Genomic DNA, 115,343 nt, shown 5'->3' with positions numbered 1-115,343 from the left:
ACGAGCCCTTCGACCTGGACGCCTGGTCGCGCGGGCTGGAGGAGGTCAAGGCCGTGCATCCCGCCTTCCGCCTGGCCATCGAGCCGGGCCGCTACCTGGTGGCCGAGGCCGGCGTGCTGCTGGCCCACGCCACCCAGGTGATCGAGAAGGACGGCGTGCTGCGCGTGGGCCTGGATGCGGGCATGAACACCCTGATCCGCCCGGCGCTGTACGACGCCTGGCACGACATCGCCAACCTCAGCCGCCTGGACGACGCGGACACGGCCAGCTTCGACGTGGTCGGCCCGATCTGCGAATCCTCCGACGTGTTCGGCCGCCGCCGCGCGCTGCCGGCGGCGAGCGCGCCGGGCGACGTCATGCTGATCGCCGACGCCGGCGCCTATGGCTACAGCATGGCCAGCACCTACAACCAGCGTGCGCTGCCCAAGGAGACGACCCTCGATGTCTGACTGGACGTTCCAGCGCGAGACGGTCAAGCAGTTCCGTTTCAGCGGCTGCGACTTCGACCCGGCCACCGGCGTGGCGCGCCTGCGCTATGCCTTCGACCAGGGCCCGGAACTGGTGGAGACGGTGAGCTTCCCCGGCGCGCCGTTCGCACTGGATGGCGCGCGCGAACACGCGCTGCGGCGCGCGCTGCGCCTGCTGCACCTGATCGCCGGCGTGAGCTACTACAAGGCCGCCGTGCCGCCCGAACTGGTGATCGAGGGCGAGCCCATCGATGCGGACACCGCCGCACTGATGGAGGACCTTTACACACACGGCCTGGGCGAGTTCGCCTATCGCAACGGCCTGGACCTGCACGGGCGCATCCGCTTCCCCGCCAGCGAAGCGGCCGATGCCGCGCCGGCGCCCACGCTGGGCCTGGCGCCGCACGCGCTGGTGGCCATCGGCGGCGGCAAGGATTCGCTGGTGTCCATCGAGGCGCTGCGCCAGGCCGGCGTGGCGCAGACGGTGAGCTGGATCGGCGGCTCGCAGCTGATCGCCGCCTGCGCGGCGCGCACCGGCCTGCCCACGCTCAACATCGGCCGCGCGCTGGCGCCGGCGCTGTTCGAACTCAACCGCCAGGGCGCCTACAACGGCCATATCCCGGTGACCGCGATCAACTCGGCCATCCTGGTGGTGGCCGCGCTGCTGCGCGGGGTGGACCAGGTGGTGTTCTCCAACGAGCGTTCGGCCAGCTACGGCAGCCTGATCCCCGGCACCGGCGAGGTGAACCACCAGTGGTCCAAGGGCTGGGCGTTCGAGTCGCTGTTCGGCGCGCACGTGCAGCGCTTCGTCGCCGCCGACCTGCACTACTACTCGCTGCTGCGGCCGCTGTCCGAGCTGGCCGTGGCGCGGCAGTTCGCCAAGACCGACCACTACGACGCGCACTTTTCCAGCTGCAACCGCAACTTCCACATCCTGGGCGAGCGTCCGGTCAACCGCTGGTGCGGGCAGTGTCCCAAGTGCCATTTCGTGTTCCTGGCGCTGAGCAACTTCATGCCCAAGCCGCGCCTGCTGAACATCTTCGGCCGCAATCTGCTGGACGATGCCGCGCAGACCGCCGGCTTCGATGCGCTGCTGGAGTACCAGGACCACAAGCCGTTCGAGTGCGTGGGCGAGGGGCGCGAGTCGCGCGCGGCGATGGCCGCGCTGGGCCAGCGCCCGGAGTGGCGCGAGGACGCGCTGGTGGCGCGCTTCAACCGCGAGATCGCCCCGCAGCTGGACGCGGCCGACCTGCGGATCGCCCCGCTGCTGCAGCCCGAGGGCGAGCACCGCATCCCGCCCGCCCTGTGGGAGCAGCTGCGTGCGAATTTCGCAGCTTGAGGGTCGGCGCGTCGCGCTGTGGGGCTGGGGGCGCGAGGGGCGCGCCGCCCACGCCCTGCTGCGCAGCCGGCTGCCCGGACAGGCGCTGACCCTGTTCTGCAGCCCGACCGAGGCGGCGCAGGCCGCGACGCTGGGCGATCCGCTGCTGTTTCCGCAGGTCGAGGTCACCGGCGCGGCGCTGGGCCGCTTCGAGGTGGTGATCAAGTCGCCGGGCATCAGCCCGTATTCGCCCGAGGCGCTGGAGGCGCAGGCCGCCGGCGCGCGTCTGCTGGGTGGCACGGCACTGTGGTTCGCCGAACACCCCGACGCGCGCACCGTGTGCGTGACCGGCACCAAGGGCAAGAGCACCACCACCGCGCTGTTGGCCCACCTGCTGCGCGCCGGCGGCCATCGCACCGCGCTGGCCGGCAATATCGGCCTGCCGCTGCTGGAGGTGATGGACCCGCAACCCGCGCCGGAGCTGTGGGCGATCGAGCTGTCCAGCTACCAGACCGGCGCGGTCGCCGACAGCGGCGTGCGCCCCGAGGTGGCGGTGGTGCTGAACCTGTTCCCCGAGCACCTGGACTGGCACGGCAGCGAGCAGCGCTATATCGAGGACAAGCTCGCGCTGGTCACGCGCGCCGCGCCGCGCACCGCCGTGCTCAATGCGCGCGATCCGGTGCTCTCGCAGCTGGCGCTGCCGGACAGCCGCATCGTCTGGTTCAACCGCGAGGACGGCTGGCACCTGCGCGGCGAGCTGCTGTATCGCGGCGATGCGCAGGTGTTCGACACGCGCGCGGTGCCGCTGCCTGGTCGCCACAACCGCGGCAACCTGTGCGCGGTGCTGGCGGCGATCGAGGCGCTGGGCCTGGACGCCGCGCCGCTGGCGCCGGCCGCGCTCGACTTCCGCCCGCTGCCCAACCGTCTGCAGACGCTCGGCACGCGCGGCGGCCTGACCTACGTCAACGATTCGATCGCCACCACCCCGCACGCCACGCTGGCGGCGCTGGACTGCTTCGCCGGGCAGCGCATCGCGCTGCTGGTAGGTGGGCATGACCGTGGCCTGGACTGGCACGACTTCGCCCAGGCCATGCGCCAGCACGCGCCGCTGGGCATCGTGACCCTGGGGGCCAACGGCCCGCGCATCCATGCGCTGCTGGAGGCGGTGGCGGGCGAGGGCGGTTTCCGGTTGGCCGCCGCGCCTGACCTGTCTTCCGCGGTGCACCAGGCCGAGGCGATGCTGGAGGGGCAGGGCCTCGTGCTGCTGTCGCCGGGCGCGCCGAGTTTCGGCATGTACCGCGACTATGTCGAGCGCGGCAAGGATTTCGCCCGGATCGCGGGGTTCGATCCCGAGGCGATCGTGGCGATACCGGGGTTGGGGGTGGCTTGAGGGCTTGCGCGTGTGGTGCTCGCGTGATTTGAGGCGAGCGCGCTGGGGCTTTCGTGCTGTAAGTCGAGCGCTTTCGTGCCGCTCCGCGCACAGATCTACTTTCTTGCTTGTACAAGAGACGCTTGCACAACCGAAGGCTTATCAGGGCTGGCTTTACGGTAGCGGCTCCTGCCTCTCCGCTTTGCTTTACAACGTGATTGAGAGCAACCGCAACCGCAAAGAGCAAAGTCCCTGGATTCCCGCTTTCGCGGGAATGACGATCTGAGAGAGCTGCTTCGGCCGTTGCCGTTGCTACTGCTGTTGCTGTTGCTGTTGCCGTGGTCGTTGTTGTTGCGGTTGCTTTACCTGTCTGAGCCGTAAAGCGAGCCGAGCATCGCAGGAAGACGGGGCCGAAGAGGGGCCCTGTTTGAGCGAAGCGAGTTTGGGCCCCGTGCCCCGTCTTCCGAGAAGCGCAGGGGACCGCCGCGCAGCGGCGGCTCGCGTCCCGGCGAGAAGCGGTTTTGGCTACTTTTGACAAGACAAAAGTAGCTCGCGCCCGCAGGCGCGAAAGCTTTGCTCCTGCTTCAAAGCCTTGGCTTCAAAGCCTTGGCTTCAAAGCCTTGGCTTCAAAGCCTTGGCTTCAAAGCCTTGGCTTCAAAGCCTTGGATTTAGAGCTCTTGCTTCAAAGCGCCTGCTTGAAGCCTTGAAGCGCCAAGGCCGCACACCCCATCAAGCAAACGCCGCCGCATACCCCGACTGCGCCACCACCTTCTGCACCGCATCGGCCACCCGCAGATTGCCGGCGATGACCTGGCGGCCTTCGGCCTTGGTGCCGTCGTCCATGCGCGCCAGCGCGGCGCCCTTGAAGTCGCTGGCCTTGCCGCCGGCCTCGCGCACCAGCAGCACGCCGGCGGCGATGTCCCAGGCCTTCACGCCGGCCTCGAAGTAGGCGTCGGCGCGGCCGCAGGCCACGTAGGCCAGGTCCAGCGCGGCCGAGCCGGTGCGCCGGATGTCCTCGGCGTGGTTGAGCAGCTCGCGCACGCATTCGAGCTGGGCGCCGACGCGGGCGCGCTCGCGCGGCGGGAAGCCGGTGTGCAGCATCGCGCCGGCCAGCTCCTTGCGGTCCGACACGCGGATCTTGCGCTCGTTGAGCTGCGCGCCGGCGCCGCGGCTGGCGGTGAACAGCTCGTTGCGCAGCGGGTCGAAGATCACCGCATCGCTCGGTTCGCCGTTGTCCACCAGCGCGATGGAGACGCAGAAATGCGGAAAGCCGTGCAGGTAGTTGCTGGTGCCGTCCAGCGGATCGATGACCCAGTGGTAGCGCGGGTTCTTGCCGGGCAGCACGCCGCCTTCCTCACCGATCACGCCGTACTCGGGGTAGGCGCGGCGCAGTTCCTTGATGATCGCCTTCTCGGCGTCGGCATCGACTTCGCTGGCGTAGTCCATGCGGTCCTTCTGGACCACGTTGAGGCTCTCGAGCTTGTTCATGCTCCGCAGCAGCACATTGCCCCCGACGCGCGCGGCCTTGGTCATGACGGTGACGACGGGATTGAGCATGCGAAGCGACCTCGGTCAGGCGGGGCGTGTGGTACGCGGCAGATGGAAAGAGCAGGCCGGCGCGGCGGCCGGACCGCGCATTCTAGCACCGCCCTCGGCCGCGGGCCCTGTCCTGGGGTGTGCGGGGAGGACGGATGAGGGCGCGAACACCTAAAATCGCGGCATGGACACCATCGATTCCAGCGCCGCCGCGCGCATCCGCTTCGTGCTGGTCGGCACCCAGCATCCCGGCAACATCGGCGCCGCCGCGCGCGCGCTCAAGACCATGGGCCTGGCCCAGCTGGTCCTGGTGCAACCGGAGAAGTACCCGCACGAGGAGGCCTTCCGCCGCGCCGCCGGCGCGGACGACCTGCTGGCCGATGCGCTGGTCACCGACGACCTGGCCGCCGCGCTCGCCGACTGTCAGCTGGTGCTGGGCTGCACCGCGCGCAGCCGCCGGGTGCAGCTGGAGGAGCACAGCCCGCGCCAGGCGGCCGCACAGCTGGCGCGGGTCGCGCGGCAGGCGCCGGTGGCGCTGCTGTTCGGCCGCGAGCGTACGGGGCTGACCAACGAGGAACTGCAGCTGTGTCACGCGGCCGTGCATATCGATGCCAATCCCGACTACAGCTCGCTCAACCTGGCCGCAGCGGTGCAGGTGCTGGCCTACGAGACGCGCCTGGCGCTGCGCGAAGCCCAGGACGCCAGCCCGCCGGCGGACGCGGACCAGGCCGATCCCGGCGCGGCCCCGGCCACGCATGCCCAGCTCGAAGGCTTCTTCGCCCAGCTGGCGGACACGCTGGACCAGGTCGACTTCCACAAGGGCCGCGCGCCCGAATCGGCCATGCGCAAGCTGCGCCGCCTGTACCTGCGCGCGGGCCTGGACGAAAAGGAAGTGCGCCTGCTGCGCGGCATCCTGGCCGACTGCCAGCGCATGGCGCGCCTGGCCGGCCAGGCAGGAGCCGCGTGATTGTCCGGTGATGTCAAAGTCAGCTAGGCTGGCGCGTCTCCATTGCGGAAGTCCCCGTTTGCGCTACTGGCTCCTTGGCGTGCTGCTGGTGTGTGCGGCGATGGCGATGCCCCTGCGGGCCGCCCCGGCACCGGGTGAGGACGATCCGCACGTGCTGGTGCTGGGACGCATCAGCGACAATCCCAAGGCCCATTACGCCCAGCTCAAACCGCTGCTGGACTACGTGGTGGCGCGCATGGGCGATGTCGGCATCACCGGCGGCCGCATCCTGATGGCGCGCGACGCACGGCAGATGAGCAGCTACCTGCGCCGCGGCCGGGTGGACTGGGTCACCGAGACCTCCGGCACCGGCGTGGAGCTGCAGCGCCGCACCGGCGCGCAGCCGCTGCTGCTGACCGAGCGCGGCGGCGCCAGCCTCTATCACACGCTGATCTTCGCCCGGGCCGACTCGGGCCTGACCTCGCTGGCCGATCTGCGCGGCAAGTCGATCGCGCTGCAGGGCGTGGGCTCGACCAGCTCCTACATCGTGCCGGCCTCGATGCTGCTCGATGCGCATCTGCCGCTGGAAATCCTGCTCTCCCCGCGCGACCGGCCCGACGCGCAGTCGGTCGGCTACGTGTTCGCGCGCTCGGAGTTCAACATCGCCGCCTGGGTCGACAAGGGCATGGTCGAGGCCGGGGCGCTGAACGATCTGGACTGGAAGGACGAGCGGCGCATGCCGCTGGCCTTCCGCCGCAACATGCGCGTGCTGGCGCAGTCGCCCGACTTCCCGCGCGCGCTGGAGATGGTCCGGCCGGGTCTAGCCCCGGCGGTGCGCGAGCGCCTGCGCGAGGTGCTGCTGCAGGCCGCGCAGGATCCGCAGGCGCGCGATGCGCTGAAGCGCTTCTTCGGCACCACGCGCTTCCTCGAACTGGATGCTCCGGCGCTCAAGGCGCTCGAGCATGTGCGCCAGGCCGGCGCCCGCGTGCGCGAGCAGGTCGAGTGAACCTGAGCCGGCGCACCCGCTTCGGCCTGCAGACCCAGCTTTCGCTGGCGATGGGCGTGACGCTGCTGATGATCGTGCTGCTGCTGGCGGTGCTGTTGCAGCGGCAGCACGCCATGCAGCAGGAGGTCGATGCGCTGGGCCGCCAGGCGGTGCAGTCGATGGCCGCCGAAGGCCTGACCCGCCGCGGCAGCGCGATGGCCGAGCAGCTGGCCGATTCGCTGGCCAACCCGATGTACTACTCGGACCTGGACGCCATCGGCGTGCTGGTGCGCGAGGCCACCCTGCAGCCGGACGTGGCCTATGTGCTGGTCTTCGACGAAGCCGGCAACGTGGTCAACGACGGCTCCTGGGACATGGCCTCCTACGGTCAGCCGATGCGCGACCCGCTGGCCGCGCGCGCCCTGGCCAGCCGCGCGCCGCTGACCCAGTGGACCGAGAAGGTGGTGGAGATCTCCCGGGTCGTCGAGCTGGGCGATTCGCGCCTGGGCGGCGTGCGCATCGGCTACTCGCTCGATTCGGTGCGCGCCAGCGAGGAGCGCGCCTCCAAGCTGCTGCGCGAGCGCCTGGAGGCGCTGGGCCGGCGCCATGCCGGCTGGATCGTGATGCTGCTCGGTGCGTTGCTGCTGGTCGGCGTAGGCATGGCCTGGTACGTGCAGCGCACGCTGGTCAGGCCGATCCGCGCGCTGGCGCAGTCGGCGCGCGCGATCGGCGTGGGCGACTACGACGTGCCGCGCCCGGTCAGCGCGCGCGAGGACGAGGTCGGCGAACTGGTGCGCGCGTTCTCGGAGATGAGCGACAGCATCTCCCGGCACGACAAGGACGTGCGGCGCATGGCCTATACCGATGCGCTGACCGGGCTGGCCAACCGGCTGGCGTTCCGCGAGAGCCTGGATCACCGCATGCTGCTGGTGCGCGGCGGTGGCCGCCAGCTGGCGCTGCTGTTCGCCGACATCGATGACTTCAAGCGGGTCAACGATTCGCTCGGCCACGAGGCGGGCGACGAGGTGCTGGTGCACTTCGCCACGCGCATCCGCGAGGTGGTCGAGCGCCTGGGCGGCGACGAGGCGATGGTGGCGCGCTTCGGCGGCGACGAGTTCGTGATCCTGATCCAGCACGGCGATGTGCGCGCGGTGGCCGCCGCGCTGGCCGAGGCGATGGTGCAGTCGCTGGGCGAGCCGCTGATGGTGCAGGGCCGGCAGGTGTTTCTGGGCACCTCGGTGGGCATCACCCTGTTCCCCGAGGACGCCGCCGGCGCCACGGCGCTGATGAAGAACGGCGATGTGGCCATGTACCAGGCCAAGATGGCCGGCAAGAACTGCTACCGCTTCTACAGCCGCGCCATGGACCAGGCGGTGGAGCGGCGCGTGCGCATGGAATCCGAGCTGCGCGGCGCCTGGGACCGCGACGAGCTGAGCCTGGTCTACCAGCCGATCTACCGCCTGGCCGACAACCGCATCGTCGGCGCCGAGGCGCTGCTGCGCTGGCACCACCCCGAGCTGGGCGCGGTCTCGCCGATGGTCTTCATCGACGTGGCCGAGCAGAGCGGGCTGATCGAACAGATCGGCCCGCGCGTGCTGCGCGCGGCATGCGCGGCGGCGGCGCGCTGGAACGGCATCGCCAGCGGCGAGGCGCCGTTCGTGTCGGTCAACGTCTCCCCGCGTCAGCTGCGCAGCGGCGATCTGCCCGAACTGGTGGCCGAGGTGCTGCGCGAGACCGGCCTGGCCGCCGGCCGCCTGCACCTGGAGTTGACCGAGACCGCGGTGATCGGCGACGAGGCCCATGCCAGCAAGATGCTGGCCAAGCTGCATCGCGCCGGGGTCAAGGTGTGGCTGGACGACTTCGGCACCGGATTCTCGGGCCTGAGCCACCTGCGCCGCGTGCCGGTGGACGGGGTCAAGATCGACCGCAGCTTCGTGGCCGACCTGCAGCGCAACCACGACGATCTGGCGCTGACCAGCGCGATCATCGCCATGGCCCATTCGCTGGGCATCGCGGTGGTGGCCGAGGGCGTGGAGAAGCAGGGCCAGTTCGACCTGCTGCGCGAGCGTGGCTGCGACCTGGCGCAGGGCTACTGGCTGGGCTACCCGCTCAACGAAAGCGAGTTCGTGCAGCTGCTGGCCTGAGCGTTCCGGGATCCCGCTCAACGGGGCTAGAACAGCCGCTGCACCTGATGGATCACCATGTGCGCCAGGTTGCCCGAGGCCACGCCGAACACCGCGATGGCCACCGCGCCCAGCACCCAGGCCGCCAGCAGCAGCATGCCGTCGCGCTCGAGCAGGGCGAAGACATAGAGCAGCAGGAGCAGGCCGAACAGGTAGTTGGTGAACGGGATCGGCAGCGCCAGCAGCACGCCCAGCAGCAACAGCAGCAGGCCGGTGAAGGCACTGGCCAGGCGGCTGTCGAGCATGCCCGGCCAGCGTGGGCGGACGACCTTCTCCAGCCAGCGCAGCGGCTTGGCCAGCGCGTCGCGGAAGCGCACCACCGAGTGCCGCATCGGGCCGCGGATGGCGATGAAGCGCGGCAGCCACGGCTTGCGCAGGCACAGCAGCAGCTGTGCGCCGACCAGCATCACCAGCGGACCGCTCAGGCCCCCGGCCACGCCGGGGATGGGAATGAAGGAGGGCAGCACGCCGATGAACAGCAGCATGCCGAACGCGCTCTGCTGAAGATCGGCCAGCAGGTCCACCAGGCGCAGGCGTTCGTTCGGATCGCCGCGGGCCATCTCGTCCAGCAGACTGCGCGTGGTGGCGGCCCCCGACTCAGCCGACGATGTCGTCATCGTCGGCGTCGTCCAGCTTCTGCAGCAGCAGCTTGTCCACGCGCGCGCCGTCCAGGTCCACCACCTCGATGCGCCAGCCGGCCCATTCGAAGTGCTCGCCCACGTGCGGGATGCGGCCGAAGTGCTCGATCACCATGCCCGCGGCGGTGTAGTAGTCCTCTTCCTGCTCGTCGGGCAGGGCCACGCCGCCGAGCAGCTCGCGCAGATCGTCGGTGGACAGCGAGCCGTCGATCAGCAGCGAGCCATCGTCGCGGGTGGTGACCAGGGCCTTGGGATCGGGGTTCTCGGCCATCTGGTGATGGCGGCCGACCACCGCGTTCATCAGGTCGCTCAGGGTCACCATGCCCTGGATCTCGCCGTACTCGTCCACCACCAGCGCCAGGGACTGCTGCTCCTCGCGCAGGATCTCCAGCAGCTTCATGGCGTGCGTGGACTCGGACACGAACAGCGCCTTGCGCAGGTCGGTGAACAGCTCCGGCGAGTGGTCGGCGATGCGGTCCAGCAGCGACTTGACCTCCAGCACGCCCACCACGTCCTGGTCGTTGTGGCGGTAGACCGGGAAGCGCGAGTACTGCGATTCCCGCATGGTCTGCAGGTTCTGCTCGTAGGGCGCGGCGATGTCCAGCCAGACGATGCGCTTGCGCGGCGTCATCAGGCTGTCGGCGGTGCGGTCGCCCAGGCGCAGCACGCGGTTGACCATGTTGCGTTCGTCGTCGTCGATCACGCCCTGCTCGTGGCTCTCGCTCACCAGCATGCGGATCTCCTCTTCGGTGACCGCCTGGCGCGCGTCGTCCTTGATGCCCAGCAGGCGCAGCACGGCGCGGTTGATCGCGCCGAGCAGGGCCACGATCGGCTTGGAGATGCGCAGCAGCCCGGTCAGCGGCAGGGCCACCACCGCGGCGATCTTCTCGGGATTGGTCAGCGCCAGGCGCTTGGGGATCAGCTCACCGAAGATCACATAGCCGGCGGTGATCAGGGTGACCGCGGTGGCCACGCCGATGCGGGCGTTGTACTGCGCCAGGCCCGGGAACCAGCCGTCCAGCCAGCCGGCGATGATCGCGCCGATGGCATCGCCGCCGAACACGCCGCCCAGGATGCCGATCAGGTTGATGCCGATCTGCACGGTGGACAGCAGGTTGTCGGGATGCTCGGCCAGGGCCAGCGCCGCGCGCGCGCCGCGGCTTTCGATGGCCTGCTGCTTGAGGCGCAGCTTGCGCGAGGTCATCAGCGCCATCTCCGACAGGGCGAAGAAGGCGTTGAGGGCGATCAGGAACAGGACGGTCAGCAGCTCGAGCACGGCTTGCCCTCCACATCAGGTGACAGGGCGGAACGTGTCCGGCGGATGGCCGCGCGGGCGGCGGGGGGATAAGGGTCGTCGTCCATAGGGTGCGCCCCGTACAGGGCGCCGGCGCAGTCTAGCAAACCCGACGTGAGTGCCAACAACGCCGGTAAGGCAATCGGATCAACGACTTGCGCCCAGCTGACAAGCTTGTTGCTGCCCGGCCGAAACGAAATTGTCATAATCGCGCCCTGATGGCCGTCCCTCCCGCGACGGTGGGTGCGAGCGACGCATGTTTTCCCTGCAGACGATTTTCGGTTCCGGCCAGCAGTTCTATACCCTGCTCGACGAGGCGGCCGACGCGGCCCACGAAAGCACCCAGGCGCTGCACGCGATGATGAAGAGCAGCGACCGCCAGCCGGCGCTCAACGCCTTCAAGCTCGCCCGCCAGCGCGAGCGCGCGGCCTCGGACAAGATCGGCCAGGCGCTGGTGGACAGCTTCATCACCCCGATCGAGCGCGAGGACATCGAGGCGCTCGGCTCGGCGCTGCACAAGATCCCCAAGCAGGTGGAGAAGTTCGCCGACCGCTATTCGCTGGCGATCAAGCACCTGGAGCAGATCGATTTCGCCCCGCGCGCGGCCATGCTCGAGCAGGCCGCCGGCGTGGTGAAGGACATGGTCGACGTGCTGCCCAAGATGAACCTGGATCGCACCACGGCGCTGTACGAGAAGCTACGCGCGCTGGAGAACGAGGCCGACCGGCTGATGCTGGAGCTGTACCGGGACATCTACTCCGGCCGCCTGGACTACCTGCAGATGTTCCTGCTCAAGGAGTTCTTCGAGATCCTGGAGAAGGCCATCGACCGCTGCCAGGAAGCCGGCGCGGTGGTCTACCAGATCGTGCTGAAGAACTCCTGATCCCATGCGCTCGAACGCCATGCCGCCCGGCTCCGGGACTTCGCACGCCGGCCTTGCCGGCTTGTGCCTGCATCGCCCAATCCATGCCCCGGCAGGGGAGCGCGCGCCATGCTGACCCTGGTGCTGGTGGTGATCCTGGCCGCGCTGATCTTCGAGTTCATCAACGGCTTCCACGACACGGCCAACTCCATCGCCACGGTGGTCTCCACCAAGGTGCTGGCCCCGGGCTGGGCCGTGGCCCTGGCGGCAGTGACCAACCTGATCGGCGCGCTGACCGGCACCGCGGTGGCGGCCACCATCGCCACCGGTCTGATCGACACCAATGTGGTCGCCGCGTCCTCGCAGGTGATCCTGTGCGCGCTGCTGGGCGGCATCGTCTGGAACCTGATCACCTGGTGGAAGGGCCTGCCGTCCTCGTCCTCGCACGCGCTGATCGGCGGGCTGTGCGGCGCGGCCCTGGCTGCCGCGCACAACAACTGGGACGCGCTGATCTGGTCGGAGAGCGCCGGCACCTGGGTCAAGAACAAGGGCCTGCTGTGGAAGGTGTTCGTGCCGATGGTGACCTCGCCGATCGCTGGCTTCGTGCTGGGCGTGCTGGTGATGCTGCTGCTGTGGGCGATCATCGCCGGCATGGCGCGCGCGGGCGGCACGCTGCGCCGCCTGGCGCGCCCGCGCTGGGTCAATGCGTTCTTCGGCAAGGCGCAGATCGCCTCGGCCGCCTACATGGGCTATGCGCACGGCCACAACGACGCGCAGAAGACCATGGGCATCATCGCCCTGACCCTGATGGGCGCCCAGCAGACCGGCGCGCTGGACGATCTGCCGCCGTGGCTGGCCTTCCTGCATCCGCAGGCGGGTGCCGGCAGCGCCGATGTGGCGCTGTGGATCGTGCTGACCTGTGCGGTGGTGATGGCCGCCGGCACGGCCTCGGGCGGCTGGAAGATCATCAAGACCCTGGGCCACAAGATGGTCAAGCTGCACCCGATCCACGGTTTCGCGGCCGAGACCAGCTCGGCCACGATCCTCACCGTGGCGGCGCATTTCGGCATGCCGGTGTCGACCACGCACAGCATCTCCACCGCGATCATGGGCGTGGGCTTCGCCAAGAATCCGAAGGCGCTGAAGATCGGGGTGATCGAGCGCATCGTGTGGGCCTGGATCCTGACCATCCCGGCCGCCGGGGCGATCGCCTATGGGTTGCTGTGGGGGTTGCAGCGGGTGGGGTGGGCGTAAGCCTGTTGGCTTTGTGCACCGGTGACGGGAAGCTTTCTAGCTTCCCGTTTTCGTTTTTTGGGAAGGCAATAGCAACGGCAAAGGCTTTCGTGCCGCTTCGCGGCCCGACCTACTTTCTTTGCTCGTGCAAAGAAAGGTAGGCAAAGAAACACGCCCCGGGGCGGCACGCCTGCGCTGCGCGCTGGTCCGCTCCGGGGCGAGGGATTTTCCAAGGGGACATCCTGTCCCCTCGGAAAACGCCGCACATCCATGTGCGGCGCCCTGCGGGTCTTGTCCTCGCCCCTCCGCCGTGCCTCACGGGGATCTGAAAGTCCAAAGCAGAAGCAACCGCAACAGCCGAAGCCGTCGTGCTTTGGCTTTTGCTTTGGTTCTTGCTTCTGCTGTTGCCTACCCCCCTTGAGGTCGGGCGGAGGACGACGGGTCAAACCCGAAGGGCGACGCGCAGGACGCGCGTCGTTTTTGGAAGGGACATGGATGTCCCTTCCAAAAATTCCCGGCGGCCGGAGCGGACATTTGGCGGAGCGAAAAGCCCACCGCCCGGGTGTGTTTGACCAGACATTCGTCTGTGGAAAAGCGCTTCTTTGGCCTACCTTTCTTGCACAAGCAAAGAAAGGTAGGTCGGGCGGCGAAGCCGCACGAAAGCTTTTGCTTTCAGGAAAGCGCACGCCGTAACACCTAAACCCAGCTGCGGGGCAGGGCTAAACTCCAGTCCATGCCCCCCGACCTCTCCACCCCCGAAGCGCGCGCCACCGCCATCCTGAAGGCCATCCGCGCCGTGCCGGCAGGCCAGGTGGCGGGCTACGGCGAGATCGCGCGGCGGGCGGGGCTGCCGGGCCGGGCGCGGCTGGTCGCGCAGGTGCTGCGCAAGCACGGCGCGCCGGACCTGCCCTGGCATCGCATCCTGCGCTCGGACGGCTCCATCGCCTTCGAGGAAGGCAGCCGCGGCTGGCGCGAGCAGAGCCAACGGCTGCGCGCCGAAGGCGTGCGCGTGGTCAAGGGCAAGGTGGTCGGCCAGCAGGCCGCGGCCAGCGTGGACGAGCAGATCTGGGGCATCGGCTGAGTCCAGGCGCCGCGCCTTCTTCCCGGCCACCCGGCAGTCCTGGCTGACCTCGTCTTACGCGGGGCTGGCCCTCGCGTGCAAAGGACGCACCGCGCGTCTCGAGCCGCCGTTGCGAAGGGCGCCACCGTCGGCGCGACGCATGCCCAACCGACGGTCCGGCCCGGCCCTGGCACCCCACAGGCTTGCGCGAGCGCTCAGCCGGCCGCACGTATCATGCGTCCCGCTTCCCACTCCCGCTTCGAGGCCTTCGATGTTTCCGCGACTGCAGCCTGCGACCCAGGCGCTTCTGATCGCCAATGTGGCGATGTTCCTGCTGCAGATGGTGATGCCCGATGCGCTCACCGCGCGGCTGCTGCTGTGGCCGATCGGGGCGGGCCAGTTCTACGACGGGGCCGGCTTCATGCCCTGGCAGCTGGTCACCGCCGGCTTCATGCATGCCGGGCTGCCGCATCTGTTCTTCAATATGCTGGCGCTGTGGATGTTCGGCTCGGCGCTGGAGATGGTGTGGGGGCAGAAGCGCTTCTACACCTACTACCTGGTCAGCCTGGTCGGCGCCAACGTGCTGCAGGTGATCGTCGGCACGCTGCTGCTGATGCAGGGCCAGCCGCCGGTGCCGGTGCTGGGCGCGTCGGGCGCGGTCTTCGCGCTGCTGCTGGGCTACGGGATGCTGTTCCCCAACCAGCGCATGATCGTGTTTCCCATCCCGATGGAGATCAAGGCGCGCACGCTGGTGATCATCTACGGCGCGGCGGAGCTGTTCTTCGCCTACACCGGGCGCCAGCCAGGCGTGGCGCATTTCGTGCACCTGGGCGGCATGCTGTTCGGCTGGCTGCTGATCCGCTACTGGCGCGGGCAGCCGCCGTTCAAGCGCGGCGGTGGGCGCGGCGGCAACTCGCGCTTCCGCGTGGTGCGATAGCGCCAGGCGTAGATGCAAAAGAAAAACGCGGCCCGAGGGCCGCGTTTTTCATTGCTCAGGAAGCGAAGCCGCTCAGCGCCAGATGCCGATCTGCTCGGCCGCCGGGCGCACCATCGGATTGCCCGCCTTGCACTCGAAGGTCGCACCGAACTCCGGCTGGTTCTGCAGCGTGGCATCGCTGCGCACGGGGCCGGGGGCATGGGTGTCGCTGGCCTGGCGCAGCGTAGCCTCCTGCGGGGCGACCTGCTGGGCCCACAGCTGCGACCAGCTGCGGAAGAAGGTCTGCTTGGCGCCCGGGTTGGCGGCCGGCTGGGCGGCGCTGAAGGCGTCCCAGGCCAGTTCCACGCCGGACAGGTCGGCCAGGTCCTCATCGCGGGTCAGCGTGCCGTTGACCTTGGTGGCGGTCAGGCCCGGGTAGGCATAGCCGTTGTACTGGCTGGTCACCCGCGCGCCCAGGGCAGTCCAGGCGGTCACATCGGCCGGGGTCCACCAGTCGCGCAGCTGGCCGCTGGCGTCGATCATGCGGCCCTTGGCGTCGAAGCCGCGGGTCATCTCGTGCCCGACCAGCGAACCGAAGGCGCCGTACAGCGCCGACACATCGCGCTTGGCGTCGAACACCGGCGGCTGCAGCACCGCGGCGGTGACGATCAGGCGGTTCTGGGCCAGGTCGTAGGCCAGCGCCGGCTGCTGCGGCAGCACGTTCCAGCGGCGCTCGGCGTTGCCGCGGCCGATGCGCTTCATCTCCTCGCGGTGGCGCCAGGTGCTGGCGATGAGCATGTTGCCGCCGAAGCTGCCGCGGCCCATCGGCTGCACGGTGTAGTCCAGATCGCGCTTGGGCGCGCCGATCTCGATATCCAGCTTGGCCAGCTTGGCCTTGGCCTCGGTCTTGGCCTGCGGGCTCATCCAGGCGTTGCGGTCCAGGGCGCGGTCGAGCGCGTCGCGAACGCCCTTGGCGATGGCATCGGCCTGCTCGCGGGTGGTCTGCGGCAGGTAGCGCGCGGTGTATTCGCGGCCCAGCATCGGGCCGGCGGCGGTGTTGATCGCCTCCAGGACCGACACCCAGCGCTCGTCGGGCTGGGTCTTTCCTTCCAGCACGCGGCCGCGGAAGTTGTAGGACGCATCGCGCCAGGACTTGGCCAGGTACGGCGCCATGGCATCGCCCACGCGCCAGCGCAGGTAGGCCTTCCACTGCTCCGGCGGCAGGCTCTTGACCAGCGTGTCCAGCTGCGCGAACAGGTTGGGGTCGGCCAGCGAGACGGTGTCGTCCTTCACGCCCTGGGCCTGCAGGAAGTCGGCCAGCTGCAGCGCCTTGTACTGCTTCTTCAGGTCGGCGACCGGGACCGGCGCGTAGTTGTTGAACGGGTTGGCCAGCTGCTCCAGCGGGCGCGAGGCGGTGGCCAGGCGGGTCTCCAGGTCGATGACCTGGGCGGACTGCGCGTCGAGCTGGTCGGCCGGGGTGCCGGTCAGGGCCAGGATCTGCTTGACGTAGGCGCGGTAGCGGCCCAGCAGCTCGCGCGTGGGCGCGTCGCCGCGGGTGTAGTAGGCCGGGTCGGGCAGGCCCAGGCCGCCCTGCATGAAGTAGCCGATGTGGCGGTCCAGCGCCTTCAGATCCACGTCCGGGCTGAAGTTGAACGCCACCGGGATGCCGACCTGGTGCAGGGCGGCGATGGCGGCCGGCACGTCCTTGTTCTTCTTGATGCCGTTGATGCGGTCCAGCAGCGGCGCGATGGGCTTGGCGCCGTCGGCCTCGACGGCCGCCTCGTCCAGGCCGCTGGCCCAGAAGTCGCCCAGCAGCTTCTGCACGTTGCCCTGCGGGGACTGCATGGCGCCGTCCAGCAGCGCCTTCTGCTGCTGCAGGCTGTAGTCGCGCATGTTGCCCAGCGCGGAGATGGCGCCCACGCCGGCCGGCAGCGGGTTGGCCTTGAGCCAGTCGGCGTTGGCGGCGGCATAGAAATCGGTGCACTCGGCGCTGACCGCCGGTGCCTTCTTGGCGGGCGCCTTCTTCGACTTCTTCTGGGCGAAGGCATCTCCGCTGCCCAGCGCGACGAGCAGGGCCAGGGCGAGCAGGGAGGGCGTACGGGCGTGGCGCAAAGGCGTCATCTTGAGACTTCTAGGTGGTCGAAGGCGCGGATTCTAGCAATGCGCCGGTGATCGCCGGTGCAAGAACTTCGCACGCGTTCAGCGGTTCAGCTGCGCAGCGCCTGCCATAGGCCGACGGCTGCGAGGATGACCACGATCCAGGTCAACAGACCGACCACGGCTGCCACGGTGTCCGACTGCTCGCGACCGGGCCGCAGGAGGCCCAGCACGCCGTAGCCGACGCCCTTGATCAGGAGTTCAAGCACCAGTTCGACCAGCATCCGCCCAATGAATCGGCAGATCCCGCCAAGTGCGTCTCCGGCCAGGTCATCGAGTGGCATGGGCATCCCTGCGTGTTGCGGTGTCCTGTTGCATGGTGCCCGAAAACCCGAAGGCCCGGACGAGCCGGGCCTTCGGTGCAGCGTTGAAGCGGTGACGCAGGCTTACCAGATCACTACGCGCTTGTCGTCCGGGCGGACCATCGCATCGCCGGCCTTGCACTGGAAGGCGCTGGCGAAGGCCGGCATGTTGGACGGGGCGGCGATGGCGCGCAGGGACATCGGCGCATGCGGATCGGCGTTGAGGTAGACGATGGCCTGCTTCTCGCGCACCGCGCCGCGCCACACGCGGGCCCAGTTGAGGAAGAAGCGCTGGTCCGGGGTGTAGCCGTCGATCTGCTTGCCGGCCTCTTCCGGGTGCTGCTTCAGCGCGGTCTGCAGCGCGTCGTAGGCCACGTTCACGCCGCCCAGGTCGGCGATGTTCTCGCCCAGGGTCAGCTGGCCGTTGACGTGCAGGTCCGGCTTGCCCTCGATCGGGGAGTAGGCGTTGAACTGGTCCACCAGCTTCTTGGTGCGCTCCTCGAACTTGGTGCGGTCTTCCTTGGTCCACCAGTTGACGTTGTTGCCGGCGCCGTCGAACTGGCTGCCTTCGTCGTCGAAGCCGTGGCTGGCCTCGTGGCCGATGACCGCGCCGATGCCGCCGTAGTTGAGCGCGTCGTCGGCCTTGGCGTCGAAGAACGGCGGCTGCAGGATCGCGGCCGGGAAGTTGATCGTGTTGTCGGTCGGGTTGTAGTACGCGTTGACCGTCTGCGGGGTCATGCCCCATTCCTTGCGGTCGGTCGGCTTGCCGATCTTGGCGATGTCGTACTGGTAGTTGAACTTCTGCGCGGCCTGCAGGTCGCCGTAGTAGTCACCGCCCTTGATCTGCAGCCCGGCCCAGTCGCGCCAGGTGTCCGGATAGCCGATCTTGGGCAGGAAGGTATCCCACTTGGCGATCGCCTTGGCCTTGGTCTCGGCGCTCATCCAGTCCAGGTTCTCGATGCGCGCCTTGAGCGCGTTGCGCACGTTGTCCACCAGCTCGGTGGCGCGGGCCTTGGCTTCCGGGGTGAACACCTTGGCCACGTACAGCTGGCCCAGGCCCTCGCCCATGGCGTGGTTGACCGAGCCCAGCACGCGCTTCCAGCGCGGCTTCTGCTGCGGCTGGCCGGACAGGGTCTTGCCCCAGAAGTCGAAGCTGGCGTCGGCGAACGGCTTGCTCAGCGCGTTGGCGGCGCCGTCGATGGCGTGGAAGCGCAGGTAGGCCTGCCACTGCGCGGTCGGCGCGCTGACCAGCAGCTTGTCGAACTGGGCGAAGAACTTGGGCTGGGACAGCGAGAAGCCCTGGTCGATGCTCACGCCCTGGGCGTTGAAGAAGTTCTCCCAGGAGAAGTGCGGGGTGACCTTGTCGGCCTGCGCCACGGTGACGAAGTGGTACTGGTTCTTCGGGTCGCGCGCATCCACCGGCGAGAGCGTGGCGGCGGCCAGCGACTTCTCCAGGTCGAACACCTGCTGGGCCTGCGCCTTGGCCGCATCGGCCGGCGTGCCGGTCAGCTCGAAGGACTTGGCGATATAGGCCTGGTAGGCCTCGCGGATGTCGGCGTACTTCGGATCGGTGTAGTAGTCCTTGGTCGGCAGGCCCAAGCCGCCCTCGTTGGCGTAGGCGATCTGCTTGTCGGCGTGCTGGAAGTCGGCGCCGGCGCCGAACTCGAACACCTGGCCGTCGCCCTGCGCGTAGCGGTCGACGATGTACTTGACCACGTCCTGGTTGGTCTTCAGCCCGGCGATGGCGTCCAGGGTCGGCTGGATCGGGGTGTAGCCCAGCTTGTCGATGGTGGCCTCGTCCATGCCCGCCGCGTACAGCGCGCCGATCTTGTGCTCGACGCTGTCGCTGGCCGCGCTGGTGTTCTTGGCCGCGGCCTCGACCAGCTCGTGCTGGGTGTTGAGGCTGGTCTCGGCCAGCGCGTTGAACGCGCCCCAGCTGGTGCGATCGTCGGGGATCGGGTTGGCCTTGACCCACTTGGCGTTGACGAAGCCGTTGAAGTCGTTGCAGGCGTCGATGTTCTTGTCCAGCTCGGACACGTCGAAGGACGGAGTGGCCGGCGCGGTGGCGGCCGTGGCCGGCGGCGGCGCGGAGGCGGCCGGCTCGGCGGGCTTGTCCTGCTTGCAGGCGGACAGGGCCGTGGCGACGGCCAGGGACAGGGCGATCAGTTTCGGTGCGTTCACGTCGTTGGACTCACAGCCCGCAAGGGGCATTGGAAGGTGCCGCTTGGGCACGAAGAGGGCGAAGAAGCGAGGCGCCTGTGCGCCTCGCCGTGAGGGAAGGGGCTACCAGATCACCACGCGGTGCGCGTCGTCGCGGACCATCGCATCGCCGGCCTTGCAGGCGAAGGCGGCGGCGTAGGCCGGCATGTTCGATGGCGCGCCGATGGCGCGGAACTGGGCCGGGGCGTGCGGGTCGGTCTTCAGGCGCACGGCCAGCTCCTCGGGCTTGAAGTTGCGACGCCACACCGTGGCCCAGTTGAGGAAGAAGCGCTGGTCCTGAGTCAGGCCATCGATCTTGGGATCCTCCTTGCCGGCGTTGGCCGCCTGCATCGCATCGAAGGCGGTGTTCAGGCCGCCCAGGTCGGCGATGTTCTCGCCGAGGGTCAGTTGGCCGCTGACCTTGCCCTGCGGCGTGGTGTAGCCGTCGAACTGGGCAATCAGCGCAGCGGCGCGCGCCTTGAAGGCCTGGAAATCCTGCTGCGTCCACCAGCCCGGATCGTCGATGAAGTTGCCCGACGGCCCGAAGCGGCTGCCCTGGTCGTCGTAGCCGTGGGTCATCTCGTGGCCGATCACCGCGCCGATGCCGCCGTAGTTGAGCGCCGCGTCGGCCTTGGGATCGAAGAACGGCGGCTGCAGGATCGCGGCCGGGAACACGATCTCGTTCTGCTGCGGGTTGTAGTAGGCGTTGATCGTCTGCGGCGTCATGCCCCACTCGGTGCGGTCCACCGGCTTGCCGATCTTGGACAGCTCGTAGCGGTAGTTGAACGCCTGCGCGGCCAGCACGTTGCCGATGTAGCTGTCGCGGCTGGTATGCAGGCCGGACCAGTCGCGCCACTTGTCCGGGTAGCCGATCTTGGGCGTGAAGGTGTTCCACTTCTCGATGGCCTTGGCCTTGGTGGCCTCGCTCATCCAGTCGAGCTTCTCGATGCGTGCCTTCAGCGCGGTGCGCAGGTTGCCCACCAGCGTTTCCATCTGCGCCTTGGCCTCGGCCGGGAAGGCGGCCTTGACGTACAGCTGGCCCAGGGTCTCGCCGGCCTGGCGGTTGAGCGTGGCCAGCACGCGCTTGGGCAGCGGACGGATCTGCTGCTGGCCGCGCAGGGTCTTGTTCCAGAAGGCGAAGTGCTCATCGACGAAGGGCTGGCTCAGGTACGGGCTCGCGTCGTCGATGGCGTGGAAGCGCAGGTAGGCCTGCCAGGTCGCCGGGGCGGTATCGCCCAGCATCGCCGAGACCTCCTGGTGGAAGGCCGGGATGGCCAGCGAGAACTGCTTCGGCGCGGCCACGCCCTGGGACTCGAAGAACGCGCTCCAGGACCAGTTGGGGGTGAGCTTGTCGGCCTGCTCCAGCGTGACCGGGTTGTAGGACAGCTTGGCGTCGCGCGAGAGTTCGGTGCTGGTCTTGGAGACCTTGGCCAGGCGCGTCTCGAAGGCGATGACCTCGCCGGCCTGCGTGGCCGCGGCCTGCGCCGGGACGCCGGCCAGCTCCAGCGTGCGGGCGATGTGCGCCTGGTAGGCCTGCAGCTTGGCCTTGTTGTCGGCCTTGGTGTAGTACTCCGGATCGGGCAGGCCCAGGCCGCCCTGGAAGGCGTAGGCGATGTTGACGCTGGAGTCCTTGAAGTCCGGGCTGGCGCCGAAGCCGAACAGCGGGTTGCGCCCGGCCGCCGCTTCGCTGCGCAGGTAGTCGGTGATGCGCGCGGTGTCGCTCAGCCCGTCGATGGCGGCCAGCGTGTCCTTGAGCGGGTCCAGACCCTGCGCATCGATCTTGGCGCGGTCCATGCCGGTGGCCCAGAAGTCGCCGACGATCTTGGTCACGCCCGTGGCGTCGGTGCCGGAGGCGGCCTGTTCGGCCAGCTGCTGCTGCACCGCTTCCGAGCGCTCGCTCAGCACCTCGAAGCTGCCCCAGCTGGTGCGGTCGGCCGGCACCGGGTTGGCGGCCAGCCACTTGGCGTTGGCGTAGGCGTTGAGGTCTTTGCACGCCGCATCGGCCGGGCCCAGGTCGGTGGGCTGGAAGGCGTTGAACGCCGGCAGCTTGGAGACATCCACGGCCAGGGCCGGCGGGGCGGCCGGCGCCGCTGCGGCGGCGGGCGCGGCGGCCTCCGTGGCAGGCGCGGCGGGCGGCGCCTTGTTGCAGCCGGCCAGGGCGGCGGCGATGGATAGGGACAGCAGGAGCGGGGTCTTCTGGGACAGGTTCACTGGGGCTTCCGTTCGGGACTGGCGATGCCGGTGGCCCCCACGGGGGCGGGCAAGGGGGCGACTGTAGCTCGCCGGTCGGGGAGGCGCGGGGTGTCGAAGGTCATGGCCCGCGCCGCCGCTTCAGCGTGCGAAGGGCTCGCGCACGGCCACCAGGTCGCGGGTGGCGCGCAGCAACAGGTCGGCGCCCTGCAGGTCCTCGGCCTGCAGGCTGGCCAGGCCCATGCGCAGGGGCTGGCCGGCGGTGGCCGGGCCGGCGCGGCCCGGGCGGCCCTCCAGGTCGGCCTGCAGCGCGGTGGCGACCAGCGCGGCCACATGCGCCTGCGCGCCGCCCAGCAGCGCGGCGAAGCGCCCGGCGTCCAGGCGCGCGGCCAGGTCGTGCGCTCCCTGCGCGCGCAGGCGCAGGGCGCCGGCCACGGCGGCGGCCAGTTCGCCGCTGTCCTGGGCCGAGGACGCGCCGGGACGGATCTCGACCAGCAACAGCGACAGCGGCGCACGCCGGCGGCGGGCGCGGCGCACCGCCTGCTCCAGGCGCAGGTCGAAGCCGGCGCGGTTGGCCAGGCCGGTCTGCGGATCGGTCAGGCCGCGCTGGCGCACGCGACGCCAGGCGCGCACGCCGCCCGCGGCCAGGCCGATGGCCAGCACCAGCAGCGCCGGCATCGGTGGAAACCACGCGCCCGCCATCAGCAGCGCCCAGCACAGCAGCGCGGTCACGCCCATGGCCACGACCATGGGCGCCCACAGCCGCCGCAGGCCGGGCAGGCCCAGCAGCAGCAAGGGCAGGGTGACCAGCATGATCGACAGCAGCGCCTGCGCGCCGACCGGCATCGGCCAGATGGCGTTGCCTTCCAGCAACCGCGCCAGCGCATTGGCCTGGACGTCGAGCGCGGGCAGGGTGCGCCCGCCGGGCGCGCGCAGGCGCTCGGTGGGCGCGTCAAGCCGGCCGACCAGCGCCACGCGTCCGGCCAGCGCGTCGGCGCCCACGCGGCCGTCCAGCACGCCGGCCGCCGAGACGTGGGCGATCCGCGTCTGCGCATCGGGGTAGGGCAGCAGCACGGTCTGGCTTCGCACCCAGTGCGCCTGTGCTGGCCAAGCGGCAGGCGGCACGGAGGTCGCTGGACTCGTTGCGGCCGGCGTGCGGGCATCGCGCCCGGCCAAGGCCGCGAGCGCGCTGGCGAAGGCGGGCCAGCGCGCGTTGCCCAGGCCGGCGCGCAGCGGCAGGCGCCGGGCGATGCCGTCGCGGTCGACCTCGACGTCCACATGGCCCAGCCCGGCGGCGGCCTGGATCAGTTCGCCGGCCGGCAGCAGCGCGGTCGCCGGCTGCGGCGCCGGCGGCAGGTCCGGCACCACCGGCAGCACGACCCCGCCGTTGCGGGCGATCGCCTCGGCCAGCAGCGCATCGCCCTGCGGATCGAACAGGCTCGGCTGGGCCAGCAGCAACTGCAGCCCGACCGCGCGGGTGCCGGCGGCCGAGAGCCGGTCCACCAGCGCGGACAGTTCGCGCCGCGGCCAGGGCCACGGGCCGAGCTGGCGCTCGCTGTCCGCATCGATGGCGATCACCACCACCCGCGCATCGGCCGGCCGCACGCGCCCGGCCGCCAGGGTGTCGAACAGTGCGGCATCCAGCGGTGCGGTGATCTGCGAGAGGGTCAGCAGGACCACCAGCGCGGCGGCGCCCAGCACCGTCAGCAGGCGCGCGCCGACGCCGGCGCGACCGGCCAGCCACCGCCGCGCGCCACGGTTTGGGACGGAGCGCGTGTTCACGCTACGCTGGATCTTCCGTTGGGGATCGGCATGTCCGGAGCCTCGCGCGGGGTGTCCCACGATCGGCACGAGTGTATGCAGGCCAGCCACAAACTGTACAAGCCGTCACGAAAATCGCGGCGCGTGAGCCCGCCGCCCTGCGACGTGCTGCTGGTCGGCGGCGGCCACAACGGCCTGACCTGTGCGGCCTATCTGGCCCGCGCAGGGCTGCGGGTCACCGTGCTGGAGCGCCGCGGCGTGGTCGGCGGCGCGGCGGTGACCGAGGAATTCCATCCGGGCTTCCGCAACTCGGTGGCGTCCTACACCGTTTCGCTGCTGCAGCCGCGCGTGATCGAGGACCTCGACCTGCGCGGTCACGGCCTGCGCATCGTCCCGCGCCGGCGCGGCAACTTCCTGCCGCTGCCCGATGGCCAGTACCTGCTCACCGGCGCCGGCCAGACCCAGGCGCAGGTGGCCAAGTTCTCCGCGCGCGACGCTCAGGCCCTGCCGGGCTACGAGGCACGGCTGGAGGCCATCGCCGACGTGCTGCGCGCGCTGGCGCTGCAGCCGCCGCCCAACGTCACCGACGCGGGCTGGTGGAAGGCGCTGCCCGAACTGCTGCGCGGCGCCCGGCTCGGGCGCCGGCTGATGACGCTGGACGCGACGCTGCGCCAGGAGCTGCTGGACCTGTTCACGCTCTCGGCGGCCGAGTACCTGGACCGCTGGTTCGAGAGCGCGCCGATCAAGGCGCTGTTCGGCTTCGACGGCGTGGTCGGCCATTACGCCAGCCCGTACACGCCGGGCACGGCCTATGTGCTGCTGCATCACGTGTTCGGCGAGGTCGAGGGCGTCAAGGGCGCCTGGGGCCATGCCATCGGCGGCATGGGCGCGATCACCCAGGCCATGGCCGCCGCCGCGCGTGCGGCCGGCGCCGCGATCCGTACCGAAGCCGGCGTCGAGGAGGTCCTGGTCGAAGGCGGCCGCGCGGTCGGCGTGCTGCTGCACACCGGTGAGGCGCTGCGCGCGCGCTGCGTGGTGGCCAACGTCAACCCGAAGCTGCTCTACCAGCGCCTGCTGCGCGCCGAGCACGTACCGCCGGCCACCGCCGAGCGCATGGCGCACTGGCGCTGCGGCTCGGGCACCTTCCGCATGAATGTCGCCCTGGCGCGGCTGCCTTCCTTCAGCGCGCTGCCCGGCGAGGGCGATCACCTCACCGCCGGCATCATCCTGGCGCCGTCGCTGGACTACATGGACCGCGCCTACCTCGACGCGCGGGCGCACGGCTGGGCGCGCGCGCCGATCGTCGAACTGCTGATCCCCTCGACCCTGGACGACACGCTGGCACCGCCCGGCTGTCATGTGGCCAGCCTGTTCTGCCAGCACGTCGCCCCGCAGCTGCCCGACGGCCGCAGCTGGGACGACCATCGCGAGGAAGTGGCCGACCTGATGATCGCCACGGTCGAGCGCTACGCGCCGGGCTTCGCCGCCTCGGTCCTGGGCCGGCAGATCAAGAGCCCGCTGGATCTGGAGCGCGACTTCGGCCTGATCGGCGGCGACATCTTCCATGGCGCGCTGACGCTCAACCAGCTGTTCGCCGCGCGCCCGGCGCTGGGGCAGGCGGACTATCGCGGCGCGATTCCCGGTCTCTATCTGTGCGGTGCCGGCACCCATCCCGGCGGCGGGGTCACCGGCGCGCCCGGCCACAATGCCGCCCAGGTGATCATCGGCGACCTGCGCTGACCTGCCGCGAGCGCCGCGACGCGTGCATTTGGTGACAACCGGCACTGCCTGGGGTGGCCGGCGGCGTCCAGTATCGGCCGACTCCGCCGGAAGCTGCCGCCATGTGGATGGACTTCGCGCTCGCCGCCCTGCATCACCTGCTGCTTTTCGGCCTGATCGCCATGCTCGTGGCCGAATCGGTGCTGCTGTCGCAGCCGCTGGACGCGGCCGGCGTCGGCCGGCTGCTGCGGCTGGATCGGGGCTATGGGCTGACGGCCGGGCTGCTGCTGGGGGCGGGCCTGTGGCGGGTGTTCGGCGGCATCAAGGGCGCCGACTTCTATCTGCACAACCCCTGGTTCCACGCCAAACTGGGCTGCTTCGTCCTGGCCGCGCTGGTGTCGCTGTGGCCGACGCTGCGCTTCCTGCGCTGGCGACGCGCGCTGACCAGCGATGCCGCCTTCCTGCCGTCGCCGGCCGAGACCGCCCGGGTGCGCGGGGCGATCCGTTTCCAGCTTGGGCTGATCGCGCTGATCTTCGTGCTGGCCGCCGGCATGGCGCGCTACGGCGGGCTGCGGGTCTGATCGCGCGCGCTGGCCTTGTCTGATGGTCCCGCGCGTTGTCGTGGGAGACCTTTGATGAGACGAGGCAGCGCATGCGAGTGACAGGCATCGGCGCCGCGCTGGCGGTCTGGCTGGCGGTGAGCATGCCGGCCCCGGCCGCCGCGCCAACCCCCATGGCGCATCCCATGCCGCCGCAGGGCTGCCGGCCCGTGGCCGAGCGCACCGGTGAGGTCGGGTGCTGGATCATCGGCGAGCAACCGGTCGACCCCCTGCCGCAGCCGCCGTACTGGCAGATCGACCGCTTCCCCGACCGCGCCAGCGCCGAGGTAGCGCGCTCGCCCAACGGTCTGGTGCTCGAATCGCTGGACGAGGTCTGGCTGATGACCATCGCCGGCAAGGACTGGACGCCGCCGGCCGGGGCGACGCATCGCGCCAGCATCGGGCCGCTGCCGGTCGATCCGCGCCACGCCTATGCGGCGCAGTACATGGAGGCGGTGTTCACGCCCGGCATGGTCTCGCGCACCCATGTGCACTCCGGGCCGGAAGCCTGGTTCACGCTCAGCGGCGAGACCTGCCTGGAGACGCCGCAGGGCATCGTCCTGGACCGGCCGGGCGACACCGGACGGATCATTCCGGGCGGCCCGCCGATGGCGCTGATGGCCACCGGCGATCGGCTGCGCCGCGGGCTGGTGCTGATCCTGCACGACGCCACGCAGCCGGCCACGACCGTGGTCCAGGACTGGACGCCCAAGGGGCTGTGCGAGGCGCGGCTCAAGCCCGCATCGCATTAGTGCCTGGCGTGGGCCTTGCGTTTCGACGCGAAGCCCGTCGCCCGCATCAGCGTTCCGGCGGATCGGCGTCGATCACCTGCAGATGCACGCCGGTGGTGCGCGGCAGCACGCTGGCATCGGTGGCCACCAGCACGGTGCCCGGCTGCACCAGCGGCAGCACCTGGGCCTTGAACGCCTCGGGGATCACCACCTGTCGGGCCAGGTCCTCGGGCAGCGGCGCGCCGGCGTCGTCCTCGCTGCCGGGCACGCCGATGCCGATCCATTCGGGCATCGGCGTCGTCGGCGTCACGCTGCCGGCGGCCGGCGGCACATAGCCGGCCTTGACCACATAGGCGTGCGTGCCGCTGCGCAGGTCCGGGCCGCCCAGCTTGATGCGCGTGCGTCCGATCTCCACCCCGTCGCGGTAGACGAACAGGATCCGGTCGGTGCGGCTGAGCACCACCGACAACGGGCCCTTGCTCGCGCGCGACGGGTCCCAGCGCCAGGGCTGGCCGTCCTCCAGCAGGGGCATGTCCACGTCCTTGCCGGTGGACGGGTCGATCGGGCTGAGTGCGCCGGGGTGGACCAGATCGGCGGCCGAATGTCCCGCTTCGGCCACGACCACGACCATGCCCATGGTCGAGGCATCGAACAGCTTCTGCGCGAAGCCGGTCGGCAGGTGCACGCAGCCGTGCGATTCGGGGTAGCCGGGCAGGCCACCGGCGTGCAGCGCCACCCCGTCCCAGGTCAGCCGCTGCTGGTAGGGCATCGGCGCGCTGTTGTACTTGTTGGAGCGGTGGTCCTTGTCCTTCTGCAGGATGGTGAACACACCGGTCGGCGTCTCGTAGCCGGCCTTGCCGGTGCTCACCGTGCTCCAGGCCATCAGGATGCCGTTGCGATACACATAGGCGCGCTGTTCGGTCAGGCTGACGATCACCGCCATCGGCCCGGCGCTCTTGTCATCGCCGGCCCACACCCATTGCCCAGGCTTGAGATCGGCCGCGGCCGTATCGATCGGCCGCGACTGTCTGTCTCCCCAGAACGGCACCGCCGCCAGCGCCAGCAGCGGCACCAGCGCGATCAGACCCAACACCTTGGCATAGCGCCGCATCGTGGCCTCCTGGCCGTCCGAAGTGGCGATCAGCCTAGCGCGCGGCGATCGCGGTGCCGTGATCGGCCTTGGGCGCGCGCTGCAGGCGCGCCATCGCGCACTGGGCCAGCGACGAGCGGGTCAGCCAGGCCTGCTGCGGGTAGTAGGAGAACACGAACTGGCCGTCCTTCATCACATCGATGATCGGCTTGGCCATCGCCGCGCGTACCGCCGGGCAGCCCCAGCTGCGGCCCAGGCGGCCCAGCTTCCTGCCGGCCTCGGCGCTGACGTAGGGCGCGCCGTGCATCACGATCGCGCGGCTCATGGCCGCGTCGTTGAAGCCCGCGTCCAGGCCCTGCATGCGCAGGGAATAACCGTTCTTGCCCTGGTAGGTGTCGCGCGTGACGAACAGCCCCAGGCTGGAGGCGTGCGTGCCGTCGGCGTTGGAGAAGGTGGTCGGCACATCGCCGCCCGAGCCCTGGCCGTGCGCCACCAGCTCCTTGTACAGCAGCTTGTGCCTGGCCAGATCGAATACCCACAGCCGCGGCGTCAGCGAGGAGCGGCTGTAGTCGATCACCGCCAGCCGCTGCGCATTCGCCCCGGTCCCGTGGGCCTGGGCGCACTGCATCGCCGACAGGCCCAGCGCCAGCACCTGCGGATCGGCATCCGGCGCCAGCGCAGCCAGCGAGGGCGGCGCGTCGGGGGCGGCAGGCAGGGCGGGTGCCGGCAGGGCCGATGAGGCCCCGCGGGGCGAGGCGATGGTGGGCGAATGCGCGGCACCGGGCAGCGCAGTGACCAGCGCCACCAGCGCCGGAATCAGGACAGGCTTCATGGCGGGCATTCTAGCGAGCCACGGCGGCGCCTTCCTGACTGGGGGGCGCGGGCTCCGGATCCAGCCGCACGATGCGCCTGTCGGTGGCATGGGGCTCGGGGCGTTTGGGTTATTCAACAGGCTCACCGTCAGGTGCCGCCGGCGCGCAGATAGCCACCTTGTGAACTAAAGAGCCAAAAAAAAAAGACCGGCCCCTTGCGGAGCCGGTCCGTTACGTGACGCTCTGTTGCCTGCCAGTGATCAGAAATCGTAGCGGGCGGTGAGGCGAACGGCGCGCGGGCTGGTGTAGTACAGCACGCGGCCGTACTGCGGGTGCGCGGTCGTGCGGCTGCTTGCCGAGCGCTCGTAGTACGCGGAGGCATCCTGCGTGTTGAACAGATTGAGCACATCAGCCTGCAGGGTCAGGCCTTCCAGCCAGCGCGGCGTGTAGGCCACGTTGACGTTAAAGCTCGACGTCCAGGGCGTCTCGCCAGCCGCGCCACGCGGCGAGAAGTAGTAGCTGTCGCTCATCGGTGCCGCATTGGCGGGATTGTTCGACGCGGAGGTGGCACCCGGGACGCCGCAATAAGCGTAGTAGGCACCGTTGTACAGACCGGTCTTCGCATAGGGCCAGTAGCTGGTGCAGCTCTTCGGGCGACCACTCTGGATCACGATGGAACCACCCGCGCTCCACTCGTCGTTGAAGCTGTACGAGCCGATCACCTTCAGCTGGTGGGTGCGGTTGTTCGGCAGGCTGCCGTTCTTGCCGACCATCAGCTCCGGCAGGTCCCAGTCCTGGGTCACCGACACGTCCGCCTGGCCACCGTTGCCGGTGTCGGTGGACGAGTTCAGCTGTCCTTCCGCGTTGCCCCAGTTGTGCGACAGGGTGTAGGTCAGGCGGGCGAAGTAGTTGTCACCCTGCCACTGGACGTAGGAATCCAGCGCGCCGTACTTGCGCTTGAGCTTCGGGAACGGCGTGCCGAACACCTCGACGAAGTCGGTCTTCTGCTTGACCAGATTGCCCGTGCCGTCGTCCACGTAGAACGTGGCCGAGTTGTCGCCGGCGTTGAAGATGTAGCAGGCATCCGGGCAGATGTCGTCGATAGCGCTCTTCAGCTCGCGGTAGGTGCCCTTCAGGCCCCAGGAGAAGGTCTCGTCTTCCTGGCGATCGAAGCCAAGGATGTACTCGTCCTGGTAGTGCGCCTTCAGGCCCACTGCCGCGATGGTCCGCGGATCCTTCTTCTCGCCGCATTCGACGTTGGAAGAGAAGCTGCCATCCGGGCAGTTGTACGGGCTGTTGGCGCGGGTATACGGGATGGCCCGCAGACCCGTCGGGGTGCCATCGGCCGCGATCCCGGTGTAGGTGTAGTACTGGGTCGAGCTCAGCGAGGGGTTGGAGCCGCGCACCGAGACGTTGTTCGGCACGGCCAGGTGGTAGCGGCCAGCGTTGCCGTAGATCTTGAACGTGGAGTCCCCGTTGACGTCCCAGCTGAAGCCGATGCGCGGAGCCCAGTTGTTCTCCTGCTTCAGGTAGGGCTCGCCATCGCCGTTGTAGTTGGTGAAGCCGTCGTTGCGCAGGCCCAGCGACAGCAGCAGGTTCTCGGTGACGTGCCAGCGGTCTTCCAGGTAGTAGGCCTTCTGCTTGACCGTCGTCTCGCCGCCGTGAGCGTAGTAGCTCTTGCCGACGTAGTAGCCGGTGGTGCCGAAACCGCCGCCGGAAGCAGGCGAGCCCACGTAGTGGCTGGCGTCGATGGCGGCAGCCGGGTTGTTGGACCGGCTGTAGGTCCAGTAGTAGCCGCTCGGGCCCACCACGTTGTCGCCACGGAAGGAGACGGCTTCGAAGTAATCGTAGCCCGCGCGCAGTTCGTGGTCGCCCAGCGTGTAGTTCACGTCGAAGCGATAGGCCTTGGTGTCGTCCGCACCGACATAGTCGTAGGTCGGACCGTACTTCTGCGGGTTGGAGATCGAGGCGTACTGCGCGGGCACAACCGAGGACGACAGATCGGCGTAGATCACGCTCGGATCGTAGCCGGCCATCGGATTGGGATAGATGTCGATGTGCTGCTCGCCATACATCGCCGACACGCTCAGGGCATCGGTCAGGTAGCCGGTGTACTTGCCGACATACAGCCGGGTCTTGGTCTCGGGCTTGCTGGTGGCGTACAGCACATCATCGTGCTGCAGCTTGTCGTAGTCATACCCGTAGTAGCTGGCGTCGGTCTTGCTGTTGTCCTGGACACCGGTCAACTCGAGGATGTGGTTGTCCGTGATGTTCCAGTCGATCTTGGTCACCCAGCGCGGGTAGGTGTACTCGTACTCTCCCCAGCCCTGGGCGCGATTGGACGCAGAGATGGCCGAGGCACCCGACGCGGTCTTGCCCTGCAGGTTGCCGGTGATGCGGGAAGACGCACTGTCGATCTCGGTGCGTTCGGCATCGGCATAGATGAACAGCCGATCCTTGATCAGCGGGCCGCCTGCCCAGATGCCGTAGGTGAAGTTGTTCGACGTGTTCTTGCTGTTGAGCTTGTAGAGCTTGCCGTCGGTCCAGTTCTGCGGCGTGGTGTTGTACGCCGGGTAGTGGTTCTCGGCGCTCCAGTAGCCCGTGTCCGGGTAGTAGATGTCCTTGGCCTTGGCGCGCAGGGACTGCGGCGTGTAGATGGCATAGACACCGCCATGCCATTCATTGGTGCCGCGCTTGGTGATGATGCTGATCACGCCGCCGGTGCTGCGACCATATTCCGCACCGTAGCCGCCGGTCAGCACCTGCTGCTGCGCGATGGCGTCAAACGGAAGCTGCGTCGAACCGATCGCGGTCAGCGGGTTGGTGACCGGAAAACCGTTGATGTAGTACGCGTTCTCCGAGGCCGCGGCGCCGCCGAAGCTGCCCACGTTGGACGACGTGCTGTTGTAGGAGGTCGAGTTGATGACGCCGGGGGCGAGCAGCGCGACGCTGTTGATGTCGCGGCCCACCGAGATGCGCTGCAGCTCCTGTGCCGTGAACACGGTGCGTGTGTCGGTCTGGGACACGTCGATTTCGTTGATCGGGGCGCGCCCGACCACGGTCACCTTGTCCAGGTTCTGCGCTGCGGTGAAATCCACCTGTGCGCCGGAGTTGACCTTGACAAGGACGTCGCGGGTCTGGCCGCCCGAGGTGACCTTGTAGGCGCCCGCGGGAAGGGAGGCGATGGAGAAGCTGCCGTTCGCTTCGGCAGTGACGGTCCGGGTCAGACCGGTGTCGCTGACGATGGTGATGGTCTGGCCGCTGTCGGCCTTGCCATAGATGCTGCCGCTGGTGCTCTGCGCCTGGACCCCGCCGGCGACGCACATGCCCAGTGCAATGCTCAACGCGCTGCGCTTGATCGTCCGCGAAAGCGGGCGAATTCCCCTTATGTTGCTCATCTGGCTCTCTCTCAAGATTGTCTGAAGGAATGGCCGGCGAGTGTTCCCCCACGCGCGGCCAAGCTGAACAGCTGCTTTCTGACGCAACTGTTAACTCAGATTAACCGAAATTTCATGAAAGTGTGCGGCGCCTGCAACAAATGTCAGGCGTCGCAATAATCGTTAGCTTTCAAACATTTACCGCTAAAGCGGGAGCCGAGCGAGCGGCTAGTTGCTCGCCGCTTCCAGCCGAAGGCGCTCTTCCAGGGCGTGGCCCAGGTAGGCCCGGATGGCGTGGCGCATCAGGTACAGCAGCGGGATCATCGCTACGGCGGCGAGCATCTTGTAGCCGTAGTTGACGGTGCTGATGGCCAGGAAGCGGGACATGGGCCAATGCTGGGGCCCAAGCACGAAGGCGATGTAGAGCACCACGAAGCTGTCGACCAGCTGCGAGACGGCGGTCGAGCCGGTGGCGCGCAGCCAGACGTATTTTTCGCCGGTGCGGCGGCGGATGTGGTGGAACACCGCCACGTCGATCACCTGGCCCAGCAGGAAGGCCACGATCGAGCCGCCGATCGACCACAGCCCCTGGCCGAAGATCGCGGCGAAGGCCGCCTGATAGTCCGGCACGCCCTGGCTCTGCGCGGCGCCCACCCACCAGCCGGCGGGCGCGACCTGGATGGCGGCATAGGCGAACAGGAAGCCGTACACGATCAGCGCCACCGCCACCCACGAGACGAAGCGCACGCCGCGGGTGCCGAAGAACTCGTTGATGGTATCGGTCAGCACGAACACGAACGGCCACAGCAGCGTGCCAACGGTGAAACTCAGCGAGCCGGTCTGCCCGAACAGATTCCACTGCAGCGGCGCGATGCCGAGCGTGTCCTCCAGCGCGAAGATCTTGACCCCGATGAACTCGGCCAGCACCGCGTTGACGCACAGGAAGGCCGCCAGCCCGATGAACAGCCGCACCGCGCGGTCATCCAGCGTGCGCGGCGGCGCACTCACGCCAGGCGATCGCCGCGCCGGGTGAACGGCATCGAGTCCGGTGCGATCGCGCCACCGGAGATGATGAAGCTCATGGCCTGGTCGACCGTCCAGTCGGTGGGAGTGAGCTGGTCCACCGGGACGATCTCCAGATAGCCGCCGGTGGGATTGGGCGTGGTCGGCACATAGACGGCCGCCAGCTCGCGGCCGGTGCCTTCCTCGCGCATGACCCGCGTCACCAGCCCAACAGTCTTCATGTCCCGGTGCGGGAAGTCGATCAGCACCACGCGCTGGGTGCTGCCCGGCTTGGTCTGCAGCATGTCCAGCAGCTGGCGCGCGCCGGTGTAGATGGTGCTGGCCAGCGGCACGCGCCGGATCAGCGCCTCGAACCACTGCAGCAGCTTCTGCCCGATCACGCGGCGGGTGAGCACGCCGACCAGCAGGATCAGCAGCACGGTGGCGACCAGGGCGATCACGGCTTGGACCCAGGCGCCGGTGAACCAGGGCGCGGCCACAGGGAAGTCGCGGGCGATCTGCTGGGCCAGGGGCTCGATCAGCGGCCGGCTGGCATCGGACAACAGCACGAAGACGAACTTGATCACCACCCACGTCAGCCAGATCGGCAGCAGGGTGAGCAGGCCGGTCAGGAACAGGCTCTGCAGGGAAGGGCGGGGGGCGGGGGTCGACATGCGCGCATTGTAACGGTGCAGCGCCGCTTACCCCCCGCCCGGCCGGGCGTTCGCGTCAGTCGGCAGCAGGGGCGGCGGGCGGGCGTGCGGCCGGCTTGAGCCGCACATAGAGCTGCTTGCGCACGCGCGCCACGACCTCGCCGTCCGCATCGGTCACATCGACCTCGAACCAGGGCAGCGACTTCTGCCCGCCCGCGGTGGCCGCGCGCACCTGGGCCAGCGCCTCATCGGTGATGCGGAACTGCGCCGTGACCTTGCCGCGCCCCGGTTTGACGAACTCGATCTCCCCGGCCTTGTCCCACACGTAATAGTCGCGCCCCAGCGTATGCATCATCAGCAGCATCCAGAACGGGTCGGTCATGGCGAACAGGCTGCCGCCGAAATGGGAGCCGACGTAGTTGCGGTTCCACGGCCGCATGCGCAGCTCGACCCGCGCCTGGCGCCAGTCCGGCGCGATCGCGGCCACGTGGATGCCGGTGAACAGGAACGGCGGCCACAGGTTCAGGCCATGGCGCAGCGTGGACGGTTTCATGACAGCCGGGCAGCGGGATCGGGGCGGGAGGCGAGGCTAACATACGGATGGGTATGGAGCGCGACCCGACACAAGGCGAAGTGAAAACCAAGGTGGGAGCAACTGTCTCCTCAAGTCTTAGCGCTCACCTGTAGAGCGGAGCTTGCTCCGCTGGGGCCTTCCCCACGATCCGAACGAAAAGCAGCGGAGCAAGCTCCGCTCTACAGGTGGGCCGCCATGGCGGCTCCCACCCCGATTCTTCTGAGCACGGCTCCGGCGATCCGCCCCAGGGCCGCTGCCGATCAGAACAACAGCGCCGACATCTTGCGGCGGTAGCGGCCGACCAGGTCCTCGTCCTCGATCACGCGGAAGGCGTCGATCAGCGACTTCTTCGCCAGCCCGTCCTCCCAGGCGCGGTCGCGGCGCAGCAGTTCGATGAACTGCTCCAGCGCGCCCTCGGCATCGCCGGCCACCAGCTTGTGCACGCCCAGCAGGTGGCGCGCGCGCAGGTCGCCCTCGTCCTGGGCCAGGGCCGCCTCGAGCGCCTGCGGGGCCGGCGCGTCCTTGAGCTGGGCGGCGAAGCCCAGCCGCGCCCGCGCCTTGACCGCGCGCTCATCGGTGGACAGGTTGGCCGGCAGCGCATCGAGCAGGGTCTCGGCCTCGGCCGCCTCGCCGGTGCTCAGCAGGGCCAGCGCCAGATCCAGCTTGAGCTCGTCCTTGTCGTGCTCGGCGGCGATCGCCTCACGCAGTGCGGCGACCTGTTCGGCCGGCGACAGCGGCGCGGCTTCGGCCTGCTCCGCCTCTTCGTTGGCGGCCGGCTGCACGCCGATCTGCTCGAGCACCTTGCGCAGCTCACCCTCGGGCAGCGCGCCGGGGATGGCGCCCAGCACCTGGCCTTCCTTGAACACGACCATGGTCGGCACCGAGCGCACCTGGAACATCGCGGCCAGCTGCTGCTCCTGGTCGACATCGACCTTGGCCACCTTGAAGGCGCCGTTGTACTCGGCGGCGAGCTTTTCCAGGATCGGCCCCAGCGTCTTGCACGGGCCGCACCAGGTCGCCCAGAAGTCGACGATGATCGGCACCTGCAGCGATTGCTGCAGGACGTCGGCCTCGAAGGTGTCGGTGGTGGCGTCGAAAACGTGCGGCTGGGCGGACATGGAGATTCCTTGCGACGGCAATGGGGGCACAGATGGAGCCGGGGCGGGGAGGATACAAGGCGCGGCCGGCCGCCATTGACAGGGGCGGCGCGGCCGCTAGCCTTGCCGGCGCATGTGTACACCTTCCTGCCTTCCTGCCGCCTTCGACGCGGCCAAGTGCGCCGCCGCGTGATCGGCCGGGTCCGGCGACGCTGGTGGCGCGGGTGCGTGCCGGCCGCGGCCGCGCTGTGGGTCGGCGCACTGCTGGGCTTCGGCGCGGCGCTGCCGGGCTATGTGCAGTCGGTCCATCCGGTGGCGCTACTGGGCGCGCAGGAGATTCCCGGCGCGGCGGCGTTCAACCTGTTCGGTTTCGTGTTGCCCGGCGCCTTGTGCGCGGTGGTCGCCGTGGCGCTGCGCCTGCGCCTGCCGCTGCACGCCGGCTGGAGGCAGCGCATCGGCGCGCAGCTGATGTTCCTGTCCACGCTGGGCTTCGTGGCGATGGGCGTGTTCCGGCTCGACCCGGTGCGGCTGGAGGGTACGCAAACCCTGCTGCATGCCACCGCCTGGGGCCTGTGGTGGTCCACGGCGCTGGCCTCGTCGCTGCTGCTGGCCGGCGGATTGCGCGGCGATCCGGCCTGGCGCGGGATGGTGCGGGGCGGCCCGCTGCTGGCCGGGCTTGCGGTGCTGTTCGCGCTGGTGCTGCCGGCGGTGCTGCCCGATGGCCTGTCCCAGCGCGTAGCGATCCTGGCCTGGCTGGGCTGGTGCGGCCTGGCGGCCGTCAGCGGCCCGGATCGGCCGCTGACCGCGACATTGCGCGGCTGAGCGCCGCGCCGCCGGCGTACCGCGCGGGTGCGCCCGGTGGTGCGCTGCGGTAGGCTTTGCGGCTTTGCAGCCGCTCGCCGCCACGTCCCCGACCATGTCCGCCGTTCCCGAAACCCACGCCTACGACCCCAAGCGGGTCGAAACCTCCGCGCAACAGTTCTGGAATGCGACCAGGGCGTTCGAGGTCAACGAGACGTCCGACAAGCCCAAGTATTACTGCCTGTCCATGCTGCCGTATCCGTCCGGCGCGCTGCACATGGGCCACGTGCGCAACTACACCATCTCCGACGTCATCAGCCGCTACAAGCGCATGACCGGGCACAACGTGCTGCAGCCGATGGGCTGGGACGCGTTCGGCCTGCCGGCCGAGAACGCCGCGATCAAGAACAAGACCGCGCCGGCCAAGTGGACCTACGCCAACATCGCGCACATGCGCGAGCAGCTCAAGTCGCTGGGCTATGCCATCGACTGGACGCGCGAATTCGCCACCTGCGCGCCGGAGTACTACGTGCACGAGCAGCGCATGTTCACCCGCCTGCTGCGCAAGGGCCTGGCCTATCGCAAGGCCTCGGTGGTGAACTGGGACCCGGTGGACCAGACCGTGCTGGCCAACGAGCAGGTCATCGACGGCCGCGGCTGGCGCTCCGGCGCGCTGGTGGAGAAGCGCGAGATCCCGCAGTGGTTCCTGCGCATCACCGACTACGCCCAGGAGCTGCTGGACGGCCTGGACACGCTGGAAGGCTGGCCCGAGTCGGTCAAGATCATGCAGCGCAACTGGATCGGGCGCTCGGAAGGCCTGGAGATCCAGTTCAACGTCGAGGGCGGGCATGAGCCGCTGACGGTGTTCACCACGCGTCCGGACACGCTGATGGGCGTGACCTTCGTGTCCATCGCCGGCGAGCATCCGCTGGCGCTCAAGGCCGCGGCGGACAACCCCGAGCTGGCCGCGTTCCTGGAGCAGCTCAAGCTGGGCGGCGTGTCCGAGGCCGAGCTGGAGACGCAGGAAAAGCGCGGCATGGACACCGGCCTGAAGGCGGTCCATCCGATCACCGGCCAGACCGTGCCGGTGTGGGTGGCCAACTTCGTGCTGATGGGCTACGGCACCGGCGCGGTGATGGCCGTGCCCGGCCACGACCAGCGCGACTTCGAGTTCGCCACCAAGTACGGCCTGCCGATCGTGCAGGTGATCGAGCTGAAGGAGCCGCGCAACGAGGCCGAGGCCAGCTACGACCCCACCGAATGGCGCGACTGGTACTCGGACAAGACCCGCGAGTTCCAGCTGATCAACTCGGCCGAGTTCGACGGCCTGGATTTCCGCGGCGCCTTCGAGGCGCTGGCCGAGCGCTTCGAGCGCAAGGGCCAGGGCCAGCGCCGGATCAACTACCGGCTGCGCGACTGGGGCGTGAGCCGCCAGCGCTACTGGGGCTGCCCGATCCCGGTGATCCACTGCCCGCGTTGCGGTGCGGTGCCGGTGCCCGACGACCAGCTGCCGGTGCTGCTGCCGGAGAACGTGACCCTGGACGGGGTGAAGTCGCCGCTGAAGGCCGACCCGGAATGGCGCAAGACCACCTGCCCGGACTGCGGCGGGGCGGCCGAGCGCGAGACCGACACCTTCGACACCTTCATGGAGTCCAGCTGGTACGTGGCCCGCTACACCAGCCCGGGCGCGGCCACGATGGTGGACAAGCGCGCCAACTACTGGATGCCGGCGGACATGTACGTCGGCGGCATCGAGCACGCGATCCTGCACCTGATGTATTTCCGCTTCTATCACAAGCTCATGCGCGACGCGCGCATGGTCGACAGCGATGAGCCGGCCACCAACCTGCTGACCCAGGGCATGGTGATCGCCGAGACCTACTACCGCGAGAACCCGGACGGCTCGAAGGACTGGATCAATCCGGCCCTGGTGGACGTGCAGCGCGACGAGCGCGGCCGCATCGTCGGCGCCACGCTCGCCGCCGACGGCCTGCCGGTGCAGATCGGCGGCGTGGAGAAGATGTCCAAGTCGAAGAACAACGGCGTGGACCCGCAGGCGATGGTGGACAAGTTCGGCGCCGACACCGTGCGCCTGTTCTCGATGTTCGCCGCGCCGCCCGAGCAGTCGCTGGAATGGAACGAGGCCGGCGTGGAAGGCATGTCGCGCTTCCTGCGCCGCCTGTGGACCCAGGTGCAGCGCCATGCCGACGCCGGCACGGCGCCGGCGCTGGACGTAGCCGCGCTGAACGCCGAGCAGAAGGCGCTGCGCCGCAAGACCCACGAGACCATCGCCAAGGTCGGCGACGACTACGGCAAGCGCCACGGCTTTAATACCGCCATCGCTGCGGTGATGGAGCTGTCCAATGCCCTGTCCAAGTTCGACGATGCCAGCGACCCGGGCCGCGCCGTGCGCCAGGAGGCGCTGGAGGCCGCGGTGCTGCTGCTCAACCCGATCACCCCGCATTCCAGCCACGCGCTGTGGCAGCTGCTGGGCCATGGCGAGACCCTGCTGGAGGACCTCGCCTTCCCGCAGGCCGACGCGGCGGCCATGGTGCGCGATTCGGTGACCCTGGCCGTGCAGGTCAACGGCAAGCTGCGCGGCACGATCGAGGTGGCGGCCGACGCGCCGCGCGACCAAATCGAGGCGCTGGCCAAGGCCGAGCCCAATACCGCCAAGTTCCTGGAGGGCACGACCCTGCGCAAGGTGATCGTGGTGCCGGGCAAGATCGTCAACCTGGTGGTGGGATGAGGTCTCAAGCGCTGTTCACGCGGGATCGTGCAGGCTCGCCCGTCCGGTTGCCGCTTGCGCGCGCCTCGTCCAGACTTCCGTCCATGAATGTGACCCCGATGCTGCGCCTGCTGGCCTTGTCCCTGCTCGTGTCCGTGCTGAGCGCCTGCGGTTTCCACCTGCGCAGCAAGATCGCGCTGCCGTCCGACCTGGGCCCGGTGAAGGTCTCGGCCACCGACCAGTACAGCCCGCTGGCGCGCGATCTCTCGGTCGGCCTGAAGGCCGCCGGGGCCATCCCGGCCGACGATCCCAAGGCCAAGGTCGCCACCCTGGACATCATGTCCGAGCGCTGGGGCGACCGCCCGATCGCGCTGGACGAGCAGGGCCGCGCCCAGGAATACAGCCTGCGCTACGCGGTGGTGTTCCGCTTCCTGCGCGCCGACGGCAGCGAGCTGGTGCCGCAGCAGGTGGTCGAGCTCTCGCGCGACTACGTCGCCGAGGCGACCAACCTGACCGGTGCCACCTCCGAGCGCGAGATCCTCGCCGACGAGCTGCGCCGCGACATGTCCGCCTCGATCCTGCGCCGCATCGACAGCGTGGTGCGCGGCGTCGGCCGCCCCGGTGGCGCAACGGTGCGCTCGCCGGTCCCGCCCGCACCCTGATGGAACTGGCGCCGGACCGGTTGGTCGCCCAGAGCGCCGAGGGCGAGCTGGCGCCGGCCTACCTGATCGCCGGCCCGGAAACCCTGCTGGTGCTGGAGGCCGCCGACGCGGTGCGCCAGCGCGCGCGCGCGCTGGGCATCGCCGAGCGCGAAGTCTTCGACGTCGAAGGCCGCGACATCGACTGGGCCGGCCTGCAGGCCAGCTTCGACGCTCCCAGCCTGTTCAGCGCCCGCCGCATCGTCGAGGTGCGCCTGCCGACCGGCAAGCCGGGCAAGGAGGGCGCCGAGGTCATCAGCGCCTTCTGCGCGCGGCCGCCAAGCGATGTGATCCTGCTGGTCACCGCCGGCGAGTGGAGCAAGGCCCATCGCGGCAAGTGGGCCGACGCGATCGAGCGCATCGGCGTGCTGTCGGTGGCCTGGGCGATCAAGCCGCACGAACTGTCCGGCTGGGTGCAGGCGCGGCTGCGCGCGCGCGGCCTGCGCGCCGAGCGCGACGCCATCGCCCTGCTGGTCGAGCGCGTGGAAGGCAATCTGCTGGCCGCCGCGCAGGAGATCGACAAGCTAGTCCTGCTGGCCGCCGGGCGCACGCTGGACCTGGCGACGATGGAATCGCTGGTGGCCGATGCGGCGCGCTTCGACGTGTTCCGCCTGATCGAGACCACCCTCTCGGGCCATGCCGCCCAGGCCTCGCGCATGCTCGCCGGCCTGCGCGCCGAGGGCGAGGCCGTGGCGGCGCTGATGCCGATGATCATCCGCAACCTGCTCAGCACCGCGCAGCTAGCCAAGGTGGCCGAGCGCGGCGGCAACCTAGCCGCCGAGATGAAGGGGCAGGGCATCTGGGAGAGCCGGCAGGCGCCGTTCAAGCGCGCCCTGCAGCGCCATGCCAGCGCCGCGCGCTGGGAGCGCTTCGTCGCGCAGGCCTCGCGCATCGACCGCATCGCCAAGGGCCGCGGCGATGGCGACGCCTGGGTCGCCCTGGAGCGCCTGCTGCTGGCGATCGCCGACGCGGCGGCGGTGCGGTTGGTGGCGTGAAGAGGGGCGGGATTCGGGATTCGGGATTCGGGAATCGGGAAGAGCGCGGGCCGATTGAATCTGCGGTGCCCGATGCTTTGCCGGGAATGCGTGATTCTGGGCTCGCCTCCGCGGGAGCGCGGCAGGGGCAGCCCGCGAACGGCGCAGATGCGCTTGCTTCTCCCGAATCCCGACTCCCGAATCCCCAATCCCGGCTTCACATCTACTACGGCGGCACCTTCGACCCCTTCCACAACGGCCATCTGGCCATCGCCCAGCTGGCCGCGGCCGCGCTGGCGGCGCCGGTGACGCTGGTGCCGGCGGCCGATCCGCCACATCGCCCGCCGCCCGGCGCCAACGCGCCGCAGCGCCTGGCGATGCTGCAGGCGGCGGTTGCCGGCCTGCCGGCGCTGCGCGTGGACCGGCGCGAGCTGGATCGGCCCGGGCATTCCTACACCGTCGACACCTTGCGCAGCCTGCGCGACGAGCTGGGCCCGCAGGCGCCTCTGGTCCTGCTGCTCGGCGCCGACAGCTTCTTGGGGCTGCCGGGCTGGCATCGCTGGCAGGAGCTGTTCGCCCTGGCCCACCTGGTGGTCGCCGAACGCGCCGGCAGCGGACTGGGCGAGCTGCCGGCCGCGCTTGCGGCGCAGGTGCAGGCGCGCTGGGTGCAGGACCCGGCGGCGCTGCACGCCGCGCCGGCCGGTCAGGTCCTGCGCCTGCGCCAGCCGCTGCAGCTGGAGTCGGCCAGCGAGGTCCGGCGGCGGATCGCCGCGGGCGGCGACTGGCAGGCGCTGGTGCCGCCGCCCGTCGCCGCGTTCATCCGTGCCCACGGCCTGTACGGGGTGGCGGGGCTATAATCGCCGCCTGTCCGGCCCCTCCAAGTGCTTCTTTTGTCCAGCCAAGCCCAAGTCATCAAGACCCGTCTGCCCAGCCCGCCCCCGGCCCTGCCGGTGCTGCTCGCCACCGTCCACGATGCCGTCAACGAGCTCAAGGCCAAGGATGTCGTCGAGATCGACGTGCGTGGCAAGTCCAGCGTCGCCGACTTCCTGATCATCGCCTCGGGCACCTCGACCCGGCACGTGAAGTCGATCGCCGACGAAGTGGTGAAGTTCGCCAAGAAGCTCGACGTGATGCCGCTGGGCGTGGAAGGCGAGCGCGAGGCCGAATGGGTGCTGGTGGACCTGGGCGATGTGATCGTCCACGTCATGCTGCCGCGCGTGCGCGAGTTCTACGCGCTGGAGCGCCTGTGGACCGTCGGCGATCAGCCGCCTGAAGAGCAGGAGTGAGTGCGGAAGGATGATCAGGAGCGAATGAAGCTGCTCGATCCTCCTTCCATCTTCGCTCACTTCCCACTCCTCTCCATTCACAGCTCGCCCGAACCATGAAGGCCCGCCTGATCGCCACCGGTGAGCGCGCGCCCGCCTGGGTGGCGCAGGGATTCGCCGAATACCAAAAGCGCCTGTCGCACTGGCTGCCGTTCGAACTGGTCGAGGTCGCGCCCGGGCTGCGCGGCAAGCATCGCGACGCCCAGCGCGCCATCGAGGACGAAGGCCAGCGCGTGCTGGCCGCCCTGCCCAAGGGCGCGCACATCGTCGCGCTGGAAGTGACGGGGAAACAGCATTCTTCCGAGCAGCTGGCCCAGCGCCTGGAGCACTGGCGCGGGCAGGGCCGCGACTTGGCCTTCCTGATCGGGGGCCCGGAAGGGCATTCGCCGGACGTGCTCGCCGCCGCGCACGAGACCTGGTCGCTCGGCCCGCTGACCCTGCCGCACATGCTGGCCAGGCTGCTCGTTGCCGAGCAGCTCTATCGCGCCGCGGCCATGCTGGCCAATCATCCCTACCACCGCGCCTGATCCGGTTAGCCGGTGGTGGGCCGACAGGCGCCGGCGAAGATCGCCGGCGCCGTGGCATTCGGCGGATGCCGCACGGACGATCAGCGCAGGCTGAAGTCCACAGGAACCCGGCCGTAGGCCTGTACCGCGTGGCCGTCCTGCATGGCCGGCTGGAACTTCCACGCCTTGAGCACCTGCATCCGCGCGGCCCGGTCCAGGTCGCGATTGCCGCTGCTGGTCTCGATGGTCGCCTCCAGCGGCGTGCCATCCACGTCGACCAGCACGCGCAGGATCACGGTGCCCTCCGCGTGGCTGGCGATCGCGCTGCGCGGATAGGCCGGCGCCGGCGCATGCACGTAGGACAGCGTGGCCGAGGCCAGCGGGCCGGAGGGCGCCTGGGTCGCGCCGGTGTCCACCGCGGTCGGCTCGGCTACCGTGGCCGGCGCAGGATCCGCCATGGCCTGCGTGGCCGCGACGGGCACATCGACCGGCCGTGACACCGTGATCGGCGTCGGGGCCGGCATCGTGCGCTGGGTCGGCGCGGGGCGCGTCGGGGTAGGCCTGGACGGCGGGGTGATCGGGGCTTCGATCGGCTTGGTGATCAGCACCACTTCCGGTCGCGTATCCCGTGCTGGCACCGCCAGCGGCGGCAGCGTCGCCGGGATCAGCAGCAGCATGAAGGCCAGCGCGTGCACCAGCATCGCCGCGGCGATGCCGCTGATGCGCGCCACATTGACTCGCCCTTCCGGGCCATAAGGGAGCGTACGAACCATGGACCACCTCCGTTGTCGGGACATGCTTCAGTGGAAACGTGCGGGCGCAGGCAGGGGGGTTAGGCATCCTTTGACGGCGCGCGCTCTTGGACTGTGCGCCGGGCGCATGATGCTTGCAATGGGGGCTGGGTTTCCGGGCTCAAAAACGAGACTGGCATCTTCGCAAACAAAACCCCGGCCTCTTCGCAGAGGCCGGGGTTAAGTTGCATTGGTGCTTGGACCAGTGTTTCAGCCGATCCGGGGGATCACTTCTTAGAAGTCATAAGAAGCGGAGAACTGCACATAGCGCGGCTGCTGGTAGTACAGCGGCATATCATAGGTGTTCGAAACCGTGTACGGCGAATCATTGCCGAAGGAGGCATCGGTCTGGATCGCACGCTGCTGGTTCAGGGCATTGAAGACCTGGAGGGTCAGGGCCAGCTTGCCGTCACTGAAGTTCGGACGGTACTGCAGTCCGAGATCCAGCAGTTCGGTCCACGGCGTACGACCGGCCTTGCCCGGAGGCGAGGGTTCGCCAGCGCAGGTGTGATACGAAGCGCCATAACCGATCGGGTCAGCGGTTCCAGGACCCGGGCCGCTGTTTTCGTCAATGCCGTTGACGCTGAACAGACCCAGGCAGGACTTCGGCGTGCCTGAATACACGCGGAGGGTGGCCGAAGCCATCCACTCCGGTGCGATCTGGTAGGCACCGAACGCCTTCAACTGGTGACGGCGATCGTTGGCCAGGTAGCCGCCTGAGTAGGCCATGATGGCAGCCGCGTCCCAGTCCTGTGTCTTGGAAACGTCGGTCTGGCCGATGTCAGACTTCAGCTGACCTTCGGTGTTGCCGAAGTTGCGCGACCAAGTGTAGTCGATGCGTCCCTGCCACTTGCCATCGAACGGATGCTCGAGGTACATGTTGACGGCGAAGTAGTTGCGCTTGGCCTTCTTGTTAAAGCCCCAATCTTCCTTGCTCATCGTCAGCGAGGTACGGCCCCCGTCGACGTTGGCGAGACTGAAGTCGTTGCTATAGCCCGGATTGAACATCACGCAACCCGGAATGATGACCGAGTCGGGATCGACACCGTTGGCTTCCAGCTTGGTCACCATGCGGTCCGGATCGCAGATGTCGTCGATCGCCGTTTGCAACTTGCGGTACATCACCTTTGCACCGGTCGCCCAGCTTTCACCCAGCGTCTTGTCGAAGCCGAGGATCAGCTCGTCTTGGTACATCGAGCGCAGATCGCCTGCAGCGAAGGCTTTAGCATCGGGTGCCTGACCGCATTCTCCGTTCGACGAAACAGCGTTGGCGGTACCCGCACACAGGTGGCCGTCGTCGATAAGGGGGATTGCCGTCCGTCCGGTCGGGATGCCGTTGCTGTCGATACCGGAGTAGGTGAAGTACTCGCGGGTGAATAGAGACGAGGAAGCGCCACGAATCGCGACACTGTTCGGCAGGGCAAGGTAATAGCGGCCGAGGTTGGCGTAGACCTTCAGCGATGAATCACCGAACACGTCCCAGCTGGCGCCGAGGCGCGGAGCCCACTGGTTGCCGCTGTCGACGTAGCTTTCACCAGCGCTGTTGGTGTTGGTGAACTTGTCGTTGCGAAGGCCGAGCGACAGCAGCCAGTTGTCAGTCACCTGCCAACGATCTTCCAAGAAGTAGGCCTTCTGGTCGACGCCCATGTCGGTCGCGGTGCTGAAGATGTAGCGATACACGAAGTAGCCGTTGCCGCCAGCAGGGCCGACGCCGAGGCCCGGGTTTACGTTGGCCGTACCGGAGCCTGCCTTGCCATAAATCCAGCGCTCGCCGTTGCCGTCCATCGACTGTCCTTCGTTCTTTGCCACGAAGTTCATGTTGTCGATACCAGCGGTCAACGTATGGTCGCCGATGCGCCACTCGAGATCCGCACGCAGGCCACGGGTTTTGTCCGCGCCGTCGGTCGCGGCGGACGACACATTCCCATTGCCAATCGGATTTCCGCCGTTGAGGGCCGGATTCTGCAGATTGGGGGAGCTGATCAGCGGCAGCAGCTTGCTGTTGCTGGCATTGTAGAGCTGGTTGGTGCGACGGCTCCGGCCCCACAAGGCGTTCAGCGTGAGATCGTCTGTCAGGTAGCCGGTGTACTTGAAGATGTCGTAGCGGTAGTCGACCTTGGTGGTATCAGCGAACGATCCATTGGGGCCACCAGCTTCGAGGGTGCTGTAGTCGTACGAGTAGTTAGTACCGCTCCTACGATCGTTATCCTTGATGAAGGTGTACTCAAGGGTGTTGTTGTCGTTGATATTCCAGTTGATCTTGCCGTAGACCTTGGGATTGCTGTAGTCGTAATGGGTCTGATAACCGTTGCCATCCGCGCCGACAGTAGTGATATTCCGCGTGGACTTGCCCTCGGTCTTTTCCTGCTCGCCGGCCAGGAAAATGAACAGACGATCCTGGATCAGCGGACCGCCCGCATACAGGCTGTAGGTGTTCACGCCGGTCTCGTCGTCGCGGCGCTCACGATAAATCGTGCCGGGGACGGAAGGATCTTCCCACTCGTACTGCGTACCGGTTCCGGCCTGCGTAGGCAGCGTCCTGTTGGGGTAGTAGGTACTCTTGGGTGCAGCGCCCAACGACTTGGGCTGGTAAATGACGGAACCACCGAAATGCCAATCGTTGGTACCGCTCCTACCGACCTGGCTGATGACGCCGCCGTTGGAACGGCCGTAGCGTGCGCTATAGCCGCCCAGGTACATTTCCTGCTGGTCGATGACGCCGTAGGGCAGGCCGACACCGCCGATATTGCTCAGCGGGTTACCGGTGCTGAAGCCGTTGATGTAGTAAGCATTCTCGGAGACGCCGGCGCCGCCGAAGGACACGGTATTGCCTTGACCAAAGTATCCGCTGCCTGCGACGGTTCCAGGGGACAGCAGCGCGATGGCTTCTGCGCTGCGCCCGATCGGCAGACGTTGCAGGTCCTGGGTCGTGAAGACCGTGCGCGAATCGACCGAGGTGACGTCGATCTTGGGCGCGCTGGTGCCAGTGACGACCACGGTACCCAGATCGGTGGCGCCGCCGGTGCCCGCTCCGCCGCCAAAGGAAACGTCGGTACCGCTGCTCACCTTGATGAGCACATTCTTGCGCTGGTCAACGACCTGATCGCCGCGACGCAGCGTGATGGTGTACGTGCCGACCGGCAGCGAGCCGATCGAGTAACGGCCGTTGGAATCGATGGTCGCGGTGCGCGTGATGCCAGAGTCGCTCTGGACCTGCACGGTCAATCCTGGTTCTCCAGCGACGGAGCCATAGACGCTGCCCGTGGTGCTCTGAGCAAGGGCGCCTGAGCTGAAAGCCATGGCAAGGGCAACGCTAAGCGCGCTGCGGTGGATCGCGCGCATGCGGTTCGAAGGTAAGGTCACTGTCTCTCTCCTGACTACCAATTAAGTACTGAGTCCCATGTGTCTCGTACGGCATCAATGCGCACACGGTTAACCGGAATTTAGCGTTGCTCGCCTTCGAAGTCACGAAAAATTAATTCTTTGCGGACACCGTCAACATTTGCCGTGTTTGTTCACGTTCGTTGTTTTTTCGCGAATTTCGCCTCTTTTGTTTCGAAATGTCGACAGGATGTGAAAGGGCCGCATTTCTGCGGCCCTTGTTCTCACCTGTTGATGAAGAAGGATCAGCGCCCCAGCTCGAACACCACCTCGATGCTCACGCTGAGCGTGGTTTCGCCGGGCGAGACGGGCGTGGCGTCGGCCTTGGCGGCGCGGGCCATCATCATCACCGGGCGGGGCGCGCCGCCGCTGCCGGATTCGGAGATGCTGACGATGCGGCGCACCTTCAGGCCCAGGCCCTTGGCATAGGTCTCGGCGCGGGCCTGGGCCTTCTTCAGCGCGTCCAGGCGGGCCTGGTCGTAGACCGGTTCGGGCTGGTCGATCTCGAAGGTCGGTCCGTTGATCTCGTTGGCGCCCTGGGCGGCCAGCGCGTCCAGCACCTGGCCCAGGTCGGCGATCTTGCGCACCTTCAGGCTGACCGTGTTGGTGGCCTGGTAGCCGGTGATCTTGGGCGCTTCGTTGTCGCGGTAGTTGTACTGGGGGTTGAGCATCACGCCGCTGGTCTGGATGTCGCGCTCGGCGATGCCCGCCTTGCGGATGGCGGCCATGACCTGGGTCATCTGGGTGGCGTTCTGGCGCATGGCGGTGTTGCCATCGGCGGCCTGGGTCACCACGCCGGCCGAGATCGTGGCGATGTCGGGCGCGCGGCTGGCTTCGGCCTGGGAGGAGATCGACAGCAGCGTGCCGTCGGCGGGCAGGGCGTAGCCGGCAGCGGCGGTCTGCGCGGAAGCGGTCATGGCGGGAGCTCCAAGGGCGAAGGCCAGTGCGATCAGCAGCGGGCGGAGGCGGTGGGTGCGCATCGTTGTGGTTCCTCGATGAAAGTGGGTGGAGTGTCGTTGCGGGAAGATGAACGGGCCGTCGGCCGCGATGGGGTTTGCGGGCGCCGGAGGGGTGCGGCCTCCCGTTCAGTTTCGAGGCGCGGGTTATCCTTGGGCGATGCTGTTCCTCGCCTCCCAATCCCCGCGGCGCGCCGAGCTGCTGGCCCGCCTCGGGCTGGCATTCGAGCCCCTGTCCCTGGACATCCCCGAACAGCGCCAGCCTGGCGAGGCCGCGATGGACTATGTACGTCGCGTGGCCCTGCAGAAGGCGCGGGCCGGCCTGGAACTGGTGCGTGAGCGCGAGGATGCGATCGTCCTGGGCGCCGATACCGAGGTGATCCTGGACGATGTGGTGTTCGGCAAGCCGGCCGATGCGGCCGATGCCGAGGCAATGCTGGCGCGGCTGTCCGGGCGCACCCATACGGTGGCCAGCGCGGTGGCGGTGATGACGGCGCGGCGTCAGGCGCAGGTGCTGGACCTGTCGCAGGTGCGCTTCGCCGCGCTGAGCGCGCAGGCCATCGCCGACTACGTGCGCAGCGGCGAGCCGATGGGCAAGGCCGGCGCCTACGCGATCCAGGGGCGCGGCGAGGCCTTCATCGCCCACCTTTCCGGCAGTCATTCGGGTGTAATGGGATTGCCGCTGCATGCGACGGCGAACCTGCTCACGCAATTCGGAGTGCTTTGATGTCGGAGGAGATCCTGGTCAACGTCACCCCGCGGGAAACGCGGGTGGCGGTGATCGAAAACGGGATGCTGCAGGAGCTGCACATCGAGCGTGGCTGGCGCCGCGGGATCGTCGGCAACATCTACAAGGGCCAGATCCAGCGGGTGATGCCGGGCATGCAGGCCGCCTTCGTCGAGATCGGCCACGACCGTGCGGCCTTCCTGCACGCCAGCGACATCGTGCGCGCGGCGCCGCCGGCCGCGGTGGCGGCGGGCGAAGAGGTGCCGCTGCCGCCCGCCGCGCCGGCGGCGATCCACGAGCTGGTGCGCGACGGCCAGGACGTGGTGGTGCAGGTGGTCAAGGACCCGATCGGCACCAAGGGCGCACGCCTGACCACGCAGATCTCGATCCCGTCGCGCTATCTGGTGCTGATGCCGCAGTCCAAGGTGATCGGGGTGTCGGCGCGGATCGAGGACGAGGCCGAGCGCGCCCGGCTCAAGGGCCTGGTGAGCGATCTGGCCGCCCAGCACGGCCACATGGGCTACATCGTGCGCACCAATGCCGAGGGCCAGCCGGCCGAGGCGCTGGCCGAGGACGTGGCCTATCTGTCGCGCGTGTGGAACGTGATCAACCGTCGGGTCGGCGAGATGGCCCCGCGCGCGCTGCTCTACGAAGACCTCAGCCTGCCGCTGCGCGCGGTCCGCGACCTGATCCGCAAGGACGTGGAGCGGGTCAAGGTGGACTCGCGCGAGACCTACGAGCGCCTGCAGGCGTTCGTGGCCAAGTACATGCCGCCGCTGGCGGAAAAGCTGGAGCTGTACTCGGGCGACCGGCCGATCTTCGACCTGTACGGGGTCGAGGACGAGATCGGCCGCGCCCTGGACAAGCAGGTGCCGCTGAAGTCCGGTGGCTATCTGGTCATCGACCAGACCGAGGCGATGACGACCATCGACGTCAACACCGGCTCGTTCCTGGGCCAGCGCAATCTGGAGGAGACCGTCTACCGCACCAACCTGGAGGCGGCGCAGGCGGTGGCCCGGCAGCTGCGGCTGCGCAACCTCGGCGGCATCATCATCATCGACTTCATCGACATGTCCGATGCCGAGCACAAGCGCCAGGTGCTGCGCACGCTGGAGAAGGGCCTGGCGCGCGACCACGCCAAGACCACGGTGTACGACTTCTCCCCGCTGGGCCTGGTGGAAATGACGCGCAAGCGCACCGTCGACAGCCTGGCGCGCCAGCTCTCCGAGCCCTGCGGCGCCTGCGGCGGCCGCGGCATGGTCAAGACGGCCGAGACGGTGACCTACGAGATCTTCCGCGAGATCACCCGCGCCACGCGCCAGTTTGAGGCCGCGCGCCTGCTGGTGATCGCCTCGCCCAAGGTGGTCGCGCGCATCACCGACGAGGAGTCCCAGGCGGTGGCCGAGCTGGAGGAATTCCTGGGCAAGTCGATCCGGCTCCAGGCCGATGCCGAGTATCTGCAGGAACAGTTTGATGTCGTGCTGCTCTGAGGCCGCGACCCGGGATCGGGTCGCCGGGACCAGGCAGAGCAGGTTGGGCCAGAGGGAGTTGCGGGTTCGGCCGGCGTCCGGCATGGGCTCGCGGGTTCGGGCGCGCACGCGCTCGATCCTTCCGTTCGTGGGTACCGCGTCCCGGCGTGTCTGTGGTTGCCTCCCGTCTTCCCTGATCCCGGCTTCCCCCTGATGCCGCTTGCCTTTCACCATCGCCTGCGCGTGCTGCGCCGGTTGGCGTGGTATGCGCTGGCCGGTGGGCTGGTGCTGGTCGCGCTGGTGCTGGGCGTGCTCAGTCAGCTGCTGCCGCTGGCGCAGCGGCATCCCGATCAGGTGGCGGCCTGGCTGAGCCAGCAGGCCGGCCGCTCGATCAGTTTCGAAGCGCTGCACACGGCCTGGACGCGGCGCGGCCCGCTGCTGCAGTTCGACGGCCTGCATGTGGGGCCCAAGGGGCCGGGCGAGGGCGTGGATATCGGTCAGGCCGAGCTGCTGGTCTCGCTGTATGCCGGCCTGCTGCCGGGCCGGGCCTTCACCGAGCTGCGTCTGCGCAATCTGGCGCTGGAGGCCGAGCGCGCCGACGACGGCAGCTGGTCGATCCGCGGCTTCCCGGGACAGCAGACCCGAGGCGATCCCTTCGATGCGCTCAATGGCCTGGGCGAGCTGCAGGTGGTCGATGGCCGTCTGCGCGTGATCGCGCCGTCGCTGGGCCTGGACCTGCAGTTGCCGCACGTGGACCTGCGCCTGCGCGTGCAGGGCCGCGACGTGCACGCCGGGGCGCGGCTGCGCGAGCGTGTGGGCGGCACCCCGATCGACCTGGCCCTGCTGTTCGACCGCGAGCGGGGCGACGGGCGCGCCTATCTGGAAGCCAGGGCCTTGCGCCTGGCCGACTGGCCGGCGCTGTCCAACCTGGCGGGCCTGCGCCTGCAGGGCGGCCAGGGCGAGGTGCGGGCCTGGGCGCGCCTGAAGGCCAAGCGCCTGCAGCAGGCGCAGTTCGACCTGGACCTGCGCCAGGTCCGGCTGGGCGCGAATGACCGTCGTGGCGAGGTGGCCTTCGACCAGGTGCGCGGGCTGGCGCGCGTGCAGGTGCAGCCGGACGGCTGGCGACTGGACGTGCCGCAGCTCACGCTGGGCAAGGTCGGCGCCGGGCAGGGCGTGCGCGGGCTGACCCTGGCCGGCGGTGCGCGCTCGGCGCTGCTGGTCGACGCGCTGCAGGCCGAGCCGCTGCTGCAGGTGCTGGCGCTGCACGATCGCATTGCGCCCGGCCTGCGCGATTGGCTGCGCCAGGCCCGTCCGCAGGTCGGCCTGTCCCAGGTCAACGCCGCCGGCGCCCTGCAGGGGCCGCTGCGCCTGCAGGCGCGGGTCGATGGCCTGGCGTTCGCGCCGGTCGGGCATGCGCCGGGGCTGTCGGGCCTGGGCGGGTCGCTCACCGGCGATGCGCAGGGCCTGGCGCTGGTGCTGGACCCGAAGCTGCCGTTCAAGTTCGACTGGCCGGCCGGCTTCGGCGTGGTCCATCCGGCCACGCTGCACGGCACGCTGGCGGCCTGGCGCGAGGGCGAGGGCTGGAAGGCCGGCACGCCGTCGCTGGTGGTGGACGGGCCGGACTTCGGCGTGACCGCGCGCGGTGAGGTGTGGTTCCAGAACGATGGCACGCGACCCTGGCTCAACGTCGCCGCCCAGGTGCACGACACGCCGGTGCCGGCCGCGCGCGGCTTCTGGGTGCGCCACCTGATGTCCAAGCCGGCGCTGGAATGGCTGGATCGGGCGATGCAGGGCGGCATGGTGCGCAACGGCACGGGCCTGGTCGGGGGCGATCTGGACGACTGGCCGTTCGTGCATCAGCAGGGCATCTTCGATGCGCAGGCCGACATCGAGCAGGGGCGCATCCGCTTCCAGCCCGACTGGCCGGACATGACCGAGCTGGACGCGCACGTGCGCTTCCTCGGCAATGGGTTCTCGCTGGAGGGCAAGGGCCGCCTGGGCGAGGTGCCGGTCTTGCGCCTGCAGGGTGGTATCGCCGACTGGCATGAGAGCGTGCTCAAGATCGAGGCCGAGGGTGGCGACGATGCCGCGCGCCTGCTTTCGCTGCTGCGCCACAGCCCGCTGCAACAGCGCTACGGCGAGGCGATGAAGGGCCTGAGCGTGTCCGGCCCGGCCAAGGTGCAGTTCGGCATGACCCTGCCGCTGCGTGGCGGCGCGCAGCCCGAGGTCAGCGGCCAGGTGCAGCTGGACCGCGCGCAGGTGGCCGACAGCACCTACGACCTGGCCTTCACCGAGGTGCGCGGGACGGCGACGTTCTCGCAGGGCGGCTTCGACGCGCCGCAGCTGGACGCGGTGCGCGCCGGCGCGCCGGCGCAGCTGGCGCTGCGTGCCGGCGATGCGGTGCAGGACGCGGCGCATGTGTTCGAGGCACGCCTGGCCGCACCGCTGACCGCGGCCGAGCTGCTCGCCCGCGTGCCCGAGCTGAACTGGTTGAACAGTTACATGCAGGGCCGCTCGCCGTGGACCATCGACGTCGGCGTGGGGGCGCCCGCGCAGGGCGGCGGCGATCCGCCGGTGACCGTCACCGCGCAGTCCGACCTGACCGGCACCGCGCTCAAGCTGCCAGCGCCGCTGGACAAGCCGGCCGCGCGCGCGCTGCCGGCCACCGTGGCGGTGCAGATGCCGCTGGAGCAGGGCCGGGTGGATGTCAGCTTCGGCAGGCTGATGGCGCTGCGCGCGCAGCCGCGCGCGGGCGCGACCGGCGTGCGCGTGGACCTGGGCCGCGCGAGCATTTCCCAGCCGGTCCCGGCCAGTGGCCTGAGCGTGGGCGGCACCGCGCCGGTGCTGGATGCGGCCGGCTGGATCGCGGTGGCGCGCGCCTCGGGCAGCGCGCCGGCCGACGATCCGCTGGTCAAGGCCGGCGCGGCCGCCGCGCCGCTGACCAGCCCGCAGGCCGGCGCGCCGCCGCCGCCGCCGGCGAACAGCCAGCCGCTGGCGCTGCGTGGCATCGACCTGACCGCGCAGAAGCTGCTGCTGATCGGCGCCGCCTTCCCCAACACCCGCGTGCAGCTCAGCCCGGCCCGCGCCGCGCTGGACGTCAGGCTCTCGGGCGATGCGCTGGCCGGCCATGTGCACGTGCCCGACGACGCCAATGCCACGATCGAAGGCCAGCTCGACCGGCTGTACTGGACCTCGGCCATGCCAGCGCCGGACCCGGCCACCGCGGCGACCCGGCCGGCGACCTCACCCGACGGCTCGACCCCGGTCGAGGACGATCTGGACCCCACCGCGCTGCCGCCGCTGTCGCTGCAGATCGGCGATCTGCGCTTCGGCGACGCCAAGCTGGGCCAGACCACGCTGCGCACGCGCAAGCTGCCGGCCGGCCTGCACATCGACACCCTGCAGATGCGCGCGCCGCAGCAGAAGATCGACATCACCGGCGACTGGACCGGGCGCGGGCGCAGCGCACGCACGCATCTGCAGGTGCAGGTCGACAGCGACGATGTCGGCACCCTGATGGACGGGCTGGGCTTCACCGGCCGGGTGCGCGGTGGCCACGGCAAGGTCGGCCTGGATCTGGCCTGGCCCTCGAGTCCTGCCGGCTTCACCCTGGCCGGGCTGGACGGCAGTGCGCGCTTCGACATCCACGACGGCGCGCTGCTGGAGGTCGAACCCGGCGCCGGCCGCGTGCTGTCCTTGTTCAGTCTGACCCAGCTGCCCAAGCGGCTGATGCTGGATTTCCGCGACTTCTTCTCCAAGGGGCTGGCCTTCAACCAGGTCAAGGGCGAAGTGGATCTGGGCGGCGGCCAGGCCAGGACCGACGACACGGTCATCAACGGCTCGGCGGCCGAGATCCGCATCACCGGCAGCACCGACCTGAAGGCGCAGACCTTCGACCAGACCATCCACGTGCTGCCGCGCTCGGGCAACCTGCTCACCGTGGTCGGCGCCGTCGCCGGCGGCCCGGTCGGCGCGGCGGTGGGCGCGGCGGCCAACGCCGTGCTGCGCAAGCCGCTGAGCGAGGTCGGCGCCAAGACCTACCACGTCACCGGCCCCTGGAAGGATCCGGACGTGCAGGTGACCGAACACAACGAAGCCGCGCCCGCACCGGCGCCCACGCCAACCGCGCCCACGCCCACGCCGTAAGCGCGCGGCTTGCAATCGCCCCCCACACCCCGATCATTGCTGCCATGACCTCATCTGCCATCGCCCTCGCCGAATCGCGCCTGCTGCTGCCCGCAGGCCTGGACCAGACAGGACTGGACCGTGCCTTCGGCACGCTGCTCGGACCGGGCATCGATTTCGGCGACCTGTATTTCCAGCACACCCGGCGCGAGAGCTGGACGGTGGAGGACGGTATCGTCAAGGACGGTGCGCATTCGATCGAGCAGGGCGTCGGCGTGCGCGCGATCTCCGGCGAGAAGACCGGCTTCGCCTATTCGGACGACATCAACGCGGCCGCGCTGCTGACCGCCGCCGGCTCGGCGCGGGCGATCGCGCGCGACGGCGCCAGCCACTCCCCGCGCGCCCTGGTGCGCGGCACCGGCCGGGCGCTGTACGCGCCGGAGGATCCGGTCGATGCGATGGACAACGACGCCAAGGTCGCCGCGCTGCGTGCGGTCGACCGGCTGCTGCGCGCGGCCGATCCGCGCGTGCAGCAGGTCAGCGTGAGCCTGTCCGGCGGCGTGGACACCGTGCTGGTGGCACGCAGCGACGGCGTGCTCGCCTCGGACGTGCGCCCGCTGGTGCGGCTGAACATCCAGGTGATCGTCGAGCAGAACGGCCGCCGCGAGTCCGGCTATGCCGGCTACGGCGGACGCTATTCCTATGCGCAGCTGCTGGCCGACGGCAAGCCGGAGGAGTTCGCGCGCGAGGCGCTGCGTCAGGCGCTGGTCAACCTGGAGGCGGTCGACGCACCGGCCGGGGTGATGCCGGTGGTGCTGGCCTCGGGCTGGCCGGGCGTGCTGCTGCACGAGGCTGTCGGCCACGGTCTGGAAGGCGACTTCAACCGCAAGGGCACCAGCGTCTACGCCGGACGCATCGGCCAGCAGGTCGCCTCGCGCGGCGTGACCATCGTCGACGATGGCACGCTGGAAGGCCGGCGCGGCTCGCTCAACATCGACGACGAGGGCCAGCCGACCCAGTGCACCACGCTGATCGAGGACGGCGTGCTGGTCGGCTACATGCAGGACAGCCTCAACGCGCGCCTGATGGGCATGGCGCCGACCGGCAACGGCCGCCGCGAATCCTTCGCCCACCTGCCGATGCCGCGCATGACCAACACCTACATGCTCGCCGGCCAGCACGAGCCGGAGGAGATGATCCGTTCGGTCAAGAAGGGCCTGTATGCGGTCAACTTCGGCGGCGGCCAGGTCGACATCACCAGCGGCAAGTACGTGTTCTCGGCGACCGAGGCCTACCTGATCGAGGACGGCAAGATCACCGCGCCGGTCAAGGGCGCCACGCTGATCGGCAACGGCCCGGAGACGATGCAGAAGGTGCGCATGGTCGGCAACGACCTGGCGCTGGACGCCGGCGTGGGCGTGTGCGGCAAGGATGGCCAGAGCGTGCCGGTGGGCGTGGGCCAGCCGTCCCTGCTGATCGACGGGTTGACCGTGGGCGGCACGCAGGCGTGAGGGACGGGGAGGCGGGGGCCAGAGGCTAGGGGCCAGGGGCCAGTGAAAAGCGGTCTAGCAAATCAGTGAAGGTCTCGCTACGACACGGCGTTGCCGGCGAGTCGCTGCAGCACGCGCGAAGGGAGCGGCGCTTACTCTGGGCCCTGGTCCCCGGCCTCTGGCCCCTGCTGCGCGTCGATCAGGCCGCGGATCTCGCGATACAGCTCGCGGTAGGACGCCGGCGGCTTGTTCTTCTTGCGCTCCTCGGCGACGTTGCGCACCAGCTGGCGCAGGCGCTGGCGGTCCGCGTCGGGGAAGGCATCGACCAGCTGGGTCAGCGCCTCGGGGTCGTCCAGCAGGCGCTCGCGCCAGCTTTCGGCCTGGTGCATCAGGCCGGTTTCACGGCGCGCGGCGTCGCCGCCGGCGTCCAGCGCATCGCGGATCGCCTCCAGGGTAGCGTCGTCCTCCTTGCGCATCTGCTTGGCCAGGTACTGCAGCTGGCGCTTGTGCGCGATGTGCGAGGTGACCTTCTGCGTGTCGCGCACGTGGTCGGCCAGCTCCTCGCTCATCGGCAGCTGGGCCAGGCGCGCGGCCGGCAGCGCCACCAGCTGTTCGGCCAGGGCGCGCACCTCCAGCGCGTCCTGCCGCTGCTGGGTGCGGCTGGGGCCGTAGAACTCACCGGTTTCCGGATCGCGTCCGCGCATCTCACACTTCTCCACGAGTCGGCGCGCGCAGCGCGCCGGATCAATCGAAATCCAATCAATAGGATAAGCCATTGAACGCCATCGCTTCCCCCGTGCATGACGACAGCAACGCGCGCCTGGACCATCTGGCGCGCCTGTCCGAGCGCCTGCTGGACATGGCCCGCGCGCGCGGCGCCAGCCAGGCAGAGGTCAGCTGCAGCGAGGATCGCGGCCTGAACGTCAACGTGCGCCTGGGCGAGGTGGAGACGGTCGAATCCACCCAGGACCGCGCCATCGGCGTGACCGTCTACTTTGGCCAGCGCAAGGGCAGCGCCAGCACCGCCGACCTGCGCGAGGACAGCCTGGCCGCCACGGTCGAGCAGGCCTGCGCCATCGCGCGCTACACCGAGGACGATGCGGCCGCCGGCCTGGCCGACGCCGCGCGCATGGCCACGGCCTTCCCGGACCTGGACACCTGGCATCCGTGGGAACTGGACGCCGATACGGCCATCGACCTGGCGCTGGCCTGCGAGGCGGCCGGGCGGCAGGCCGATGCGCGCATCAGCAATTCCGATGGCGCCTCGGTGGGCAGCGGCTACGGGCTGTCGGTGTACGCCAATTCGCACGGCTTCATCGGGCGCGAGCGCGGCACGCATCATTCGATCAGTTGCGCCCTGATCGCCGGCACCGGCGAAGGCATGCAGCGCGACGGCTGGTACACCACCGCGCTGGCGCGCGAGCGGCTGCAGGCGCCGGAGGCCGTCGGCCTGCGCGCCGCGCAGCGCACCGTGGCGCGCCTGGCGCCGCGCGACCTGGCCACCGGCCAGTATCCGGTGCTGTACAGCGCCGAGGTCGCGCGTTCGCTGATCGGGCATCTGCTCGGCGCGGTCAGCGGCGGCGCGCTGTATCGCAAGGCCAGCTTCCTGCTCGATCGCGCCGGCACGCAGGTCTTCCCGGACTGGTTCTCGATCGAGGAGCGGCCGCTGCTGCGCGGCGGCCTGCGGTCGGGCAGCTTCGATGCCGAAGGCGTGGCCACGGTCGATTCGCCGCTGGTCGCCCATGGGGTGCTGCAGCGTTACGTGCTGGGCAGCTATTCGGCGCGCAAGTTGGGCCTGAGCAGCACCGGCAACGCAGGCGGCGTGCACAACCTCATCGTATCCAGCAATGCCGGCGACCTGCCGTCCCTGCTGCGCGAGATGGGCACCGGCTTGCTGGTGACCGAGCTGATGGGGCAGGGCGTCAACGGCGTCACCGGCGATTACTCGCGCGGCGCCGGCGGGTTCTGGATCGAGAACGGTCAGATCGCCTACCCGGTCGACAACGTGACCGTGGCTGGCAACCTCAAGGACATCTTCGCGGCCATCGAGGCTGTGGGTAGTGACATCGACCCGCGCTCGCACATCGCGATGGGCTCGCTGCTGGTGGGCAAAATGACGGTCGCCGGGAGCCAGTAAGCGCCGCGTTCGCACGTGAACAGGGCGATCCTGGCCGGATCGCCAGAAATCACTTGCCCATCACATCGCTGACGTGCAATGTCGCCAACGCCGGATCGGCGTGACCGAGGCTTCGACCGCACCTGGTCGGCCCGGACAGGGGGACAACATGAAGCGACTTCTCTGCCTGCTGGCCTTCGGCTGGCTGCTAGGCCTTTCGACGACTGCGCTGGCGGCCGATGCGCACGTGGCGCTGGTCAAGCGCGTGGAAGGCAGTGTCAAAGTCGTGCGCGCCTCCGGTAGCGTCGAGGCGAGCGGCGGCACGCAGCTGCTGGTGTCCGACCGCCTGATCGCCGCGCCCGGTGCGACGGCCTCGATCGTCTTCCGCGACGGCACGCTGCTCACGCTGGGCTCGGGCGCCGACGTGCTGGTGCGCGACTACCTGTTCGAGCCCAAGGACGACGCGTTCTCCTTCTCGCTCTATCTGGGCAAGGGCTCGGCGATCTACGAGTCCGGCAAGATCGGCAAGCTCAAGCCGGAGGCGGTCAAGATCGACACGCCCACCGCCACGGTCGGCGTGCGCGGCACCCGCCTGCTGATCGAGGCGAACTGAACGCCATGACGTGTTCGATGCGCCACGCCTGGGTGCGGGTCGCCGTGCTGTGTGCCGCCCTCGGTCTGGGCGCCTGCGCGTCCACGCCGACCCGGGTGACGTTGCTGCCGGATCACGACGGAAAGGTCGGCGCACTGGTGGTGTCCACCGCACAGGGCCAGCAGCGCATCGAGCAGGCCTACGCCACGGTCAGCGTCGGCGATGCCAAGGCCCGGCCGGGCGCGCCGCGCGGCCAGGACCAGGCGGCGTTCGAGCAGGCCCATCGCGCGCTGCTGGACGCCCAGCCCACGCCGCCGCGCAGCTTCGTGCTGAACTTCAGGTTCGACAGCATGGAGCTGACGCCGGAATCGAAGAAGCAGCTGCCCGGCGTGCTGGAGGTGGTGCGCGGACGCCTGCCGACCGAGGTCACGGTGTTCGGCTATGCCGACTCGGCCGGCTCGGCCAAGTACAACATGGACCTGTCCGAGCAGCGCGCCCGCGCCGTGGCCAGGCTGCTCAAGCAGATCGATCCGGACCTGCCGGTGGAAGTGCGCTGGTTCGGCGACAAGGTGCCGCTGGTGCCGACCCGGCCGGGGGTGCCGGAACAGCGCAACCGGCGCGCCGAGATCTTCGTGCTCTAGACGCGCGCCGACCATGCAGCTCGCGCCCGCCCTGACCGAATCCTCGCCCCGTCGGCGGCTGGGGGCCCTGCTGCTGGCCATGCTGGTGGCGGTGCTCGTGGTCGCCAGCAGCCTGTGGAAGGACGCGCCGGCGGCGCGGCTGGACCGCGCGCTGCTGGACGGGCTGCTGGTCCATGCCGCCTCCGGTGTGCAGGCGCCGGACACGGTGGTGGTGGACATCGACGAGGTCAGCCTGGCGGCGGTGGGACAGTGGCCGTGGCCGCGCTATCGCCTGGCCACCCTGATCGAGCGCGTCGCGGCCGAGCACCCGTCGGCGATCGCGCTGGACATCCTGCTGCCCGAGCCCGATCGCACCTCGCTGACCGACATCCAGCAGACCTTCAAGCGCGACTTCGACCTGGACGTGTCCTTCGCCGGCGTCCCGGCCGGGCTGCTGGACAACGATGGCTACCTGGCCCAGGTGATGGCGCGGCACGCGGTGATCGGCGCGCGCTATTTCTACTTCGACCATGCCACCGAGGGCGCCGGGCCGGTGCGGCCCGGGGTGGGCTTCGAGGGGCGCCTGGACCGGCTGCAGCTGCCGCAGGCGCCTGGCGTGCTGGACAACGTGGCGCCGATCGCTGCGCGCACGCGCACGGCGGGCTTCGTCAACATCCGCGCCGACGACGATGGCCAGCTGCGGCGCGCGCCGCTGCTGATCGCCCATCGCGGCGTGGTGCACGCCAGCCTGGCGCTGGCCGCGACCATGCAGGCGCTGGGCGTGCGCAGCGGCCAGATCGAACAGGATCGCGACGGCCTGTCGCTGCGCCTGGGCACGCACCGCGTGCCGATCGATGCGGCCGGCCAGGCCAGGCTGCGCTTCAACGGCGGGCCGGCCCAATACACCAGCATTCCGGCGGTGGACGTGCTGGCCGGACATGCGCGCGGCCAGGACCTGCGCGGCCGGATCGTGTTCATCGGCTCCTCCGCCGTCGGGCTCAACGATCTGCATCGCACCGCGCTGGATCGCGACTTCTCCGGCGTCAAGCTGCAGGCGGTGCTGGCGCAGAATTTGATGGACGGCAACGCAGTGCGCGTGCCGAGTTGGGGCACGGGCGCGGCGCTGCTGAGCAGCGTGCTGGGCGCGCTGCTGCTGGCCTGGCTGTTTGCTGCTGGGCGCGGGCTGGCGCTGCTGGCGGCGCTGGCCGCGCTGCTGGCTGCGGGCTTGCTGGCGTTGGCGGCGGCGGTGTTCGCGCGCACCGGGGTGTACCTGCCGACCGGCGCGGCGCTGCTGACCCTGGGCCTGCTGCTGGCGCTGTGTTGCGGCGCGCGTCTGGTGACCCAGCATCGCCGCGCGCAGCGCTGGCGCCGGCAGCTGGAGAACGCCCGCCAGGTCACGATCGAGTCGATGGCCGCGGTGGCCGAGACGCGCGACCCGGAGACCGGCGCGCACATCAAGCGCACCCAGCACTACGTGCGCGCCGTGGCCCGGCACCTGCAGCGCAGCGGCCACTACACCGACATCCTGACGCGGGAGTACATCGACCTGCTGTTCCTGTCCGCGCCGCTGCACGACATCGGCAAGGTCGGTGTGCCCGACCACATCCTGCTCAAGCCCGGCGCGCTGACGCCGGAGGAGCTGGTGATCATGCGCCGCCACGCCGAATACGGCCGCCAGATCATCCTGAGCACGTCCGGGCGGATCGAGGGCGACAACTTCCTGCAGATCGCCGGCGACATCGCCGCCACCCACCACGAGAAATGGGACGGCAGCGGCTATCCGGCCGGGCTGAAGGGCCAGGAGATCCCGCTGTCGGGCCGGATCATGGCCGTGGCCGACATCTACGACGCGCTGATCAGCCGGCGCTGCTACAAGGATCCGTTCCCGCACGAGCGCGCCAAGGCCATGATGCTCGAGCTGCGCGGTACGACCTTCGACCCGGTGGTGCTGGACGCGTTCTTTGAGATCGAGACCGAGGTGCTGCAGATCGCCGCGCGCTATCGCGACGAGGACGATGCGTCGGACGGGGACTGGGACGACACGCTGGCCGGGCTGGATGGCCGCACCCGGCCTCAGGCCACGTAAGCTGCGCAGGTACCGGCGCACATCGCCGGCCGGCTTCCTTCCACCCTGGACCTGCGAGAAACGCGCATGAACGAATTCGAGAACGTCACCGCACCGCCGCCGCCCCCGCCGGGCACGCCCTCGGCCGAGGACCGGCAGTGGGCGCTGTTCGCCCATCTCTCGGCGCTGCTCGGCGGCCTGCTGACCTCCGGCTGGCTGGCCAGTCTGGGCTGCGTGATCGGCCCGCTGATCATCTGGCAGATCAAGAAGGACACGCTGCCCTTCGCCGCCGACCAGGCCAAGGAGGCGCTGAACTTCAACATCACCGTGGCCATCATCATGCTGGTGCTGACCCTCATCGGTCTGGTCACGCTGGGCATCGGCTTCATCGTCACCGGCCCGCTGATGCTGCTGGTGGGCATCGCCGCGCTGGTGTTCATCATCATCGCCGCGATCAAGTCCAACAACGGCGAGGCCTATCGGTATCCGTTCGCTTTCCGCTTCATCAAGTAGGCGTGCGCTTGCGGTGAACTAAAAAAGCCCGGCTCTGGCCGGGCTTTTTGCTTCTTGCTGAGTTGGGCGCGCGACGTGCGGGCACGTCTGAACTTCAAAGAGACAGCGGTCCGACGGGTAGTGGCACTTCGTCTGGGTCACGGCATCTGTCCTGCCTTAAACAGCCCCTCCAACGTCTTTCCCGCGAAAGCGGGAATCCAGGGACTTTCGCTCGGAGCACCAAGAGCAGGTTCTTCTCGCGCTTCCATGATCGCGTTGCAGTTGAGCGTTCTTGCCTCGGAGGGGCAGCGGTCCGGCGGGCGGCGTCCGCTCTTCCCTCAATCAGGGCATCCTGCCCTGATTCGGGCGCTCGGCTTCCTGCCTCGCTCGTCGCGGCCACCGCCCACCGGCCCGCTGCCTCGCGCTTCAGGTCACGAGGCTTCGGTCTGCGGGCGTTCAAACCCCTCCTCGCGCACAACGCGACCAGTGAAGGGAAATGATCGACTTGAGGCCCCCTCCCTTGCGCGCAGCGCAGGGGAGGGATGGGGAGGGGTCGGGGCTTTCCCGGGCAAGCCACCGAAGCAAGAGCAAAAGCAAAAGCACCCCACCCCGGCCCTCCCCTTCGCCTACGGCGAAAGGGAGGGGGCAGAGCGCTTGCTCAATGCCTTCGGGTCGGGGCTGGTCGGCGATGTCCGCACGCCTACTCACTCCGCAGTGATCGCATGGACCGCCTGGCTCCGCCTTACGCCGTGATAGCTGGAACGGACCGCTGGTCGGCGACCCAGCGGTCGCTGAATCGGCTGGCGCGACGGTCAACCGGGACCGAGCTGGGGCGTTGTCCTGCTTGACCTTCGCCACGAGCGCGCTGCCGATGACCCGCGAACACGCCGCCAGTGCGGCCAACCGTTTCGGCCTGGGCGCCCGCCCGGGCGAACTGGCCGGCCTCGATGATCCGCAGGGCTGGCTGCTGGCCCAACTGCGCCCGGCGCCCATGCCCGCGGCCCTGGCCGCGCTGCCGGGCAGCATCGATTACCTGCAGCAGGACATCGCCCTGCAGCAGGCCCGGCGTGTGGCCAAGCGCGAGGGCGGCGACGCGCCCAAGGCGCTGGCCAAGGCGCTGCGTCAGGGCCAGCTGCGCGAACTGACGGCGCGCTACCAGGTGGCGGTGGACAGCCAGGCCAGCTTCGTCGAGCGCATGGTGCGCTTCTGGTCCAACCACTTCGCCGTGTCGGTGGACAAGCGCGTGGCCGCGCCCTATGCCGCGCCGATGGAGCGCGAGGCCATCCGCCCGCACGTCACCGGCCAGTTCGGCCAGCTGCTGCTGGCGGTGGAGACGCACCCGGCGATGCTGCGCTTCCTGGACAACGGCAGGTCGGTCGGCGCGGACTCGATGCTGGCCCAGCGGGTGCGCCGGCGCGACCCGGACAAGACGCCCGGCCTCAACGAGAACCTCGCCCGCGAGATCCTCGAGCTGCACACCGTCGGTGCCAACGGCGGTTACACGCAGGCCGATGTGACCGAGTTCGCCAAGGCCATCACCGGCTGGGGCGTGCCGGGCCCGCAGGACTTCCGCCGCGGCGGCGTGGAGGGTGCGTTCGCATTCCGACCCGCGGCACACGCGCCGGGCGCGCGCACGGTGATGGGCAAGCGCTATGCGCAGCCGGGTATGGCCCAGGGCCGCGCGATCTTGGCCGATCTGGCCGTGCATCCGGCCACGGCGCGGCACGTGTCGGGCAAGATCGCCCGGCATCTGATCCGCGACACGCCGCCGCCGACGGTGATCGAGGCGATGTGCCAGGCCTGGGCCCGGACCGACGGCGATCTGGCGGCCGTGTACACCGCGCTGGTCCGCCACCCGGCGGCCTGGGATGCGCAGGCGCGCAAGTTCAAGACGCCCGACGACTACCTGGTCTCGGCGCTGCGCGCCGGCGGTGCGCTGGACGATCGCCGGCCGCAGGCGCTGGCCACGCTGCTCGGTCGCATGGGGCAGCCGCCCTTCACCCCGCGCTCGCCGGCCGGCTTCGAGGACGACGCGGCGCAGTGGAGCGGCCCGGATGCCCTGTGGAAGCGCGTGCAGAGCGCGCAGGCGCTGGCCGAGGCCGTCCCCGAGGAACGGCTCGATCCGCTGCGCACCGCGCAGACCGTGTTCGCCGACACGCTCGATGCCGACACCGTGACCACGCTCAGGCGCGCCGAGTCGCCACGCGACGGTCTGGCGCTGCTGTTCGCCAGCCCCGCTTTCCAGTGGCGGGCCTAGTCCTGATCTCGCCCTTCGGCGTGTATGTCTGAACTGTCTTCCGCGAAAGGTCCGATCGTCATTCCCGCGCAAGCGGGAATCCATGGACGTCGAGGTCGGACCTGTCATCAACCCCAAGCACCACGATCCTGCTGAGAGGCCACGCATGAAACTCACCCGACGCGCCTTCCTTGGCGCCGCTGGCGCGATGACCACGCTGACGCTGTGGCCGTCCATCGGCCTGGCCGCGCAGCGCGCCGATGACACGCGCCTGCTGGTGGTGCTGCTGCGCGGCGGGCTGGACGGCCTGCATGTCCTGGTGCCCAGCGACGACCCCAGCTATCGCAGCCTGCGCGGCGACATGGCGCCGGGCGATACGCTGAAGCTGGACGGCCAGTTCGGGCTGCATCCTTCGCTGGTCTTCGCGCACCAGCTCTACGGGCAGCGGCAGCTGCTGCCGGTAGTGGCGATCGCACCGCCTTACCAGCAGCGCTCGCACTTCGAGGCGCAGGACTGCCTGGAGAACGGCAGCGCCCGACCGAGCGGCGCCAACACCGGCTGGCTCAACCGCTGCGCCGGCGCGATGGCCGGCACCGAGGCGCTTTCGATCACCAGCGTGATGCCGCTGATCATGCGCGGCCCCGGCGATGCGTCCACTTGGTCGCCGCCGCTGCCCGAGGAGGTCAATCCCATCCTGCTGCAGCGGCTGCAGGATTTGTACGCGCGCGATCCCGCGCTGGCCGACAGTTTCCAGCGCGCGTGGGCGACCCAGGGCGCAGGCGAAGGCGGCGGTGAAGGCGCCGGCAAGGGACGCATGGCGGCGGCCACTGCCGCGGCGGCGCGCTTCATGTCCCAGCCCGCCGGGCCGCGCATCGGCTTCGTCGAGGATTCCGGCTGGGACACCCACGCCGCCGAGGCGGCGATCCTGAAGAACAAGCTGTCCGAACTGGACAACGGATTGCGCGCCTTCCACGACGGCGCCCCGGACATCTGGGCCAGGACCGTCGTGGTGGTGGTGACCGAATTCGGCCGCACCGCCAAGGTCAACGGTACAGGCGGCACCGACCATGGCACGGGCGGCCTGGCCCTGCTGGCCGGCGGCGCGGTGCGCGGCGGCCGCATCGCCGGCGACTGGCCCGGCCTGTCCCAGCGCGCCCTCAACGAAGGCCGCGACCTGCGCGTCACCACCGACATGCGCGCCCTGTTCAAGGCGGTGCTGGCCGGTCACCTGCGCGTGGACCAGGGCAAGCTGGAGACCGTGGTGTTTCCCGGCAGCGGCAGTGTGCGCGGGATGGAGGGATTGCTGGCCTGACGCCACCCGCCTGGCCCGCGTGGAGACGGACGGTAGCGTGTCCTCAAGGAGGCCGGCTTAAAGACTCAATGCCCGCGCCGCACCGTCAGCTCGCCCAGCGCGGCCAGTGCATCGGCGCGTTCGGCGAAGGGGGCGAGCAGGTCGCGCATCTGCGCGGCCAGGTCGTCCAGCCTGACCTTGGCGCCGTCCATGCCGAGCAGAGCGGGATAGGTGGACTTGTCCTGGGCGGCGTCCTTGCCTGCGGTCTTGCCGAGGGTCTCGGAGCTGGCTTCGACGTCGAGGATGTCGTCGCGCACCTGGAAGGCCAGGCCGAGCGCGTCGGCGAAGCGGTCCAGGCGCTGCAGCGTGGCCGCGTCCGCGCCGCCGGCCAGCGCGCCCAGCCGCACGCTGGCGCGGATCAGGGCGCCGGTCTTGAGCGCGTGCATGCGCTGCAGCGCGGCCAGCGATTGCTGCTGGCCGGTGGCGTCGATGTCCAGCGCCTGGCCGCCGCACATGCCGGCCACGCCGCTGGCCTGGGCCAGGGTCTGCAGCCAGGCCACGCGCAGCGAGGGTTCGGCGTGCGCGTCGGCGAGCACTTCGAAGGCGCGTGTCTGCAGCGCGTCGCCGGCCAGGATCGCGGTGGCTTCGTCGAAGGCGACGTGGACGGTCGGGCGGCCGCGGCGCATCGCGTCGTCGTCCATCGCCGGCAGGTCGTCGTGCACCAGGGAATAGGCGTGGATCAGTTCCACCGCTGCGGCGGGCGCATCGAGCGTGGCTTCATCGGCGCCGGTCAGCGTGCCGGCCGCGTACACCAGCAGCGGGCGCATGCGCTTGCCGCCGCCGAGCACGGCGTGACGCATCGCCGCGTGCAGGCGCTGCGGGGCGAGATCGGGCGCGGGCAGCGCGGCCTCCAGCGCCGCTTCGACGCGCTGTGCCCAGCGCGCGAACGCAGTCTCACTGCCCATCGGGCAGCGGCGCGAAGGGCTCGGCGGTCTCGGGGCGGTCCGGGTCGGTGAGCAGGCGCACGCGCAGCTCGGCCTGCTCCAGCGCGGTGCGGCAGCTGCGATACAGGCCGACGCCGCGTTCGTAGGCGGCCAGGGACTCTTCCAGGCTCAGGTCGCCCTGTTCCATGCGCGCGACCAGCTGCTCCAGCTCGTCCAGCGATTGCTCGAAATGCGCCACGGGCGAGGCGTCGGCGGTGGGTTTGTTAGCCATGGGCAAAGTGTGGGGGCCATGCTGCGAAGGGTCAATCAAACGCGGCCCGGCGGTGTCCAGTGCAATCGGGCGTTTTGGGCCTCAAGCCAGGCCTGGAATGGGCCGGACAGGAGGCGGTCGCCCATCGCCAGTACGCGGCCCTCGGCGTCACGCAGCAGCGGCAGCTGCGCGCGCTGCCACGGCGGAATGCCGGCCGCCTGCAGCGCGTGCTTGAGCGCGTGCGAATGCGTCCGCCCAGGCAACTGGATGCGTTCGCCGCCCTGGCGCGCGCCGACCTGCACCGGGGCCTCGAACGCCGCGCCTTGCAGCCGGAGTTCGCCGCCGCCGGGCAATGCCAGCGGCGCATCGCCGCGCCAGTGCGTGCGCCATGCGCGGGGCAGCGGCGGCGTTGCGCGCCCGGCGTGCAGCAGGTCGCGCCAGCGCTGCAGGCGCGCATCGCCCCAGTCGAAGCGCGCCTGCGCATCGTGCCCGGCATCGAGCAGGCTGCTCTCCAGCTGGACGATGCCCTGCGCAGGCAGCGGTGGCAGGCCCAGCGTGGCGATCCAGCGGCGCACGGCGCGCGCGCGCAGTTCGGGCGACAGCGCCCGCAGCGCGGGGACCGACAGCAGCTGCGCATCGTCGGCGCGCGCGCGGTCCAGCGCGTCCTGGTCCAGCTGCTGCAACAGCGCGTCGGCCTGCGCGCTCAGCGCGGCGCTGCGCGCCAGGGCGGCGTCGGCGTGCGGCCAGCGCTGGCGCAGCAGCGGCAGCACGTGGTGGCGCAGAAAGTTGCGATCCAGCGCGGCATCGGCATTGCTGGGGTCTTCGACCCAGCGCAGGTCGTGGGCCTGGGCGTAGGCCAGGATCGCGCTGTGCGGCAGGTCCAGCCAGGGCCGCCATAGCTGCCCTTCCGCGAACGGGCGCAGCGCCCGCATCGCCGCCAGGCCTTCGGGCCCCGAGGCGCGCAGCGCGCGCAGCAGAAAGGTCTCGGCCTGATCGTCGCGGTGGTGGGCGGCGACCAGCAGGTCGCCGGGTCGCAGGACGCGGGCGAAGGCCGCGTGGCGCGCGCGGCGTGCGGCGGCTTCCAGTCCCTCGCCGGCGCGTTCGACCCCGACGCGTTCGACCCGCAGCGGCACCTGCAGCCGCGCGCACAGCGCCACGCAGTGGGCTTCCCAGGCATCGGCGTCGGCATGCAGGCCGTGATGCACATGGACGGCGCGCACGCGGCCGGGCCAGGTAGCGGCCAGCGCGTGCAGCAGTGCGGTGGAATCCAGCCCGCCGCTCAGCGCCACCCACGGCGCGGCCTCGGGCGTGGGGGCGGGCAGGGCGGCCAGCAGGTCGGTCGGTGAGGCCATCCGGGGATGGTGCCACGCAGGGTGCGTCGCGGCGACGCGCGGACCACGTGCGGTTGCGGTGCAGCGGCTGGCGCATCGAGTGCGGCATGCGCCGGTCCGTCGATCGCGCGCCGTCCGCAGGCAAGCCGCGCGATGCGGGCTACAGCGCGATGCTGCCCGGTCCCGCTTCCTGGTCGGAAGGCAGCGGATCGCGCCGGCGCGGGCGCAGGGCCGGCGGCATCGGCGGGCGGCCGATGCCCTTGTCCAGAAGCCAGGCCTGGCAGGCGCGCTGCCAGTCGCGCATGGCCTCGGGCACGTCGCGGTAGAAGGCGTCCTCCACGATGGGCATGCGCCCGTCGTTGGACTGCGCGGTGCCCAGCAGGCGCGCGCCCTCCAGGTCGTGCATGCGCAGGGTCGGGTCGCCGCCGTGTTCCAGCAGCCAGTACAGCCGATCGAAGCGGCCGCTGCGCGCGTACCAGCTCAGCACGGTGTCGTAGTGGTCGGCGCCGTCCAGGACGGTGTCCTGGTTGGCGCCGGACAGGATCAGGTGCTGCACGTTGGCCCAGCGGCCGTGTTTGAAGGCCACGTAGAGCAGCGGCTGGCCCTCGGTGTTGCGCGTGTTGGGGTCACCGCCGCGCAACAGCAGTTCGGTCAGGTAGTCGGGATCGGACCGTTCGGCCGCCGGCACCAGCGCCGACTCGAACGCCGCGGCGGTGCCGGCCTGGCCGCGCACATTCGGCGAGGCGCCGGCGTCGAGCAGCAGCTTCAGCCCCTTCGGGTTGGCGGTGAGCACCGGCCAGGCCAGCAGCGGACGGCCGCTGCGATCGAAGACGGTGTTCGGGTCGAGGCCCTGTTCGCGGACTAGCCGGTCGATGCGATGCGCGTCCAGGTGGTCCACCGCCCGCGCCAGCGCCAGACCCGGGCCGGTGAAGTACGCATCCGGGTCCAGCACGTGATTGGCGTTCCGCGGCAGGCTCAGGGCGACGTACACGCAGCCGCAGACCGCCAGCAGCATCGGCGGCAGCAGGAGCAGCAGGGTGCGCAGCGGGCCACGGGGCAGGCGGAGACGGCTCACGGGTAGGCGGCTTGGAGAAGGCTTCACGGGCTAAGGTACGTGGAAAGCGCGCCGTGCCGGCCCGCGCCGGTCTCGTCGGCCGAGACGCCGCCCGGCTACAGTGGCGCCCGGTTTTTTCTCCAGGGAACGCTCCATGGCCAAGGCCGCCTCCAAGGCCCGCACCGCCTATGTCTGCGGCGAATGCGGCGCCGAATACAGCAAGTGGCAGGGCCAGTGCACCGAATGCCACGCCTGGAACAGCCTGGGCCAGGTCGTGCTGGAGCCGGCCGCCGGCGCCGCGCCGGCGGCCGCGCGCCGCACCGGCTGGGCCGGCAAGACCGAGGCGCCGAAGATCACCGCGCTCAAGGACGTGCGCAGCAGCGAGGACGTGCGCGTGTCCACCGGTATCGGCGAGTTCGACCGCGTGCTTGGCGGTGGCCTGGTCGAGGGCGCGGTGGTGCTGGTCGGCGGCGATCCGGGCATCGGCAAGTCGACCCTGCTGCTGCAGGCGCTGGCGCGGATGGCCGCCACCCTGCCGGTGCTGTACGTCACCGGCGAGGAATCGCTGGCCCAGGTCGCCGGCCGCGCCGTGCGCCTGGACCTGCCGCTGGACGGCCTGCATGCGCTGGCCGAGACCGGGATCGAATCCATCCTCCAGCACGCCTCGACCGCGCGCCCGAAGCTGATCGTGGCCGACTCGGTGCAGACGCTATGGACCGAATCGCTGACCGCCGCGCCCGGTTCGGTCAGCCAGGTGCGCGAGAGCGCCGCGCGCCTGGTGCGCTATGCCAAGGAGACCGGCACGGCGGTGTTCCTGGTCGGCCACGTCACCAAGGAAGGCGGCATCGCCGGTCCGCGCGTGCTCGAGCACATGGTCGATGCGGTGCTGTACTTCGAGGGCGAATCGGGCAGCCGTTTCCGCGTGCTGCGCGCGTTCAAGAACCGCTTCGGCGCGGTCAACGAGCTGGGCGTGTTCGCCATGGGCGACAAGGGCCTGAAGGAGGTGCCCAACCCGTCGGCGATCTTCCTGTCCGGCGGCAGCACCCGCCAGCCCGGTAGCTGCGTGATGGTCACCCGCGAGGGCACGCGCCCGCTGCTGGTGGAAGTGCAGGCGCTGGTCGATGCCTCGCCGCTGTCCAACCCACGCCGCGTCGCCGTGGGCCTGGAAGGCAACCGCCTGGCGATGCTGCTGGCGGTGCTGCATCGCCATGGCGGGATCGTGGTCGGCGACCAGGACGTCTTCATCAACGTGGTCGGCGGCATTCGCGTGCAGGAGACCGCGGCCGACCTGCCGGCGCTGCTGGCGGTGCTCTCGTCCCTGCGCGACACGCCGCTGGCCGAGAAGACGATCGCCTTCGGCGAGGTCGGCCTGTCCGGCGAGATCCGCCCGGTGCCCAACGGCGAGGACCGCCTGCGCGAGGCCGCCACCCACGGCTTCAAGCGCGCCATCGTGCCCAAGGGCAACGCGCCCAAGTCCAGCGCGATCAAGGGCATGGAAGTCGTCGCCGTCGAACGCCTCGCCGATGCGCTGGAGGCGGCGTTCGGCTGAAGATTCGCCTCGGCTGAGGTTCCCGGACAGGCGAGGCGGCCCGGTGGAAATCCCGCCTTGCGGAAACTTGCCTGGCTGGAGCAACTGTCTCTTCCGGTCCAGTCGCGGTCGCCTTGTAGAGCGGAGCTTGCTCCGCTGCTCCCCGTTCGGTTCGTGGGGAAGGCCCAGCGGAGCAAGCTCCGCTCTACAGGGGCCAAAAAAGCGAAAGGCCGCGGTATCCGCGGCCTTTCGGATGTTGCTTTGGAGCGTGTGGCGATCAGGCCAGGCCGGCCTGCTTCATCACTTCGGCGGCGTAGTCTTCCACCACCTTCTCGATGCCTTCGCCCACGGCCAGACGCTTGAAGCCGACCACTTCGGCGCCGGCGGCCTTGAGGGCCTGCTCGACGGTCTGGTTGGTGTCCAGCACGTAGGGCTGGCCGTACAGGGTCACTTCGCTGACGATCTTGTTGATCTTGCCGCTGATGATCTTTTCCAGGATCTCGGCCGGCTTGGACTTGTCCTTCTCGGACATCTTGGCCAGCTCGATTTCCTTTTCCTTGGCCACGAAGTCGGCCGGCACGTCGCTGGCCTTGTTGTACGGCGGGTTCATCGCGGCCACATGCATGGCCAGGCCACGGGCCAGGTCGGCGTCGCCGCCCTTGACCTCGACCAGCACGCCGATCTTGCCGCCGTGGACGTAGGCGGCCACGTTGTTGGCGCTGTCGACGGCGACCAGGCGACGGATCTGCATGTTCTCGCCCAGCTTGGCGATGGCGGCGGCGCGGGACTCCTCGACGGTCTCGCCGGAAGGCAGCTTGGCCGACTTCAGCGCGTCCACATCGGCGGCGCCGGAGGCCAGGGCGGCCTGGGCGACGGCGTCGGTGAAGGCGACGAAGTTGCTGTCCTTGGCGACGAAGTCGGTCTCGGAGTTGATCTCGACCAGCACGGCCTTGCCGCCGTCCTGCGCCGCGGCGATGCGGCCTTCGGCGGTGACGCGGTCGGCCTTCTTGTCGGCCTTGGCCAGGCCGGACTTGCGCAGCCACTCGGCGGCGGTGTCGATGTTGCCTTCGTTCTCAGTGAGCGCCTTCTTGCACTCCATCATGCCGGCGCCGGTGCGCTCGCGCAGTTCCTTGACCAGGGAAGCGGTGATTTCCACGGTGATGACCTCAGTTGGGAATGGGGTGGACGGCGCAAGCGCCGGTCCTTGAAGCGACAGCGGCGGAGCCTGCGCCCCGCCGCCCTGAGCCGGCGCACAGTGGCGCGCCGGCGTTGCACGGCCGTGACGCCTTAGGCGGCGGCTTCGTCGCTCTTGCGGCCACGACGGGCCGGCTTGGCCTCGGCGTTGCCTTCGCTGAACTCTTCCTCGCGCACGGTGGCCGAGTTCGGCGCGGCGGCCTTGCCTTCCAGCACAGCGTCGGCGGCGGCGCGGGCGTACAGCTGCACGGCGCGGATGGCGTCGTCGTTGCCCGGGATGGCGTAGTCGACCAGGGCCGGGTCGTAGTTCGAGTCGACCACGGCGACCACCGGGATGCCGAGCTTCTTGGCTTCCTTGATGGCGATGTCCTCATGGCCGATGTCGATGACGAACAGGGCGTCGGGCAGACGGTTCATCTCCTTGATGCCGCCCAGCGAGGCCTGCAGCTTGTCGCGCTCGCGGCGCAGGCCCAGCACTTCGTGCTTGACCAGCTTCTCGAAGGTGCCGTCGGTCTCGGCCGCTTCCAGCTCCTTCAGGCGGGCGACCGACTTCTTCACGGTGGCGAAGTTGGTCAGCGAGCCGCCCAGCCAGCGCTGGGTCATGTACGGCATGCCGCAACGCTCGGCTTCTTCCTTGATGGCTTCGCGGGCCGAACGCTTGGTGCCCACGAACAGGATGGTGCCGCGCTTCTGGGCGATGGCGCTGATGAAGTTCATCGCGTCAACGAACAGCGGCAGGGTCTTTTCCAGGTTGATGATGTGGATCTTGCCGCGGGCACCGAAAATGTACGGGGCCATCTTCGGGTTCCAGTAGCGGGTCTGGTGACCGAAGTGCACGCCGGCTTCCAGCATCTGGCGCATGGTGATCTGGGACATCGTGAAAAACTCCAAGGCAGTGGAACCGGCCGCGCGTTTGGGATGCGGCACTGATGGTTCCGGGGTTGGGCCTCCCTGCGGCGTCCGTGGCCGAACCCTCCTGGAAGGAAGGCACCCCGGCACGGGCTGTGGCAGCAGGTGTGTATTCGCCGGTGACGCCCGGCGTGGGCGGTCTCTACAAGGCCAGGCGGCCTTTCACAGCCGGCGGATTATAGCCGGCGGGTGCAGGTGGGCGCAAATCGCGCCCCAGCGCGGGTCAGGCCAGCAGCGGGGCGGCGGCGATCAGGATGACGAGCAGCAGCAGACGGCGGGAGGAGGACAGGCGCATGGGGGTTCCGGGGGAGGTGGACGGGGCGAGATGCCCGGTCTGCCCGGAGTCATGCAGGCGGCGTGCCAACTCCGGCATGGCGCATGAGGTCGCATCGCAGGGCGTTTTATGAGACCGCGCGCACAAGGAGCGCGCCCTGGCGTCACCTGCGCGGGTCGGTTCTGACCTTGCGCGTCAGTAGGTGATGGTCACGGTGATGGTGTCGCTGTAACTGCCGGCGGCCGCGCTCTGCCCGGACGGCACGCGGCCGTAGACGGTGGTGGTCTGGGGAGTGCCGGCCCCGGTGCCCTGCAGGGTGTCGGTGTTCAGGGTGTTGCCCCAGCGTTGGCTGCGCGCGGGGTCGAGGTAGAGGTCGTAGTTGACGTACTGGCTGGTCGCGCCCTGGCGCATGCGCCGCTGGCCCAGCAGGGCGTTGCTGCCATTGTCCAGGCCCAGCTGCCAGGCCGTGCGTCGCGTGCAGGTCAGGCCGATGGCGGAGGTCTGGTCGACATTGGCGGCGATGAAGCCCGCGACGCTGCCGAAGTCCAGGTCGCTGGCGCTGTAGGCGTAGCACTGTCCCGGCACGTTGGCGGACACGACGAAGGGGAAGGCGTCGTTGGTCGTCGTCGCGCCGGCGACATTGCAGGCGGCCGGGAAGCTCGCCGCGGCGCCCAGCAGCGGCGTGTTGGCCGCATAGGTCAGCACGGTGCTGGCGCCGGCGAAGGTGCTGCCGTAGCTGCCGGCCGCCAGCGCCTGGTTGGCCGGAATCCGGCCATAGATCGTCACGGTCTGCGCCTGCGAGCCGCCGATGATCAACGGAACCGCGTAGTCGAAGTCCAGCACCAGCACGGCGTTGACCGCATTGCCCAGCGCGCCCCAGATCTGGCTGCGGGCCGGGTCCAGATAGAGCTGGTAGTTGAGCGTGTCGCCCGCGGCGCTGCGCATCCGGCGCGGCGAGAGCGAGGTATCGATGCTGCCCGGGCCCAGGCCCACGCACAGCCGCACCTTGGTATTGCTCAGCACGGCCAGCGCGGCGGTGCTGCAGGTCACGGCGAACGAGGTGACGGTATCGGTGGTCTGTGTGGCCGAGACATTGCCGAAGGCCAGCACCGTCGGCGTGGTGGCGGTGCACACCGTCGCCGCGCGTGCGCTCGGCGACCAGGCCCACAGCGCCAGCAGGGCCAGCAGCAGGCAGCACGGCAGGCGTCGGCTCATTGGCGGGTCTCCGGGGCGCAGGTCAATGGCCCGATGCGTGGGATCCGGGCGGAGGCGACCTGGGCGGGATAGTCGAAACTCACCACGCAGGTGCCCGATTCGGTGCCGATCCTCAGACGGTTCCTGAGCTGCAGGTTGTCGAGGTAGGTCTCGCCGTCGTGGCCGACGAAGGCGGCCGGCTCCTTCGCGCCGACCGGCGTCACCGTGCTGCCCACCGCGAGCGGCTGGCCGGCCGGATCGCGCAGGACCAGCGTGGCGGCGCGGACCTGGGTGATGGCGAAGGGCACCTTCAGGCCGGCGCCGGCGCGCGGGGTGACCACGCGTTCCACCTCGTCCACGCGCAGGTCGGCGGGCAGGTCGAGGATGTCGATCGAGACCCGGTTGCGCTGCCAGGGCTGCAGCGGGGTAACCAGCAGCAGGCCGTCGTCGTTGGTCTGGCCGATCAGGCGGTTCTCCAGCCGGACCGGGATGTGCGGTCGTCCGGTGGAGACCACGCCGAAGGCGTTGTCGACCGAACGCGCGGCCAGCACGCCGCCGCCCAGCCAGGCCAGGCTGCCACTGGCGCTGGCATAGCCGTAGGTGGTGCCGCCCTGGCTGGCCGCGCCCAGGCCGTAGCGGCCGACATCGTTCTGCCAGCCCAGTTCGGCCAGACCGCCGGTGCCGTCGGTCCCGCTGCGGGCCTGCACGCGCCAGCCCAGCCCGTTGGGGCCGCCGTCGCCGGGAACGGCCCGGGAGGCCTCGACGACCTGGGTGTTGAGGTTGCCGTTGCGCTGGGTCGAGACCGAGGCCCGGCGCAGCCCGTCCAGCGCCAGCGAGGCCGACAGATAGAGGCTGCGGTCGGAGGCGTCGTCCAGGTTCTGGTTCACCGACAGGTTGGCCGACCAGTCCTCGCCGAAGGTCTGCGACCAGAACAGGCCCGCATAGCGCAGGCTGGGTTCGTCCTCGTTGCGCAGTCGCACGTAGCTGGCGCTGAGCGAACCGAAGCGGGGCAGGGAGACGCCGAAGATCGCGTGGTCGCTGGCGCTGACCGGGATGCTGCCCTGCAGGCTGCCGATATCGCGATAGCGCCCATGCGTGCGCTGGGTGCCGATGGCCAGGTTGAAGGTGCCGTTGTTCCAGGTGTGCTCGATCGCGGTCTGGCCGCCTGCCTCATCGCCGCGGCGGCTGCGCGCGTAGGAGGCCGACAGCACGCCGGCGCCGCCCAGCAGCCACAGTCCGCCCGCGCCGGCGTTGCTGATGTTGCCGCCATGCTCGGCGTGACCCTCGACGGTGAAGCCATCGCTGACGCCGTAGCGGAACGTCCCGGTGCCCACCACGGTGTTGCCATAGCGGAACGAGCGCAGGCCGTAGTCCTCGCGCAGCACGCCCACCCCCACGCCGCCCTCGGACAGGCCCTTGGCCAGCAGCTCCTGGGTGCCGTAGAAGGAGAAATCCAGCGTGCGCACCTGGCCGAAGGCATCGGTGACCACCACCTGCGCGTTGCCGGTGCCGTTGATGCCGGGCAGGGTGGAAAGCTGGAACGGCCCGGCGGCGACCTGGCCGCTGTACTGGCGCAGGCCATCGACATACAGCTCCACCTGCGAGGGCACTGCGGCGTCGCCGAGGAAGGCCGGCAGGGGCGTGGTCACGCGATACGGCTGCAGTCCGTAGTTGCGCCCAAGCTGGACGCCGGCCATGCGGATCGAGCGCGTCCAGTCCAGGGCGTCGCTGTAGAAATCTCCCAGCTGCAGGGTCAGCGCCCGGTCCGGCAGGTCCAGCTGCCAGTGGGTGTCCAGGCGCGTCGGTTCGACCCGCCAGCCGTGGGTGCCCTGGCCCTCGTAGAGGCGCATGACCGAGGTGGTGCTGAGCACACCCTGGCCGATGCCGAAGGCGCGCAGTTCGACGGTGGCGGCCAGATTGGTCTGGTCGGCAGTGCGATTGGCGTAGAGGTCGTAGTTGAGTAGCGCCCCCGGCGAGGAGGTGGCCTGCGGGGCGGGCTCCTGCTCGGGCGCGAGCACGGTGGTGTCCAGCTTCAGCGCGGACAGCGGCGCATCGAAGAACAGGCGCTGGACCTCGGGCTCGTAGCGCACCGCGACCTCGGGCAGCGCATCCAGGGCGAGCACCTCCTCGGGCGCGCGCCCGTCCAGGCGGAAGCCGATCGCGCGCAGGGTCTGCACGGACCCATGCAGGCGCCCGCGGCGCAGCTCGAAGCGCTCGATCTTGCCCGTGTCGGTCTGGTTGAGGCTCACCTGCAGGTACAGCACCTGGTCGTAGCGCGGATCGGCCATCGGCGCGGCGGGCGGCGGCGCCAGGTCGAAGGCCGCGACCGGCGGGGCGATCAGCAGGGCCAGCAGCGCAGCCCGCGCCAGTGCGGCAGACCAGCCTTCAGCGGGAGGGCGGCACGAGCGGCAGTGGACGCTTCTCGGCTTCACCGTTGATCCTGGCTTTGAAATGCGCGCCGACGTAGCGGCCGGCGGCGCCCGGGAGCGTCCAGCGCATCGTCTGACCTGGCAGCACATAGCCCACCAGGCCGGGCAGCAGCACAGTGTCCGGCCCGCTTGCCTGGACCATGCCCAGGTCGGCCAGTTGCGCGTGGCCAGTGCCGGTGTTGCGCACTTCCAGCGCGCTGGCGCCATCGGCGGCGGCCACCACCGTGGCGGCCAAGACCGGCTGCGGCGCCGCATCGCCCGGCTGCACGAACACCGGCACCGAGTAGCGCAGCACCAGCTGCAGCCCCTGTCGCGCATTGCCGTTGGGCAATTCGTCGACGAGGACGCGGTAGCTGGCCTGGGCGGCGACGGGCGAGCGGTCCGGACGGATCAGCCGGACCAGCTGGCGCGCGCCGGGGGCGATGGTCTGCATCGGCGGGCTGGCGATCACCTCCTGGGTGGCATCCAGCGACTCAGTGCCGCCGGACTGGGTCCAGCGGAACACGCGCAGCTGGACGTGGACCGGCTCGGTCCCGGTGTTGCTCAGCCACAGCGCGTCGGCATTGCGTGCCGGGGTGAGGGTGATCGAGGTGGGAGAAACCTGCAGACTCGTGGCAAAGGCCGTGTTGCCCAGCGTGGTGATCAACGCTATCCAGGTCCATCTGATTAGCCCTCTCCTGTGTTTTGCACGCGCATCCTGGGTTTTCCCCATATCGCTCCTTCAGTAGATGATCGTGGCGGTCACGGTGTCCTGATACGAGCCCGGGGCGGGATTGTTGGCCGCCAGGTTGTTGATCCGGCCGTAGACCGGATAGACCTGATTGATGCCCAGGCCCGTGCTGGCCAGCGTGTTGGTGCCGGTGGTGCCGCCCCACACGGTCGTGCGGCTCAGGTCGGCGTAGAGCTGGTAGCCGACATAGTTGTTGGTGGTGACGGTGGCGTCGGTGTGCTTCATCCGGCGCGTGGTCACATCCCCGGCGGTGGCGGCGTTGGCGCCCGCGTTGAGCGCGATGGCGTACGGGGTCAGCGGCGTGCAGCGGACCGTCAGGCTGCCGGCGTTGTCGACGTTGGCGGTCACCGTGGAGGCCTGCGTGCCGAAGTCCACGTCGGTCGCGGCGGCGGCCGTGATGGTGCAGGACTTGGTCACCACCAGCTTGACGTTGAAGGTGGTGGTATCTGCCGCCTGGGCGATGCCGCAAGCGGCCAGCAGGGCAACGGCGAGGGTGTTGGAAAGCAGGTGACGCATGGAGTCTCTCCCGGTCCTTGGGACCACAAGTACCGGCGCCTTGGCCGGCTCGGGTTTAAAGAAAGTGACCTTACGAACAGTGCTGACCTGGGCTGAATACAAAAAAATATTCATGCAAATCTGAGACTTGCGTCCTAGTAGGCGGCGTCTTGTGGTCCGTTACTAACGGGGGCGGGGCCTTCGGTGGCGGCGCGTAACCGTCATCGAGATGCGCGGTCGGAGTCTCCCGGTCGGTGGGTGCGAGGGCCTGGCCCCACTGCGGGCGGGCGCCGTTTCCCGGCCGCGAGACCGGACCTGCCCGTTCAGATGCGGGCGCAATCGGCGATAATGGGCGCATGAGCATCCAACTGAAATCCGCCGCCGACCTGGAGAAGATGCGCGTGGCCGGCCGCCTGGCCGCCGAAGTGCTGCAAGTGGTCGCCCCGCACGTGAAGCCGGGCGTGACCACCGCCGAGCTGGACCGCATCTGCCACGACCACATCGTCCACGTGCAGGGCGCGATCCCGGCCAATGTCGGCTACCGCGGCTTCCCGGCCACGGTGTGCACCTCGGTCAACAACGTGATCTGCCACGGCATCCCGAGCGAGGGAAAGGTCCTCAAGGAAGGCGACATCGTCAATATCGACGTGACCGTCATCAAGGATGGCTGGCACGGCGATACCAGCCGCATGTACTACGTCGGCACCCCGTCGGTGATGGCCAAGCGTCTGGTCGAGACCACCCGCGAGGCGATGTTCCGCGGCATCCGCGCGGTCAAGCCGGGCGCGACGCTGGGCGATGTGGGCCATGCGATCCAGCAGTACGCCGAATCCGAGCGTTTCAGCGTGGTGCGCGAGTACTGCGGTCACGGCATCGGGCAGGTCTACCACGACGAGCCGCAGGTGCTGCATTACGGCCGTCCCGGCGATGGCGTGGTGCTCAAGCCCGGCATGACCTTCACCATCGAGCCGATGATCAACGAGGGCACGCGCTACACCAAGACCCTGCCGGACGGCTGGACCGTGGTGACCAAGGACCGCAAGCTGTCGGCGCAGTGGGAGCACACCGTGGCGGTGACCGAGGACGGCGTGGAGATCCTCACCCGCCTGCCAGGCGACGACAACGACCTGTGACCGCCCCGCCGGTTGCCAGCGGCGCGGCGCGCGCGCCGGCGCAGGCCGATCCGGCCACCGATGGCGTCTGGTCGCAACAGGCCCGCGCCGCGCTGGCGGCCACCGACGAGAAGCTGGCGCGCCGCTACGAGGATCTTGACCGCATCGACCACGTGCTGGCGCTGCGCGCGCGCGCGGTCGACCACCTGCTGCGCGAGGCCTGGCGGCGCTGCCTGCCGGCCGAGAGCGGGCTGTCGCTGTTCGCGGTCGGCGGCTACGGGCGCGGCGAACTGTTTCCGCAGTCGGACGTGGACGTGCTGGTGCTGGGCGAACCCGAGGCCCAGCAGCTGCACCACGACGCGCTCGCCCGCTGCCTGGCGCTGGTCTGGGACACCGGCCTGAAGCTCAGCCACGCGGTGCGCTCGCCGGCGCAGTGCAGCGAGGCGGCGCAGGATCAGACCGTGGCCACCGCGCTGCTCGAGGCGCGCCCGCTGATCGCCGACGAGGCCGCGCGCAAGGCCCTGGCCGAGGCCGTGTCGCCCCGGCAGGTGTGGCCGCCGCGCGAGTTCTTCCAGGTCAAGCGTCAGGAGATGGCCCAGCGCCACGCGCGCTTCGGCGACACCTCGGACAATCTGGAGCCGGATATCAAGGACGGCCCGGGCGGCCTGCGCGACCTGCACACGCTGGGCTGGATGGCGCTGCGCACCTTCGGCGTGCGCGACCTGGAGTCGCTGGTGGGCATGGATCAGCTGGGCCCGGACGAGGCCGCCGCGCTGGCGCGCGAGCGCCGCGTCCTGGGCCGGCTGCGCTACGGGCTGCACCTGGTCGCCGGCCGGCCGGAGGAGCGCCTGCGCTTCGATTACCAGAAGGCGCTGGCCACGCGCCTGGGCTACCGGGACGCGCCCGGCAGCCTGGGCGTGGAGCAGATGATGCAGGCCTTCTACCGCAGCGCGGCGATCGTGCGCCGCATCGGCGATCGCCTGCTGCAGCGCTTCGAGGAGCAGTTCGAAGGCGAGGGCACGCCGCAGGCGCTGGATGCGGACTTCGAGCTGCGTCGCAACTACCTGGCCGCGCGCGATCCGCACTGGCCGGCCGACGTCGGCGCGGTGTTCGCGCTGTTCGCCACCTGGGCCGCGCAGGCCGAGGTCCGCGGCCTGCATTCGCAGACCGCGCGCGCGCTGGCCGAGGCGCTGCCGACGCTGCCGGCGTATGCACGCGCCAGCGCCGAGCAGCGGGCGCAGTTCATGGCGCTGCTGCGCGGCCCGCGCGCGGTCGACACGCTGGCGCGCATGGCCCGCCTGGGCGTGCTGGGGCAGTGGCTGCCGGCCTTCGCCCAGGTGTCCGGGCGCATGCAGTTTGACCTGTTCCACGTGTACACGGTCGATCAGCACACGCTGATGGTGTTGCGCAATCTGGCGGCGTTCGCCAACGGCCGCGCCGACGAGCGCTTCTCCATCGCCCACGAAGTCTGGCCGCGCCTGCGCAAGCCCGAGCTGCTGCTGCTGGCCGGGCTGTTCCATGACATCGGCAAGGGCCGCGGCGGCGATCATTCCGAGCTGGGCTCGGCCGATGCGCGCGACTTCTGCGCGGCGCACGGGCTCAGCGAGGCCGACACCGACCTGGTGGCCTGGCTGGTCGAGCAGCACCTGCGCATGTCGGTGACCGCGCAGAAGCAGGACATCGCCGATCCGGAGGTGATCCACCGCTTCGCCACATTGGTCGGCGACCGCGAGCATCTGGACTATCTCTACCTGCTGACCTGCGCCGACATCGCCGGCACCAGCCCCAAGCTGTGGAACGCGTGGAAGGACCGGCTGCTGGCCGACCTGTACTTCGCCACGCGTCGTGTGCTGCGCGAGGGCCTGGAGCAGCCGATGGCCGCCGGCCAGCGCGTGGAGGAAGGCCGCGAGGCGACCCGTGCGCTGCTGCTGGCGCAGGGCTTCGACGCCGACACCATCGCGCGCCAGTTCGCCGAGATGCCCGATGAGAGCTTCCTGCGCTTCCGCCCCGAACAGCTGGCCTGGCAGGCGGCGGCGCTGGTGGACGTGCGCCACGGCCAGACGCTGGTGCAGGTGCGCCTGATCGACGACAACACCCGGGCGATGGAGGTGTTCGTGCACTCGCCCGACCGCGACGGCCTGTTCGCCGCGATCCTGGCCACGCTGGACAAGCAGGGCTTCGCCATCCACCAGGCGCGCGTGCTGGTGGGGCCGCACGGGACGGTGTTCGACTCCTTCGAGGTGCTGCCGGCCGACACCTATGCCAGCGACGATCCCGGGCACCTGGCCGATGCGCTGCGTCGCGCGCTGGCCGGCGCGCTGGACCAGGTGCGCGTGGCCCAGCGCACCGTGCCGCGCCAGCTGCGGCATTTCCGCTTCCCGCCGCGCTTCGAGTTCGGCAGCACGCTCGATGGCCGCTACACGGTGCTGGACCTGGTCGCGCCCGACCGGCCGGGCCTGCTGGCCCAGGTCGCGCAGGTGCTGCGCCGCCAGCATCTGCGCGTGCACGATGCGCGCATCGCCACCTTCGGCGAGCGCGCCGAAGACCTGTTCCACCTCAGCGACGAAGGCGACCAGCCGCTGACCGACGCCGAGCGCGAATCCCTGCGCCAGGCCTTGGCCAGCTGCCTGGAAGCGGCCGCCTGATCTCCCTCACCCTCTGCCTGCAGGAACCCCACGCCCCATGTCCGCCGTCGATCTCGAAACCCTCAAGTCCACCCTGGAAGACGCCTTCGCGCGCCGCGCCGAACTCACCGCCGACGAGATCCAGGCGCAGGTGCGCCCGGCCGTGTACGCGGCCATCGACGGGCTGGAATCCGGTGCGCTGCGCGTGGCCGAGCCGCTGGCCGAGGGCGGCTGGCAGGTCAACGAGTGGCTGAAGAAGGCGGTGCTGCTGTACTTCCGCGTCAACGACATGCGCGTGATCGAGGCCGAGCCGGCGCCGTTCTGGGACAAGGTCGAGGCGCGCTTCGCCGGCTACGACGCGGCGCAGTTCAAGGCCGGCGGCGTGCGCGTGGTGCCCGGCGCGGTGGCGCGGCGCGGCACCTACTTCGGCAAGGACGTGGTGCTGATGCCCAGCTTCACCAACATCGGCGCCTACGTGGGCGAGGGCACGATGGTCGACACCTGGGCCACGGTGGGCTCGTGCGCGCAGATCGGCAAGCACTGCCATCTGTCCGGCGGCGCCGGCATCGGCGGCGTGCTCGAACCGCTGCAGGCCTCGCCCACCATCATCGAGGACCACTGCTTCATCGGCGCCCGCGCCGAGGTGGTCGAAGGCGTGGTGGTCGGCCACCACAGCGTGATCGGCATGGGCGTGTTTCTCAGCCAGTCCACGCGTATCTACAACCGCGCCACCGGCGAGGTGAGCTACGGCTACGTGCCGCCGGGCAGCGTGGTCGTGTCCGGCTCCCTGCCGGCCAAGGACGGCACGCATTCGCTGTACGCCGCGGTGATCGTCAAGCAGGTCGACGAGAAGACCCGCGCCAAGACCAGCGTCAACGACCTGCTGCGCGGATTGGCGGACTGAGCGCCGCGGTGCCGGACCTCGCGCAGGCCGCGGCATACCGGCATCCGTCCGCCGCCTGCTACGGGCGCGCGCTGCCGCGTCTGCTGCACGCCCCCGGCTGGACCCGATGGCGGCGCGCGCTGACGCGCCGCTGGCCGCTGCCGACGCTGGTCAGCGATGTGCGCGAGGTGATCTATCTGAGCTGGTGGGTCGACGTGCGCGCCGCGCCGCCGGCGCCGCCCGGGCACACCTATGTCGTCCATCAGGGGCGCACGCCGTACACCATCCTCAGCTATCGCCACGGCCATTTCGGTCCCGCACTGGCCGGGCCGCTGCGCACGCTGCTGCCCTCGCCGCTGCAGAGCAACTGGCGCTGGTACCTGCGCCGCGAAGACGACCCGGCCGCGACGCCGGTGGTGCTGTTCGATCGCAACACGATGGACCAGGTCGCCTACGTCGCCGGCGCGCGCGCCTGGAGCGATGCCATGCAGCCGCACCTGGCCGCCCGCTTCGTCCATGCGCTGCGAGGCGATGGCGGCGGCAGCACGCGGATCGATCCAGGGCAGGGCAGTGCGCCGGCGCTGCGGATGCAGTGGCAGCCCGCCGATCACTGGGACGATGCCCAGTGGCAGCCGGCGCTCGGCACGCGCGAGACGCTGCTGCGGTTTCTCACCTGCCAGGACGAGGCGATCGCTCGCACCTGCGACGGGCGCTGGGCCAGCACCCGCATCGCGCTGCCGGTGGATCTGGGCACGCTGCAACCGCTGCGGCTGACCGGCACGCTGGCGTGTCCGCGGCTGCAGGACATGGGCGTCAGGCTGGAGAAGGGGCTGGCGTTCCGGTTGCCGCGTGTGGCGTTCCGGGTGGTGTCCGAACGGCTGCTGTGAGCCCGCGGGTCTGTACTGCCTTGATGCAAGGCTGCTGAACAACGACTCCATGCCTGTCTAGCCTGCGGTTCGCGTTTGACTTTGGTCTTGTTTTGGATCGATCCAGTGCCGCCTAGACTCGGTGCTGGGCTATTGCGGCGGGAGCGGAGCATGCGGGATCGGGGCTGGAAGGTGGCGGCGCTGGGGTTGGTGATGGTCGCGGGCATGTCTGGCGCCTGGGCCGCGGAGCCGGCCGCCAAGGCGCGTGCCGGCAATCCCATCTTCCCGGGTTGGTACGCGGACCCCGAGGCGGCGGTCTTCGACAAGACCTACTGGATCTACCCGACCAGTTCGCTGCCGTACGCGCAGCAGACTGACTTCGATGCGTTCTCCTCGCCGGACCTGGTGACCTGGACCCGGCATCCGGGTGTGCTGAAGATCGATGCGGTGTCCTGGGCGCGCGAGGCGATGTGGGCGCCGGCCGTGGTGGAGAACCGCGGGCGCTACTACTTCTTCTTCGCCGCCAACGACATCAAGAGCGATGCCGAAGTCGGCGGCATCGGCGTGGCCGTGGCCGACGCGCCCGCGGGCCCGTACCGCGACCTGATCGGCAAGCCGCTCATCGGGCAGTTCCACAACGGCGCCCAGCCGATCGACCAGTTCGTGTTCAAGGACGACGACGGCACCTGGTACATGATCTACGGCGGCTGGAAGCACGCCAACATCGTCCGCCTGAAGGACGACTTCACCGGCGTGCGGCCGATGGACGACGGCACGGTGTTCAAGGAGATCACCCCGGCGCCGGAGTACGTCGAAGGTCCGCTGATGTTCAAGCGCGGCGGCAAGTACTACTTCCTGTGGTCCGAGGGCGGCTGGACCGGGCCGGACTACGCGGTGGCCTATGCCATCGGCGACTCGCCGCTGGGGCCGTTCAAGCGCATCGGCAAGATCCTGCAGCAGGATCCGAAGATCGGCACGGGCGCGGGCCACAATTCCATTTTCCGCGGCCAGGACGACACTTGGTACATCGTCTACCATCGTCACCCGCTGGGCGACCACGATGGCAATCATCGTCAGGTCGCCATCGACCGCATGGTCTTCGATGCCCAGGGCCACATCCTGCCGGTGAAGATGACCAACGAGGGCGTCGCGCCGCACCCGTTGCGCTGACGCGGCGTCCTCGCAAGCCCCAAGGACTTGTGAGACACGCCTGCATGACCACGACGCTCTACGGACTGAAGAACTGCGACACCTGCAAGAAGGCCAGCAAGTGGCTGGATCGCTTCGGGGTGGCCTACACCTTCGTCGACTATCGCGAGCACAAGCCTTCGCCCGAGACGCTGGTGGAATGGGCGGGCAAGGCCGGTGGCTTCGACGCGCTGGTCAACAAGTCCTCGACCACCTGGCGGCAGCTGCCCGAGAACCGCAAGTCGCCCGGCAGCGAGGCCGAATGGAAGCTGCTGCTGCGCGAGCATCCGCAGCTGATCCGGCGGCCGGTGGTGATCACCCACGATGGCACGCTGAGTCAGGGCTTCTCCGACAACGGCTTCAAGGCACGCTTCGGGATCGCGTAGAGCGGAGCTTGCTCCGCTAGGGCTTTCCCGCTGATCTGGCCGCTGGAACTCTTGCGGGGATCCTGACCGAAGAGCAGCGGAGCAAGCTCCGCTCTACGGGGGCGGGGGTCGTCGTATCCTTGTCGCCCGCTCAGCCGATCCGCTTTTCCATGAATGATGTCCTAGCGCTGACCTGCGAACTGGTCTCGCGCGCCTCGGTTACGCCCGAGGATGCCGGTTGCCAGGCCTTGATCGCCGCGCGCCTGCAGGCGGCGGGATTCACCTGCGAACATCTGCGCCTGGGCCAGGTCGACAACCTGTGGGCCACCCACGGCAGCGGCGCGCCGGTGCTGGTGCTGCTGGGCCATACCGACGTGGTGCCGCCGGGCCCGCTGGAGGCGTGGACCAGCGATCCCTTCGCCCCGCAGGTGCGCGAAGGCAATCTTTACGGTCGGGGCACCGCCGACATGAAGGGCAGCGTGGCCGCGTTCGTGGTCGCCGCCGAGCAGTACGTGGCCGCGCACCCCGACCATGTCGGCACCCTGGCCGTGCTGGTGACCAGCGACGAGGAGGGCGATGCCATCGATGGCGTGCGCCATGTCGCCAGGCTGTTCGCCGAGCGTGGCCAGCGCATCGACTGGTGCATCACCGGCGAGCCGTCCTCGACCGAGATCCTGGGCGATCTGCTGCGCGTGGGCCGTCGCGGCAGCCTGACCGGCACGCTGGTGGTCAAGGGCGTGCAGGGCCATGTGGCCTATCCGCACAAGGCGCGCAACCCGATCCACCAGGCCGCAGCGGCGCTGGCCGAGCTGACCGCGCGGCACTGGGACGATGGCTACGAGAGCTTCCCGCCGACCAGCCTGCAGGTCTCCAACCTGCATGCCGGCACCGGCGCCAGCAACGTGATCCCGGGCGAGCTGCGCATGCAGTTCAACCTGCGCTACACCCCGCACTGGGATGCGCCCAGGCTGGAGGCCGAGATCACCGCGCTGCTCGACCGTCACGGCCTGGAATACACGCTGGGCTGGCATCGCAGCGGCGAGCCGTTCTACACGCCGGAGGGCCGCCTGCGGCGGGTCGCGCGCGAGGTTCTGGGCGAATTCGCCGGCGCGCCGCCGGAGGAAAGCACGGGCGGCGGTACCTCGGATGCGCGCTTCATCGCACCGCTGGGCGCGCAGTGCATCGAGGTCGGCCCGGTCAACGCCACCATCCATCAGGTCGACGAGCACGTGCGCGTGGCCGATCTGGAGCGGCTGCCGGCCCTGTACCTGGCCCTGGTCGAGCGACTGCTGGTGGCGCAGGACTAGCCGGCCATGCCGCCCCGGGCGGTGTGGGCGACGCGTCGGCCGCGCGCCGTCGGCGCCTGTCGGCGGGTGGTTTCGTTGCCGCTGAAAGGGTTGCGCCGCGCGCGGAAGCCGGGTTAACGTCGCCCCATGCCGTCCGTCCTGGCCAACGTCGCGAACAACAACAACCGCAATCTGCGCGCGAATAATCGTGCGCGACCGATGCGGGTCTGCGACTAGGCAAAGCAACAACGACGAACGCCTGAGGAACCAGAAAACCCGCATCGGCCGATGCGGGTTTTTTTATACATGTGCAGGTCCCTCTGCGAAAGGCCTGGCCATCCGTGGCCGGGGATCCAAATAGAAGCGCCACTTACCCCACGTCAGGTTTTTCAGGAGTTTTCCCATGTGTTCGATCTTCGGCATCTTCGGTCTGCAACCCGGCGATGATCTGGGCGCGCTGCGCCGGCAAGCGCTGGAGTGCTCGCAGCGTCAGCGCCATCGCGGCCCGGACTGGAGCGGCGTCTACGTCGACGACGGCGCCATCCTGGTGCACGAGCGCCTGGCCATCGTCGATCCGGCCGGCGGCTCGCAGCCGCTGCTGAGCGAGGACGGCGAGCTGGCCCTGGCGGTCAACGGCGAGATCTACAACCACCGCGAACTCAAGGCCGAGCTCCAGCAGCCCTACGCCTTCCAGACCGGCTCGGACTGCGAGGTCATCAACGCCCTCTACCGCGAGGACAACGTCGAATCCTTCCTCAACCGCCTCAACGGCATCTTCGCCTTCGCGCTGTGGGACCGCGCCGCCGGCCGGGTGATCATCGCCCGCGACACCATCGGCGTGTGCCCGCTGTACTGGGGCCATGACAGCCAGGGGCGCCTGCGCGTGGCCTCGGAGATGAAGTCGCTGTCCGAGCAGTGCGCCGATGTGGCGCAGTTCCCGCCGGGCCACTGGTACGACAGCGCCACCGGCGAGCTCAAGCAGTACTACAAGCGCCCCTGGCGCGACTACGCGGCGGTGGAGGGCGTCGAGGTCACGCTGACCGAGCTGCGCGAGGCGTTCGAACGCGCCGTGCACCGCCAGCTGATGACCGACGTGCCCTACGGCGTACTGCTCTCCGGCGGCCTGGATTCCTCGCTGGTGGCCGCGGTGGCCGCGCGCTATGCGCGTCACCGCATCGAAGACGGCGACCGGACCGAGGCGTGGTGGCCGCGCCTGCATTCCTTCGCCATCGGCCTGAGCGGTTCGCCCGACCTGGCCGCGGCCAAGGTCGCCGCCGAATCGCTGGGCACGGTGCACCACGGCTTCGAGTACACCTTCGAGGAAGGCCTGGACGCGCTGCCCGAGGTGATCCGCCACATCGAGACCTACGACGTCACCACCATCCGCGCGTCCACGCCGATGTTCCTGCTGGCCCGGCGGATCAAGGCGATGGGGGTCAAGATGGTGCTCTCGGGCGAGGGCAGCGACGAGATCTTCGGCGGCTATCTGTACTTCCACAAGGCGCCCAACGCGCGTGAGTTCCATGAAGAACTCATCCGCAAGCTGGACGCGCTGTACAACTACGACTGCCTGCGCGCCAACAAGTCGATGATGGCCTGGGGCGTGGAGCCGCGCGTGCCATTCCTGGACCGCGAGTTCATGGACGTGGCCATGCGCATGGATGCCGCGCACAAGATGATCACGGTCGGCGCCGACGGCAGGAAGCGCATCGAGAAGGCGGTGCTGCGCGAGGCCTTCGCCGGCTATCTGCCCGATTCGATCCTGTGGCGGCAGAAGGAGCAGTTCAGCGATGGCGTGGGCTATGGCTGGATCGACGGGCTCAAGGCGCATGCCGAGGCCCAGGTCACCGACCGCGAGCTGGCCGCGGCCGACAAGCGCTTCCCGGTGAACCCCCCGCAGACCAAGGAGGCCTACTACTACCGCACCCTGTTCGAGCAGGCCTTCCCGTCCACCGCGGCGGCCGAGACCGTGCCGGGCGGCAAGTCGATCGCCTGCTCCTCGCCGGCGGCGATCGCCTGGGACGCGAGCTTCGCCGCGGCCGCCGACCCGTCCGGTCGCGCGATCGCGGGGGTGCATGCGCAGGCGCTGTGATGTGGGCGGGTCGAGCCGCATGCAGTGCGTCTTCCGCAGCCGTTGAGGCAGTCCTGTAAACCGTCGTTCCCGCGAAAGCGGGAACCCACGGACGTCGCGCGATCTGCACGAAAGTCCCTGGATCCCCGCGTTCGCGGGGATGACGGGTGTTGAGTTTGCGGCGCGGGACGATCGCCGAATCGGCGAAGGTGGGTGTCTTACGTTGTGATGCCGCACGCGTCATGCCGCGCATTGCCCAACTCTCTCTATCGTCGTTCCCGCGAAAGCGGGAACCCATGGACGTTGCGCGATCCGCACGAAAGTCCCTTGATCCCCGCGTTCGAGGGGATGACGAGCGTCGGGTTTGCGAAGCGAACGGCGGCCGCCGCTTCGGCAACCAGATCCGCCTACGGCTCGTGCCGCACGCAATAGCCGTAGCGCTGCGGGTCCATGTCCACGCCCGAGGCGCTGGCCTGGTTGCTGGCCTTCCAGATGTTCGGCTTGAAGCTCGCGCTGGTGCAGTTGGCCGACTTGTCCACGCCGATGGTGTAGGTGAACGGGTCCTTGTCGAAGTGGTTGGCGTCGAAGACGTTGTTCTGGCTGACGCTGTTGTCCCAGCACTGGGTGCTGCCATCGGCGTTGCGGAAGCGGATCGCGCAGGTCAGGAACACGCCCGCGCCGTGGTTGCCGCTGAAGGTGTTGCCGGCGAACAAGTTGCCCGAGGAATTGGACAGGTAGGCGCCCTGGCTGCCGTTGTTCGACAGCACGTTGTCGCGGATCTGGCTATCGCGCAGCTCCTCGGCGGTGATCCCGGCGGCGACGTTGTCGTGCACGCGGTTGTCGGTCATGGTGACCTTGGAGGTGCTGTTGAAGGACACCCCGTCCCAGACCGCGCCGGAGACGTCGTTGTGGTCCAGGGTGATGTCGCGACTGCCCTGTTCGGTCAGCAGGCAGGCGCTGCGGCACTGGCTGGCATGCAGGCCGGTCAGGCGCACGTCGTGGCCGTTGCGCACCACCACCGCGCTGTTGCTCAAGTAGGGACGCTCGGGCATGAACTCGTGCTCGACGTCCTTGGCGCCGATCAGGCTCAGGTCGGCGATGGTGACGCCGGTGATCGGGCGGCGCGGCACCTGCTGCTGGTAGTCGCCCACGACCAGCAGGGGCTGCTGCACGTCGGGCGCCATGCGCAGGACGGTGGTCGGGCCGGCGCCGCGCAGGGTGAGGTGGTCGCGCTGGATCGAGACCAGGCCCTTGAGCGGATACTCGCCCGCCGCCAGGCAAAGCGTCACCGGCGCGTCGCCGGTCGGCAGCGCGTCGATGGCCTGCTGCAGGTTGTCGCCGGGCTTGGCGCGCGCCGTGCAGCTGGACGGTTCATCGGCCAGCGCGGGCAGGGCGAACGCGCCCAGTAGCGCAGCCGCGGTCAGTCGCAATGGGGTCGAGCGATGGATCTTCATGGGGGAGAAGGCAAGGGAATCGACCTTCAAGAGCCTAAGGATCGCCGCTGAACGCCCGGCAGGCGATGCTTCACCGGGCTGTCCCGGCGGTCAGCATGGTCGAAGCCATGTGTGTGCGACGGCCCTTCTCCGACGGCTTTTGCGTATGCATGGTGTGCACGGCACGCACACGCGGTCTTGGCATCGGTCTCGCCATGATCCGCCCCGACAGTCACGAGGCGGCGCGGCAACCCGGACAGCGCGTCGTCTGCAACCGAGAGGACTCGACCGGATGGGCAAGCGCCTGCGAGTACTGATGGTGGATGACAACGCCGAACTGCTGCGCGTGGTGCAGGACGGGCTGTCGATGTACCAGGTGGACGTGGTGACGGCCGGCAGTGCCGGCGAGGCGCTGGACCTGCTGATCCGCGACGGCGGCTTCGACGTGGTGATGAGCGACGTGCTGATGCCGCTGGGCATGTCCGGCGTGCAGCTGGTGGAGATGGTGGCACGCGAGTACCCGCAGATCGCGGTGGTGCTGACCTCGGGCTACCCGCAGGCCAGCCTGCCGGAGATGCCGCGCGGGGTGCGCTTTTTGCCCAAGCCCTATCAGTTCAGCGGCCTGATGGCGGCGCTGAACGAGGAAGTCAGCCTGCACTGAGCACGCGTCAGCGCGCCGGCACCAGTTGCAACGTGTGCTGCGCCGGACCGGGCAGGAACGGTGTGGCCCGCCCCTGGACCCAGTCGGCATGGCCCGCGCCCCAGAAGGGCGACATCGGATGACCGCTCTGCCCGCCGGGCATGTGCACGAAGCCGTCGGCCTCGTGGCCCGGCGAGACCACCATGCGCTCGGACGCGCCGAAGGCTGGCGCCTGCACGCGCGGCATGTCCCCGGCGCCGGGCAGGCGGTCCGGCGGCATGCACAGCCAGGACTTGAAGCGCGCGGGCAGCGCCGCCGCCAGCGGGTGACAGATCGCCGCCGTGTTCTGCTCGCCCCAGGTGCGCTTGGCCAGGGGGCCGATGGCGGTCAGTTCGCGGCGCGTCTCGTCGGCGGCGTCCTCCAGCAGACGCGACCAGCCGGCGGCGTCCTCGCAAGCAGCCCCTTGCTGGTCCGCCGCGCAGGCGTAGCGGCGCGGGAGCAGGTGCGCGGGTCGCTGCTCCAGCAGCGGCCAGACCACGCCTTCCAGCTGCGGGAACAGCGCGGCTGGCGGCCGGTCGAGCGTCACGCCGGCCGGCGCCACCAGGCCCTCGGCAATGCGGTCCTGCACGGCCAGACGCCAGCGCCGCACCAGGGGGAAGCTGACCGAATCCGCGCTCGCCCGGCCGTCCCAGTGGCCGGCCGCCTTGGCCAGCGCCGCCAGCGCCGACGAGGGCGGCGCGCCCTGGGCTTCGCGTTGCAGCAGCGCCCACCAGCGCTGCAGGAACACGGCGCGATCGTCCAGCTGCACGGCCAGCAGGCTGCGCTCGTCGGCGCGTTCGAGCCGCTGCAGGTCGTTGCGGATCTGTCGCGCGCGGGCGCCGAGCACATAGCCGCCATCGCCCAGCACCGACAGCAGCGGGCCGTCGGCGACGCGGTTGTTGGCCGTCCACAACCGGCCATCGGCCGGATCGGCGAGCGGCTCGACCAGCTGGGTGGAGATCGGCCAGGCCGGGCAGGGCGCGGCGGGCCGGCCCTGCGCATCGAACGCGGCCGAGGCGCTGGGCAGCATCAGGGCGCTGGCCTCGCAGCCGGGCGTGCGCTGCGGCAGCGGCCCGAGCAGGCGCCAGGCGATGCGGCCGCCGGCGTCGGCGAGCAGCAGGTTCTGCGCGGGCACGGCGACGTGCCCGGCCATGCGCAGCGCGTCGTCCAGATCGCCGGCGCGGGCGAAGTCGTCCAGGCCCAGGTTGAGCGCGCAGGGCAGGTGCCCGACCCAGCGCAGCGCCAGTGCCTGGCCGCCGGGCAGGTCCTCGACCAGCGGACCGTAGGCGCTCTGGCGCACTTCGAGGGTCTGCGACGCGGCGCCGGCCACGGTGAGCGTCTCGCGGTACACGCGCACCGGCGCGCAGCCGGGCGCGGGCGTGGCGGCGCAGGGCGTGATGCGGAACAGGTCGGCGGTGTCGGCAAAGCCGTTGGTGAAGCCCCAGGCCACGTGCGTGTTGCTGCCCACGATCACCGCCGGCAGCCCCGGCAGGCTGAAGCCGGTCACGTCCACGCGGCCGCCCGGCGCGCGCGGATCGGCGTAGCGCAGGCGTACGCGGAACCAGAGGTTGGGCGCGCGCAGGGCCAGGTGCATGTCGTCGGCGACGATGGCGCGGCCATCGGCGGTGTGGGCCGCGGCCACGGCGAAGTTGTTGCTGCCCGGGGCCAGCGCTTCGCCGCCAGCGCCGGCCGACGCGGCGGCCGGCAGGGTGCGCAGGTCCACGACATCGGCGCCAGGCAGCACCGCATCCTCGCGCGGCGCGCCCTGCAGGGGCGCGTCCCAGTGGCTGCCGTCGTGGCCGAGCAGGGCGAACAGGGCCGGCGACAGGCGCTGCTGCAGCTTCCACAGCGACAGGGCGCGGGCGTCGTCGGCGTCCTGCAGGTCGAAGTACATCGCATCGCCGGTGAGCACGGCATCGGCCGCGGTCCACGGCTGCGGCCGCTGGCGCAGCAGCAGGTAGGGCCAGGGCCGCACGCGCAGCGCGGCCAGGCCTGCGTTGACCCCGGCGGTGTAGGCGTCCAGTTCGGCGCGATGGTCGCCGGCGAAGGCATCCAGGCCGGCCTCGGCGCGGGCGCGCATGCGGTGCAGGCGATGGCGCCGGTCCAGCGGCAGGGCGCGGGCGCCGAACAGCGCGGCCAGCTCGCCGGCCGAGGTCCGTCGCATCAGGTCCATCTCGAAATAGCGCTCCTGCGCATGGACGTAGCCGAGCGCGCGTGCCGCATCGGCCGGGTTGTCGGCCTCGATGGTCACCGTGCCCAGCGCGTCGCGGCTGATGCTCGCCGGGCCCGACAGGCCGGCGATCCGGCGCTGTCCGTCCAGCGTGGCCAGGCTGCCGCGCAGCAACAGCCAGGCGACCAGCGCCAGCAGCAGGCACAGCACCAGCAGGGACAGCAGGACACGACGCAGCCAGCGGATCATTCGGGGCGGTTCCGGCCAGCAGGGGGAGGCTGGCCCGCGCACAGCATGCCCGGATTGTGTGAAGCCGGGACGGCATCGGCGCGGGCTGCGAGTGAAAGTGATTCCGTTTAAGACATCGTCCGCGCCGATGCGCGACCATGGCGGCCGTTCCAGTCACGAGGTTCCGCCATGAAAGGCCATCCCGAGGTCATCGCCTGCCTGATCGACCTGCTGCGCGGCGAGCTTGCCGCCCGCGATCAGTACTTCCTGCATTCGCGCCGCTACGAGGACCAGGGCCTGCAGCGGCTGTACGAGCGCATCGGCCACGAGATGGAAGAGGAGACCGAGCACGCCGACGCGATCCTGCGCCGCATCCTGTTCCTGGAAGGCGACCCGGACATGCGCCCGCATCCGTTCACCCCCGGCAAGACCGTGGTGGAGATGCTCGAGGCCGATCTGCAGACCGAGTACAAGGTGCGCGCCGACCTGGCCGCCGGCATGAAGCTGTGCGAGGAGAAGGGCGACTACGTCAGCCGCGACATGCTGCTGGCGCAGCTGCGCGATACCGAGGAAGACCACGCCTGGTGGCTGGAACAGCAGCTGGGCCTGATCAAGCGCATCGGCCTGGCGCTGTACCAGACCTCCAAGATCGGCGACGGCAGCGCGACCGCGCAGCACTGAAGGCCGCGCCTAGGGTTACAACGCAAGACGCCGGGCAGTGCCCGGCGTCTTCGTTTGCGTCGATCGTGCGGCGCGCGCCGCGCTGCTCAGGCCGCCTCGTAGGCGCCGTAGCCGCGCAGGCGCTCGTAGCGGCGCTGCAGCAGGGTGTCCACCGGCACGTCGGCCAGGGCATCCAGTTCGCCCAGCAGCACGGCCTTCAGGCGCGTGGCCATGGCACGCGGGTTGCGGTGGGCGCCGCCGGTGGGTTCGCGCACGACCTTGTCCACCAGGCCCAGCTCGCGCAGGCGCCTGGCGGTCAGGCCCAGCTGCTCGGCCGCGTCCTTGGCCTTGCCCGCGTCCTTCCACAGGATCGAGGCGCAGCCTTCCGGGGTGATGACCGAATAGGTGCTGTACTCGAGCATGATCGTGCGATCGCCCACGCCGATGGCCAGCGCGCCGCCCGAGCCGCCTTCGCCGATCACCGTGCACACGATCGGCACCTTCAGCTCGGCCATCTCCATCAGATTGCGGGCGATGGCCTCGGACTGGCCGCGCTCCTCGGCGTCGATGCCGGGCCAGGCGCCGGCGGTGTCGATCAGGGTGAGGACCGGCAGGCCGAAGCGTTCGGCCATCTTCATCAGGCGCAGCGCCTTGCGATACCCCTCCGGCTTGGGCATGCCGAAGTTGCGCATGATCTTTTCCTTGGTGGCGCGGCCCTTCTGGTGGCCGATCAGCATCACCGGGCGCCCGTCGATGCGGGCCAGGCCGCCGACGATGGCCTTGTCGTCGGCGAAGGCGCGATCGCCGGCCAGTTCCTGGAACTCGTCGCAGAACACCTTGATGTAGTCCAGCGTGTAGGGCCGGGCCGGATGGCGCGAGAGCTGGCTGACCTGCCACGGGGTCAGGTCGCGGAAGATCTGCGCGGTGCGCGTGCGCAGCTTGGTCTGCAGGGCGCGCACTTCGGCATCGACATTGACCGCCGGACCGGCGCTGGCGCTGCGCAGCTCCTGAATCTTGGCTTCCAGATCGGCGATGGGCTGTTCGAAATCGAGGTAGTTGGGATTCATCGGCAAGCGGTGAGCCGTAAAGCGGGGGAGTTTAGCCGATGCGGGCACAAGGCCCCGTACCGGGGGGTGTGGTGCGGCGCGCGGGCCTAGTGCGCCCAGGGGCGGTGGCCGACGGCCATCTTCACGGTGCGCACGCCGGGCAGCTCGCGCAGGGTGCCCATCAGGTCGGCATCGACGCTCACCGACTGGCTGCCGTTGATCTCGACCATGCCGGCCACCCCGCCCGGCAGCAGCAGGTCCAGGCGCAGCGAGGTACGCCCGGGGCGATGCTGGTCGAGCAGGGCCTCGATGCGCTGCAGCACGCCGGGCACGCGCAGGTCCAGGCGCACCGACAGCTTCTGCGTGGCCTGGACCAGCTGGGCGTAGTCCCAGACCTGGCGCAGGCGCAGGCTGTAGCCGCCGTTGAACTCGTCCTCGCGCAGCTCGCCCTTGACCACCAGGATGCGGTCGCGGGTCAGCAGCTGGCCGAACTCGGCCATCGCATCGGAGAAGGCGCTGCACTCCAGGCGGCCGCGACCGTCCTCCAGGGTGATGAAGCTCTGGCTGTCGCCCTTCTGCCGCACGGCGACCACCTTGCCGGCCAGCACCGCGACCACGCCGGGGCGCCACTTGCGCTCGCCGCCGCCACCGCCGCCGGACTGGCTGGACCAGATCGTGTCCAGGCTGCCCAGGTCGTTGCCGACCAGGGCGCGCAGATCCTCGCGGTAGGGATCCATCGGATGGCCGGACAGGTAGAAGCCCAGCGTGTCGCGCTCGGCCGCCAGCTTGTGCGCCAGCGGCGCCTCGTCGCATTCGGGCAGCTCGATGTGGATGTCATCGCCGCCGGCGCTGGAGCCGAACATGTCCACGATGCCGGCGTTGCGGTTGCGCGCCAGCTGGTCGATGGCCTTCATCACCTCGGGTACCTGCAGCATCAGCGAGGCGCGGTTCTTGCCCAGCTCGTCCAGCGCGCCGGCGTTGATCATCGCCTCCAGCGTGCGGCGGTTCAGGCGCGCGGCCTCGGTGCGCTTGCAGAAATCCAGCAGGTCGCGGTACGGGCCGCCGCGCTGGCGCTCGGCCACGATCGCCTCGCACGCGCCCTGGCCCACGCCCTTGATCGCGCCCAGGCCGTAGCGGATGGTGGTCGCATCGGTGGCCACGAACATGAAGTCCGAGTGGTTCACCTCCGGCGGCAGGATCTCCAGCGACAGGCCGCGCGCGTCGGCCAGGAAGCCCACCACCTTGTCGGTGTTGTCCATGTCCGAGGACAGCGTGGCGGCCATGAACTCGGCCGGGTAGTGCCGCTTGAGCCAGGCGGTCTGGTAGCTGACCAGCGCATAGGCCGCCGCGTGCGACTTGTTGAAGCCGTAGCCGGCGAACTTCTCCATCAGGTCGAAGATCTCGTCGGCCTTGGCCTGATCCACGCCTCCCTTGGCGGCGCCCTCGCGGAAGATCTCGCGGTGCTTGGCCATCTCGGCCGGCACCTTCTTGCCCATCGCGCGGCGCAGCAGGTCGGCGCCGCCCAGCGAGTAGCCGCCGACGATCTGCGCCATCTGCATGACCTGCTCCTGGTACACCATGATCCCGTAGGTGTCCTGCAGCATGTCCACCGTGCGCGGATCGGGGTACTCGAACTCCTGCTGGCCGTGCTTGCGCGCGATGAAGTCCGGGATCAGGTCCATCGGGCCGGGGCGGTACAGCGACACCAACGCGATCAGGTCCTCGAAGCGGTCCGGCCGGGCGTCCTTGAGCATGCGCCGCATGCCCGAGGATTCGAACTGGAACACCGCACCGGTGTTGGCCGCGGCGAAGATGTCGCGATAGGTGGGCACGTCGTCCAGCGGCAGCGCCGCGATGTCCACCGGCTCGATCCCGGCGCGCGCATGGCGCGCGTTGATCGCCTTGACCGCCCAGTCGATGATGGTCAGCGTGCGCAGGCCGAGGAAGTCGAACTTCACCAGGCCCACGGCTTCCACGTCGTTCTTGTCGAACTGGGTGACCGGGTTCTTGCCGCGCGTGCCCTCGTCGTGTTCGGCGAACAGCGGGCTGAAATCGCTCAGCGGCGAGGGCGCGATGACCACGCCGCCGGCGTGCTTGCCGGCGTTGCGGGTGAGGTCTTCTAGCTGGCGCGCCAGGTCGATCAGGTCGCGCACGTCGTCTTCGCTGCCGTAGCGCTGGATCAGCTCGGCCGAGGCCATCTCGCTGTCCTTGCCTTCGCCCATCGCGTCCTTGAGCGTGATGCCCAGGATGTTGGGAATCAGCTTGGCCACGCCATCGACGAAGCCGTACGGGAAGCCCAGCACGCGCCCGCAGTCGCGCACCACCGCCTTGGCCGCCATGGTGCCGTAGGTGATGATCTGGCTGACCCGGTCGCGGCCGTACTTGCGCGCGACGTAGTCGATCACCTCATCGCGCCGGTCCATGCAGAAGTCGATGTCGAAGTCGGGCATCGACACGCGTTCGGGGTTGAGGAAACGCTCGAACAGCAGGTTGTACGGCAGCGGATCCAGATCGGTGATCTGCAGCGCCCAGGCCACCAGCGAGCCGGCGCCCGAACCGCGACCCGGGCCGATCGGGATGCCCTGGTTCTTGCCCCACTGGATGAAGTCGGCCACGATCAGGAAGTAGCCGGGGAAGCCCATCTTGATGATGGTGTCCAGCTCGAATTCGAGCCGGTCCACGTAGTCCTGGCGCGTCTTGCCCGGCGCCAGCGGATTCTTCTCCAGGCGCGCGTCCAGGCCGCGGCGCGACTCGCTACGGATCCAACTGTCCAGCGTCTCCTCGTCCGGCACCGGGTAGGCCGGCAGGAAGTAGGTGCCGAGCTTGAGCTCGATGTTGCAGCGCTGCGCCAGCGCCCAGGTGTTGTCGATCGCGTCGGGCACGTCGGCGAACAGCTCGGCCATCTGCTCGGCGGACTTGAGGTATTGCTCGCGGCTGTACTCGCGCGGGCGCTTGGGATCGTCCAGCACGCGCCCGGAGGCGATGCACACGCGCGCCTCGTGCGCATCGAAGCCCTCGGGCGTGAGGAAGCGCACGTCGTTGCTGGCGATCACCGGCAGCCCGCGCGCGGCGGCCGCGTGCAGGGCGAAGGCGTTGAACGCCTCCTCGCCCTCGCGCTGGGTGCGGGTCAGCTCCAGGTGCAGGCTGTCGTCGAAGGCGCGCTGCCAGTCGGCGATGTGCTGCTCGGCCAGGTCGTGGCGGCCGCTGGCGGCCAGGCGCCCGGCCTGGCTGTTGCGGCCGATGATGCCGAACAGGCCCGAGGTGTCCTCGCGCAGCCAGGCCGGATCGATCGCCACCCCGTCGGTGCGATGTCCCTCCAGCCAGGCGCGCGTGAGCAGGCGCGACAGGGTCAGGTAGCCGCCGTGGTCGCGGCACAGCAGGGTGATCGGCCACGGCGTGCCGTCTTCCTCGATCACGCTGACGTCGGCGCCGGCGATGGCCTTCATGCCGACCTTTTCGCAGGCGTTGTAGAACTTCACCAGCGCGAACAGGTTGTTGCGGTCGGTCACCGCCAGCGCCGGGGCCTGCAGTTCGACCGCGCGGCTGACCAGGTTGGGCCGCTTGGCCTTGGACGGCAGGCCCTCGTCCGGTTTCTCGGGCACGCGGATGGTCGAATCCGCCAGCGAGAATTCGGTGTGCAGGTGCAGGTGGATGAAGCGGGAAGACATCGGGGTCAGTGTACGCAAGCCGGCCTGCGCGGGGCAGGCTTGACAGGCCCGCGGGTCGGCGCGGGCCGGCCTCTACGCGTTCAGGCCCAAAGGCCTAGAACAATGCGACCTGTCCCAGCCCGGCCCGGCGCGCGGCGGCCTCGCGCACCGGCGCGAAGCTGTGACGGTGCTGCGGGCAGGGGCCGTGCGCGTCGAGCGCGGCCAGGTGCGCGGGCGTGCCGTAGCCCTTGTGCACGGCGAACCCGTATTCGGGATGGGTCTGGTGCAGCTCGCGCATCATCCGGTCGCGGGTGACCTTGGCCAGGATCGAGGCGGCCATGATCGCCCGGTCGCGGCCGTCGCCGCCGATCAGCGCATGGCCGGGGCAGGGCAGGCCGGCGGGCACGCGGTTGCCGTCGATATGGGCCACGCCGGCCACGTGCGCCACCGCTTCCACCGCCAGGCGCATGCCGAGCATCGTGGCCTGGTAGATGTTGAGCCGGTCGATGTCGGGCACCTCCAGCACCACCACGTGCCAGGCCAGCGCACGCTCGGTGATGCGGCCGTAGAACAGCTCGCGCTTGGCGGCGGTGAGTTGCTTGGAGTCGTCCAGCCCGTTGATGCGCGGCCGCGCCGGGTCGAACACCACCGTCGCCACCGTCAGCGGCCCGGCCAGCGGCCCGCGCCCGGCCTCGTCGACGCCGGCGACGAGCAGCCGGGACTCGGGACCGGGGACCGGGGACCCGTGGACGGGCGCTAGCGGATCGATCGCGCTCATGCCTGCTGCTCCGGGTCCCGGGTCCCGGGTCCCCGGTCCCGGAGGAGTTCATCCACCGCATCCGCCGCGCGCGCCGAGGCGTCCTGGCGCAGCAGGGCGTGCAGCTCCAGATAGCGTCCCTGCAGCGCGGCGACCGCCTCGGGATGCGCGAACCACGCCAGCACGGCCGCGGCCAGCCGGTCAGGCGTGCAGTCTTCCTGCATCAGCTCGGGCGCGAGGTCCTCACCGGCCAGGATGTTGGGCAGGGCGAAGCGCTTGACCTTCAGCAGACGCAGCCTGCGCGCCAGCCAGGCCGAGGCCGGGGCGACCTTGTAGCCCACCACCATCGCGCGCTTGGCCAGCATCGCCTCCAGCGTGGCCGTGCCCGAGGCCAGCAGCACCACGTCGCTGGCGACCATCGCCTCGCGCGCCTGGCCATCGAGCAGGCGCGGACGCGGCGAGCGGAAGGGCGTGGCGGCCAGCAGCGGCTCCAGCACGGCGTGCACGGCCGGGTTGGCGGCCGGAATCAGCACCTGCAGGCCAGGCACCTGCTCGGCCACGCGCAGGGCGGCATCGATGAAGTCCTGCGCCAGACGGCCGACCTCGCCCATGCGGCTGCCGGGCAGCACCGCCAGCACCGGCCGCGTGCCCAGTCCCAGCGCCGCGCGCGCGGCCTCGCGATCGGGCTGCAGCGGCAGCGCATCGGCCATGGGATGGCCGACATAGCGCGCATCCACGCCATGGCGCGCGTAGATGTCCGGTTCCATCGGGAACAGGCACAGCACCAGGTCGGCGCTGCGGCCGATCCGGTCGGCGCGCTTCTCGCGCCAGGCCCAGACCGAGGGGCTGACGTAATGCACGGTGGGCACGCCGCGCTGCTTGAGCCAGCGCTCCATGCCCAGATTGAAATCCGGCGCATCGATGCCGATGAACACGTCCGGCTGCCAGTCCAGCAGCTGCTGGCGCAGCGACTTGCGCAGGCGCAGCAGGCGCGGCAGATGGCGCAGGACCTCGGTCAGGCCCATCACCGCCAGTTCGCTGGCGTCGAACCACGCATCCAGCCCGGCCGCGCGCATGCCCGGACCGCCGATGCCGGCGAAGCGGGCCTCGGGATGGCGGTGGCGCAGCTGTGCGATCAATCCGGCGCCGAGCGCATCGCCGGAGGCCTCGCCGGCCACCAGCGCGATACGCGGCGCGCGTGCGCCCTGCGGACCTGCCATCAGCTCGGCCAGGGTGCGCGAGGAGCCGGCCGTCGTAGGCATCAGGCGTGCACCGCTCAACGCACCAGGCGGCGCTCGCCGTGGGCGATGAAGTCGAGCATGGCCTGCACATCGCTGCTGTCCTTGGCCTGCTCGGCCAGCTGCGCCTGGGCCTCGGCCAGCGGCAGGCCGGCCACGTACAGCGTGCGGTAGGCGCGCTTGATCGCGGCGATACGCTCGGCATCGAAGCCGCGGCGCTTGAGGCCTTCGCTGTTGATGCCGCGCGGGCGGCCATGATCGTCGGCGGCGAACATGGTGAACGGGGCGACATCGCCGCCGACCAGTGCGCCCATGCCGATGAAGGCGTGCGCGCCGACGCGGCAGAACTGATGCGCGCCGGAGAAGCCGCTGAAGATCACCCAGTCCTCGACCGTCACATGCCCGGCTAGGGTGGTGTTGTTGGAGAACACGCAGTGGTTGCCGACATGGCAGTCGTGCGCCACGTGGGTATAGGCCAGCATCCAGTTGTCATCGCCGATGCGGGTGACGGTGGTGCCGGTGACGGTGCCGCGGTTGAGCGTGACGAACTCGCGGAACACGTTGCGGTCGCCGATCACCAGTTCGGTGCGCTCGCCGGCGAACTTCTTGTCCTGCGGCGGTCCGCCCACGGCGACATGGCCGACGAAATGGTTCTCGCGGCCGATGCGGGTCGGGCCGGTGATCGAGCAGTGCGGGCCGACGATGCTGCCATCGCCCACTTCCACATCGGCGCCGATCAGGCTGAACGCACCGACCTGCACGCCGACGCCGAGCCTGGCGCCCGGGTCGACCACGGCCGAAGGGTGGATCAGGGTCTGCGCCATCGGCTCAATCTCCCTTGCCCTTGTCGACCTCGGCGCACAGCATCTCGGCGCAGGCGACCTGCTTGCCGTCCACGCGCGCGATGCCCTCGTACACGGCCATGTTGCGGATCTTGCGCTTGATGGTGACCTCCATCTCCAGGCGGTCGCCCGGCACCACCGGCGCGCTGAACTTCACGTTCTCCACCTTGACCAGGTAGAACAGCTTGCACGCGGCGGCCTCGCCGTTGGCGATCTGGGTGATCAGGCCGCCGGCCTGGGCCAGCGCCTCGATGATCAGCACGCCCGGCATCACCGAGCGCTCGGGGAAGTGCCCCATGAAGAACGGCTCGTTGAAGGTGACGTTCTTGTAGGCCTTGATGCGCGTGTCCGGCTCGAGTTCGGTCACCCGGTCCACCAGCAGGAACGGATAGCGATGCGGCAGCAGGCGCTGGATGGTTTCGATGGTGAGCGGCAGTTCCAGGTTCATCGTCATGGTGCTTCTTGGGTGTCCTTGCCGGAGGGAATCCGGCGGGCGAGCGCATCGAGCTGGCGGAAACGCGCCGCGTTCTTGCGCCAGGTGCGGACATCGGTGATGGGAAGGGAAGAGGCGTAGGTGCCCGGCTCGGTCACGGGACCTGCGACCATGGACATGGCCAGCACGGTGACTTTGTCGCCGATCTCCAGGTGGCCGGCCACGCCGACCTTGCCGGCCAGCATGCAGTACTGGCCGATCTTCGCGCTCCCTGCGATACCCACCTGCGCGGCCATGGCGGTGTGCGCGCCGACCTGCACGTTGTGGGCGATCTGGATGAGGTTGTCCACCCGCACATCCTCGGCCAGCACGGTGTCTTCCAGCGCGCCGCGATCGATACAGGTGTTGGCGCCGATCTCGCAATCGTCGCCGATCACCACGCCGCCCAGCTGCGGCACGTTGAGCCAGCGCCCGGCCTCCATCGCCAGGCCGAAGCCCTGCGCGCCGAGCACGGCGCCGGGATGCACGCGCACGCGTCGACCCAGGCGCACGCGCACCACCAGGGTGACGCGGGCGACGAGCTCGCAGCCTTCTTCCAGGCTGCAGTCCTCGCCGATCACGCAACCCGGGCCGACGATGCAGCGCTCGCCGACCACGCTGTTGGCGCCGATGTAGACATGCGCGCCGATGCTGGCGCTGGCGGCGATGCGCGCGGAAGGCTCGATCACCGCGCTGGGGTGAATGCCGGGCGCGCGCGGATAGGTCGGCTCGAACAGCTCGGAGACCTTGGCGAAAGCCGCATGCGGATCCTTGGCCACCAGCGCCACGCCGCGCACGCCCTCGACGTGATCGCGGCCGACGATCACCACCGAGGCCTGCGTGGAGGCCAGCAGGTCGGCGTAGCGCGGATTGGCCAGGAAGGCCAGCTGCCCGGGCTGCGCGCCGGCCAGCGTCGCCACGCCGGTCACGACGGTGTCGCCATCGCCATGCAGTTCCAGGCCGAAGCGCTCGGCCAGGGCGCCAGCCGTCTGGGAAGAAGGAGTGGTCATCGGCGGCATTTTACCCCGGACCCGCACCGCACAAGCGAAGGCCCGGTCGAGCCGGGCCTTTGCCTGTGCCAGCGAGGGTCGACGCGTGGCGCTTAGAACGAGCCGCCGAAGGTGAACTGCAGGCGCTCGATCTCATCGCCCGGCTGGGTCTTGAGCGGGAAGGCGTAGCTGATCGAGATCGGGCCCACCGGCGCGCGCCACAGCAGCGCCACGCCCGTGGAGGCGCGCAGGTCGTTGGCGTGGAAGTTGTCGTAGCCGTTGAACACGTTGCCCACGTCGATGAAGGCCGAGATGCGCGCGGCGTTGGAATCGAACAGCTTCGGGAACAGCATCTCGATCTGGCCGATCGTCTTGAGCGAACCACCCAGCGGCTGGCCGCGGTTGTAGTAGGCGGTCGGTTCCGAACGCGGGCCCAGGGTGTTGTCCTCGAAGCCGCGCACCGAGCGCACGCCGCCGGCGTAGAAGTTCTCGTAGAACGGCAGGCCGGTGGCGGTGAAGGTCTCCGCGACCGCGCCGGCCGTGCCGCACGCCACGGCGACGTCGGTGGCCGGGTCCTTGCAGATCACGCGCGAGGTGTCGCTGCCGTAACTGTTGCCGTAGCCGATCTCACCACCGGTGCGCAGCACGAAGGCCGGGCTGAGCGGCCAGTACTTGGAGAACTCGTAGTTGAGCTTGTAGTACTCCACGGTCGAGCCGGGCAGGGTGATTTCCGCCGAGACGCGCTGATAGGTGCCGCGGGTGGGCATCCAGTAGTCGTTGCGCGTATCGCGCGCCCAGCCGACCTGGGTGCGCCAGGCGTGGAAGGTGCGGCTGCCCAGCGCCTTGACGTAGTCGACGATGGCCTGCGGGGTGTAGTTGTCGTAGGTGCTGACCTGGGTCGAGTCGACGCCGAACATGACCGAGATGCTGTCGCTCTCGCTCAGCGGGATGCCCAGGATCGTCTGCGCGGCGACGTTACGCGAGGAGTACGCGGCGGTGTTGTAGTCCGAGTAGTCCAGGTCGCTGTAGGACAGGTTGTAGCCCAGCGACACGCCGTCGTCGGTGAAGTACGGGTTGGTGAAGGAGAACGAGTAGCGGCTCAGGTAGTCGCTGCGCGAGGCCTCGACCGATACGCGGTTGCCGCCGCCCAGGAAGTTGTTCTGCGACAGCTGCACCGAGGTGGTGATGCCGGACAGCTGCGAATAGCCCAGGCCGAACACGAAGCTGCCCGAGGTGGTTTCCTTGACGTTGTAGATCACGTCCACCTGATCGCGCGTGCCCGGCACCGGCTGGGTCTGCACGTCCACGGTCTCGAAATAGCCCAGGCGCTGCAGGCGGATCTTGGAACGGTCGATCGCCGCCTGCGAGTACCAGGCGCCTTCGAACTGGCGCATCTCGCGGCGCAGCACCTCGTCGGCGGTGCGGCTGTTGCCCTTGAACTCGATGCGGCGCACGTTGACGCGCGGGCCCGGCACGACCTGGAAGTTGATGCCGACCGTGCGCTTGTCGCGGTCGATGGTCGGGATCGGATTGACCTGGGCGAAGGCGTAGCCGATGTTGCCCAACGTGGCGGTGATGCCGTCGGAGGTCATCTCCAGCAGGCGGCGCGAGAAGATCTGGCCCTTGCGCACCAGCACCATCTTCTCCACGCGCTCCTGCGGCAGGATCGTGTCGCCGCTGACCTTGACGTCCGAGACGGTGTACTGCTCGCCCTCGGTCACCCCGCCGGTGATGAACATGTCCTTCTTGTCCGGGCTGATCGCGACCTGGGTCGAATCCAGGCTGAAATCCACGTAGCCGCGGTCCAGGTACCAGGAGTTGAGCTTCTCGATGTCGCCGGAGAGCTTTTCCTTGGAGTACTGGTCGTCGCGCTTGTACCAGGACAGCCAGTTGTGTTCCTGCGACTCCCAGCCCTCGCGGATGTCTTCCTGCGGGAACTTCTCGGTGCCGATCAGGTTGATGTGGCGGATCTTGGCCGCCTTGCCTTCCTTGATCGCGATGGTCACGTCCACGCGGTTGCGGTCCAGCGGGCTGACCGTCGGGGTGATCTGGACGTTGTACTTGCCGCGGTTGTTGTACTGGCGCACCAGCTCCTGGGTGACGCGGTCCAGCGCCAGGCGGTCGAAGGTGCCGCCCTCGGACAGGCCGATGTCGTTCAGGCCTTTGGTCAGGTCCTCGGTCTTGATGTCCTTGTTGCCGGTCAGCGTCAGCTTGTTGATCGCCGGACGCTCCTTCAGCGTGACCACCAGGATCGAGCCCTGGCGCGAGAGCTGCACGTTCTCGAAGAAGCCGGTCTTGTACAGCGCGCGGATCGCCTCGCCGATCTTGGCCTGGGTCACCGTGTCGCCGCGCTCGATCGGCAGGTAGGTCAGCACCGTGCCGCTGGAGATGCGCTGCACCCCGTCCACGCGGATGTCGCTGGCCACGAAGTCCGAGGCCGAGGCCGGGGCGGCCGGCTGCGTGCCGAAGGCCGGCGCGGACGGCTGCTGCTGCGAGCCGAACGGCGGCACCGTGCCGGTCGACTGGGCCCAGGCCGGTGCCGCGATGGCCGAAGCCAGGGCAAGGGCGAGCAGGCGGCGGGTCGGGAGTCGCGTCATCATCACATCCGTCGAAAAACTGGTTTTGGAGTGACCCCGTGCGGGGCCGGGCCGCGACGCGGCCATGGAAGAGGTAGTGGAGGGCATCAGATCACCGGGCGCAGGATATCGTTGTACAGCGCCAGCCCCATCAGGCCAGCCAGGAAGGCCAGGCCCACGAACTGGCCCGCAGCCATGGCCCGCTCGCTGAGCGGGCTGCCCTTGACCAACTCGATAAGGTAATACAGCAGGTGTCCGCCGTCCAAGACCGGGATCGGCAGCAGGTTGACGATGGCCAGGCTCAGCGAGAGCAGGGCCAGGAACTGCAGGAACCAGGTCAGGCCGCGTTCGGCCGAGGCATTGGCCACCTTGGCGATGGTGATCGGCCCGGAAACGCCCTGCAGCGAGGCGTGGCCGGTCACCATGCGCCGGATCATGCCCAGCGAATCGGAGGCCAGCTGCCAGGTCTGGCGCAGGGCGGCGGGGATCGCCTGCAGCGGCCCGTAGCGCTGCAGCGCGTCGTAGGCCGGGGCGGTGTCGCGGCCCAGGGAGATGCCCAGACCCCAGTAATGCGCGCCGCTGGCCGGGTCGGTCATCTGCCGCGGCCGCAGCGGCAGGGCCAGGCGGCTGCCCTCGCGTTCGACCTCGATCATGACCTCGCCGCCGCGCGCGCCCAGGGTCTGCACCAGCGGACGCAGGTCGGCGGCCTGCTGCACCGGCTCGCCGTCGATGGCGGTGATCAGGTCGCCGACCTGCAGCACGCCGGCGGCGGGCGAATCGGCCGCGACCGCGCGCACCTGCGCCGGATCGACCAGGAACTGCCAGCGCAGGCCCAGCGTCCCGGCCACGTCCTGCTCGTTGAAGCCGGCCGGCACGCGCGAGGTGTAGACCGTGCGTTCCAGCGTATTGCCCGCCGCGTCCTCGACCCGGGCGCGCGCGTCGCGCCCGTCCATCGCCGCGCCGGTCAGCTCGATCGTGGCCTCGGTCGCGGTCGGGGTGCTGCGACCGTCCACGTCCAGGATGCGGTCGCCCGGGCGCAGGCCGGACTGCTGGGCGATGCCGGCCACGTGGCCGACCACCGGGGCGAAATCCTCCTTGCCGATCACGAACATGGCCCACAGCAGGGCCACGCACAGGATCAGGTTAGCGATCGGCCCGGCCGCGACGATGGCGATGCGCTGGCCGACCGGCTTGCGGTTGAAGGCCTCGTGCAGGCGCTCGGCGGGCACGTCGGCCTCGCGCTCGTCCAGCATCTTGACGTAGCCGCCCAGCGGGATCGGCGCGATGGCGAACTCGGTGCCGTGGCGGTCGCGGCGCGACCACAGCGGCTTGCCGAAGCCCACCGAGAAGCGCAGCACGCCCACGCCGCAACGGCGCGCGACCCAGTAATGGCCGAATTCATGGAAGGTGACCAGCACGCCGAGTGCGACGATCAGCCACCAGATGGAGCCTGCGATATCACTCATGCGGAAACGGCGTGGCCTGTGGTGCGGTGGATCCAGTCCTGGCTGAAGCGCCGCGCGAGGCCATCGGCCGCCAGCAGCGCCTCCAGCGTCTCGGCCGGGGCATGCGCATGGGCGGCGAGGGCATCCTCGACCAATGCAGGGATCGCTAGGAAACCGATCCGGCCCTGAAGAAAGGCTGAAACGGCCGATTCGTTGGCCGCGTTGAGCACCGCCGGCGCCGCGCCGCCGGCCGCCAGGGCCTCCCAGGCCAGCCGCAGGCAGGGGAAGGCCTCCATGTCCGGTGCCTCGAAGTCCAGCCGGCCGTGCGCCAGCAGGTCCAGCCCGCCCACGCCCGATTCCAGCCGCTGCGGCCAGCCCAGGCCGACCGACAGGGCGGTGCGCATGTCCGGCAGGCCCAGCTGGGCCAGAGTCGAGCCGTCGATGAAGTCCACCAGCGAATGCACCAGGCTCTGCGGGTGTACCAGCACGTCCAGCCGCTCGCGGCCGACGTCGAACAGGTGCGCGGCCTCGATCAGCTCCAGGCCCTTGTTCATCAGCGTGGCCGAATCCACCGAGATCTTCGGCCCCATCGACCACTTGGGATGGGCCACGGCCTGGGCCACGGTGACCGTCTCCAGCGAGGCGCGGCTGCGCCCGCGGAACGGCCCGCCCGAGGCGGTCAGGATGATCCGGCGCACCTGCGCCCCGGCCTGGCGCGAGCCCAGGCACTGGAAGATGGCGTTGTGTTCGCTGTCGATCGGCACGATGTCCGCGCCGGAGGCCTGCGCCGCGGCGATCACCAGGGCGCCGGCCAGCACCAGCGATTCCTTGTTGGCCAGCAGCAGGCGCTTGCCGGCGCGCGCGGCGGCCAGGGTGGAGGACAGCCCGGCGGCGCCGACGATGGCGGCCACGACCGTGTCGCAGGCCTGACCGGCCACCAGCGCGTCCAGCGCCGCCTCGCCGGCATGCGCCTGGATGGCGGACAGGCCGGCGTCGGCCAGCGCGTCGCGCAGCTCGGCGTAGCGGGCCGGATCGGCGATCACGGCATGGTCGGGACGGTGGCTGCGGCACAGCGCGACCAGCGCCGGGACATTGCTGCCGGCCGCCAGCACGGTCGCGCGCAGCTGGTCCGGGTGCCGGGCGATCACGTCCAGCGCGGAGCTGCCGATCGAGCCGGTGGCGCCGAGCACGGCGACGCGACGCGAGAAGGGAACAGGCGCATCCATCGGCTTAGAACCCCAGCAGCTCGCGGCCGATCAGGAACACCGGCAGCGCGGCGATCACGCCGTCGATGCGGTCCAGCACGCCGCCGTGGCCGGGGATCAGGTGGCCGGAATCCTTGGCCCCGACATGTCGCTTGAGCAGGCTCTCGAACAGGTCGCCGGCCACCGAGAACAGCACGGTCACCACGCACACCAGGGCCAGCGCCGGCATCTGCGCCAGCGACACGCCCGCCAGCCAGCCGCCGAGCAGGCCGATGACCACGCCGCCGATCAGCCCGCCGGCCAGGCCCTCGATGGTCTTGTTGGGGCTGATGCGCGGGGCCAGCTTGTGCTTGCCGAAGGCGCGCCCGGCGAAATAGGCGCCGCTGTCGGCGGCCCAGACCAGCGCCAGGGCGGTCAGCAGCCACAGATGGCCGCTCATGCCGGCTTTCGGGTCGAAGCTGTTGGAGTGGATCAGGCACAGCGCGCACCAGGCCGGCACCACCGCCAGCGTGCCGGCGGCCAGCTTGAACAGCCGCGCCCAGGTCCGGTGGTCCGAGGCGAAGGCGTAGAAGCGCAGCCACAGCAGCGCCAGCACCCACCACGCCACGCCGACCAGCGACACCAGCTGGAACAGCGCCGGCGAAAGCCCGCTCGGCGCGCGGCTGGCCCAGGTCAGCAGCACCATCAGCGCCAGGTTGAGCAGGACCAGCACGGTGCGCGCCAGGGTGTCGTCCACCTCGGCCAGCTTCAGCCATTCCCACAGGCCGATCAGGAACAGCGCGGCGGCCAGCGCGGCCAGCCACGGCGTGGGCAGCAGCACGATGGCGGCGATCGCCAGCGGCGCCATCACCAGCGCGGCGATCACGCGGACGCGGGTCATGCGGGAGCTCCCTGTGTGGCGACCTGCTCACCGGTCAGGCCGAAGCGGCGCTCGCGCTGGGCGAAATCGTCCAGGGCGGCTTGCAGTACGCCGGCATCCAGGTCGGGCCACAGGGTCTCGGTGAACCACAGTTCGGTATAGGCCAGCTGCCACAGCAGGAAGTTGCTGATGCGGTGGTCGCCGCCGGTGCGGATGAACAGGTCCGGCGGCGGCAGGTCGGCCAGCGCCACGCGCGCATCCAGGCTGGCCTCGTCGATGTCTTCCGGCCGCAGCCGGCCGGCCGCTACCTCCACGGCCAGGGCGCGCGCCGCGTCGGTCAGGTCCTGGCGACCGCCGTAGCTGGCGGCGATCGCCAGGGTCAGCGCGGTGTTGGCGGCGGTCTGCGCCTCGGCCGCGGCCATGCGCGCCACGATCGCCGGTGCGAACCGCGCGCGCTGGCCGATGAAGCGGATGCGCACGCCGCGGCGGTGCAGCTCATCGACCTCGCGCTCCAGCGCGCCCATGAACAGCTTCATCAGCGCACTCACCTCCTCGGCCGGGCGGCCCCAGTTCTCGCTGGAGAAGGCGAACAGGGTCAGCGCCTCGATGCCGCGCTCCAGGCAGAAGTCGATGCACAGGTTGACCGCGCGCGCGCCGGCGCGGTGGCCGATCATGCGCGGGCGATGGCGGCGCTGCGCCCAGCGGCCGTTGCCATCCATGATGATGGCCAGGTGGCGCGGCTGGGCGCGGGGCAGGGCGGGCGGCATGGCGGTCATGAGGGCGGTGTGACCCGCTCAGACGGCCATCAGTTCCTGCTCCTTGGCCTTGACCACCTCGTCGACGTCCTTGATCGCCTTGTCGGTGAGCTTCTGGATCTCGTCCTCGCTGCGGCGCACCTCGTCCTCGGTGATCTGCTTGTCCTTGAGCAGGTCCTTGACCTGCTGGTTGGCGTCGCGGCGCACATTGCGGATGGCGACCTTGGTGTCCTCGCCTTCGCTGTGCACGACCTTGGACAGGTCGCGGCGGCGCTCCTCGGTCAGGGCCGGGATGTTGATGCGGATGACCGTGCCGGCGGTGTTGGGCGTCAGGCCCAGGTCGGAGGCCAGGATGGCCTTCTCCACGGCCGAGACCATCTGCTTCTCCCACGGGGTGATGGTCAGCGAGCGCGCATCGGCCACCGACACGGTGGCCACCTGCGACAGCGGCATGTCCGAGCCGTAGTAGTTGACCTTCAGATGATCGACCAGGGCCGGGGTGGCGCGACCGGTGCGCAGCTTGGTCAGGGCCTGGCGCAGCGACTCGACGCTCTTGTTCATGCGCGCCTGCGCGTCGTTCTTGATGTCGTTCAGCATCGTCGGGTCCTGGGATTCGTCAAACCCGGGATTATAGGTCAAAGCCGGCACTGGCCGGACTTGGGCTCAGTGGTGATGCGGCGCCGATGCCGCTTCGCCGCCGGCGGGGCGGCAGGGCTGCTGGCAGGCCTGGCCGCGCTCGAGCTGCAAGGTGGCGTGGCCGATGCCGAAGCGCTCGGCCAGTGCGCTGGCGGTGGCCTCGATGAAGGCGTCCTCGTCCTGCGCCTCGGGCCGCACCACGTGCGCGGTCAGCGCGGTCTGCCCTGCGCCCAGCGGCCAGATATGCAGGTGGTGCACCGCGGTAACGCCGGGGCGCGAGGCCAGGAAGGCCTCCACGGCGGCCTGGTCGATGTGCCCGGGCACCGCGTCCATGGCCGCGGCGAAGCTCTCGCGCAGCAGGCCGTAGGTGCCGATCGCGATCACCACGCTGATCACCAGGGCAGTGGTCGGGTCCAGCCATTCCCAGCCCAGCCACCACATGCCCAGGCCCGCCAGGACCGCGGCCAGCGACACCGCCGCATCGGCCATCAGGTGCAGCACCGCGCCGCGGCGGTTGAGGTCGCTGCCGCCGTGGCTGTGGCCATGCCCGCTGTGCAGCAGCCAGCCCGCGCCCAGATTGACGGCGATGCCGATCGCGGCCACCACCATCACCGGGATGGCGGGGATCGAGGGCGGCTCGCTGAAGCGGCGGATCGCCTCCCAGGCCAGGCCGCCGGAGAACACCATCAGCACGATCGCGTTGGCCAGCGGCGCCAGCAGGGTGGCCTTGCCCCAGCCATAGGTGTGGCTGGCGGTGGGCTGACGGCGCGCCATGGCCGCCGCCGCCCAGGCCAGGGCCAGGCCGAGGACATCGCCGAGGTTGTGCAGCGCGTCGCTCAGCAGCGCCAGCGAATTGGTGTGGAAACCGTAGCCGGCCTCCAGGGCGGTATAGGCCAGGTTGACCAGCATCGCCACCGCGTAGCCGCGGGTGCCGCTGTCGTGGTCGTGCGCGCCACCGGCGGCGGCGCCGTGCGCGTGGCCATGGTCATGACCGGCGTGGTCATGGCCGTGGTCTGCGTGATCGTGGGAGTGGGAGTGCGCCATGGGGCGGCAGGGTGAGGCCGGCGGGGCGCGGACACAATTACAGGATCACGAAGTGACCGCGCAAGAGCGAGAAGTGCGCGTAGAGGAGTGGAGTGAGGAGTGAGCGAAAGCGGCGGGCTGCAGGCTTCCGCTCACTTCTCTGCGCTCATTCTTCTCAATCGCCTCAGCCCCGGCCTTCCACCAGCGTGCCGATGTTCTCGCCGCGCAGGATGTTCATCAGGTTGCCCGGCACCGACAGGTCGTAGATGCGCAGCGGCACGGCGCTGTCGCGGCACAGGGCGAAGGCGGCGGTATCCATCACCTCCAGGCCGCGGCGGATCACCTCGTCGTAGGTCAGCGTGTCGAAACGCTTGGCGTCGGGGAACTTGCGCGGGTCCTTGTCGTAGACGCCGTCGACCTTGGTCGCCTTGAGCAGCAGATCGGCCTCGATCTCGATCGCGCGCAGCGCCGCGCCCGAGTCGGTGGTGAAGAAGGGGTTGCCGGTGCCGGCGGCGAAGATCGCGATGCGGCCCTTTTCCAGGTGGCGCACGGCGCGGCGGCGGATGTAGTCCTCGCACACGTCGTTGATCTTCAGCGCGCTCATCACGCGCACCTTGGCGCCGAGCTTTTCCAGCGCGTCCTGCATGGCCAGCGCGTTGATGACCGTGGCCAGCATGCCCATCTGGTCGCCGGTGACCCGGTCCATGCCGCCGGCGGCCAGGCCGGCGCCGCGGAAGATGTTGCCGCCGCCGATCACCAGCGCGACCTCGGCGCCCGCATCGCGCGCCTCGATGATCTCGCGGGCGATGCGGCCGATCACCTTTGGATCGATGCCGTAGTCCTCAGATCCCATCAGCGCCTCCCCGGAGAGTTTCAGCAGGATGCGGCGATAGGCGAGGGGCGCGGTCATCGGGGGGGAACCTTGGCTTGGACAAACGTCGGCCAGTCTAGCCGACGCCGGCCGGGGCGAGAAGCGAGGCGTGCGTGGAGAGCAGTGAGCGGGAGCGTCCGCTTTGGCTCACGCCTCACTTCTCAACGCGCACAGCTGCGCTCAGACTTCCAGCGAGGCCAGGTCTCCCTTCGTCTCCAGCCACGTCGCGCGGATGTTTCCGGCGTAGCGGCGTCCGGGCCGTCGCTACGGCTGATAAAAGTGAATCGCCAGGATCACACTTCCAGCGACGCCAGATCGCCCTTGGTTTCGAGCCAGGCCTTCCTGTCCGAAGCCCGCTTCTTGGCCAGCAGCATGTCCATCAGGCCGGTGGTCTGCTCGGCGTCGTCCACGGTCAGCTGGACCAGGCGGCGGGTGTCGGGATGGATGGTCGATTCGCGCAGCTGCGAGGGATTCATCTCGCCCAGGCCCTTGAAGCGGGTCACGTTGACCTGGCCCTTGAGCTTCTCGCGCGCGATCTTTTCCAGCAGCAGGCGCTTCTCCTCCTCGTCCAGCGCGTAGAACACCTGCTTGCCCACGTCCACGCGGAACAGCGGCGGCATCGCCACGAATACGTGGCCGGCGGCGACCAGCGCCGGGAAATGCTTGAGGAACAGGGCCGAGAGCAGGGTGGCGATGTGCAGGCCGTCGGAGTCGGCGTCGGCCAGGATCACCACCTTGCCGTAGCGCAGGCCGGAGATGTCGTCCTTGCCCGGGTCGCAGCCGATGGCGATGGCCAGGTTGTGCACTTCCTCGGAGGCCAGCACGCTGCCGGAGGCCACTTCCCAGGTGTTCAGGATCTTGCCGCGCAGCGGCATGATCGCCTGGAAGTCCTTGTCGCGCGCCTGCTTGGCGCTGCCGCCGGCCGAGTCGCCTTCCACCAGGAACAGCTCGGTGCGCGAGAGGTCCTGGCTGATGCAGTCGGCCAGCTTGCCGGGCAGGGCGGGGCCGGAAGTGACCTTCTTGCGGACGATCTGCTTCTCGGTCTTCAGCCGCGCGCTGGCGCGGTCGATGGCGATCTGGGCGATCTGCAGGCCGGTCTCGACATGCTGGTTGAGCCACAGGCTGAAGGCGTCGTGCGCGGCGCCCTCGATGAAGCCTGCGGCCTGGCGCGAGGACAGGCGCTCCTTGGTCTGGCCGGAGAACTGCGGGTCGGTCATCTTCAGGCTGAGCACGAAGGCGACCCGGTCCCACACGTCCTCCGGCGCCAGCTTGATCCCGCGCGGCAGCAGGTTGCGGAAGTCGCAGAACTCGCGCAGCGCATCGGTCAGGCCCGAGCGCAGGCCGTTGACGTGGGTGCCGTGCTGGGCGGTGGGGATCAGGTTGACGTAGCTCTCCTGCACCAGCTCGCCTTCCGGCACCCAGGCCACGGCCCAGTCCACCACCTCGGTGTCCTTCTTCAGCACGCCGACGAACAGCTCGGCCGGCAGCAGCTCGCGCCCGGCCAGCTCGCCCTTGAGGTAGTCGCGCAGGCCGTCCTCGTAGTGCCAGCTGTCCTGCTCGCCGGTGGCCTCGTCGAACAGCTTGACCGTTAGGCCCGGGCACAGCACGGCCTTGGCGCGCAGCAGGTGGCGCAGGGCGCGCACGTTGATCTTGGGCGTGTCGAAGTACTTCGGGTCGGGCCAGAAGCGCAGGCGCGTGCCGGTGTTCTTCTTGCCGACCGTGCCGACCACCTCCAGCGGGCTGGCGCGGTCGCCGTCGCGGAAGGTGATGCGGTGCTCGGCACCCTCGCGCTTGATGTGGATCTCCACCAGCGTGGACAGCGCGTTGACCACGCTCACGCCCACGCCGTGCAGGCCGCCGGAGAAGGTGTAGTTCTTGTTGCTGAACTTGCCGCCGGCGTGCAGGCGGGTGAGGATCAGCTCGACGCCGGGGATCTTCTCCTCCGGGTGGATGTCCACCGGCATGCCGCGGCCGTCGTCGGCCACCTCGACGCTGCCGTCCTTGTACAGGGTGACCTCCACGGTCCTGGCATGGCCGCCCAGCGCCTCGTCCACCGAGTTGTCGATGACTTCCTGCGCCAGGTGATTGGGGCGCGAGGTGTCGGTGTACATGCCGGGCCGGCGCTTGACCGGGTCCAGGCCGGAGAGGACTTCGATATCGGCAGCGTTGTAGCGGGTATTCATTGAACTCGATCAGGTCGTGTGGGTGCCACGAAGGGCGGCAAGTGTGCGGTCTGGGGTCTGGATTTGCACGTTCGCGCGGCTTTGCCCCGGCTGTGGGCGCTGCGGAGGCGTGGGCGGGCCACGCTTGCCGATACAATCGCCCGCCAGCGGGTGCGACGCGCGCCATCGGTGAGGAGATTGTCAGTGGTGCAAGTCGCCGCCCGTGAGACAGCGGGCGCCCCCGGCCAGGCCGGAATCCAACAGCTGATCGCCGCCGACGTCGGCGGCACCTACGCCCGTCTGGGCCTGGTCGAGCTTGCGCCCGGGCACGCGCCGCGGCTGCGGCTGCACCGGCGCTATGCCGGCGCCGATTTCCCCAGCCTGGCCGCCGTGCTGCTGCGCTTCGCCGAGGAACTGCGTGCCGCGGAAGAGGCCTGCCCGACAGCCGCCGTAGTCGCCATCGCCGGCCTGCTGCAGGGCGATACGCTGCTCAACGCCAACCTGCCCTGGCCGGTGTCGCTGGCCGACACCCAGCGCCAGGCCGGCCTGCAGCGGCTGCACCTGATCAACGACTTCCAGGCCCTGGCCTGGGCCTTGCCGCACGTGGCCCTCGACCAGATCCGGCCGCTGACCGGCGAGCCGGCCACCGGCGTGCAGTTTCCCGCGCTGCTGCTGGGGCCCGGCACCGGGCTGGGCGCGGCGCTGGCGATGCAGGGCCCGGCGGGCTTCGTCGTCTGGCCCAGCGAGGCCGGGCACGCCGCGCTGGCCGCGGCCACGGACCTGGAGCTGGACGTGGTGCGCGTGCTGCAGCGCCGGTTCGGCCACGTGGACAACGAGCGCGCGCTGTCCGGCACCGGCTTGCTGCACCTCTACACCGCCCTGTGCGAACTGCGCGGCGCCACGCCGGCGTTCGCCACGCCCGCCGAGCTGGTGGCCGCGGCCGAGGACCGGCGCGACGCGCTGGCGGTCGAGTGCCTGGACCTGTTCTGCCAGTGGCTGGGCAGCCTGGCCGGGGACCTGGCGATCACCTTCTGCGCGCGCTCGGTGTACCTGGCCGGCGGCCTGGCCGGCCATCTGGGCCAGCACCTGGAGGCCGGCGGCTTCATGCGCCGCTTCCACGACAAGGGCGTGCTGTCCAGCGCGCTGCGGCAGGTGCCGGTGGCGTGCATCGCGCACGGACAACTGGGCATCATCGGTGCCGCCGCCTGGTGCGCGGCCCAGCCCGACCTCTTCTGACCCCACCGACCCCACGACGGAGCCCTGCCATGTCCACCCGCCGCACCTTCCTGCAGTCCTCGCTTCTGGTTGCCGGCGCGGCGGCGCTGCCGCGCGGCCTGGCCCAGACCGGCGCCAGCGGCGCCAAGGTGGTGTCGACCTGGGACTTCGGCGTGCCGGCCAACCAGGCCGCCTGGGCGGTGCTGGGCAAGGGCGGCAGCGCGATCGACGCGGTCGAGGCCGGCGCGCGCTGGGCCGAGACCGGGCAGTGCAATTCCACGGTCGGGCGCTGCGGCTATCCCGACCGCGACGGCCACGTGACCCTGGACGCCAGCATCATGAAGGGCGACGGCAGCTGCGGCTCGGTCGCGGCGATCGAAGGCATCGATCACCCCATCTCGGTGGCGCGCCTGGTCATGGAAAAGACCCCGCACGTGATGCTGGTCGGCGCCGGCGCGCAGCAGTTCGCGGTCGAACAAGGCTTCACCGTGCGCGACCTGCGCACGCCCGAGGCCGAGAAGGCCTGGAAGGAATGGCTCAAGACCTCCAAGTACGCGCCGGAGATCAACGTCGAGCGCCGCGGCCTGCCCGGCAACAAGGAAAATCACGACACCATCGGCATGCTGGCCATCGACGCCAGCGGCAAGCTGGCCGGTGCCTGCACCACCAGCGGCATGGCCTGGAAGATGCGCGGCCGGGTCGGCGATAGCCCGATCATCGGCGCCGGCCTGTACGTGGACAACGACGTCGGCGGTGCCACCGCCTCGGGCGTGGGCGAGGAGATGATCCGCAACGCCGCCAGCTTCCTGGTGGTCGAGCTGATGCGCCAGGGCCGCAGCCCGGCCGAGGCCTGCCGCGAAGCCATCGAACGGGTGGTCGCCAAGCGCCCGGAGGCCAGCAAGACGCTGCAGGTGTGCTTCCTGGCGCTGAACAAGCACGGCGAGGTCGGCGCGTTCGCGCTGCACAAGGGCTTCGTCTACGCGGTCTGCGATGCGGCCAGGCAGGACGCGCTGCTGCCGTCGCCGTCGATCTACAGCACCGAGCAGACCTGAGCGGCATGGCCGAGCGGGTGAAGCTGGAGATCGCGGCCAACGCGCTGGAATCGGCCCTGGCCGCCCAGGCCGGCGGCGCGGACCGGGTCGAACTGTGCGAGAACCTGGGCGAGGGCGGCTGCACGCCGTCCTACGGCACCCTGGCGCTGGCGCGCGAGCGGCTGTCGATCCCGCTGTACGTGCTGATCCGCCCGCGCGGCGGC

The 115,343-nt window shown here is 69.8% G+C and carries 93 protein-coding genes (2 of these 93 running past the window's edge); 45 read left to right on the top strand and 48 right to left on the bottom strand.

Annotation, left to right across the window (positions count from 1 at the left end):
- The 3 genes in view from WFQ05_RS10610 to murD are tightly spaced (each overlapping or abutting the next) and all read left to right on the top strand, a layout consistent with a single transcriptional unit that may run on beyond the window.
- Positions 1–449, top strand: the end of a protein-coding gene (locus WFQ05_RS10610) for a bifunctional aspartate kinase/diaminopimelate decarboxylase (RefSeq protein WP_337053768.1). Its footprint begins 2,149 nt before the window's first position; 449 of the gene's 2,598 nt are visible here — the last part of the coding sequence; the start codon falls outside the window, past its left edge; its stop codon occupies positions 447–449.
- The gene (gene murL, locus WFQ05_RS10605; RefSeq protein WP_337053767.1) at positions 442–1,806 is read left to right on the top strand and encodes a UDP-N-acetyl-alpha-D-muramoyl-L-alanyl-L-glutamate epimerase; all 1,365 of its coding nucleotides are present in this window, start codon (positions 442–444) and stop codon (positions 1,804–1,806) included. The genes WFQ05_RS10610 and murL overlap by 8 nt, the downstream gene beginning before the upstream one ends.
- Entirely contained in the window at positions 1,787–3,175 is a 1,389-nt protein-coding gene (gene murD, locus WFQ05_RS10600; protein WP_337053766.1) for a UDP-N-acetylmuramoyl-L-alanine--D-glutamate ligase, read from the top strand. The genes murL and murD overlap by 20 nt, the downstream gene beginning before the upstream one ends.
- A gap of 708 nt (positions 3,176–3,883) precedes the next feature.
- Here the strand turns inward: murD and WFQ05_RS10595 are convergent.
- Complete coding sequence (locus WFQ05_RS10595) at positions 3,884–4,711, bottom strand: inositol monophosphatase family protein (RefSeq protein ID WP_130535887.1); 828 nt, start codon at positions 4,709–4,711, stop codon at positions 3,884–3,886.
- Positions 4,712–4,874: 163 nt separating this feature from the next.
- Between WFQ05_RS10595 and WFQ05_RS10590 the strand changes: the two genes are divergently transcribed.
- From WFQ05_RS10590 to WFQ05_RS10580, 3 genes are all read left to right on the top strand, one after another.
- Complete coding sequence (locus tag WFQ05_RS10590; RefSeq protein ID WP_337053765.1) at positions 4,875–5,657, top strand: RNA methyltransferase; 783 nt, start codon at positions 4,875–4,877, stop codon at positions 5,655–5,657.
- A 100-nt stretch (positions 5,658–5,757) separates the two neighbouring features.
- Positions 5,758–6,642 (top strand): phosphate/phosphite/phosphonate ABC transporter substrate-binding protein, encoded by an 885-nt coding sequence (locus tag WFQ05_RS10585; protein WP_337053792.1) that lies wholly within the window; start codon positions 5,758–5,760, stop codon positions 6,640–6,642.
- 50 nt (positions 6,643–6,692) lie between these two features.
- A complete protein-coding gene (locus WFQ05_RS10580) occupies positions 6,693–8,765 on the top strand; it encodes a GGDEF domain-containing phosphodiesterase (protein WP_130531856.1) in 2,073 nt (690 codons plus the stop codon).
- Between the two features lie 26 nt (positions 8,766–8,791).
- Here the strand turns inward: WFQ05_RS10580 and WFQ05_RS10575 are convergent, their stop codons facing one another.
- On the bottom strand, positions 8,792–9,421 hold the full coding sequence (locus tag WFQ05_RS10575; protein ID WP_337053764.1) for an exopolysaccharide biosynthesis protein: 630 nt from the start codon (positions 9,419–9,421) through the stop codon (positions 8,792–8,794).
- Positions 9,402–10,718: a hemolysin family protein gene (locus WFQ05_RS10570; protein WP_130522945.1), complete on the bottom strand. Its 1,317-nt coding sequence runs from the start codon at positions 10,716–10,718 to the stop codon at positions 9,402–9,404. The genes WFQ05_RS10575 and WFQ05_RS10570 overlap by 20 nt, the downstream gene beginning before the upstream one ends.
- A gap of 274 nt (positions 10,719–10,992) precedes the next feature.
- Between WFQ05_RS10570 and WFQ05_RS10565 the strand changes: the two genes are divergently transcribed.
- The 4 genes from WFQ05_RS10565 (at position 10,993) to WFQ05_RS10550 (ending at position 14,828) form a co-directional block, all read left to right on the top strand.
- The gene (locus tag WFQ05_RS10565; RefSeq protein ID WP_130521232.1) at positions 10,993–11,619 is read left to right on the top strand and encodes a DUF47 family protein; all 627 of its coding nucleotides are present in this window, start codon (positions 10,993–10,995) and stop codon (positions 11,617–11,619) included.
- Between the two features lie 108 nt (positions 11,620–11,727).
- Complete coding sequence (locus WFQ05_RS10560) at positions 11,728–12,852, top strand: inorganic phosphate transporter (RefSeq protein ID WP_130521234.1); 1,125 nt, start codon at positions 11,728–11,730, stop codon at positions 12,850–12,852.
- A gap of 712 nt (positions 12,853–13,564) precedes the next feature.
- A complete protein-coding gene (locus tag WFQ05_RS10555) occupies positions 13,565–13,912 on the top strand; it encodes an MGMT family protein (RefSeq protein ID WP_130521236.1) in 348 nt (115 codons plus the stop codon).
- Between the two features lie 250 nt (positions 13,913–14,162).
- A complete protein-coding gene (locus tag WFQ05_RS10550) occupies positions 14,163–14,828 on the top strand; it encodes a rhomboid family intramembrane serine protease (protein WP_130521239.1) in 666 nt (221 codons plus the stop codon).
- A 72-nt stretch (positions 14,829–14,900) separates the two neighbouring features.
- On the opposite strand, the gene WFQ05_RS10545 is transcribed toward WFQ05_RS10550, so the two are convergent.
- The 5 genes from WFQ05_RS10545 to WFQ05_RS10525 all read right to left on the bottom strand — a co-directional run bounded on the left by WFQ05_RS10545 (position 14,901) and on the right by WFQ05_RS10525 (position 23,437).
- Entirely contained in the window at positions 14,901–16,928 is a 2,028-nt protein-coding gene (locus WFQ05_RS10545) for a M13 family metallopeptidase (protein ID WP_130522943.1), read from the bottom strand.
- A gap of 86 nt (positions 16,929–17,014) precedes the next feature.
- Entirely contained in the window at positions 17,015–17,248 is a 234-nt protein-coding gene (locus WFQ05_RS10540; protein ID WP_130522942.1) for a hypothetical protein, read from the bottom strand.
- Between the two features lie 102 nt (positions 17,249–17,350).
- Positions 17,351–19,447: a M13 family metallopeptidase gene (locus WFQ05_RS10535; protein WP_337053763.1), complete on the bottom strand. Its 2,097-nt coding sequence runs from the start codon at positions 19,445–19,447 to the stop codon at positions 17,351–17,353.
- A gap of 102 nt (positions 19,448–19,549) precedes the next feature.
- Positions 19,550–21,676: a M13-type metalloendopeptidase gene (locus tag WFQ05_RS10530; protein ID WP_337053762.1), complete on the bottom strand. Its 2,127-nt coding sequence runs from the start codon at positions 21,674–21,676 to the stop codon at positions 19,550–19,552.
- A gap of 120 nt (positions 21,677–21,796) precedes the next feature.
- Positions 21,797–23,437, bottom strand: coding sequence for a CHASE2 domain-containing protein (locus WFQ05_RS10525; RefSeq protein WP_337053761.1), 1,641 nt, complete (start codon positions 23,435–23,437; stop codon positions 21,797–21,799).
- A gap of 75 nt (positions 23,438–23,512) precedes the next feature.
- Between WFQ05_RS10525 and WFQ05_RS10520 the strand changes: the two genes are divergently transcribed.
- From WFQ05_RS10520 to WFQ05_RS10510, 3 genes are all read left to right on the top strand, one after another.
- Entirely contained in the window at positions 23,513–25,156 is a 1,644-nt protein-coding gene (locus WFQ05_RS10520; RefSeq protein WP_337053760.1) for an NAD(P)/FAD-dependent oxidoreductase, read from the top strand.
- Between the two features lie 101 nt (positions 25,157–25,257).
- Positions 25,258–25,716 (top strand): DUF2214 family protein, encoded by a 459-nt coding sequence (locus tag WFQ05_RS10515; RefSeq protein WP_337053759.1) that lies wholly within the window; start codon positions 25,258–25,260, stop codon positions 25,714–25,716.
- Between the two features lie 71 nt (positions 25,717–25,787).
- Complete coding sequence (locus tag WFQ05_RS10510; protein WP_337053756.1) at positions 25,788–26,486, top strand: hypothetical protein; 699 nt, start codon at positions 25,788–25,790, stop codon at positions 26,484–26,486.
- 46 nt (positions 26,487–26,532) lie between these two features.
- Here WFQ05_RS10510 and WFQ05_RS10505 read toward each other — a convergent pair whose 3' ends face one another.
- The 7 genes from WFQ05_RS10505 to trxA all read right to left on the bottom strand — a co-directional run bounded on the left by WFQ05_RS10505 (position 26,533) and on the right by trxA (position 35,091).
- A complete protein-coding gene (locus WFQ05_RS10505; RefSeq protein ID WP_307183967.1) occupies positions 26,533–27,576 on the bottom strand; it encodes a L,D-transpeptidase in 1,044 nt (347 codons plus the stop codon).
- Between the two features lie 34 nt (positions 27,577–27,610).
- Positions 27,611–28,387, bottom strand: a complete 777-nt coding sequence (locus tag WFQ05_RS10500) for a murein L,D-transpeptidase catalytic domain family protein (RefSeq protein WP_337053754.1) — start codon at positions 28,385–28,387, stop codon at positions 27,611–27,613.
- A gap of 240 nt (positions 28,388–28,627) precedes the next feature.
- Positions 28,628–31,711, bottom strand: coding sequence for a TonB-dependent receptor (locus WFQ05_RS10495; protein WP_337053752.1), 3,084 nt, complete (start codon positions 31,709–31,711; stop codon positions 28,628–28,630).
- 261 nt (positions 31,712–31,972) lie between these two features.
- Positions 31,973–32,752 (bottom strand): queuosine precursor transporter, encoded by a 780-nt coding sequence (locus tag WFQ05_RS10490; protein WP_337053751.1) that lies wholly within the window; start codon positions 32,750–32,752, stop codon positions 31,973–31,975.
- Positions 32,749–33,420 (bottom strand): DUF502 domain-containing protein, encoded by a 672-nt coding sequence (locus WFQ05_RS10485; RefSeq protein WP_130522932.1) that lies wholly within the window; start codon positions 33,418–33,420, stop codon positions 32,749–32,751. The genes WFQ05_RS10490 and WFQ05_RS10485 overlap by 4 nt, the downstream gene beginning before the upstream one ends.
- Positions 33,421–33,475: 55 nt before the next feature.
- Positions 33,476–33,952 (bottom strand): DUF4442 domain-containing protein, encoded by a 477-nt coding sequence (locus WFQ05_RS10480; RefSeq protein ID WP_337053750.1) that lies wholly within the window; start codon positions 33,950–33,952, stop codon positions 33,476–33,478.
- 281 nt (positions 33,953–34,233) lie between these two features.
- A complete protein-coding gene (trxA, locus tag WFQ05_RS10475) occupies positions 34,234–35,091 on the bottom strand; it encodes a thioredoxin (protein WP_337053749.1) in 858 nt (285 codons plus the stop codon).
- A 207-nt stretch (positions 35,092–35,298) separates the two neighbouring features.
- Between trxA and WFQ05_RS10470 the strand changes: the two genes are divergently transcribed.
- The 7 genes from WFQ05_RS10470 (at position 35,299) to rlmH (ending at position 42,123) form a co-directional block, all read left to right on the top strand.
- Positions 35,299–35,892, top strand: coding sequence for a DUF998 domain-containing protein (locus tag WFQ05_RS10470; RefSeq protein WP_337053748.1), 594 nt, complete (start codon positions 35,299–35,301; stop codon positions 35,890–35,892).
- 94 nt (positions 35,893–35,986) lie between these two features.
- Positions 35,987–38,620, top strand: a complete 2,634-nt coding sequence (gene leuS / locus WFQ05_RS10465; protein WP_337053747.1) for a leucine--tRNA ligase — start codon at positions 35,987–35,989, stop codon at positions 38,618–38,620.
- 98 nt (positions 38,621–38,718) lie between these two features.
- Positions 38,719–39,261, top strand: coding sequence for an LPS assembly lipoprotein LptE (gene lptE, locus WFQ05_RS10460; RefSeq protein WP_130521457.1), 543 nt, complete (start codon positions 38,719–38,721; stop codon positions 39,259–39,261).
- Positions 39,261–40,292 carry a DNA polymerase III subunit delta gene (gene holA, locus WFQ05_RS10455; protein WP_130521274.1) on the top strand — a complete coding sequence of 344 codons (1,032 nt, stop codon included), beginning with the start codon at positions 39,261–39,263 and terminating at the stop codon, positions 40,290–40,292. The genes lptE and holA overlap by 1 nt, the downstream gene beginning before the upstream one ends.
- Before the next feature lie 86 nt (positions 40,293–40,378).
- Positions 40,379–41,128: a nicotinate-nucleotide adenylyltransferase gene (gene nadD / locus WFQ05_RS10450; protein ID WP_337053746.1), complete on the top strand. Its 750-nt coding sequence runs from the start codon at positions 40,379–40,381 to the stop codon at positions 41,126–41,128.
- Positions 41,129–41,161: 33 nt separating this feature from the next.
- Positions 41,162–41,557 (top strand): ribosome silencing factor, encoded by a 396-nt coding sequence (gene rsfS, locus WFQ05_RS10445; protein ID WP_130521277.1) that lies wholly within the window; start codon positions 41,162–41,164, stop codon positions 41,555–41,557.
- A 95-nt stretch (positions 41,558–41,652) separates the two neighbouring features.
- Entirely contained in the window at positions 41,653–42,123 is a 471-nt protein-coding gene (rlmH, locus tag WFQ05_RS10440) for a 23S rRNA (pseudouridine(1915)-N(3))-methyltransferase RlmH (protein WP_130521280.1), read from the top strand.
- A gap of 80 nt (positions 42,124–42,203) precedes the next feature.
- Here the strand turns inward: rlmH and WFQ05_RS10435 are convergent, their stop codons facing one another.
- From WFQ05_RS10435 to WFQ05_RS10425, 3 genes are all read right to left on the bottom strand, one after another.
- Positions 42,204–42,875 carry a TonB family protein gene (locus WFQ05_RS10435; RefSeq protein ID WP_337053745.1) on the bottom strand — a complete coding sequence of 224 codons (672 nt, stop codon included), beginning with the start codon at positions 42,873–42,875 and terminating at the stop codon, positions 42,204–42,206.
- 252 nt (positions 42,876–43,127) lie between these two features.
- Positions 43,128–46,235, bottom strand: a complete 3,108-nt coding sequence (locus WFQ05_RS10430; RefSeq protein ID WP_337053790.1) for a TonB-dependent receptor — start codon at positions 46,233–46,235, stop codon at positions 43,128–43,130.
- A gap of 284 nt (positions 46,236–46,519) precedes the next feature.
- The gene (locus tag WFQ05_RS10425) at positions 46,520–47,254 is read right to left on the bottom strand and encodes an SIMPL domain-containing protein (protein ID WP_130522923.1); all 735 of its coding nucleotides are present in this window, start codon (positions 47,252–47,254) and stop codon (positions 46,520–46,522) included.
- 136 nt (positions 47,255–47,390) lie between these two features.
- Here WFQ05_RS10425 and WFQ05_RS10420 point away from each other — a divergent pair, with 136 nt between their 5' ends.
- From WFQ05_RS10420 to tldD, 4 genes are all read left to right on the top strand, one after another.
- A complete protein-coding gene (locus WFQ05_RS10420) occupies positions 47,391–47,957 on the top strand; it encodes a Maf family protein (RefSeq protein ID WP_337053744.1) in 567 nt (188 codons plus the stop codon).
- Positions 47,957–49,447 carry a ribonuclease G gene (gene rng / locus WFQ05_RS10415; protein WP_130521287.1) on the top strand — a complete coding sequence of 497 codons (1,491 nt, stop codon included), beginning with the start codon at positions 47,957–47,959 and terminating at the stop codon, positions 49,445–49,447. The genes WFQ05_RS10420 and rng overlap by 1 nt, the downstream gene beginning before the upstream one ends.
- A 192-nt stretch (positions 49,448–49,639) precedes the next feature.
- Positions 49,640–53,572: a YhdP family protein gene (locus WFQ05_RS10410; RefSeq protein ID WP_337053742.1), complete on the top strand. Its 3,933-nt coding sequence runs from the start codon at positions 49,640–49,642 to the stop codon at positions 53,570–53,572.
- Between the two features lie 44 nt (positions 53,573–53,616).
- The gene (gene tldD / locus WFQ05_RS10405; RefSeq protein WP_130521290.1) at positions 53,617–55,062 is read left to right on the top strand and encodes a metalloprotease TldD; all 1,446 of its coding nucleotides are present in this window, start codon (positions 53,617–53,619) and stop codon (positions 55,060–55,062) included.
- A 131-nt stretch (positions 55,063–55,193) separates the two neighbouring features.
- On the opposite strand, the gene yjgA is transcribed toward tldD, so the two are convergent.
- Positions 55,194–55,745, bottom strand: coding sequence for a ribosome biogenesis factor YjgA (gene yjgA / locus WFQ05_RS10400; RefSeq protein ID WP_337053741.1), 552 nt, complete (start codon positions 55,743–55,745; stop codon positions 55,194–55,196).
- Positions 55,746–55,816: 71 nt separating this feature from the next.
- Here yjgA and pmbA point away from each other — a divergent pair, with 71 nt between their 5' ends.
- From pmbA to WFQ05_RS10365, 7 genes are all read left to right on the top strand, one after another.
- Positions 55,817–57,178 carry a metalloprotease PmbA gene (pmbA, locus tag WFQ05_RS10395; RefSeq protein WP_337053740.1) on the top strand — a complete coding sequence of 454 codons (1,362 nt, stop codon included), beginning with the start codon at positions 55,817–55,819 and terminating at the stop codon, positions 57,176–57,178.
- A gap of 148 nt (positions 57,179–57,326) precedes the next feature.
- Positions 57,327–57,770 (top strand): FecR domain-containing protein, encoded by a 444-nt coding sequence (locus WFQ05_RS10390; RefSeq protein ID WP_130522917.1) that lies wholly within the window; start codon positions 57,327–57,329, stop codon positions 57,768–57,770.
- A gap of 5 nt (positions 57,771–57,775) precedes the next feature.
- Entirely contained in the window at positions 57,776–58,390 is a 615-nt protein-coding gene (locus WFQ05_RS10385) for an OmpA family protein (RefSeq protein WP_130522916.1), read from the top strand.
- 13 nt (positions 58,391–58,403) lie between these two features.
- Complete coding sequence (locus WFQ05_RS10380) at positions 58,404–60,455, top strand: CHASE2 domain-containing protein (RefSeq protein WP_337053738.1); 2,052 nt, start codon at positions 58,404–58,406, stop codon at positions 60,453–60,455.
- Between the two features lie 66 nt (positions 60,456–60,521).
- On the top strand, positions 60,522–60,947 hold the full coding sequence (locus WFQ05_RS10375) for a DUF4870 domain-containing protein (protein ID WP_130521301.1): 426 nt from the start codon (positions 60,522–60,524) through the stop codon (positions 60,945–60,947).
- Positions 60,948–61,797: 850 nt separating this feature from the next.
- Positions 61,798–63,183, top strand: coding sequence for a DUF1800 domain-containing protein (locus tag WFQ05_RS10370; RefSeq protein ID WP_337053737.1), 1,386 nt, complete (start codon positions 61,798–61,800; stop codon positions 63,181–63,183).
- Between the two features lie 145 nt (positions 63,184–63,328).
- The gene (locus WFQ05_RS10365; RefSeq protein ID WP_337053736.1) at positions 63,329–64,474 is read left to right on the top strand and encodes a DUF1501 domain-containing protein; all 1,146 of its coding nucleotides are present in this window, start codon (positions 63,329–63,331) and stop codon (positions 64,472–64,474) included.
- A gap of 65 nt (positions 64,475–64,539) precedes the next feature.
- On the opposite strand, the gene WFQ05_RS10360 is transcribed toward WFQ05_RS10365, so the two are convergent.
- The 4 genes from WFQ05_RS10360 to WFQ05_RS10345 all read right to left on the bottom strand — a co-directional run bounded on the left by WFQ05_RS10360 (position 64,540) and on the right by WFQ05_RS10345 (position 68,053).
- Entirely contained in the window at positions 64,540–65,418 is an 879-nt protein-coding gene (locus WFQ05_RS10360) for a farnesyl diphosphate synthase (protein ID WP_337053735.1), read from the bottom strand.
- A complete protein-coding gene (locus WFQ05_RS10355; protein ID WP_130521307.1) occupies positions 65,408–65,668 on the bottom strand; it encodes an exodeoxyribonuclease VII small subunit in 261 nt (86 codons plus the stop codon). Before WFQ05_RS10355 ends, WFQ05_RS10360 begins: the two co-directional genes overlap by 11 nt.
- 35 nt (positions 65,669–65,703) lie before the next feature.
- Complete coding sequence (gene tilS / locus WFQ05_RS10350) at positions 65,704–66,999, bottom strand: tRNA lysidine(34) synthetase TilS (RefSeq protein WP_337053734.1); 1,296 nt, start codon at positions 66,997–66,999, stop codon at positions 65,704–65,706.
- 139 nt (positions 67,000–67,138) lie between these two features.
- Positions 67,139–68,053 (bottom strand): ankyrin repeat domain-containing protein, encoded by a 915-nt coding sequence (locus tag WFQ05_RS10345; RefSeq protein WP_337053733.1) that lies wholly within the window; start codon positions 68,051–68,053, stop codon positions 67,139–67,141.
- A 133-nt stretch (positions 68,054–68,186) separates the two neighbouring features.
- Here WFQ05_RS10345 and radA point away from each other — a divergent pair, with 133 nt between their 5' ends.
- Positions 68,187–69,581 (top strand): DNA repair protein RadA, encoded by a 1,395-nt coding sequence (gene radA, locus WFQ05_RS10340; protein ID WP_337053732.1) that lies wholly within the window; start codon positions 68,187–68,189, stop codon positions 69,579–69,581.
- A gap of 256 nt (positions 69,582–69,837) precedes the next feature.
- On the opposite strand, the gene tsf is transcribed toward radA, so the two are convergent.
- From tsf to WFQ05_RS10305, 7 genes are all read right to left on the bottom strand, one after another.
- Complete coding sequence (gene tsf / locus WFQ05_RS10335) at positions 69,838–70,716, bottom strand: translation elongation factor Ts (RefSeq protein ID WP_130521315.1); 879 nt, start codon at positions 70,714–70,716, stop codon at positions 69,838–69,840.
- A gap of 131 nt (positions 70,717–70,847) precedes the next feature.
- Entirely contained in the window at positions 70,848–71,630 is a 783-nt protein-coding gene (gene rpsB, locus WFQ05_RS10330) for a 30S ribosomal protein S2 (protein WP_130521317.1), read from the bottom strand.
- 256 nt (positions 71,631–71,886) lie between these two features.
- On the bottom strand, positions 71,887–72,036 hold the full coding sequence (locus tag WFQ05_RS10325) for a hypothetical protein (protein WP_337053729.1): 150 nt from the start codon (positions 72,034–72,036) through the stop codon (positions 71,887–71,889).
- Positions 72,037–72,132: 96 nt separating this feature from the next.
- Positions 72,133–73,152 (bottom strand): spore coat U domain-containing protein, encoded by a 1,020-nt coding sequence (locus tag WFQ05_RS10320; protein WP_337053728.1) that lies wholly within the window; start codon positions 73,150–73,152, stop codon positions 72,133–72,135.
- Complete coding sequence (locus tag WFQ05_RS10315; protein WP_337053727.1) at positions 73,149–75,563, bottom strand: fimbria/pilus outer membrane usher protein; 2,415 nt, start codon at positions 75,561–75,563, stop codon at positions 73,149–73,151. The genes WFQ05_RS10320 and WFQ05_RS10315 overlap by 4 nt, the downstream gene beginning before the upstream one ends.
- Positions 75,517–76,206, bottom strand: coding sequence for a molecular chaperone (locus WFQ05_RS10310; protein WP_286574836.1), 690 nt, complete (start codon positions 76,204–76,206; stop codon positions 75,517–75,519). The genes WFQ05_RS10315 and WFQ05_RS10310 overlap by 47 nt, the downstream gene beginning before the upstream one ends.
- A gap of 75 nt (positions 76,207–76,281) precedes the next feature.
- Complete coding sequence (locus tag WFQ05_RS10305; protein WP_337053725.1) at positions 76,282–76,806, bottom strand: spore coat U domain-containing protein; 525 nt, start codon at positions 76,804–76,806, stop codon at positions 76,282–76,284.
- A 335-nt stretch (positions 76,807–77,141) separates the two neighbouring features.
- Here WFQ05_RS10305 and map point away from each other — a divergent pair, with 335 nt between their 5' ends.
- From map to asnB, 8 genes are all read left to right on the top strand, one after another.
- Positions 77,142–77,918 (top strand): type I methionyl aminopeptidase, encoded by a 777-nt coding sequence (map, locus tag WFQ05_RS10300; RefSeq protein WP_130521328.1) that lies wholly within the window; start codon positions 77,142–77,144, stop codon positions 77,916–77,918.
- Positions 77,915–80,542 (top strand): [protein-PII] uridylyltransferase, encoded by a 2,628-nt coding sequence (glnD, locus tag WFQ05_RS10295; protein WP_337053724.1) that lies wholly within the window; start codon positions 77,915–77,917, stop codon positions 80,540–80,542. Before map ends, glnD begins: the two co-directional genes overlap by 4 nt.
- A 37-nt stretch (positions 80,543–80,579) precedes the next feature.
- Positions 80,580–81,425 (top strand): 2,3,4,5-tetrahydropyridine-2,6-dicarboxylate N-succinyltransferase, encoded by an 846-nt coding sequence (dapD, locus tag WFQ05_RS10290; RefSeq protein WP_130522896.1) that lies wholly within the window; start codon positions 80,580–80,582, stop codon positions 81,423–81,425.
- Positions 81,422–82,291, top strand: coding sequence for a hypothetical protein (locus WFQ05_RS10285; protein ID WP_337053789.1), 870 nt, complete (start codon positions 81,422–81,424; stop codon positions 82,289–82,291). Before dapD ends, WFQ05_RS10285 begins: the two co-directional genes overlap by 4 nt.
- A 150-nt stretch (positions 82,292–82,441) precedes the next feature.
- Positions 82,442–83,440: a glycoside hydrolase family 43 protein gene (locus WFQ05_RS10280; RefSeq protein ID WP_337053722.1), complete on the top strand. Its 999-nt coding sequence runs from the start codon at positions 82,442–82,444 to the stop codon at positions 83,438–83,440.
- Between the two features lie 44 nt (positions 83,441–83,484).
- Positions 83,485–83,844: an arsenate reductase gene (locus tag WFQ05_RS10275; protein ID WP_337053721.1), complete on the top strand. Its 360-nt coding sequence runs from the start codon at positions 83,485–83,487 to the stop codon at positions 83,842–83,844.
- A 149-nt stretch (positions 83,845–83,993) separates the two neighbouring features.
- Positions 83,994–85,130, top strand: a complete 1,137-nt coding sequence (gene dapE, locus WFQ05_RS10270; protein WP_337053720.1) for a succinyl-diaminopimelate desuccinylase — start codon at positions 83,994–83,996, stop codon at positions 85,128–85,130.
- Between the two features lie 382 nt (positions 85,131–85,512).
- Complete coding sequence (gene asnB / locus WFQ05_RS10265) at positions 85,513–87,201, top strand: asparagine synthase B (protein ID WP_337053719.1); 1,689 nt, start codon at positions 85,513–85,515, stop codon at positions 87,199–87,201.
- A gap of 386 nt (positions 87,202–87,587) precedes the next feature.
- Here asnB and WFQ05_RS10260 read toward each other — a convergent pair whose 3' ends face one another.
- Positions 87,588–88,634 (bottom strand): right-handed parallel beta-helix repeat-containing protein, encoded by a 1,047-nt coding sequence (locus WFQ05_RS10260; protein ID WP_337053718.1) that lies wholly within the window; start codon positions 88,632–88,634, stop codon positions 87,588–87,590.
- 295 nt (positions 88,635–88,929) lie between these two features.
- On the opposite strand from WFQ05_RS10260, the gene WFQ05_RS10255 reads away from it, so the two are divergent.
- Positions 88,930–89,274: a response regulator gene (locus WFQ05_RS10255; RefSeq protein ID WP_337053717.1), complete on the top strand. Its 345-nt coding sequence runs from the start codon at positions 88,930–88,932 to the stop codon at positions 89,272–89,274.
- A 7-nt stretch (positions 89,275–89,281) separates the two neighbouring features.
- Here WFQ05_RS10255 and WFQ05_RS10250 read toward each other — a convergent pair whose 3' ends face one another.
- Positions 89,282–91,711: a penicillin acylase family protein gene (locus WFQ05_RS10250; protein ID WP_337053716.1), complete on the bottom strand. Its 2,430-nt coding sequence runs from the start codon at positions 91,709–91,711 to the stop codon at positions 89,282–89,284.
- 168 nt (positions 91,712–91,879) lie between these two features.
- On the opposite strand from WFQ05_RS10250, the gene bfr reads away from it, so the two are divergent.
- Positions 91,880–92,371 carry a bacterioferritin gene (gene bfr / locus WFQ05_RS10245; protein WP_130531683.1) on the top strand — a complete coding sequence of 164 codons (492 nt, stop codon included), beginning with the start codon at positions 91,880–91,882 and terminating at the stop codon, positions 92,369–92,371.
- Between the two features lie 86 nt (positions 92,372–92,457).
- On the opposite strand, the gene WFQ05_RS10240 is transcribed toward bfr, so the two are convergent.
- The 16 genes from WFQ05_RS10240 to parE form a co-directional block, all read right to left on the bottom strand.
- Positions 92,458–93,417: an acetyl-CoA carboxylase carboxyltransferase subunit alpha gene (locus WFQ05_RS10240; RefSeq protein WP_130521348.1), complete on the bottom strand. Its 960-nt coding sequence runs from the start codon at positions 93,415–93,417 to the stop codon at positions 92,458–92,460.
- Positions 93,418–93,503: 86 nt separating this feature from the next.
- The gene (gene dnaE, locus WFQ05_RS10235; RefSeq protein WP_130521350.1) at positions 93,504–97,064 is read right to left on the bottom strand and encodes a DNA polymerase III subunit alpha; all 3,561 of its coding nucleotides are present in this window, start codon (positions 97,062–97,064) and stop codon (positions 93,504–93,506) included.
- Positions 97,065–97,158: 94 nt separating this feature from the next.
- Positions 97,159–97,821 carry a ribonuclease HII gene (locus WFQ05_RS10230; protein ID WP_337053715.1) on the bottom strand — a complete coding sequence of 221 codons (663 nt, stop codon included), beginning with the start codon at positions 97,819–97,821 and terminating at the stop codon, positions 97,159–97,161.
- Complete coding sequence (gene lpxB, locus WFQ05_RS10225) at positions 97,818–99,062, bottom strand: lipid-A-disaccharide synthase (protein ID WP_337053714.1); 1,245 nt, start codon at positions 99,060–99,062, stop codon at positions 97,818–97,820. The genes WFQ05_RS10230 and lpxB overlap by 4 nt, the downstream gene beginning before the upstream one ends.
- Positions 99,063–99,076: 14 nt before the next feature.
- Complete coding sequence (lpxA, locus tag WFQ05_RS10220) at positions 99,077–99,862, bottom strand: acyl-ACP--UDP-N-acetylglucosamine O-acyltransferase (RefSeq protein WP_130531678.1); 786 nt, start codon at positions 99,860–99,862, stop codon at positions 99,077–99,079.
- Positions 99,863–99,866: 4 nt separating this feature from the next.
- Complete coding sequence (gene fabZ, locus WFQ05_RS10215; RefSeq protein ID WP_130521358.1) at positions 99,867–100,334, bottom strand: 3-hydroxyacyl-ACP dehydratase FabZ; 468 nt, start codon at positions 100,332–100,334, stop codon at positions 99,867–99,869.
- Positions 100,331–101,362 (bottom strand): UDP-3-O-(3-hydroxymyristoyl)glucosamine N-acyltransferase, encoded by a 1,032-nt coding sequence (lpxD, locus tag WFQ05_RS10210; protein ID WP_130531677.1) that lies wholly within the window; start codon positions 101,360–101,362, stop codon positions 100,331–100,333. Before lpxD ends, fabZ begins: the two co-directional genes overlap by 4 nt.
- Positions 101,363–101,454: 92 nt before the next feature.
- The gene (gene bamA / locus WFQ05_RS10205; protein WP_130521362.1) at positions 101,455–103,938 is read right to left on the bottom strand and encodes an outer membrane protein assembly factor BamA; all 2,484 of its coding nucleotides are present in this window, start codon (positions 103,936–103,938) and stop codon (positions 101,455–101,457) included.
- 86 nt (positions 103,939–104,024) lie between these two features.
- Positions 104,025–105,383 carry an RIP metalloprotease RseP gene (gene rseP / locus WFQ05_RS10200; protein WP_130522884.1) on the bottom strand — a complete coding sequence of 453 codons (1,359 nt, stop codon included), beginning with the start codon at positions 105,381–105,383 and terminating at the stop codon, positions 104,025–104,027.
- Positions 105,380–106,588 carry a 1-deoxy-D-xylulose-5-phosphate reductoisomerase gene (gene dxr / locus WFQ05_RS10195; RefSeq protein ID WP_130533401.1) on the bottom strand — a complete coding sequence of 403 codons (1,209 nt, stop codon included), beginning with the start codon at positions 106,586–106,588 and terminating at the stop codon, positions 105,380–105,382. The genes rseP and dxr overlap by 4 nt, the downstream gene beginning before the upstream one ends.
- 4 nt (positions 106,589–106,592) lie before the next feature.
- Positions 106,593–107,447 (bottom strand): phosphatidate cytidylyltransferase, encoded by an 855-nt coding sequence (locus tag WFQ05_RS10190; RefSeq protein ID WP_337053713.1) that lies wholly within the window; start codon positions 107,445–107,447, stop codon positions 106,593–106,595.
- Complete coding sequence (uppS, locus tag WFQ05_RS10185; protein ID WP_130531672.1) at positions 107,444–108,202, bottom strand: polyprenyl diphosphate synthase; 759 nt, start codon at positions 108,200–108,202, stop codon at positions 107,444–107,446. Before uppS ends, WFQ05_RS10190 begins: the two co-directional genes overlap by 4 nt.
- An 18-nt stretch (positions 108,203–108,220) precedes the next feature.
- Positions 108,221–108,778, bottom strand: coding sequence for a ribosome recycling factor (frr, locus tag WFQ05_RS10180; RefSeq protein ID WP_130522880.1), 558 nt, complete (start codon positions 108,776–108,778; stop codon positions 108,221–108,223).
- Positions 108,779–108,844: 66 nt separating this feature from the next.
- Positions 108,845–109,861: a cation diffusion facilitator family transporter gene (locus tag WFQ05_RS10175; RefSeq protein ID WP_337053712.1), complete on the bottom strand. Its 1,017-nt coding sequence runs from the start codon at positions 109,859–109,861 to the stop codon at positions 108,845–108,847.
- 163 nt (positions 109,862–110,024) lie between these two features.
- Complete coding sequence (pyrH, locus tag WFQ05_RS10170) at positions 110,025–110,750, bottom strand: UMP kinase (RefSeq protein WP_130521376.1); 726 nt, start codon at positions 110,748–110,750, stop codon at positions 110,025–110,027.
- A gap of 254 nt (positions 110,751–111,004) precedes the next feature.
- Positions 111,005–112,894, bottom strand: a complete 1,890-nt coding sequence (parE, locus tag WFQ05_RS10165; RefSeq protein ID WP_130521378.1) for a DNA topoisomerase IV subunit B — start codon at positions 112,892–112,894, stop codon at positions 111,005–111,007.
- Positions 112,895–113,080: 186 nt separating this feature from the next.
- Between parE and WFQ05_RS10160 the strand changes: the two genes are divergently transcribed.
- The 3 genes in view from WFQ05_RS10160 to WFQ05_RS10150 are tightly spaced (at most 29 nt apart) and all read left to right on the top strand, a layout consistent with a single transcriptional unit that may run on beyond the window.
- Positions 113,081–114,109 carry a glucokinase gene (locus WFQ05_RS10160; RefSeq protein WP_337053711.1) on the top strand — a complete coding sequence of 343 codons (1,029 nt, stop codon included), beginning with the start codon at positions 113,081–113,083 and terminating at the stop codon, positions 114,107–114,109.
- A gap of 29 nt (positions 114,110–114,138) precedes the next feature.
- Entirely contained in the window at positions 114,139–115,140 is a 1,002-nt protein-coding gene (locus WFQ05_RS10155; RefSeq protein WP_130533396.1) for a N(4)-(beta-N-acetylglucosaminyl)-L-asparaginase, read from the top strand.
- A gap of 5 nt (positions 115,141–115,145) precedes the next feature.
- Positions 115,146–115,343 carry the 5' portion of a copper homeostasis protein CutC gene (locus WFQ05_RS10150; protein ID WP_337053710.1) on the top strand. It continues 543 nt past the right edge of the window, so only the first 198 of its 741 coding nucleotides appear in the window; its start codon is at positions 115,146–115,148; its stop codon lies beyond the right edge, outside the window.

The sequence above is a fragment of the Pseudoxanthomonas sp. USHLN014 genome (assembly GCF_037153335.1).
Lineage (GTDB): Bacteria > Pseudomonadota > Gammaproteobacteria > Xanthomonadales > Xanthomonadaceae > Pseudoxanthomonas_A > Pseudoxanthomonas_A winnipegensis.
The sequence above is the reverse complement of the archived record's forward strand: the minus strand, read 5'-3'. Positions and strand labels throughout refer to the sequence as shown.

Excerpts from the sequence above, each read along its gene's own strand:
- murL (WP_337053767.1), top strand. The coding sequence starts at position 442 with ATGTCTGACTGGACGTTCCAGCGCGAGACGGTCAAGCAGTTCCGTTTC.
- WFQ05_RS10595 (WP_130535887.1), bottom strand. The coding sequence starts at position 4,711 with ATGCTCAATCCCGTCGTCACCGTCATGACCAAGGCCGCGCGCGTCGGG.
- WFQ05_RS10590 (WP_337053765.1), top strand. The coding sequence starts at position 4,875 with ATGGACACCATCGATTCCAGCGCCGCCGCGCGCATCCGCTTCGTGCTG.
- WFQ05_RS10585 (WP_337053792.1), top strand. The coding sequence starts at position 5,758 with ATGGCGATGCCCCTGCGGGCCGCCCCGGCACCGGGTGAGGACGATCCG.
- WFQ05_RS10580 (WP_130531856.1), top strand. The coding sequence starts at position 6,693 with ATGGGCGTGACGCTGCTGATGATCGTGCTGCTGCTGGCGGTGCTGTTG.
- WFQ05_RS10575 (WP_337053764.1), bottom strand. The coding sequence starts at position 9,421 with ATGACGACATCGTCGGCTGAGTCGGGGGCCGCCACCACGCGCAGTCTG.
- WFQ05_RS10565 (WP_130521232.1), top strand. The coding sequence starts at position 10,993 with ATGTTTTCCCTGCAGACGATTTTCGGTTCCGGCCAGCAGTTCTATACC.
- WFQ05_RS10560 (WP_130521234.1), top strand. The coding sequence starts at position 11,728 with ATGCTGACCCTGGTGCTGGTGGTGATCCTGGCCGCGCTGATCTTCGAG.
- WFQ05_RS10555 (WP_130521236.1), top strand. The coding sequence starts at position 13,565 with ATGCCCCCCGACCTCTCCACCCCCGAAGCGCGCGCCACCGCCATCCTG.
- WFQ05_RS10550 (WP_130521239.1), top strand. The coding sequence starts at position 14,163 with ATGTTTCCGCGACTGCAGCCTGCGACCCAGGCGCTTCTGATCGCCAAT.
- WFQ05_RS10545 (WP_130522943.1), bottom strand. The coding sequence starts at position 16,928 with ATGACGCCTTTGCGCCACGCCCGTACGCCCTCCCTGCTCGCCCTGGCC.
- WFQ05_RS10540 (WP_130522942.1), bottom strand. The coding sequence starts at position 17,248 with ATGCCACTCGATGACCTGGCCGGAGACGCACTTGGCGGGATCTGCCGA.
- WFQ05_RS10520 (WP_337053760.1), top strand. The coding sequence starts at position 23,513 with ATGCAGGCCAGCCACAAACTGTACAAGCCGTCACGAAAATCGCGGCGC.
- WFQ05_RS10515 (WP_337053759.1), top strand. The coding sequence starts at position 25,258 with ATGTGGATGGACTTCGCGCTCGCCGCCCTGCATCACCTGCTGCTTTTC.
- WFQ05_RS10510 (WP_337053756.1), top strand. The coding sequence starts at position 25,788 with ATGCGAGTGACAGGCATCGGCGCCGCGCTGGCGGTCTGGCTGGCGGTG.
- WFQ05_RS10505 (WP_307183967.1), bottom strand. The coding sequence starts at position 27,576 with ATGCGGCGCTATGCCAAGGTGTTGGGTCTGATCGCGCTGGTGCCGCTG.
- WFQ05_RS10500 (WP_337053754.1), bottom strand. The coding sequence starts at position 28,387 with ATGAAGCCTGTCCTGATTCCGGCGCTGGTGGCGCTGGTCACTGCGCTG.
- WFQ05_RS10485 (WP_130522932.1), bottom strand. The coding sequence starts at position 33,420 with ATGTCGACCCCCGCCCCCCGCCCTTCCCTGCAGAGCCTGTTCCTGACC.
- WFQ05_RS10480 (WP_337053750.1), bottom strand. The coding sequence starts at position 33,952 with ATGAAACCGTCCACGCTGCGCCATGGCCTGAACCTGTGGCCGCCGTTC.
- trxA (WP_337053749.1), bottom strand. The coding sequence starts at position 35,091 with ATGTCCGCCCAGCCGCACGTTTTCGACGCCACCACCGACACCTTCGAG.
- leuS (WP_337053747.1), top strand. The coding sequence starts at position 35,987 with ATGTCCGCCGTTCCCGAAACCCACGCCTACGACCCCAAGCGGGTCGAA.
- lptE (WP_130521457.1), top strand. The coding sequence starts at position 38,719 with ATGCTGCGCCTGCTGGCCTTGTCCCTGCTCGTGTCCGTGCTGAGCGCC.
- holA (WP_130521274.1), top strand. The coding sequence starts at position 39,261 with ATGGAACTGGCGCCGGACCGGTTGGTCGCCCAGAGCGCCGAGGGCGAG.
- nadD (WP_337053746.1), top strand. The coding sequence starts at position 40,379 with ATGCGTGATTCTGGGCTCGCCTCCGCGGGAGCGCGGCAGGGGCAGCCC.
- rlmH (WP_130521280.1), top strand. The coding sequence starts at position 41,653 with ATGAAGGCCCGCCTGATCGCCACCGGTGAGCGCGCGCCCGCCTGGGTG.
- WFQ05_RS10435 (WP_337053745.1), bottom strand. The coding sequence starts at position 42,875 with ATGGTTCGTACGCTCCCTTATGGCCCGGAAGGGCGAGTCAATGTGGCG.
- WFQ05_RS10430 (WP_337053790.1), bottom strand. The coding sequence starts at position 46,235 with ATGCGCGCGATCCACCGCAGCGCGCTTAGCGTTGCCCTTGCCATGGCT.
- WFQ05_RS10425 (WP_130522923.1), bottom strand. The coding sequence starts at position 47,254 with ATGCGCACCCACCGCCTCCGCCCGCTGCTGATCGCACTGGCCTTCGCC.
- WFQ05_RS10420 (WP_337053744.1), top strand. The coding sequence starts at position 47,391 with ATGCTGTTCCTCGCCTCCCAATCCCCGCGGCGCGCCGAGCTGCTGGCC.
- rng (WP_130521287.1), top strand. The coding sequence starts at position 47,957 with ATGTCGGAGGAGATCCTGGTCAACGTCACCCCGCGGGAAACGCGGGTG.
- WFQ05_RS10410 (WP_337053742.1), top strand. The coding sequence starts at position 49,640 with ATGCCGCTTGCCTTTCACCATCGCCTGCGCGTGCTGCGCCGGTTGGCG.
- tldD (WP_130521290.1), top strand. The coding sequence starts at position 53,617 with ATGACCTCATCTGCCATCGCCCTCGCCGAATCGCGCCTGCTGCTGCCC.
- yjgA (WP_337053741.1), bottom strand. The coding sequence starts at position 55,745 with ATGCGCGGACGCGATCCGGAAACCGGTGAGTTCTACGGCCCCAGCCGC.
- WFQ05_RS10390 (WP_130522917.1), top strand. The coding sequence starts at position 57,327 with ATGAAGCGACTTCTCTGCCTGCTGGCCTTCGGCTGGCTGCTAGGCCTT.
- WFQ05_RS10385 (WP_130522916.1), top strand. The coding sequence starts at position 57,776 with ATGACGTGTTCGATGCGCCACGCCTGGGTGCGGGTCGCCGTGCTGTGT.
- WFQ05_RS10380 (WP_337053738.1), top strand. The coding sequence starts at position 58,404 with ATGCAGCTCGCGCCCGCCCTGACCGAATCCTCGCCCCGTCGGCGGCTG.
- WFQ05_RS10375 (WP_130521301.1), top strand. The coding sequence starts at position 60,522 with ATGAACGAATTCGAGAACGTCACCGCACCGCCGCCGCCCCCGCCGGGC.
- WFQ05_RS10370 (WP_337053737.1), top strand. The coding sequence starts at position 61,798 with ATGACCCGCGAACACGCCGCCAGTGCGGCCAACCGTTTCGGCCTGGGC.
- WFQ05_RS10365 (WP_337053736.1), top strand. The coding sequence starts at position 63,329 with ATGAAACTCACCCGACGCGCCTTCCTTGGCGCCGCTGGCGCGATGACC.
- WFQ05_RS10360 (WP_337053735.1), bottom strand. The coding sequence starts at position 65,418 with ATGGGCAGTGAGACTGCGTTCGCGCGCTGGGCACAGCGCGTCGAAGCG.
- WFQ05_RS10355 (WP_130521307.1), bottom strand. The coding sequence starts at position 65,668 with ATGGCTAACAAACCCACCGCCGACGCCTCGCCCGTGGCGCATTTCGAG.
- tilS (WP_337053734.1), bottom strand. The coding sequence starts at position 66,999 with ATGGCCTCACCGACCGACCTGCTGGCCGCCCTGCCCGCCCCCACGCCC.
- radA (WP_337053732.1), top strand. The coding sequence starts at position 68,187 with ATGGCCAAGGCCGCCTCCAAGGCCCGCACCGCCTATGTCTGCGGCGAA.
- rpsB (WP_130521317.1), bottom strand. The coding sequence starts at position 71,630 with ATGTCCCAGATCACCATGCGCCAGATGCTGGAAGCCGGCGTGCACTTC.
- WFQ05_RS10325 (WP_337053729.1), bottom strand. The coding sequence starts at position 72,036 with ATGCCGGAGTTGGCACGCCGCCTGCATGACTCCGGGCAGACCGGGCAT.
- WFQ05_RS10320 (WP_337053728.1), bottom strand. The coding sequence starts at position 73,152 with ATGAGCCGACGCCTGCCGTGCTGCCTGCTGCTGGCCCTGCTGGCGCTG.
- WFQ05_RS10305 (WP_337053725.1), bottom strand. The coding sequence starts at position 76,806 with ATGCGTCACCTGCTTTCCAACACCCTCGCCGTTGCCCTGCTGGCCGCT.
- map (WP_130521328.1), top strand. The coding sequence starts at position 77,142 with ATGAGCATCCAACTGAAATCCGCCGCCGACCTGGAGAAGATGCGCGTG.
- dapD (WP_130522896.1), top strand. The coding sequence starts at position 80,580 with ATGTCCGCCGTCGATCTCGAAACCCTCAAGTCCACCCTGGAAGACGCC.
- WFQ05_RS10280 (WP_337053722.1), top strand. The coding sequence starts at position 82,442 with ATGCGGGATCGGGGCTGGAAGGTGGCGGCGCTGGGGTTGGTGATGGTC.
- WFQ05_RS10275 (WP_337053721.1), top strand. The coding sequence starts at position 83,485 with ATGACCACGACGCTCTACGGACTGAAGAACTGCGACACCTGCAAGAAG.
- dapE (WP_337053720.1), top strand. The coding sequence starts at position 83,994 with ATGAATGATGTCCTAGCGCTGACCTGCGAACTGGTCTCGCGCGCCTCG.
- asnB (WP_337053719.1), top strand. The coding sequence starts at position 85,513 with ATGTGTTCGATCTTCGGCATCTTCGGTCTGCAACCCGGCGATGATCTG.
- WFQ05_RS10260 (WP_337053718.1), bottom strand. The coding sequence starts at position 88,634 with ATGAAGATCCATCGCTCGACCCCATTGCGACTGACCGCGGCTGCGCTA.
- WFQ05_RS10255 (WP_337053717.1), top strand. The coding sequence starts at position 88,930 with ATGGTGGATGACAACGCCGAACTGCTGCGCGTGGTGCAGGACGGGCTG.
- WFQ05_RS10250 (WP_337053716.1), bottom strand. The coding sequence starts at position 91,711 with ATGATCCGCTGGCTGCGTCGTGTCCTGCTGTCCCTGCTGGTGCTGTGC.
- bfr (WP_130531683.1), top strand. The coding sequence starts at position 91,880 with ATGAAAGGCCATCCCGAGGTCATCGCCTGCCTGATCGACCTGCTGCGC.
- WFQ05_RS10240 (WP_130521348.1), bottom strand. The coding sequence starts at position 93,417 with ATGAATCCCAACTACCTCGATTTCGAACAGCCCATCGCCGATCTGGAA.
- dnaE (WP_130521350.1), bottom strand. The coding sequence starts at position 97,064 with ATGTCTTCCCGCTTCATCCACCTGCACCTGCACACCGAATTCTCGCTG.
- WFQ05_RS10230 (WP_337053715.1), bottom strand. The coding sequence starts at position 97,821 with ATGAGCGCGATCGATCCGCTAGCGCCCGTCCACGGGTCCCCGGTCCCC.
- lpxB (WP_337053714.1), bottom strand. The coding sequence starts at position 99,062 with ATGCCTACGACGGCCGGCTCCTCGCGCACCCTGGCCGAGCTGATGGCA.
- lpxA (WP_130531678.1), bottom strand. The coding sequence starts at position 99,862 with ATGGCGCAGACCCTGATCCACCCTTCGGCCGTGGTCGACCCGGGCGCC.
- fabZ (WP_130521358.1), bottom strand. The coding sequence starts at position 100,334 with ATGACGATGAACCTGGAACTGCCGCTCACCATCGAAACCATCCAGCGC.
- lpxD (WP_130531677.1), bottom strand. The coding sequence starts at position 101,362 with ATGACCACTCCTTCTTCCCAGACGGCTGGCGCCCTGGCCGAGCGCTTC.
- bamA (WP_130521362.1), bottom strand. The coding sequence starts at position 103,938 with ATGACGCGACTCCCGACCCGCCGCCTGCTCGCCCTTGCCCTGGCTTCG.
- rseP (WP_130522884.1), bottom strand. The coding sequence starts at position 105,383 with ATGAGTGATATCGCAGGCTCCATCTGGTGGCTGATCGTCGCACTCGGC.
- dxr (WP_130533401.1), bottom strand. The coding sequence starts at position 106,588 with ATGGATGCGCCTGTTCCCTTCTCGCGTCGCGTCGCCGTGCTCGGCGCC.
- WFQ05_RS10190 (WP_337053713.1), bottom strand. The coding sequence starts at position 107,447 with ATGACCCGCGTCCGCGTGATCGCCGCGCTGGTGATGGCGCCGCTGGCG.
- uppS (WP_130531672.1), bottom strand. The coding sequence starts at position 108,202 with ATGACCGCCATGCCGCCCGCCCTGCCCCGCGCCCAGCCGCGCCACCTG.
- frr (WP_130522880.1), bottom strand. The coding sequence starts at position 108,778 with ATGCTGAACGACATCAAGAACGACGCGCAGGCGCGCATGAACAAGAGC.
- WFQ05_RS10175 (WP_337053712.1), bottom strand. The coding sequence starts at position 109,861 with ATGGCGCACTCCCACTCCCACGATCACGCAGACCACGGCCATGACCAC.
- pyrH (WP_130521376.1), bottom strand. The coding sequence starts at position 110,750 with ATGACCGCGCCCCTCGCCTATCGCCGCATCCTGCTGAAACTCTCCGGG.
- parE (WP_130521378.1), bottom strand. The coding sequence starts at position 112,894 with ATGAATACCCGCTACAACGCTGCCGATATCGAAGTCCTCTCCGGCCTG.
- WFQ05_RS10155 (WP_130533396.1), top strand. The coding sequence starts at position 114,139 with ATGTCCACCCGCCGCACCTTCCTGCAGTCCTCGCTTCTGGTTGCCGGC.